General features: G+C 71.3%; 74 protein-coding genes (2 of these 74 cut by a window edge). 34 read left to right on the top strand and 40 right to left on the bottom strand.

The window, feature by feature from the left end; translation table 11 throughout:
• On the top strand, nt 1-1470 hold the 3' portion of the coding sequence (gene pgm / locus WMF20_RS32605; RefSeq protein ID WP_437605760.1) for a phosphoglucomutase (alpha-D-glucose-1,6-bisphosphate-dependent). The gene continues 177 nt to the left of window position 1, outside the view; the window shows 1470 of its 1647 coding nt (coding positions 178-1647); the start codon falls outside the window, past its left edge; it ends in the stop codon at nt 1468-1470.
• Between the two features lie 168 nt (nt 1471-1638).
• Here the strand turns inward: pgm and WMF20_RS32600 are convergent, their stop codons facing one another.
• A complete protein-coding gene (locus WMF20_RS32600; RefSeq protein WP_129578016.1) occupies nt 1639-1884 on the bottom strand; it encodes an RING finger protein in 246 nt (81 codons plus the stop codon).
• Between the two features lie 213 nt (nt 1885-2097).
• Nucleotides 2098-4434 (bottom strand): DNA polymerase II, encoded by a 2337-nt coding sequence (locus tag WMF20_RS32595; protein WP_437605759.1) that lies wholly within the window; start codon nt 4432-4434, stop codon nt 2098-2100.
• A gap of 457 nt (nt 4435-4891) precedes the next feature.
• Between WMF20_RS32595 and WMF20_RS32590 the strand changes: the two genes are divergently transcribed.
• A complete protein-coding gene (locus tag WMF20_RS32590; RefSeq protein WP_437605758.1) occupies nt 4892-5560 on the top strand; it encodes a DUF4142 domain-containing protein in 669 nt (222 codons plus the stop codon).
• A gap of 173 nt (nt 5561-5733) precedes the next feature.
• Here WMF20_RS32590 and WMF20_RS32585 read toward each other — a convergent pair whose 3' ends face one another.
• Together WMF20_RS32585 and WMF20_RS32580 are read right to left on the bottom strand one after the other, a co-directional pair.
• On the bottom strand, nt 5734-6903 hold the full coding sequence (locus WMF20_RS32585) for a zinc-dependent alcohol dehydrogenase (protein ID WP_437605756.1): 1170 nt from the start codon (nt 6901-6903) through the stop codon (nt 5734-5736).
• 2 nt (nt 6904-6905) lie between these two features.
• The gene (locus WMF20_RS32580; protein ID WP_437605755.1) at nt 6906-7706 is read right to left on the bottom strand and encodes a hypothetical protein; all 801 of its coding nucleotides are present in this window, start codon (nt 7704-7706) and stop codon (nt 6906-6908) included.
• Between the two features lie 342 nt (nt 7707-8048).
• Here WMF20_RS32580 and WMF20_RS32575 point away from each other — a divergent pair, with 342 nt between their 5' ends.
• From WMF20_RS32575 to WMF20_RS32560, 4 genes are all read left to right on the top strand, one after another.
• A complete protein-coding gene (locus tag WMF20_RS32575) occupies nt 8049-8909 on the top strand; it encodes a hypothetical protein (RefSeq protein WP_437605754.1) in 861 nt (286 codons plus the stop codon).
• A gap of 196 nt (nt 8910-9105) precedes the next feature.
• Nucleotides 9106-10629, top strand: a complete 1524-nt coding sequence (locus tag WMF20_RS32570; protein ID WP_129578010.1) for a sugar ABC transporter ATP-binding protein — start codon at nt 9106-9108, stop codon at nt 10627-10629.
• Nucleotides 10626-11726: a sugar ABC transporter permease gene (locus WMF20_RS32565; RefSeq protein WP_129578009.1), complete on the top strand. Its 1101-nt coding sequence runs from the start codon at nt 10626-10628 to the stop codon at nt 11724-11726. The genes WMF20_RS32570 and WMF20_RS32565 overlap by 4 nt, the downstream gene beginning before the upstream one ends.
• Before the next feature lie 191 nt (nt 11727-11917).
• Nucleotides 11918-14092, top strand: coding sequence for a catalase (locus WMF20_RS32560; RefSeq protein ID WP_437605753.1), 2175 nt, complete (start codon nt 11918-11920; stop codon nt 14090-14092).
• A gap of 193 nt (nt 14093-14285) precedes the next feature.
• Here WMF20_RS32560 and WMF20_RS32555 read toward each other — a convergent pair whose 3' ends face one another.
• The 3 genes from WMF20_RS32555 to WMF20_RS32545 form a co-directional block, all read right to left on the bottom strand.
• Nucleotides 14286-16211, bottom strand: coding sequence for an ABC-F family ATP-binding cassette domain-containing protein (locus WMF20_RS32555; RefSeq protein ID WP_437605752.1), 1926 nt, complete (start codon nt 16209-16211; stop codon nt 14286-14288).
• Between the two features lie 268 nt (nt 16212-16479).
• Entirely contained in the window at nt 16480-19752 is a 3273-nt protein-coding gene (locus WMF20_RS32550; protein ID WP_437605751.1) for an FG-GAP-like repeat-containing protein, read from the bottom strand.
• Between the two features lie 339 nt (nt 19753-20091).
• Entirely contained in the window at nt 20092-20337 is a 246-nt protein-coding gene (locus WMF20_RS32545; protein ID WP_129578006.1) for a type II toxin-antitoxin system prevent-host-death family antitoxin, read from the bottom strand.
• 191 nt (nt 20338-20528) lie between these two features.
• Between WMF20_RS32545 and WMF20_RS32540 the strand changes: the two genes are divergently transcribed.
• Nucleotides 20529-20861, top strand: a complete 333-nt coding sequence (locus WMF20_RS32540; RefSeq protein WP_437605750.1) for a DUF433 domain-containing protein — start codon at nt 20529-20531, stop codon at nt 20859-20861.
• Between the two features lie 58 nt (nt 20862-20919).
• On the opposite strand, the gene WMF20_RS32535 is transcribed toward WMF20_RS32540, so the two are convergent.
• On the bottom strand, nt 20920-21765 hold the full coding sequence (locus WMF20_RS32535) for an ABC transporter ATP-binding protein (RefSeq protein WP_437605749.1): 846 nt from the start codon (nt 21763-21765) through the stop codon (nt 20920-20922).
• Nucleotides 21766-21913: 148 nt separating this feature from the next.
• Nucleotides 21914-23692 carry an SUMF1/EgtB/PvdO family nonheme iron enzyme gene (locus WMF20_RS32530; protein ID WP_437605748.1) on the bottom strand — a complete coding sequence of 593 codons (1779 nt, stop codon included), beginning with the start codon at nt 23690-23692 and terminating at the stop codon, nt 21914-21916.
• Nucleotides 23693-23944: 252 nt separating this feature from the next.
• Between WMF20_RS32530 and WMF20_RS32525 the strand changes: the two genes are divergently transcribed.
• From WMF20_RS32525 to WMF20_RS32495, 7 genes are all read left to right on the top strand, one after another.
• A complete protein-coding gene (locus tag WMF20_RS32525; RefSeq protein ID WP_437605747.1) occupies nt 23945-24904 on the top strand; it encodes a GNAT family N-acetyltransferase in 960 nt (319 codons plus the stop codon).
• Between the two features lie 21 nt (nt 24905-24925).
• The gene (locus WMF20_RS32520) at nt 24926-25711 is read left to right on the top strand and encodes an aldo/keto reductase (RefSeq protein WP_437605746.1); all 786 of its coding nucleotides are present in this window, start codon (nt 24926-24928) and stop codon (nt 25709-25711) included.
• Nucleotides 25712-25722: 11 nt separating this feature from the next.
• Nucleotides 25723-26697 (top strand): D-2-hydroxyacid dehydrogenase, encoded by a 975-nt coding sequence (locus WMF20_RS32515; protein ID WP_437605745.1) that lies wholly within the window; start codon nt 25723-25725, stop codon nt 26695-26697.
• A gap of 121 nt (nt 26698-26818) precedes the next feature.
• Nucleotides 26819-28921 (top strand): sensor histidine kinase, encoded by a 2103-nt coding sequence (locus WMF20_RS32510; protein WP_437605744.1) that lies wholly within the window; start codon nt 26819-26821, stop codon nt 28919-28921.
• Complete coding sequence (locus WMF20_RS32505; RefSeq protein ID WP_437605743.1) at nt 28918-29889, top strand: Shedu anti-phage system protein SduA domain-containing protein; 972 nt, start codon at nt 28918-28920, stop codon at nt 29887-29889. The genes WMF20_RS32510 and WMF20_RS32505 overlap by 4 nt, the downstream gene beginning before the upstream one ends.
• Before the next feature lie 742 nt (nt 29890-30631).
• The gene (locus WMF20_RS32500) at nt 30632-32656 is read left to right on the top strand and encodes an FG-GAP-like repeat-containing protein (protein ID WP_437605742.1); all 2025 of its coding nucleotides are present in this window, start codon (nt 30632-30634) and stop codon (nt 32654-32656) included.
• A gap of 227 nt (nt 32657-32883) precedes the next feature.
• Complete coding sequence (locus WMF20_RS32495) at nt 32884-34860, top strand: FG-GAP-like repeat-containing protein (RefSeq protein ID WP_437605741.1); 1977 nt, start codon at nt 32884-32886, stop codon at nt 34858-34860.
• A gap of 284 nt (nt 34861-35144) precedes the next feature.
• Here the strand turns inward: WMF20_RS32495 and WMF20_RS32490 are convergent, their stop codons facing one another.
• The 6 genes from WMF20_RS32490 to WMF20_RS32465 form a co-directional block, all read right to left on the bottom strand.
• Nucleotides 35145-35690, bottom strand: a complete 546-nt coding sequence (locus WMF20_RS32490) for a hypothetical protein (protein WP_437605740.1) — start codon at nt 35688-35690, stop codon at nt 35145-35147.
• Nucleotides 35691-35740: 50 nt separating this feature from the next.
• Nucleotides 35741-37924, bottom strand: coding sequence for an FG-GAP-like repeat-containing protein (locus WMF20_RS32485; protein ID WP_437605739.1), 2184 nt, complete (start codon nt 37922-37924; stop codon nt 35741-35743).
• Between the two features lie 267 nt (nt 37925-38191).
• On the bottom strand, nt 38192-40195 hold the full coding sequence (locus tag WMF20_RS32480) for an EGF domain-containing protein (RefSeq protein WP_437605738.1): 2004 nt from the start codon (nt 40193-40195) through the stop codon (nt 38192-38194).
• Between the two features lie 752 nt (nt 40196-40947).
• Nucleotides 40948-41433, bottom strand: coding sequence for a hypothetical protein (locus tag WMF20_RS32475; protein ID WP_437605737.1), 486 nt, complete (start codon nt 41431-41433; stop codon nt 40948-40950).
• Nucleotides 41434-41586: 153 nt separating this feature from the next.
• Nucleotides 41587-42093: a hypothetical protein gene (locus WMF20_RS32470; RefSeq protein WP_129577994.1), complete on the bottom strand. Its 507-nt coding sequence runs from the start codon at nt 42091-42093 to the stop codon at nt 41587-41589.
• 101 nt (nt 42094-42194) lie between these two features.
• Nucleotides 42195-42338 carry a hypothetical protein gene (locus tag WMF20_RS32465; RefSeq protein WP_437605736.1) on the bottom strand — a complete coding sequence of 48 codons (144 nt, stop codon included), beginning with the start codon at nt 42336-42338 and terminating at the stop codon, nt 42195-42197.
• A 463-nt stretch (nt 42339-42801) separates the two neighbouring features.
• On the opposite strand from WMF20_RS32465, the gene WMF20_RS32460 reads away from it, so the two are divergent.
• On the top strand, nt 42802-44463 hold the full coding sequence (locus tag WMF20_RS32460) for a hypothetical protein (RefSeq protein ID WP_437605735.1): 1662 nt from the start codon (nt 42802-42804) through the stop codon (nt 44461-44463).
• Between the two features lie 321 nt (nt 44464-44784).
• Here the strand turns inward: WMF20_RS32460 and WMF20_RS32455 are convergent, their stop codons facing one another.
• Nucleotides 44785-46569, bottom strand: a complete 1785-nt coding sequence (locus tag WMF20_RS32455; protein WP_437605734.1) for an FG-GAP-like repeat-containing protein — start codon at nt 46567-46569, stop codon at nt 44785-44787.
• 741 nt (nt 46570-47310) lie between these two features.
• On the opposite strand from WMF20_RS32455, the gene WMF20_RS32450 reads away from it, so the two are divergent.
• The gene (locus WMF20_RS32450; protein ID WP_437605733.1) at nt 47311-47538 is read left to right on the top strand and encodes a hypothetical protein; all 228 of its coding nucleotides are present in this window, start codon (nt 47311-47313) and stop codon (nt 47536-47538) included.
• A 72-nt stretch (nt 47539-47610) separates the two neighbouring features.
• Here the strand turns inward: WMF20_RS32450 and WMF20_RS32445 are convergent, their stop codons facing one another.
• The 3 genes from WMF20_RS32445 to WMF20_RS32435 form a co-directional block, all read right to left on the bottom strand.
• A complete protein-coding gene (locus WMF20_RS32445; RefSeq protein ID WP_437617196.1) occupies nt 47611-48927 on the bottom strand; it encodes an MFS transporter in 1317 nt (438 codons plus the stop codon).
• A 355-nt stretch (nt 48928-49282) separates the two neighbouring features.
• Complete coding sequence (locus WMF20_RS32440) at nt 49283-50026, bottom strand: hypothetical protein (protein ID WP_437605732.1); 744 nt, start codon at nt 50024-50026, stop codon at nt 49283-49285.
• A 191-nt stretch (nt 50027-50217) separates the two neighbouring features.
• The gene (locus WMF20_RS32435; protein WP_437605731.1) at nt 50218-51537 is read right to left on the bottom strand and encodes an RNA polymerase sigma factor; all 1320 of its coding nucleotides are present in this window, start codon (nt 51535-51537) and stop codon (nt 50218-50220) included.
• Between the two features lie 300 nt (nt 51538-51837).
• On the opposite strand from WMF20_RS32435, the gene WMF20_RS32430 reads away from it, so the two are divergent.
• Both WMF20_RS32430 and WMF20_RS32425 read left to right on the top strand, forming a co-directional pair.
• Nucleotides 51838-52824: a hypothetical protein gene (locus WMF20_RS32430; RefSeq protein ID WP_437605730.1), complete on the top strand. Its 987-nt coding sequence runs from the start codon at nt 51838-51840 to the stop codon at nt 52822-52824.
• 32 nt (nt 52825-52856) lie between these two features.
• Complete coding sequence (locus tag WMF20_RS32425; protein ID WP_437605729.1) at nt 52857-53972, top strand: hypothetical protein; 1116 nt, start codon at nt 52857-52859, stop codon at nt 53970-53972.
• A 735-nt stretch (nt 53973-54707) separates the two neighbouring features.
• Here WMF20_RS32425 and WMF20_RS32420 read toward each other — a convergent pair.
• Together WMF20_RS32420 and WMF20_RS32415 are read right to left on the bottom strand one after the other, a co-directional pair.
• Entirely contained in the window at nt 54708-55382 is a 675-nt protein-coding gene (locus WMF20_RS32420) for a hypothetical protein (RefSeq protein WP_437605728.1), read from the bottom strand.
• 5 nt (nt 55383-55387) lie between these two features.
• Nucleotides 55388-56398 carry a hypothetical protein gene (locus tag WMF20_RS32415; protein WP_437605727.1) on the bottom strand — a complete coding sequence of 337 codons (1011 nt, stop codon included), beginning with the start codon at nt 56396-56398 and terminating at the stop codon, nt 55388-55390.
• A gap of 485 nt (nt 56399-56883) precedes the next feature.
• Between WMF20_RS32415 and WMF20_RS32410 the strand changes: the two genes are divergently transcribed.
• Nucleotides 56884-58224, top strand: a complete 1341-nt coding sequence (locus WMF20_RS32410; RefSeq protein ID WP_437605726.1) for a PAS domain-containing protein — start codon at nt 56884-56886, stop codon at nt 58222-58224.
• A gap of 133 nt (nt 58225-58357) precedes the next feature.
• On the opposite strand, the gene WMF20_RS32405 is transcribed toward WMF20_RS32410, so the two are convergent.
• The 4 genes from WMF20_RS32405 to WMF20_RS32390 form a co-directional block, all read right to left on the bottom strand.
• Nucleotides 58358-60322, bottom strand: a complete 1965-nt coding sequence (locus WMF20_RS32405; RefSeq protein ID WP_437605725.1) for a hypothetical protein — start codon at nt 60320-60322, stop codon at nt 58358-58360.
• A 195-nt stretch (nt 60323-60517) separates the two neighbouring features.
• Complete coding sequence (locus WMF20_RS32400) at nt 60518-63337, bottom strand: cation-translocating P-type ATPase (protein WP_437605724.1); 2820 nt, start codon at nt 63335-63337, stop codon at nt 60518-60520.
• A gap of 13 nt (nt 63338-63350) precedes the next feature.
• Nucleotides 63351-64184, bottom strand: coding sequence for a PspA/IM30 family protein (locus WMF20_RS32395; RefSeq protein ID WP_129577985.1), 834 nt, complete (start codon nt 64182-64184; stop codon nt 63351-63353).
• A 48-nt stretch (nt 64185-64232) separates the two neighbouring features.
• Entirely contained in the window at nt 64233-64622 is a 390-nt protein-coding gene (locus tag WMF20_RS32390; RefSeq protein WP_129577984.1) for a hypothetical protein, read from the bottom strand.
• Between the two features lie 503 nt (nt 64623-65125).
• Between WMF20_RS32390 and WMF20_RS32385 the strand changes: the two genes are divergently transcribed.
• Together WMF20_RS32385 and WMF20_RS32380 are read left to right on the top strand one after the other, a co-directional pair.
• Nucleotides 65126-66625: a protein kinase domain-containing protein gene (locus WMF20_RS32385; RefSeq protein WP_437605723.1), complete on the top strand. Its 1500-nt coding sequence runs from the start codon at nt 65126-65128 to the stop codon at nt 66623-66625.
• 1 nt (nt 66626) lies between these two features.
• Nucleotides 66627-68018, top strand: a complete 1392-nt coding sequence (locus WMF20_RS32380; RefSeq protein WP_437605722.1) for a sigma 54-interacting transcriptional regulator — start codon at nt 66627-66629, stop codon at nt 68016-68018.
• Nucleotides 68019-68395: 377 nt separating this feature from the next.
• On the opposite strand, the gene WMF20_RS32375 is transcribed toward WMF20_RS32380, so the two are convergent.
• Nucleotides 68396-70198 (bottom strand): monovalent cation:proton antiporter-2 (CPA2) family protein, encoded by a 1803-nt coding sequence (locus WMF20_RS32375; protein ID WP_437605721.1) that lies wholly within the window; start codon nt 70196-70198, stop codon nt 68396-68398.
• A gap of 123 nt (nt 70199-70321) precedes the next feature.
• Here WMF20_RS32375 and WMF20_RS32370 point away from each other — a divergent pair, with 123 nt between their 5' ends.
• The 3 genes from WMF20_RS32370 to WMF20_RS32360 all read left to right on the top strand — a co-directional run bounded on the left by WMF20_RS32370 (nt 70322) and on the right by WMF20_RS32360 (nt 75729).
• Nucleotides 70322-71722, top strand: coding sequence for a B12-binding domain-containing radical SAM protein (locus WMF20_RS32370; RefSeq protein WP_437605720.1), 1401 nt, complete (start codon nt 70322-70324; stop codon nt 71720-71722).
• 386 nt (nt 71723-72108) lie between these two features.
• On the top strand, nt 72109-73647 hold the full coding sequence (locus WMF20_RS32365) for a hypothetical protein (protein ID WP_437605719.1): 1539 nt from the start codon (nt 72109-72111) through the stop codon (nt 73645-73647).
• A 507-nt stretch (nt 73648-74154) separates the two neighbouring features.
• A complete protein-coding gene (locus WMF20_RS32360; protein ID WP_437605718.1) occupies nt 74155-75729 on the top strand; it encodes a hypothetical protein in 1575 nt (524 codons plus the stop codon).
• A gap of 30 nt (nt 75730-75759) precedes the next feature.
• On the opposite strand, the gene WMF20_RS32355 is transcribed toward WMF20_RS32360, so the two are convergent.
• Nucleotides 75760-76281, bottom strand: a complete 522-nt coding sequence (locus tag WMF20_RS32355) for a hypothetical protein (RefSeq protein WP_437605717.1) — start codon at nt 76279-76281, stop codon at nt 75760-75762.
• A gap of 469 nt (nt 76282-76750) precedes the next feature.
• Here WMF20_RS32355 and WMF20_RS32350 point away from each other — a divergent pair, with 469 nt between their 5' ends.
• A complete protein-coding gene (locus WMF20_RS32350) occupies nt 76751-81604 on the top strand; it encodes a hypothetical protein (RefSeq protein WP_437605716.1) in 4854 nt (1617 codons plus the stop codon).
• A 531-nt stretch (nt 81605-82135) separates the two neighbouring features.
• The gene (locus tag WMF20_RS32345; RefSeq protein WP_437605715.1) at nt 82136-83281 is read left to right on the top strand and encodes a protein kinase domain-containing protein; all 1146 of its coding nucleotides are present in this window, start codon (nt 82136-82138) and stop codon (nt 83279-83281) included.
• 161 nt (nt 83282-83442) lie between these two features.
• Here WMF20_RS32345 and WMF20_RS32340 read toward each other — a convergent pair whose 3' ends face one another.
• The 3 genes from WMF20_RS32340 to WMF20_RS32330 form a co-directional block, all read right to left on the bottom strand.
• A complete protein-coding gene (locus WMF20_RS32340; protein ID WP_437605714.1) occupies nt 83443-84657 on the bottom strand; it encodes a glycosyltransferase in 1215 nt (404 codons plus the stop codon).
• Nucleotides 84658-85469: 812 nt separating this feature from the next.
• On the bottom strand, nt 85470-88178 hold the full coding sequence (locus WMF20_RS32335) for a collagen-like triple helix repeat-containing protein (protein ID WP_437605713.1): 2709 nt from the start codon (nt 88176-88178) through the stop codon (nt 85470-85472).
• Between the two features lie 856 nt (nt 88179-89034).
• Entirely contained in the window at nt 89035-90363 is a 1329-nt protein-coding gene (locus WMF20_RS32330) for a ferritin-like domain-containing protein (RefSeq protein WP_437605712.1), read from the bottom strand.
• 296 nt (nt 90364-90659) lie between these two features.
• On the opposite strand from WMF20_RS32330, the gene WMF20_RS32325 reads away from it, so the two are divergent.
• Nucleotides 90660-91202, top strand: a complete 543-nt coding sequence (locus WMF20_RS32325; RefSeq protein WP_437605711.1) for a GNAT family N-acetyltransferase — start codon at nt 90660-90662, stop codon at nt 91200-91202.
• Between the two features lie 39 nt (nt 91203-91241).
• On the opposite strand, the gene WMF20_RS32320 is transcribed toward WMF20_RS32325, so the two are convergent.
• Nucleotides 91242-92918, bottom strand: coding sequence for a trypsin-like serine peptidase (locus WMF20_RS32320; RefSeq protein ID WP_437605710.1), 1677 nt, complete (start codon nt 92916-92918; stop codon nt 91242-91244).
• Nucleotides 92919-93093: 175 nt separating this feature from the next.
• Between WMF20_RS32320 and WMF20_RS32315 the strand changes: the two genes are divergently transcribed.
• The gene (locus WMF20_RS32315; RefSeq protein WP_129577972.1) at nt 93094-93726 is read left to right on the top strand and encodes a TetR/AcrR family transcriptional regulator; all 633 of its coding nucleotides are present in this window, start codon (nt 93094-93096) and stop codon (nt 93724-93726) included.
• Nucleotides 93726-95030 (top strand): MFS transporter, encoded by a 1305-nt coding sequence (locus WMF20_RS32310; protein ID WP_437605708.1) that lies wholly within the window; start codon nt 93726-93728, stop codon nt 95028-95030. The genes WMF20_RS32315 and WMF20_RS32310 overlap by 1 nt, the downstream gene beginning before the upstream one ends.
• Here WMF20_RS32310 and WMF20_RS32305 read toward each other — a convergent pair.
• Nucleotides 94999-96399, bottom strand: coding sequence for a PQQ-dependent sugar dehydrogenase (locus WMF20_RS32305; protein WP_437605707.1), 1401 nt, complete (start codon nt 96397-96399; stop codon nt 94999-95001). The genes WMF20_RS32310 and WMF20_RS32305 overlap by 32 nt on opposite strands.
• Before the next feature lie 330 nt (nt 96400-96729).
• Between WMF20_RS32305 and WMF20_RS32300 the strand changes: the two genes are divergently transcribed.
• The 3 genes from WMF20_RS32300 to WMF20_RS32290 all read left to right on the top strand — a co-directional run bounded on the left by WMF20_RS32300 (nt 96730) and on the right by WMF20_RS32290 (nt 98096).
• Nucleotides 96730-96993, top strand: coding sequence for an AbrB/MazE/SpoVT family DNA-binding domain-containing protein (locus WMF20_RS32300; RefSeq protein ID WP_437605706.1), 264 nt, complete (start codon nt 96730-96732; stop codon nt 96991-96993).
• Nucleotides 96980-97375: a PIN domain-containing protein gene (locus WMF20_RS32295; protein WP_437605705.1), complete on the top strand. Its 396-nt coding sequence runs from the start codon at nt 96980-96982 to the stop codon at nt 97373-97375. Before WMF20_RS32300 ends, WMF20_RS32295 begins: the two co-directional genes overlap by 14 nt.
• A gap of 61 nt (nt 97376-97436) precedes the next feature.
• Complete coding sequence (locus tag WMF20_RS32290) at nt 97437-98096, top strand: histidine phosphatase family protein (RefSeq protein WP_437605704.1); 660 nt, start codon at nt 97437-97439, stop codon at nt 98094-98096.
• A gap of 72 nt (nt 98097-98168) precedes the next feature.
• Here the strand turns inward: WMF20_RS32290 and WMF20_RS32285 are convergent, their stop codons facing one another.
• The gene (locus WMF20_RS32285) at nt 98169-104156 is read right to left on the bottom strand and encodes an AAA family ATPase (RefSeq protein ID WP_437605703.1); all 5988 of its coding nucleotides are present in this window, start codon (nt 104154-104156) and stop codon (nt 98169-98171) included.
• A 130-nt stretch (nt 104157-104286) separates the two neighbouring features.
• Nucleotides 104287-105393, bottom strand: coding sequence for a P1 family peptidase (locus WMF20_RS32280; protein ID WP_437617195.1), 1107 nt, complete (start codon nt 105391-105393; stop codon nt 104287-104289).
• A 156-nt stretch (nt 105394-105549) separates the two neighbouring features.
• Here WMF20_RS32280 and WMF20_RS32275 point away from each other — a divergent pair, with 156 nt between their 5' ends.
• The gene (locus WMF20_RS32275; RefSeq protein ID WP_437605702.1) at nt 105550-105744 is read left to right on the top strand and encodes a hypothetical protein; all 195 of its coding nucleotides are present in this window, start codon (nt 105550-105552) and stop codon (nt 105742-105744) included.
• Here the strand turns inward: WMF20_RS32275 and WMF20_RS32270 are convergent.
• Nucleotides 105734-106849: a GIY-YIG nuclease family protein gene (locus WMF20_RS32270; RefSeq protein WP_437605701.1), complete on the bottom strand. Its 1116-nt coding sequence runs from the start codon at nt 106847-106849 to the stop codon at nt 105734-105736. The two genes, WMF20_RS32275 and WMF20_RS32270, sit on opposite strands and share 11 nt — an antisense overlap.
• Before the next feature lie 104 nt (nt 106850-106953).
• Between WMF20_RS32270 and WMF20_RS32265 the strand changes: the two genes are divergently transcribed.
• Nucleotides 106954-108201, top strand: coding sequence for a glycoside hydrolase family 16 protein (locus tag WMF20_RS32265; protein WP_437605700.1), 1248 nt, complete (start codon nt 106954-106956; stop codon nt 108199-108201).
• Nucleotides 108202-108249: 48 nt separating this feature from the next.
• Here WMF20_RS32265 and WMF20_RS32260 read toward each other — a convergent pair whose 3' ends face one another.
• The 5 genes from WMF20_RS32260 to WMF20_RS32240 form a co-directional block, all read right to left on the bottom strand.
• Nucleotides 108250-109170, bottom strand: coding sequence for a type 1 glutamine amidotransferase domain-containing protein (locus WMF20_RS32260; protein ID WP_437605699.1), 921 nt, complete (start codon nt 109168-109170; stop codon nt 108250-108252).
• 87 nt (nt 109171-109257) lie between these two features.
• On the bottom strand, nt 109258-109869 hold the full coding sequence (locus tag WMF20_RS32255) for a Crp/Fnr family transcriptional regulator (protein WP_437605698.1): 612 nt from the start codon (nt 109867-109869) through the stop codon (nt 109258-109260).
• A 320-nt stretch (nt 109870-110189) separates the two neighbouring features.
• Nucleotides 110190-110645, bottom strand: coding sequence for a hypothetical protein (locus tag WMF20_RS32250; protein ID WP_437605697.1), 456 nt, complete (start codon nt 110643-110645; stop codon nt 110190-110192).
• A gap of 257 nt (nt 110646-110902) precedes the next feature.
• Nucleotides 110903-111400: a response regulator gene (locus WMF20_RS32245; RefSeq protein ID WP_129577960.1), complete on the bottom strand. Its 498-nt coding sequence runs from the start codon at nt 111398-111400 to the stop codon at nt 110903-110905.
• 14 nt (nt 111401-111414) lie between these two features.
• Nucleotides 111415-115343, bottom strand: the 3' portion of a protein-coding gene (locus WMF20_RS32240; RefSeq protein WP_437605696.1) for a trifunctional serine/threonine-protein kinase/ATP-binding protein/sensor histidine kinase. Its footprint extends 1480 nt past the window's final position; the window shows 3929 of its 5409 coding nt (coding positions 1481-5409); its start codon lies beyond the right edge, outside the window; it ends in the stop codon at nt 111415-111417.

The following is a 115343-nucleotide window of genomic DNA, read 5'->3' as shown; positions in this document are numbered from 1 at the left end:
CACGTCCTCGCGGTCGCGCAGGCCATCTGCGATTACCGCGCGAAGCAGGGCACCACGGGCTCGCTCTACCTCGGCATGGACACCCACGCGCTCTCCGAGCCGGCGCAGCGCTCCGTCATCGAGGTCCTCGCCGCCAACGGCGTCGACGTCCTCATCGCCGAGCGCAACGGCGTCACGCCGACGCCGGTCATCTCGCACGCGATCCTCATCCAGAACCGCGGGCGCACCTCGGGCCTCGCGGACGGCGTGGTGATCACGCCCTCGCACAACCCGCCCGACGACGGCGGCATCAAGTACAACCCGCCGAACGGCGGTCCGGCCGACACCGCCGTCACCGGCTGGATCGAGGACCGCGCCAACGAGCTGCTCCGCACCGGCAACGCGGGCGTGAAGCGCATGACCTACGAGGCCGCGCTGCGCGCGTCGACGACGCACCCGTACGATTACGTCGGCTCGTACGTCGCCGACCTCGGCAACGTCGTGGATCTCGAGGCCGTGCGCGGCGCGAAGCTGCGCCTCGGCGTCGATCCGCTCGGCGGCTCGAACATCGCGTACTGGGGGCCGATCGCCGAGAAATTCGGGCTGGACCTCACCGTGGTGAACCAGGCCGTCGACCCCACCTTCAGCTTCATGCCGCTCGATCACGACGGCAAGATCCGCATGGACTGCTCGTCGCCGTACGCGATGGCGAACCTCATCGCGCTCAAGGACGACTACGATCTCGCGTTCGGCAACGACGCCGACTCGGATCGCCACGGCATCGTCACGCGCAGCGCCGGGCTGATGAACCCGAACCACTACCTCGCCGTGGCGGTGTTCTACCTCTACCAGAACCGCCCCGAGTGGCGGCCCGACGCGGCCGTGGGCAAGACGCTCGTCTCGAGCAGCATGATCGACCGGGTGGCGAAGCACCTCGGCCGGCCGCTGCGCGAGGTGCCGGTCGGCTTCAAGTGGTTCGTCGACGGGCTGCTCGACGGCTCGCTCGGCTTCGGCGGCGAGGAGAGCGCGGGGGCCTCGTTCCTGCGGCGGAACGGGCGGGTGTGGTCGACGGACAAGGACGGCATCATCCTCGACCTGCTCGCCGCCGAGATCCTCGCGCGCACCGGCCGTGACCCGGCCGAGCACTACCGCGACCTGACCCAGCGCTTCGGCGCGCCGCTCTACACCCGCATCGACGCCCCGGCGACGCCCGCCGAGAAGAGCGTGCTGAAGAAGCTCTCCCCCGACGCGGTGCGCGCCCAGAGCCTCGCGGGCGAGCCGATCACCGCGAAGCTCACCCGCGCGCCGGGCAACGGCGGCGAGATCGGCGGGCTCAAGGTCGTCGCCGAGAACGGCTGGTTCGCCGCGCGGCCCTCGGGCACCGAGGACGTCTACAAGATCTACGCGGAGAGCTTCAAGGACCAGGCGCACCTCGATCGCATCCTCGACGAGGCGCGCGCGATGGTCGCCGACGCGCTGTCGGCGAGGTGAGCGCCCCGGGGGGACATCGGCCCGGGGCGAGCTCCATCAAGGCGGGAGCGCTGGAAGATCGTTGATCGTCTCTCCCGCCTTCCCCTGGCTGGCGTCCCGGGCGTCAACCGCGGGCAATCCGGAGACCGAGCGGCGAGAGGTGGGGCTTCGCGCCGAGCAGGACGCGAATCACCAGGTCCAGGTCGCGGTCGGACGCGCGTCCTGGGGCTGATTGCAGTTCGGACACTTGCTGTTCTTCTTGTTTTTGTCGAACCAGTCGGCCAGGCATCTCCAGTGAAATGGGTGCGGCGTGGGGTAGCACGAGGTGAACCAGGCCTCTCCGTCGTCGGATTGCCGTTTGGTGATCTTCTCCAGGCAAATCGTGCACCTGGTGTCCGAGTCGAACGTGAAATGATCCGGTGCTTTTGAGCTCATGGGGCCCTCCCGCGCGCGCCAACGCGCGCGCCGCCGCAAGTCTACGTCCACACCCCGCGCCGGATCAATCCAGCCGGGGTCCAGCGCCGCCGGGCCTCTCGGCGCTGCTTCGCCACTGCGCCGGGCAGCGCCTCGTCCCCGCGGTGGGCGAGGGCCTCGCGCGCGGCGCAGGGCGGTCCGCCGTGTCGAGGACGCGATTTCCAGCGCCCGGGGCTAAAACAACGACAGCTGCCGCCGCGCCCCGATCATCGCGTCGAAGTCCTCGCCCCCGCGCCACCGCAGCACCGAGTCCGCGATCGGCTTGAGCTGCTGCGACACGTAATGGTCGTAGTCCGGCGGCGCCGTCGTCTGGCCGACCGGCTCGGGGCCCGCGCGCGTGATCACGTACGCCACGATCCGCCCCGCGTCCCCGCCCAGCTTGCGCGCCGCCTTCACGTGCGGCGGCGTCGTCTTCGTGTACGCGCCGAGCGGCTTGCGCAGCGCCTTCTTGTAGACGAGCTCCGCGTCGAACCGCCCCGCGCGCAGCTCCGCCACGAAGGTCCGCACGAAGCCCTCGACCGGGCGGTCGTGGAAGACGAGATCGAGCAGCTCCCGCTGGAAGCGCCGCGCGACCGCGCTCGCGTCGCGCCGGACCGCCTCGAGCCCGACGATCTCGAGCTTGCCGCCGCCCTCGCCGGCGACCAGGCCCGCGTAGCGCTTCTTGCTGCCCTGCGCGGCGCCGCGCAGCTCGGGCAGGAGGAAGCGCGCATAGACCTTCTCGAACTCGAGCTCCAGCCGGCTCTCGCACCCGAAGGTCCTCGCGATCTCGGCGGCGACCGAGGCCGAGACGGCGTCGCGGAGCTCCTCGGCGCGGGCGGCGGCGCGCGCGGCGTCCGGCTCGCCGATGTCGACGAAGAGCGAGTCGGTGTCGCCGTAGAGGACCCGGTGCCCGGCCCTCCGCACCGCCTCCGCCGTCAGCCGGATGACGTGCTGGCCGGCGCTCGTGATCGCGTTCGCGACGGCCGGGGAGAACAGGCGCGACGCCGGCGAGCCGAGCACGCCGAAGAGCGAGTTCATGAGGATCTTGATGGCCATGGCGCCGCGCTCGTCGCCCGCCCGCCGCGCCTCGGCCCGCTCGTCCCAGAGGCGCGCGACGAGCTCGGGGAGGATGCCCGGCTCGCCGCGCCGGAACGCCGCGCCGCCCGGCGTCACGATGAGCGCCTCCGGCGGCGCCCCGTCCCCCGCCACGAAGGTGAGCGGATCGATGTTGAACGTGCGGATGAGGCTCGGATAAAGGCTCTTGTAATCGTAGACGACGATGTTGCGGTAGAGGCCCGGGAGCGGCTCGAGCACGAGGCCGCCGGCGATCTCGACATCCTCGTCCGGCGCCTCCCGCGACACCGACGGCGCGACCTTGCCGCGGGCGCGGAGCGCGGGCAGGTACAGCGAGTCGATCGCGGCGATCTGCGCGCCCACGCGGTCGAGCTGCATGCCCGTGAGCAGGCTCCGCCGGACCGAGAGCTCGATGAGGCCGGTCTTCTCCAGGAGGTCCCGGACGAGGCGGGCGTCCTCGAGGTTGTACGCCGCGAGCAGCGCCGGGTCGTCGCGGTACGACGCCTCGATGTGCGCGCCCCGGTCGTCGGACGCGAACAGCTTGCCGCGCCCGAGGATCGTCTGCGCGGCGGTCTCGAGGCGGTAATCCTCGAGGCGCATGAAGGCGCTGCGGAGCAGCGCGAGGCCGTCGAGCACCACGCGCCCCGGGAGCACGGCGCGCGCCTCGCGCGAGAAGCCCGGGTCGCGCAGGATCGAGACCTCCTCGGGGCCCCGCCCGAGCGCGCACGAGAGCCCGGCGCGGCGGCAATAGCGCTGGAGCGCCGGCAGATCGAAGTCCGGGATGTTCCAGCCGGTGAGGACGTCGGGATCCGCGTCCGCGACGTGCGCGAGGAACCGCTCGAGCAGCGTCCGCTCGTCGGGGAAGCGCTCCACGTAGGCGGGCAGGCCGGACGGGACGGGCTCGTCCCGGACGAGCAGGCAGCGCTCGCCGCCCGCGCCGGCGACGGCGATCGAATAGAGCTGCTCGCCGTCGAGGCTCGTCTCGATGTCGAGCGACAGCACGCGCAGCGCCGGGACGAAGGTCGCGGGGAAGAGCTCGGGGTTCTTGTACACGCGCCCGACGCCCGGGCGGAGCTCGAACGGCCCGGAGACCGCGAACGCCCCGCGGATGCCGCGATCGATAAGGAAGCGGTAGGCGAAGCGCACGTCCGCCTCGAGGGCGTCGGCGCCGGCCTCGGCCAGCCTGTCGCGCAGCGCCGCGACGTCCCGCGGGAGCGGGGCGAAGACGCGCATCACCGGCTCGCCGTCGAGCGTTTCGAGCGCCTCCGGGGAGACGCGATTGCCCGCGAGCCGCCGCGCGATGTCCGCGTCGCGCTCGCGCACGAAGAAGTACGGCCTGAACCTGTCCTCGACGACGAGCGCCGGCGTGCCGTCCTCCATCACCGCATACAGATGGATCTCCGGGCATCCGGCGACGACCCGGTACGTGGGCGTGAGGATGAAGCCGCGGTCGGGCATGTGCGGGTGCGCTGAGGCCTCCGGGCGAGCTCGTCGCCGGTGCGCGGGGCGGCCCGGGACCGCTCCGCGCCACGCCGCACTTGACCACCGGGACCGGCCCCCCGCAAGCCCCGTCTCACCCCCGGCGCCACGGATCCTCCGGAGGAGCGCGGCGGCCCTCGGAGCCGGGGCTCGCCGGAGAAAGCGCCTTTTGCGGAGGCGACGTCGCGTGGAGGGATGATGGCAGCCTATCCATCGCTTCCCGCGAAGGCCTGAGACATGGCACCGGAGTCCTGCCCGGGTGCGCGGCGCCTGCCCTCGCTGCGCGCCCGCGCGCGCCGCGGTGAGCAGCGCCGTCCCGCCGATTCCGTCGAGAGCGGGTCCGCTACTTGCTTGATGTTGGAGACGTAGTGACCCGCGGGCGTTCCATGGATCGGTCCGTGAGGCGCGCCGCGGAAAACAAGGAAGGGAATCCACCATGATGCGCCATCATTTCAAGCATCGGGTCGCGGTGATCGCCGCGCTCGCCGCGAGCGTCGTCGGCAGCTCCGCGCACGCGCACGGGCGGGGAGGTTACGCTCAGCAGCAAGGCGCGCATATCTCCCAGCAACAGCGGCCGCAGCAGCAGAGGCCGCAGCACGCGACCTCGCAGCGCGCGCAGACGCAGGTGTCCGACGGCGCCATCGCCGGGGTCGTCTCGGCGAACAACCATCTCGAGATCTCCCTGGCGAAGATCGCCCGCAAGCAGGCGCGGTCGCGCGAGGTCAAGGATTTCGCCCGGGATATGCTCGAATCCCACACCCACTCGGAGCGCCGTCTGAGCACGCTCGTCCGGCGCTTCAGGATCCAGGTGCAGCCGACGCGGGTGAGCGCGATGCTCGTCGGGCACGCGCCGCTCTTCGCGGCCTACCTCCGCCGGCAGCCGGCCCAGAAATTCGACCACGCGTTCATCAAGTCCCAGGTGATGACGCACCGCTATACGCTGCGGATGCTGGACGAGCAGCTCATCCCGAAGGTGAAGGAGCCGGCGCTGAGAGAGGAGCTCCAGAGAGTGCGGGAGCAGGTGGTGAACCACCTGGAGCGGGCGCAGACGCTCCACGCGAAGCTCGCGAAGCAACAGGGGACGTCCTCCGGACAGGGCCGCTAGAACGCCGATCGCGTTGAAATCCCGCGAAGATCCATTCATGGGAAGAGGGCCGCGAGGGCGCAAGGGACGCAAGGGGAAGAGAAGAATATAATTCAACTCTGTGCCTCTGCGCCTCTTGCGCCTCTTGCGCCTCTTGCGCCTCTTGCGATCTCTCCTTTTGCTGCATGCGGGCGTCAGGGCGCGAACACCGCGCGCATGCACCCCTCCGCGCGCTCCTCGAACAGCCGGTATCCGCGCGGCCCGTCCTCCAGGCACATCCGGTGCGTCAGGAGGTACGAAGGATCGAGGTCGCCGCTCTGGAGGAGGTGGAGGAGCCTCGGGATGTACCGCTGCCCGTGCTGCTGTCCGGTCCTGACGATCAGGGCCTTGTTCATGAGCGCCCCGAGCGGGATCTTGTCGGCGAACCCGGCATAGACGCCCGCGATCGACACCGTGCCGCCCTTGCGGCAGGCCAGCATCGCCTCGCGCACAACGAGCGGGCGATCGGTCTGCAGCCGGAACGCCTGCTTCACCCGGTCGTACGCGTACTGCAGGCCCACGCCGTCGGCCTCCATGCCCACCGCGTCGATGCAGGCGTCGGGGCCGCGCCCGCCCGTCATCTCGCGGAGCGCCTCCTGCACGTCGACCTCGGCGTAGCTCAGCACCTCGGCGCCCCCGTGCGCCTTCGCCATGGCCAGTCGGTCCGGGACCCGGTCGATCGCGATGACGCGCTCGGCGCCGAGCAGATACGCGCTCTCGATCGCCATCTGACCGACCCCGCCGCACCCCCACACGGCCACGACATGGCCCGGCCGGATGTCGCAGAGATCGGCCGCCATGTAGCCCGTCGAGAGCGCGTCGGACGCGAACAGGGCGCTCTCGTCCCGCACCCCGTCGGGCACCTTGAACGCGCCGTGATCCGCGAACGGCACCCGCACGTACTCCGCGTGGCTCCCCGCGAACCCCCCGAAGGCGTGCGAGTAGCCGAAGATCGCCGCCGTCGTGTCCCCGAGGATCCTGTCCGCCACCACGTGGTGAGGGTTCGAGTTCTCGCAGAGCGACCACAGCTCGCTCTGGCAATACGCGCACCGCCCGCAGCCGATGATGGACGATACCACGACCCGATCGCCCCGCTGCACCCGCTTCACCTCCGCGCCGGTCTCCACGACCTCGCCGAGGAACTCGTGCCCGAGGATGTCGCCCTCCCTCATCGTCGGGACGTACCCGTGGAGCAGGTGCAGATCCGAGCCGCAGACCGACGACAGCGAGACGCGGACGATGGCGTCGTGCGGGCTCAGGATCCTCGGCTCCGGCACCGACGCGACCGCGACGTCATTCACCCCGTTCCAGCAGATCGCTCGCATGATCACATCCTTTCACGGCCCGTCCGGCCGGACGGCTGCCCCACCGTCGTCGGGATCTCGCCGACCTCGATCCATTGCCTCAGCCGCCGCAGATCGCCTCTCAGCCGCCGCCTCGGCTCCTCCGCGAGCAGCCTGCCGGCCGCCCGCGCGAGCCACCCCTTCGGCCGCGCGCCGGGCAGGACCGCCCGGATCTCCGTGCCCCGCTCTCCCGGCGCGTCGGCGAACGACACGATCCCCGTCCTCACGTGCTCCCGGCCTCCCATGCCGGACGCCACGATCGTCGAGGCCGCCTCGGCCGCGCCCATCTCCACGCGCGCGATCCGCTGCAGGTACCGCCGCACGCCCTCCGCGTCGCGCAGCGCGCCCAGCACCGCCGCGCGCGCCCTGCTCACCGTGACGCTGCTCGCGATCCGCGGCGCGGGGACCCTAAGCGCCCGCAGCACCGGCGCCGCCGCCTGGACCCCGAGGGCCGGCCGCTCCTCGGACAGGCCGGAGATCCGCTCGTAGGCGCGGTAGGCCGCCGTCTCCACGCGGCTCCAGAGCCGCCTCGCGACTCGGCTCCTCCCCGGCAGCGGCGCGCACGGCTCGCGCTGCCCTGCGGCGAACCCCTGCTCGACGGGCGCGGCCCTCTCCTGCTCTGCGGCCCTCTCCTGCTCTGCGGCCCTCTCCTGCTCTGCGGCCCTCTCCTGCTCTGCGGCCCTCTCCTGCTCTGCGGCCCTCTCCTGCTCTGCCGGCGGCGCGCTCGCGCTCCGCTGCCGGCCCGCGCTCTCTTCCGTCCGCTGCGCCGCGGCGCGCGCTCGCATGACAGCCTTCTTTTTTGCCATCTTTCCCCCTCGAGCCTCGTCCGAGAGCCCGCGAAGGCGCGTTGCAAGCAGGCGGCCACTTGCGATGACCCTGCCGCTCACGTCTCAACGGTGCTCCGAACACGCCACCGCCGTTGCGAGCGGCCCGAGTCGGGAACTCCGGGCGAGCGGCCCCATCGCCGCGCGCGGGATGAAGACGGATTGCAGCGTGGAAAGAAGAAGGTTGCGGTGCCTGAAATTCCGGGTGATACTCCGCGCGCCCGGACGGCGTTCATGACACATGTTGTCCGGACTTAAGGTACGTCCTGATTAGCCTAAGGTAGATTACGGAGACGCGAGCCTATGAAGAATCGAATTTTCCTACGTGGCTTGAACTTGGCGGTCTGTGGTCTGGCGGTCGCGGCGTTCGCGGCGTGCGGCGACGATAGCGACGGCTCCGGCGGCGCCGGCGGCGGCACCAGCGGCACCACCTCTTCGGGCAGCGAGAGCCCGTCGGCCACGAGCACGGGGAGCACGGATCCCACCACCTCGACCACCACGGCCGCCTCGACCACCTCCGCGACCACGGGCGCGGGCGGCGCCCCGCAGAGCATCGAGATGATCGATGACATGGAGGACAAGGACAACGCCATCCTCGCCGCGGGGGGCCGGGTCGGTTACTGGTACACCTTCAATGACGAGACGGCCGGGGCCACGCAGAACCCTCCGCCCGATCCGGAGGGGACCGGCGACAAGCCTTTCACGATGACGGCGCTCGATCCGGCGCGCGGGCAGAGCACGTACGCGGCGCGCTCGTGGGGCTCGGGCTTCACGGGCTGGGGCATCGGGTTCGGCTTCGATCTGAAGAGCGAGGACGGGACGAAGACGCCCTATGACGCCTCGACGTACACCGGAATCACGTTCTGGGCCAAGGTCGGCCCGGGCGCCAGCACGACCGCGAGCGTCCTGATCTCGGACCCGGGCACGGATGCAGTCGGCGGCGTCTGCACGGACGAGTGCGACGCCTGGCAAAAGGCGCTCAGCGGCATCTCCGAGGAGTGGCAGCAGTTCACCATTCCCTTCGCGGACCTGAAGCAGGGCGGCTGGGGCACGCCGGCGGGCACCACCCAGATCGACGCGACGAAGCTCTACTCGATCCAGTTCCAGGTCGGCATGGCGGAGTCGTTCGACATCTACATCGACGACCTCGCCTTCTATAACTGAGCGCCCTCGCGCCGGCCTCCCCCCCGGGCGCCCTCGCGCCCGGGGTCCTTCATTCAGTCTGCGCCTTTCGCGCTCTCAGGCCGCCCGAGCGACCGCCCGGGCGGCGCTGCTCCCGTGCGCGCTGGCAAAATAAGTGCTTGCATCGCGGGCGCGTCCCGGGCAAACGTGGCCGCGCTTCTGCACCTGCGCCAGGACAATGCCCCTCCTCGAGCTCGCATCGATAACGAAGCAGTTCCCCGGCGTGAAAGCCCTCGACGGCGTGTCGTTCGACCTCGAGGAAGGCGAGATTCACGCCCTCTGCGGCGAGAACGGCGCGGGCAAGAGCACCCTCATCAAGATCCTGTGCGGCTACTACCCGGCGGGCACCTACGGCGGGGAGATCCGCTTGAACGGCCGCGTCGTCGAGTTCAGCGGCATGCGCAGCGCCGAGGAGCACCGGATCGCGCTCATCGCGCAGGAGCTCGCGCTCGTCCCCGAGCTCACCGTGGCCGAGAATCTGGTGCTCGGGCGCGAGCCGGTCCGCGGGGGGCTCATCGACTGGGACGCGGTGCGCGCCGACGCGCGGCAGGCGCTCGCGCGCGTGGGGCTCGAGGTCGACCCCGAGCGCCCGATCAAGGACCTTGGCATCGGCCAGCAGCAGATGGTCGAGATCGCGAAGTCGCTGCTCAAGGACGCGAAGATCCTCGTCCTCGACGAGCCCACGGCGGCGCTCACCGACTCCGGCGTGAGGACGCTGCTCGGCCTGCTCCGCGACCTGCGCGCCCGCGGCGTCTCCTGCATCTACATCAGCCATCGTCTCGAGGAGGTCTTCGAGATCGCCGATCGCATCACCGTCCTCCGGGACGGGAAGTCGATCACGACGCAGCCGCGGACCGCGCTCACGCCCGACAAGGTCATCTCGTACATGGTCGGGCGCGAGGTGACGAACCTCTACCCCTGCCCGCCGCCGCCGGAGGGCCCGGTCGCGCTCTCGGTCGATCGCTGGTCGGTCGAGGACGCGGGGCACCCCGGGCGGTTCGTGCTGCGCGACGTCAGCTTCGAGGTGCGCGCCGGCGAGGTGCTGGGCATCGGCGGCCTCATGGGCGCCGGGCGCACCGCGCTCGTCTCGACGATCTTCGGCGCGGCCCAGAGCCGCGTCACCGGCACGATCTCGGTCCGCGGGGGCCCCGTGTCGCCGCCGTTCAAGTCGCCCGCCGAGGCCATCGAGGCGGGCATCGCGCTCGTCAGCGAGGATCGCAAGCGCTACGGCCTCGTGCTCGAGTCGACCCTCCTCGACAACATCACGCTCGCGACGCTGCGGCGGTTCGTGAAGGGGCTCTTCCTCGATCACGCCGAGCGGGAGGCCACGGCGGTCGAGCAGATGAGGGCGCTCAAGACCAAGGCGCCGGGGCCGCTCGCGCTCGCGAACCAGCTCTCGGGCGGCAACCAGCAGAAGATCGTGATCGGCAAATGGCTCATGGCGGGGCCGCGCGTGCTCCTGCTCGACGAGCCGACGCGGGGCATCGACGTCGGGGCGAAGGCCGAGATCTATCAGCTCATCCACAAGCTCGCGTCGGACGGCCTCGCCGTGGTGCTCATCTCCTCCGATCTGCCGGAGCTGCTCGGCATGAGCCACCGCGTGCTGGTCCTCTCTCAGGGCAGGGCCACCGCCTGCCTCGACCGGAACGACGCCACCGCCGAGCGCGTGATGCTTGCAGCAACGAGGAAGGTGACGGAATGAGCGAGGCGAAGCTTCGCGTACGCATCCCCTGGCGTGCCCTCTCGATGGTGGGCTCGCTCATCGCGATCTGGATCGCCTTTTCGATTACCACCGACGGGACGTTCGTGACGCCCCGCAACCTGACGCTGCTCGCGCGGCAGATGTCGGTGACCTCGATCCTGGCCGTCGGCATGGTGATGGTCATCGTCGCGGGGCAGATCGATCTCTCGGTGGGCGCGATGGCCGGCCTGCTCGGCGCGGCGTCGGCGATGATCTACGTGAACCTCGGCTGGCCGCTGCCGGCCGCCTTCCTCCTGCCGCTCGGGCTCGGGGCGCTGCTCGGCTTCATGCAGGGCACGCTCGTGGCGCGGCTGCGCATTCCCCCCTTCATCGTCACGCTCGGCGGGATGCTCATCTTCCAGGGCTCGATCCTCGGCACCACCGGCGGCGTCTCGGTGTCGCCGGCGCGCCCGTACCTGTTCGTCGGCCAGGCGTACGTGCCGCACACGCTCGGCTGGGCGGGCGCGGGCCTCCTCTGCCTCGTGCTGCTGTACAAGGCGGTGCGGGCGACCGGCCCGGCGCGCTTCACGTGGATCGGGCTCGCCGCGTTCGCCATCGCGTTCACCGCGCTGATGAACTCGTACGAGGGCATCCCGTTCCCCGTGCTGCTCGTGCTCCTGCTCGCGACCGTGTTCACGGTGCTGGCGAAGCACACCACGTTCGGGCGGCACCTCTACGCGATCGGCGGCAACCGCGAGGCGGCCTTCTACTCCGGCATCAACATCGATCGTCACCTCATCGCCGTGTTCACGCTGATGGGCGTGATGTGCGGCATCGCGGGCATCGTGCTCACCGCCCGCGTCGGCTCGGCGACCTCGGACGCCGGCCGCATGATGGAGCTCGACGCCATCGCGGCCGCCGTCATCGGGGGCACGTCGCTCCTCGGCGGGCAGGGCACCATCTGGGGCGCGCTGCTCGGCGCGCTGGTCATGGCCTCGCTCGACAACGGCATGAGCCTGATGAACACCGAGAGCTTCTGGCAGCCGATCATCAAGGGCGTCATCCTCATCCTCGCCGTCGGCATCGACATGGCGAGCCGCAAGGGCCGCGGCCACTGAGCCGCGCCGCCCCTGCGGTGCGCAGGGGCGGAGCCCACCGACGCTTCCGCCGGCGTCACCCCCCTTCCGCCCGCGACTCCACCTCTCCGTCGCTCCCCGGCGCGCTCCCCCCCGGTGCGACGCCCGCCCGGCTCTCGCATCCAATCGCCACCTGCGCAGGCGGGCGCCGGCAGGAAGGATGGGGGGGACGCATGGCCGAGCAAGGCGAGAAGGGCGCGAGCCCGGAGAGCAGCGCATACAGCAAGATCGATAGCCTGGAGCCTCACCGGGAGGACCTGACGGGCACGGTGCTCTCGACCGACCAGGGCATCCGGATCGACAGCACCGACGATTCGCTCAAGGCCGGGGCCAGGGGGCCGACGCTCCTTGAGGACTTCCATCTACGCGAGAAGATTACTCATTTCGATCATGAGCGCATCCCCGAGCGCGTCGTGCATGCGCGCGGCTCCGGGGCGCACGGCTACTTCCAAGTCTACGCCTCGATGGCCGAGTACACGAGGGCGGCGTTCCTGCAGGACCCGAGCGTCAGGACGCCGGTCTTCGTGCGGTTCTCCACGGTGGTCGGCTCGCGCGGGTCGGCGGACACGGTCCGCGACGTGCGCGGCTTCGCGACGAAGTTTTACACCAGGGAGGGGAATTTCGACCTCGTCGCCAACAATATCCCGGTCTTCTTCATTCAGGACGGCATCAAGTTTCCGGATGTGATCCACGCGATCAAGCCGGAGCCGGACCGGGAGATCCCGCAGGCCTCGTCCGCGCACGACACGTTCTGGGACTTCATCTCGCTCATGCCGGAGTCGACCCACATGGCCATGTGGGTGCTCTCGGATCGCGCCATCCCGCGGAGCTTCCGCATGATGGAGGGCTTCGGCGTCCACACCTTCCGCCTCGTCGACGCGCAGGGCAAGTCGCGCTTCGTCAAGTTCCACTGGAAGCCGCTCCTCGGCGTGCACTCCCATGTCTGGGACGAGGCGCAGGAGCTCGCCGGCAGGGATCCGGACTACCACCGCCGCGATCTCTGGGACGCCATCGAGCGGGGGGATTACCCCGAGTATGAGCTCGGCGTGCAGATCATCGAGGAAGAGGACGAGTTCGCCTTCGACTTCGATCTGCTCGACGCGACGAAGATCGTCCCCGAGGAGCTCGTGCCGGTGCGCCGCATCGGCAAGCTGACGCTGAACCGCAACCCGGACAACTTCTTCGCCGAGACCGAGCAGGTCGCGTTCCATACGGCCAACGTCGTGCCCGGGATCGACTTCACCGACGATCCTCTGCTCCAGGTCCGGAACTTCTCGTACCTCGACACGCAGCTCCTGCGGCTCGGCGGCCCGAATTTCCCGCAGATCCCCATCAACCGTCCGCTGGCCCCGGTGCACAACCAGAACCGCGACGGCTTCATGCAGCAGCGGATCAAGCAGGGGCGGGCGCACTACATCCCGAACTCGCTCGCCGGCGGCTGTCCGGTGACGGCGTCGTGGGAGACGGGCGCGTTCGTGCACTACGCCGAGCGGGTGCTCGGGCTCAAGCAGCGGGTGCGGAGCGAGAGCTTCAAGGATCACATCACCCAGCCGAGGCTCTTCTGGAACAGCCTCTCGGTGCCCGAGAAGAAGCACCTCATCCGCGCGGCGCGCTTCGAGCTCGGCAACGTGGCGACCCGGGAGGTGCGCGAGCGCATGGTCGCGCGGCTCGGCGAGGTCGACACCGAGCTCGGCCGGCTGGTGGCCGAGGCGATCGGCGTCGCGCCGCCCGCGGGCCAGCCCCACGTGCCTTCGAAGGGCGGCAAGGCCGCGGGCAAGCGCTCGGTGGACGCCTCGCCGGCGCTCAGCATGGAGAACACGGTGAAGGACACGGTGAAGAGCCGGCTCGTCGCCCTGCTCGTGGCCGACGGGTTCGCCGTCGCCGAGCTCGCGGCGGTGAGAGCGGCGCTCGAGGCGGCCGGCGCGCACGCGCAGGTGGTGTCGACGCGGCTCGGGCTGATCGCCGGCGACGACGGCAGCGCCGTGGAGGCGGACCGGTCGCTGCTCACGGCGAAATCCGTCATGTTCGATGCGGTCTATATCCCCGGCGGGCGCGCCAGCGTCACGGCGCTCGCGGCCCTCGGGGAGGCGGTGCATTTCGTCAACGAGGCGTTCAAGCACTGCAAGGCGATCGGGGCGACGGGCGATGCGGTCGATCTCCTCGTGGCGACGGACATCCAGGGCGTCGCGCTGGCCGACGTCCAGGCCGGGGCGCCGCTCCTGTCCGACAAGGGCGTGGTCACCCTGCGCGACCCCGCCGGCCTCGCCCCGTTCACCCACGAGCTCCTCCGCGCGATCGCGCAGCACCGCCACTGGGACCGCGAGGACGTCGCGCAGATCCCCGCATGACGAGCGGCTAAACAAACATCGGTAGGCCCCGGTGGAGGGAGGGCGCGGCGCCGCGCGGCGTGGGGGATGGGCCGATGTCTGAGCCTGAGATGATGTTCCTCCGGCTCCGCCGGAGGAGCATCATCTCAGGCGAGTTCGGCGGGGCCCCCACGCCGCGCGGCGCCGCGCCCTCCCTCCACCGGGGCCGGTGCCATCACTGGACCGCCCCCATCTCCGCGATCTCCTGCTCCAGCTGCTCCCATTCGGCCATGAGCGCGTCGATGCGCGGCCCGAGCGCCTCTTCCTCGGCCTGGAGCGCCGCGATCTCCGCCTTCCCCGTGCGCTCGAAGAACCCGTCGCTGCAATAGAGGTCGTGGATCGCCTTCTTCCGCGCCTCCGCCGCCTCGATGGCCGCGAGCACCTTGTCGCGCCGCGCGGGCAGCTCCTTCTGCCGGTTGCGCCGCCGCTTCTGCTCCTCCCACGAGCCGCCCGCCTCCGGCGCGGCCGCCGCCTTCTGGTGCTCGCGCTTCGCCTTGAGCACCACCGTGTCGGCGTCGAGGTGATCGTCGCCGCAGCCGGCCAGGTACTCCTCGTAGGTGCCGGGGAAATCGCGCGGCCCGCTCGGCGTGACCTCGAGGATGCGCGTCGCCAGCTCGGACACGAAGAACCGATCGTGCGACACGAAGAGCACCGTCCCCTCGAACGCCTTGAGCCCCTCGACGAGCCCGTGGATCGCCTCGAGATCGAGGTGGTTGGTCGGCTCGTCCAGGACGAGCACGTTGGGCCGCTCGACGATGATCCGGCAGAAGATGAGCCGCGCCGCCTCGCCGCCCGAGAGCGAGCCGACGCTCTTCTCCACGTCGTCGCCCGAGAACAGCGCCTTGCCGAGCTGGCCGCGGACGTAGCTCGGCGACTCGTCGGGGCACGCCTCCCACAGGAAGGAGAGGGGCGTCATCGACCCGTCGACGAGCAGCTCGCGGTGATCCTGCGCGAAGTACCCGACGCGCACCTCGTGCCCCCACGACGCGCCCCCGGCGTCGGCCGCGAGGCGCCCCACGAGGATCTTGAGCAGCGTCGACTTGCCGAGCCCGTTCGGCCCGATCACCGCGACCCGCTCGCCCCGCCGCACCGACAGCGACACGTCGCGCAGCACCTGCTTGTCGCCGTACGACTTCGAGATGCCTCGCGCCTCGAGCACGTCGCGCCCGCTCGGCCTCTGGATCGCGAACCGGAACACCGGCGTGCGCCGCGACGTGTCGGCGAGCTCCTCGACCTCGATCTTCTCGATCTGCTTGAGCCGGCTCTGCGCCTGGCGCGCCTTGGTCGCCTTGGCGCCGAACCGCTCCACGAACGCGCGCTTGTCCGCGATGATCTTCTCGGCGCGCGCGATCTCGGCCTGCTTGCGCTCGCGGATCGCCTGCTTCTCGACGACGAACGCGGCGTAGTTGCCCGTGTAGAGCGTGATGGTCTCGTAGTCGACGTCGAGGATGTGCGTCGCGACGTTGTCGAGGAAGCGCTGGTCGTGCGAGATGACGACGGCGCACCCCTTGTAGCCGGCGAGGAACTTCTCGAGCCACCGGATCGACAGGATGTCGAGGTGGTTCGTGGGCTCGTCGAGCAGGAGCACGTCCGAGCCGCCGAGGAGCACCTGCGCGAGCAGCACGCGCAGCTTGAAGCCGCCCGACAGCGTCGAGAGCGGCCTCCTGTGGGCCTCCACGGGGATGCCGAGCCCCTCCAGGACGGCGCTCGCGCGCGCCTCCAGCGTGTAGCCGTCGTGGGCGCGGATGCGGTCCTCGAGGTCGGCGACCCGGCCGGCGTCGCCGCCCTCCTCCGCGAGGCGGCGCGACTCGACGAGCGCGTCCCAGACGACGCGATCGCCCATCATCGCGAGATCCAGGATGATCTGGTCGTCGCTGAGGAACCGGTCCTGCCGGAGCACGCCCACGCGGGCGTCCTTCGGGAAGCTGACGTTCCCCTCGGTCGCGGGCTCGTCGCCGGCCACGATCTTGAGGAAGGTGGTCTTCCCCGAGCCGTTGGCGCCCACGAGGCCGTAGCGGGACCCCGCGTTCAGCTTGAGCGAGACGCCCTCGAAGAGGGTCCGATCACCGAAGGATTTCGCGAGGTTGGACGTTCCGAGCATGGCGGTTGGGGCTTGGGTCGATCGGCGTGGCGCGTGGCGCGCGGCGCCTGGCGCGCCGCGCGCGGCGAGGAGAGCGGCGCGCCGCGCCGCGCGCGGCCGGGTGCGGCGCGGCGGGGGCCACAGGCATAGCACTGCGCCCCGGGGGAGCGGGCGGTTCGTGCGCCGCCGCGGGCGCCTCAGGGGCGCGGCGGGCGCCCGGCCGCCGCGGGGGCGGCGCGGCGCGCGCCCTGCCGCTGGCGGCGGGCCCCAGCGGCAGGGCGCCGGCGGGTCAATCGACGTGCTCGCACACCACCTTGTCCGAGGCGGCGTCCTTGTTGTTCCCGTCGTTGCACTCGTCGATCGCGCCGTCCGGGTCGACCACGCCGTAGATCAGGATCGACAGGTTCCACGGGAACTTGTCGATGGTGGCGACGAGGTTCACGCTCTGCCCCGGCGCGATCGGCCCCGGGACGACCTCCTCGTGGAGCACCGACCCGCCCTGGCCGGGGTCGCCGGCGTAGTACCGGACCCGCACGTCGCTGGCCGGCGCCGAGCCGGCGTTCCTGACGACCGTCGGGACGTCGACCTGCTGCGCGTTGCACTTCGCGTCGGTCACCCGGCCGATCTCGATCTGGAGGTCCGGCAGCGCGTCGCCCTCGTCCACGACCGCGATCTCCTCGTTGTTGTCCTCGTTGCACTCGCGCTCGGTGGCGCCCTCGTCGACGACCGCGCGCAGCCGGGCGGGCAGCGTCCCCTGCGGGTTGTTCGCGGCGCTGTAGCTCACCGTGAGGAGCAGCGAGCTGTGCGGCTCGATGCTGCTCTGGAGGACCGCCTGCAGCGGCGCGCCGGCCTCGTCGAGGAGCGCCTCGTCGACGTCCGGGGTGTCCCACTCGCCGTAGAAGCTGATGACGACGCCGGGGCCGACGCGGAGGTCGCCGAGGTTGTCGACGCGCACCGTGATCTCGACGTTGTCGGTGAGCTCGCCGCAGGCCGCGTCGGGCGACGAGATCTGGATGCCGCTGAGCGCGAGGTCCGGCGCGATGCCGTACGACCGCGGGTTCGAGCGGTAGGTGTTGTAGACGCGGCCGCTGTACGCCTTCCAGCTCTCGGGCTCCCGCACGGGGATGCGGCCGCTCTCGAGCACGTTCGTCACGTGGTAGCTGTGCTGGTTCCAGATGCGGCGGGCCGAGACCCAGAGGTCGTTGGGATCGCCCCAGACCTCGAGGCCGTTGTTGTAATCGACGCCCTCGCGGCAGTTGTTGGACTCGTTCGAGGTGGCGAACACGATCTCGGCGTTGCCGTCGTTGTCGACGTCGGCCACGACCGGGTACTCGGTCCGGGTGCGGCTCGGGGAGTGCTCCTTGGACAGGACGTTCCCGGTCACGCCGTCGTAGATGCGGAAATAGCACTCGTCGTTGTAGATGACCTCGGCGGCGCCGTCGCCGTTGAAGTCGAACACGCTCGACCCGGTGGCGCGGCTGGAGTTGTCCTCGATGACGCGCTGCCAGCTGTTGTGGTAGCAGACGCAGGTGCCCCGCTGGGTGTTGCAGGTCGCCGCGCCGGTGGCGCTGCAGTCCTCGTCGGTGGTGCACGCCTTCCCGTTCGGGGAGCGCGCGGGGTTGGCTGTGCCCGAGCCGTTGTCGTTGAGCGGGTTGGTCCACGCCGGGCACTCCGCGGTCGGCTCCTGGAGGTCGAGCATCACGTAGCGCCCGCCGAACGCCGTGCCGACCTCGGGGAAGCCGTCGCCGTCGAAGTCGTCCACGTTCGGCGCCCCGCCGTCGTACTGGGCGCCCTCGCCCATCACCGTTCGGCGCTTGATGGTGCCGTCCTGCCCGTTGAGCACGAAGAAGTACCCGTTGTTGAACAGGATCACCTCCGGCTTCTGGTCGAGCGGGTTGTTCGGTCCGGGGGCGGCGCTCTGATCGGCCCCGAGGATGTCGGCCACGGCGCAGAACCCGTCGCGGTGGGCGTCCGGAATCTGGTTATCGTCGTCGCCCCTGCCGTTGACCGTCTGCCCGTCCCAGACCACGAGGAGCTCCCCCTTGCAGAAGGCCGTCGCCTCTGGGTCGTCGTAGGACGGCGCGCACTCGGCCCTGCTCTTCACGCCGGTCGGCGGGCGGGGCAGCGCGTAGGCGGTGCTGCCCGCGACGATCTCCAGCCGGTGGTCGTCCTTGAGGTTCGCGATGCACGTGATGGGCCCGAGCCGGTTGGGGTTGTTCGTGGTCGTCGGATCCCCCTGAATTCCTTTCATCAGGCCAACGCCGCCCTTGAAGCGGTCGAGGATCGCGAGCTCGCGCGTCATCGCGTCGTAGCGCAGCGTGAACACGTACTGGCCGACCACGATCTCCGGGAGCCCCGCTCCGTCGATGTTGGCGATCGCCGGCGCCGGCTCGTTGTAACCGTCCGCTTCGGCCCAGAGGCCGTTCTCGAGGTACCGGGTCTCGCCCGTGTTGCTGAAGATCTGGAGCCCTCGCGACTCGGTGATCGCGACGATCTCCGGGACGCCGTCGCCGTCGAGATCGCCGACGGCGAGCTGGGCGGTCGGCAGCAGCGTCGCGTTGCTGCAGGTGTAGGCGGCATTGATGGCGTCGCCTTCGTGCCACACCTGCGCGCCGAGCACCGCGAAGTAGTCGCGCCCCTTGTTGGGGCCGCCGCCGTGGATCGCGCGGAGGACCCCGCTATTTTGGTACGTCGAGCCGCAGAACGTGGTGAAGATGATCTCGGGGAAATCGAGCTCGTTGATGAGCCCGTCGCCGTTGTCGTCGTCGAGGTTGGCGACGAGCGGCGTCATGACGTTCTGCGCCGAGTTGGGGAACGGGCTGCCGACGGCGCTCGCGTTGGCGCGGTTCACCCCTCCCCACTGGATCTCGATCTGCGGCAGGACGCGCTCGAACGGCACCGGGTCGAGGAGGCACGTGGGCGCGGCGCCGGTGCCGGTGCAGGAGCCGACCTCGCAGGAGGCGAAGGTGGGGCAGTCCCAGTCGTCCTCGCACGGGCAGCTCGCGTTCCCTGCGCCGCTGTCGGTGCACGTGCTCTCGAAGTAGGCCTCTCCGCCGCACGTGAAGAGCTCGCGCGTGGTGCTGCCGTTCGAGACGCAGACGAGGAGGCTCTCGCCGTCGCACGTCCGTTCGCCGGCGGTGCAGGCGTCGTCGACGCAGATCGTGCCGTTACAGTACTGGTTGAAGGGGCACTGGAGGTCGCTCTGGCAGCTGATATCGACGCAGGTGGCGCCCCCTTCCGGGGTCATCTGGCATCGCTCGGTCGGGTCGCAGCTGAGGTCTTCGCAGGTGTTGTTGACGCAGGTGCCTTGTCCGTCCTCGACCTCGCAGTGCTGATCGGGCCGGCACCTCACGTCTTCACAGCCGCTCTCGACGCCGCCCGCGCCGCCGCTGCCGGTGGTGGTCCCGACGAACCCGGTGCCTTCGCTCGTGCTGGCGCCCCCGCCGCCGCCCCCGCCGCCCTCGCCGGGGTGGTTCACGATCTCGGGGTTGCTGCAGGCCGCTGCTGCGAACAGGAACCAAGGAAGCGCGAGGGGAATTATCCGCCGGGGGCACGTGGGCATGAGGCGATTGTACGGGCGCGCTGTCGCCATGGAAGCGCGTTCGCGCGCGGCTTCGTGCGCCGAGTGGGAGCTCTGCCCACGGTGGGCGTCGCCCGCGGCGGAGGTCCGGTGCGCAGGGGAGGGCGCCGCGGGGGCCGTGCGGGACGGCCGCGGGGAGAGGACGGGCTCAGCGGGGGCGCAGCCCCGGCGGGTCGATCGGGCAGCAACAGCGGTGCTGCTCCATCACGACCCGGCCCACAGCAACGTGGCGCTGTACCGGGTGAGCAGCTCGTCCACCGTGACGAGCGCTGCGCCCTCGCAGAGCGCCTGTGCCACGAGGATGCGATCGAACGGGTCTCTTCAACGCTCGCCATCTCCCTCGAAGGCGCGCAGCATGTCCTCCGGCAAGGGCGCGTCGAAGTCTTCCGGGACGTCGAACAGGCCTCGGAGCGCTCCGAGCTTGCGCGCCGGCGGCGTGCCCCTGCGCGGGGCCGGCTCCTCCTCAAGGATGATCACCTCGACGTTCTTGCCCACGAGGGCCGAGAGCTCCGGGATGTGGAGCGTATCCGAGGTGACCTGGGTGTGAATGCGGATCGCGTTGGCCATGGTCAACCGGCGGGAGTGTAGCGCGGGGCCAGGCGTCCCGCACCGCGGGGGCCGTGCGGGACGGCCGCGGGGAGAGGACCGGCTCTGCCGGGAACTCCGTCCGTCGCCGCTCGAGGCCGGGCGGTAAGGTGCGCGAGGCGCGGCTTCGCGCCGGGCTTCCTTCGCGAAGGGGTTCCTCCTACGCTCCGCGCATGACGGTGACCCGCGAGGATCTCGAGCACGAGCTCGCGCGGCTCAGCGACGCCGAGAAGGCGCAGCTCGCACGCGCGCTCTTCCCCGCCATCACGCGCGCGTTCGCGGGCGTCGAGAAGAGGCCGGGCGTCTGCGGTGGAGACGCCTGCATCGTGCGCACCCGCATCCCCGTGTGGACGCTCGAACGCTACCGCCGCCTCGGCTGGAGCGAGGCCCGCATCCTCGACAACTTCCCGACCCTCCGCGCCGCGGATCTGGTGAATGCCTGGTCTTACGCCGACGCGCATCCCGAGGAAATCGAGAGATCGATTCAAGAGAACGAGGACGCCTGACGGATGGCGTTTTACGCAAACGAGAATGAAGGGCTGCGCTCGCCCCCCGCTCCGCCCCTCACGCCCCGCCGCTCTCGAGCGCCTCCTGCAGCGCGCGCACCTCGCGCGCGAACGCCGGCTCGGTGCGCAGCGCGGCGGTCCGCTCCGCCGGCAGCGCCAGCGTGCGGTCGGCGACGATGCGCGCCGGGCGCGGGGACAGCACGACGGCGCGCTCGGCGAGGTAAGCGGCCTCGGTGATCGAGTGGGTCACGAAGAGCACCGTCATGCCGAGCTCGGCCCACAGCGCGCGGAGCTGATCGTCGAGCCGGCTCCGGGTGAGCTCGTCGAGCGCGGCGAACGGCTCGTCGAGCAGCAGCAGCCGGGGCCGCGTGACCATCGCGCGGGCCAGCGACACGCGCATGCGCATGCCGCCGGAGAGCTCGGCCGGGTACCGCGCGCCCGCGTCGGCGAGGCCGACCTGGAGCAGCGCGGCCCGCGCGGCGGCGCGGCGCTCCTCGGGCGGCGCGCCGGCGAGCTCGAGCGGCAGGGCGGCGTTCTCGAGGACGCTCCGCCAGGGCAAAAGGTGCGCGTCCTGAAAGACGTACGCGATGGGCGCGCGCGCGCCGCCCGCGCCGCCCGCGCCGCCCGCGCCGCCCGGCCCCTCCTCGGCCTCCACGACGGCCGTGCCGGCGTCGGCGCGGTCCAGCCCGGCGACGAGGCGCAGCAAGGTGGATTTGCCGCACCCCGAGGGCCCGAGCAGCGCGACGAAGGCGCCCGGCGCGATGTCGAGGTCGAGGCCGTCGAGCGCGACCACGTTGGAGCCGCTGCCCCGGAGCGCGCGGCCGGCGTCGTCGAGCACTGGGAAGACGCGCCGGATGCCGGTCAGCCGCACGCGGACCCCGCCGCTCGCCATCGCGTTCTTCATCTGCGCCCGCCGTTCTATCCGCGCCGCCGCCGGTTGGCCAGGCGCTCGTGAGCGCCTCGCGGCCGCGGAGAGCCGCCGCGCCGGCGCTCGTGAGCCTCCGCGCCGCGCGGAGAGCCGCCGCCCAGCGCGGAGGCGCCGCGCCCGCCGGTCAGCTCGACGAGGCCGTGCGCACGCAGCGGAAGCCGCCGCCGGCGAAGCGGTAATGCGCCTCGAAGCTCGTGCGCGCCCAGGTGCGGAGCGACTGCGCGCCGTACATCCACGAGCCGCCGCGCATCACGAGCAGCGGCTTGTCCGGAGGCCGCGTGTTGCGCGGGTTGTGCGAGGGGCCGTCCGCGTAGAAGTGCGCGTCGTCGTAATCCTCGCACCACTCCCACACGTTACCGGCGAGGTCGAGGATGCCGTAGGGCGAGGCGCCCGCCGGCAGCGCGCCGACGGGCACCGTCCCGCCCTCGCGGTTGTCGTAGTTCGCGCGCGACGGCCCCGGCTCGGCGCGCCCCCACGGGTACTTGCGGCCGTCGGTGCCGCGCGCGGCCTTCTCCCACTCCGCCTCGGTCGGCAGGCGCTTGCCGGCCCAGTTGGCGTAAGCCCGCGCGTCGTCCCACGACACGTACACCACGGGGTGCTCCTCGAGCCCCGGCGGGATCTCGCCGCGCCGGAAATGGGAGAGGAACCGGCTCGCGTCGGCGTCGTCGGGGCGATACCCGGTCACGTCGACGAACGCCTTGAACTGCCGGTTCGTGACCGGCGTGCGATCCATGTAGAACGCGTCGACATGGACCTTCCTGCGCTGCTGCCCGCTCAGGAACGGCCCGCCGGGGACGAGGATCATCTGCTCGCCGGTCTTCTCGCGGACCGTCGGCGCGAGCTCGCGCCCGTCGGACGACGGCCGCGACGGGGCGGGCGAGAACTCCGCGAGCGCCTCGTCGAGCCGCGCCCGGAACTCCGCGCACGACGCCGGCCGCCCGGCCGGATCCTTCGCGAGCGCGTCGAGGATGAGCCGGTCGAGCGCCGGCGGGATGTCGGGCCGGAGCGACGACGGGGGCGCCGGCGGATCGGCCACGTGGGCCATCATCACGGCGAAGTGGTTGGGGCTGTCGAACGGCACCTGCCCCGTCGACAGCTTGTAGAGCGTCACGCCGAGAGAGTAGATGTCCGAGCGCGGGTCCGCGGCGTGGGGGCTCTTCACCTGCTCGGGCGACATGTAACAGCAGGTCCCGAGGAACGCGCCGCTCAGCGTGTACGTCGTCCCCTCGAGGATCTTGGCGATGCCGAAGTCGACGATCTTGGGCATCAGGCCGTCTTTGCCGGCCGTGACCAGGATGTTGTCGGGCTTGAGGTCGCGGTGGATGATGCCCATCCGGTGCCCCTCGTCCATCGCGTCGAGGACCCCGCCGAACAGCGCGCGGATCTCCTGGAACGGGATGCGCCCGCGCCACCGCTCGAGGTGCCGCACCAGGGTCGACCCCTCGACGTACTCCATCACGATCGCGAGCAGGTGCTCGCGCTCCACGAAGTCGTAGACGGCCACGACGTTGTCGTGGTTCCAGGCGCGGAGCACCCGCGCTTCCCGGGCGAAGCGCCGCCGGATCTCCGGGTTGCCGGAGAGGTTCGAGTGCAGGCATTTGACCGCCACGACGCGCTCGCGCGCCCGGTCGTGGGCCCGGTAGACGACGCCCATGCCGCCCTCGCCGAGCGTCGACTCGATGCGGTAGACGCTGATCTCCGTCCCGGGCAGGAGCCGCACCGGCGGCAGTGGCAGCGAGGGGGGCGAGAGCCCTCCGGCGCCGAGCTGCGTGGCGGGGAACGCCGTCGCGGCGAAGCCGGGGTCGAGGGCGGCGACGGGGTGGCCGCACGAGGGGCAGAAGCGGGCGTTCTCCGGGAGCGGAGAGCTGCAGCCGGCGCACCGGGAAGAGGTGTCCTGGCCCATCGGTCGCGGGGAGTCTCGCACAGGTCGAGGCCGTCGTGGGCGGCGAATGTGTGGCGCGTCGGCCCGCGTCGGCAGCGGCTCAGTCCGCGCGGCGGCGCGGGATTCCTGCGCTTCGCGGACGGCGCGGACGGCGCGGCGGCGCGGCGGCGCGGCGGCGCGGCGGCGCGGCGGCGCGCCGGGGCGGTGGTGTGCCGCGCTGTCGGTCTCGGAGCGCCGCTCCGGGAGGGCCGCGCGGCGTGGTAGCGTCGCGCGGTGGGCGCTCCTCAGGACGGCGACGTCGACGGGCGGATGCGCGCGATCCACGCGGCGCTCGTCGCGGGCGGAGCGATCGCGCCGCTCGCCCTGGAGGACGCCGAGACGCGCGCGTGGATGGATTGCGAGCTCGCGTCGCTCGTCGAGAACCGCTTCTTCGCGCGCGTCGATCCGGCGGCGCGCGGCGCCGAGCTGCGCGCCGTGTGGGAGCCGAGGGCGGCGCGCGACGGCGCGCAGCTCGGCACGCCGCACGCGGGCGCGCGCTACGCGGTCCCGTACTGGCTCGCGCGGGGCGGCCGCCGGGTCGGCACCGTCGCGCTGTCGACGGGCGCCCGCGGCGAGCCGCTGCTCGAGGTCTCGAGCCTCTACGTGCTGCCCGCCCACCGCGGCCGCGGCGTCGCGGGCGCCCTGCTGCGCGGCGCGGACGGCGTCGCGCGGGCCCACGGCGTGCCCGGCCTGCGGCTGCAGACCCCGTGGTCGTGGCAGCCCGCCGTGCGCTTCTATCTCGGCCTGCGCATGTGGGTCGCCGGCTGGTCGGACGCGCTCACGTTCGTCGTTCGCGCCGGGCTGCCCGCGCACGACATCGCGATCGGCGAGCGCGAGGCCGCGTTCGGGGTCGTGGTCGACGGCCGGACGGAGCACCTCATCCGCGCCACGCGCGAGGGCGATCGGCTCGGATGGGTGGAGTCGCCCCGGATGGAGGCCTATCGCGCCGACGGCTCCGACGTGGGGTGTCTCGGCCCGGGGACGTTCGCCGTCGCCCTGGCGACGCGCGGCTACCCGCTCGTCCGCTCCGAGGCCCGCTGGCGGGAGCGCCACCGCGCCTCCGGCTGCGGGGAGCCCGAGGGGCTCGCGCACAAGATCGAGCTCTTCGAGGCGGTCGATCGCAGCTTTGGCTTCGACGTCCGCACGCCGCGCATTCCGGGCCTCCGATACCGGGAGTACGACGACATCGACTGAGGTGGTGTAAGCTGCCGGCGCATGGACGACTGGCTCCACCGCGCGCCGACCGCGTTCCGCGGCAAGCGCCTCTTCCGGCTCGGCCTCGCGGCGAACTACGGCATCGACGAGGATGGCGTGCGCGCGGCGATGGATCGCGGCGTCAACCTCTTCCTCTGGACGATGCGCGCGCGCGGGCTCGGCAACCCGCTGCGCGAGGCGCTGAAGCGGCGGCGCGACAAGGTGGCGGTGGTCGGCTACGCGCAGGTCGGCTGGTTCGGCTGGGGCGTGCGCCGCGGGGCCGAGAAGCTCCTGCGCGAGCTCGGGACCGATCACCTCGACGTGTACCTGCTCAGCTGGCTCGGCGTCGGCTCCGCGTGGACGGGCGCGACCGAGCGCGAGCTCGTGCACCTGCGCGAGAGCGGCAAGGTGGGCGCGCTCGGGGTGAGCATCCACGACCGCCCGCGGGCGGGGAGCTTAGCGGCGTCGTCGCCGCTCGATCTCTTGATGATCCGCTACAACGCCGCGCATCCCGGGGCGGAGCGGGACATCTTCCCGCACGTGCGCGACGCGCGGCCGAGCGTCCTCGCCTACACGGCGACGGCGTGGCGGCGCCTCTTGAAGAGGCCGAAGGGCTGGTCGGGTCCGGCGATGACGGCGGGCGACTGCTATCGATTCCAGCTCTCCAGCCCGCACGTGGACGTCGCGCTGACCGGCCCGAGGAGCCGCGCCGAGGTGGAGGAGAACCTCGACGCGCTCGCGAAGGGCCCGCTCACCGCGGACGAGGACGCGTGGATGCGCGAGTTCGGCCGGGCGGTGCACGGGTGAGCGGGGCGGCCATGGATCGGAGGGTCATCGCTTGCACCATGGTCTTCCCCGAGGAGGCGGCGCGGCGGCTCGTCGAGGGCGTCGCGCCGCACGAGCTCGTGCTGGCCGGCGCGCGCTCGGCGGAGAACCTCGCCGTGGTCGGGCGCGATCCGGTGGTGCAGGGCGCCGACGTGGTCTTTGGCCAGCCGCACCCGGACGACGTGTGCGCGGCCCCGCGCCTCCGGTGGGTGCACCTCAGCACGGCCGGCTATGCGCGTTACGACGTGGCGGCGGTGCGCGCCGCGCTCGCGGCCCGCGGCGCGGTCCTCACGACGAGCAGCGGCGTCTACGCCGACCCGTGCGCGGAGCACGCGCTCGCCTCCATGCTGGCCGCCTCGCGGCGGCTGCCCGAGTGCCTCGAGAACCAGCGCGGCCCGCGCGGCTGGCCCGACGCGGCCGTGCGGTCGAGGAGCGCGCTGCTCCGGGGCCGGCGGGTGCTGCTCCTCGGCTTCGGCGCGATCGGCCGCCGCCTCGCCGCGTTGCTCGCCCCGTTCGAGGTGGAGCTCCGCGTCCTGCGCGCCCATCCCCACGGCGACGAGCCTGGCCGCGCCGTCGCGAGGGAGGAGCTCGGCGACGCCTTCGCGTGGGCGGACCACGTGGTCTCGAGCCTGCCGGAGGCGGAGGGCACGCGGCGGCTGGTCTCGGCCGCGCTGCTCGCGCGGATGCGCCCGGACGCGTGGTTCTTCAACGTCGGCCGGGGCGCCACGGTCGACCAGGCGGCGCTGCTCGAGGCGCTCGAGGCGCGCCGCCTCGCGGGCGCGTACCTCGACGTGACGGATCCCGAGCCGCTGCCGCCGGATCACCCGCTCTGGCGCGCCCCGGGCTGCTTCATCACGCCGCACACCGCCGGCGGGCGGCGCGAGGAGCCGGTGGCGCAGGTCGAGCATTTCCTGGCGAACCTGCGGCGGTTCGAGCGGGGGGAGCCGCTTCTGGACCGGGTGATCTGAGGCGGCGGGGGGCGCGCTCGCGGAGGGGCGAGGAGCACTCCTGCGCTTCGCTTGGCCGGGCTCGGCACGCAGGGGACGTTGCGCGCCCGAGCGCGTGCGTGCCATGGAGGATGCGCAGCCCATGAACGACGACGAGCACACGCCGATGGTGGCGGGCGAGAACGCGGTCGCCCGTCTGTTCGAGGCGGCGGATTACGAGGTGTCGCAGGCGGTCGGCCTCGAGCCGGGGAGCGTGGATTGGTTCGCGACGCCTCGGCAGGGGCTGGTGCGGCCGAGGACGTACTTCCGCGTGTGGACGCGCTGCCCCGACGGCTTCGATGCCGCACTGGCGGCGCTTGACCAGAAGCGTCGAGTGACGGCGGCAGATCGTGCGCTCGGGGTCGTGATGGAGGGGAGCCCGCCGCCGGGGTACGCAGCGGACCTGAGGACAGATGTCTGCGCCGCGATCTCATACCGTAGACTGGTCCTGGAGGTATCAGGGATCGCGGACGGCATACGCGAGCGCATGAAGGCATCTGAGGCGAAGGGCGAGCCAGGGAAGTACTTGCCGCGGCGCATCGATGACCGTGAGATGGAGTATCCCGACGCCGTGGCCTGGATCAAGGAGTGGGCGAGCGGCGGGCCGACATCCGCCGCCATCATCATCTCAGACGACCTGGCCGACTGCTTTGCGGTCGTCGGACAGGCCATTCATGAAATCGGTGCCCGGTTCTTGCGCGAGCCGGACGACACGGTGCTGCTCGCCTGGGCCTCGCCGATCGGAGCAGCGCGGCTGGCTTACGAGCACGGATTCGCCATTCGCGTGCACAGGAATATCGAGAAATTGCGAGGTGAGCGCCGACCGTCGTTGGTCTGTCTAGAACGCTCGGAGATTGTGGATTACGAGAAGCGCGCCCGGGGCTATCTGCCGGGGAAATGTGTGAAGTTATGCGCGCGATCGAGCGATGTCGAGCGCTGGTTCTGCGATCGGCTGGCTTCGCCGGCATTGGTCGCTCGTTTTCTCTCTGCTCGCGAGCATGAGCCGGAGTTCAAAGGTCTGACCGATGCGCCTGCGAACGTGCCGCGAATGCTGGACGCCATGCTCGCTTGCCGGGATGTCCCTTCGAGCGGCCCTGCGCAGTGGATCGCGTATGTGGTCAACGACTACATCGTCAAGATCTTGCGTGATGCCTTCTCGGATGAAACGGCTTCCCTGGCACAGCTCATGCCGCTGGAAGACGCGGCGCTGACCCAGTTCTCCCTCGGGTGGATCTCCGGTGAACCCGGGCGCCAGCTCTCCTCGGAGCGAACATGGGGCGCTCTGCAAGATCAAGTCCTCACGTGGTACAAGAGGGACAGCGAGGGCCGCGTACGGATGAATGTGCTGATCCGCGACTACCTCATCGCACGCAGGATCGCGCGCGAGGTCGTCGCCGGCAGCTTCGGCTCTCTGAGCCGTCACCAGTTTCCCAGGGAGTACGTGTTTCTGTTCCTGTCGATCCTCTCCCCGGAGGCGTCGGCCCGGTTCGCGGAGGGGCGAGGCGCCGAGGTGCGCGCCCAGATCGAAGCCGAAGTGGAGCGCCGGCTCCAGCTGACGCTCGCTCATCAGCTCAAGCGCTCCGTGGGCGCGATCTTGATGAACATGCAAAACGTCCGGGAGCACCTCGGCGCTGCAGACGCGGCGCGGTTCGAGTACGAGTTCTCTCGCATCGACGAAGAGCTCGCGTTTCAATCGGCGCTCGCCGAACAGACCGGGCGATGGCAGCAAGTTCCGAACGACCCCCCGGAGGCCCTCGCGCTCCACGAGCTCGTGCTCGCCGCCGCGGCGCCGCTCCGGCAGAAGCACCCTGGCGTCGTCTGCGAGATCGACGTCTCCGTCTCGCTGCTCGTGCGGGCCAACCGCGTGGGGCTGCGCGAGATCCTCCACTGTCTGATGGAGAACGCGTTTCACGCGGTCGCTTCCACCCCCACGCCCCGCGTATGGATCCGCGCGATCGTCGAAGGCGATACCGTCCGGCTCGACATCGTCGACAACGGCCCCGGGATTCGCGCGGAGGATCGGGAGCGCATCTTCGAGCCCTACGTGACGACCAAGAAGGGTGGCGACCAGCCGCTCGGTACGGGGCTAGGGCTCGCCATCGCGAGGCGCTATGCGGCGCGGCTCGGCGCCCAGGTGGGGCTCGACCCCGATCGCGAGGGGACCTGCTTCTTCGCGCGGTTTGTCACGTGGAGGGATGCATCATGAACGAAAAGAACGCCCCGAAGGTGCTCCTGGTCGAGGACAACAAGGCCACGGCCGGCGATTTCCTGCGCGTGCTCCAGCCCAACGGATTCGCGGTCGAGCACGCCCTCGATGCCGCAGAGGCCCTGCACAAGGCCGCCACCTTCGGCCCCGACGTGGTCCTGCTCGACCTGCAGATCCCCTCTGCCCCGGGCCTCTCCGACGAGGACGTCGAGCACGGCTTCCGCGTGCTCGACGCGCTCCTCGCCGCTGACCCGTTTCGCCCCGTGTGCATCGTGACGGCCCACAATCAGCCCGAGCTCATCCGCCGCGCGATGCGGCGGACGCACGGCGCTCCGTTTGTCTTCAAGGACGACGATCTCCGCCGCGCCCTGCCGAAGGCCGTGAACGTCGCCCTCGCCAGCCCGGCCTTCAAGATGAGCCGCACCGTCCGCGAGTTCCGCGCCCTCGTCGACCGGAACGAGCCCGAAGACGTCTATCGCAAGTTCATCCACCAGCACTGGGGTGCGATCCTCGGGCCCGAGTACCAGGACGTGCGCTCGCCGTACCCGATCACGCGCGGCGGGGAGATCGATCTCCTCGCGATCCGCTGGGACGGCTTCCCCGACCTCTGGGAGCTCAAGCGCCCGAGCGACCCCGTGTTCAAGGACTACAACGGATGGCTCCACCACAGCCTGGAGTGCGCCCGCGCCTTGGGCCAGCTCATGTCCTACTACGATGCGGCCGAGAAGGAGCCCCGCGGGCCTCTCGGCTACGATGGGCGCCGGGGCATCACGGTACACCTCCAGCGCCCCCGCGGCTTCGTCGTGATCGGGCGCTACCAGAGCGACGCCGAGCGCGAGCGCCTGCGCCTCGAGAACGGCTTCCTGGCCGGCCTCGCCGTCCTGACGTACGACGATCTCATCGAGCGCGCCGAGCAGTTCCTCACGTTCCTCCAGCAGCACCGGAACGGAGACGATTCCCCCGCGTGAACCTCGGATCCGAGCTCGAATCACGACACGCCGCCGTTCGCCGTCGCCACGATCCGCCAGTGGTGGACGCTGATGGGGCGTCCGCCCGCTTCCGCGGCGTGGTGACGAAAGCGACGCTGAAGGACGGGCTCGCCTGTGCGCTGAAGGGGGCACGGGAGCTCCGGGGGTAGCGCGCTCGCGGGCCGACGCGCACGCGCCGGAACGTCTGCGGAGGAGCGCCCGCGCTCCGCTCCGCGCGCGACAGAAGTGAGCGCGCTGGAGCGACATCGCCAGCGATCCGGACCAGGCGCCGACCGGGCGAGGCGCGGCTCGCCTGGTTGGAGCGCCCTGCGTGAGCTGAAAACCCACCATCGGTGGCGGAGTGTGCGCGGTCGTTCGGCACGATGAGGCGCGCACTCTGCAGCTGAGGCGTTCAGGCAGCAGCAGCCGTAGCCGCGGAGCGCGACTGGCCCGGGGGGCAGCTCGTGCCCGGTGCCGTGGTGTGCGCGGTGCCGGGCCAGCGGGCCCGATGCGGCGGTGTGCCCGGATTTCGGCGCGAGCTCGGCGCGGGCGCCGGTGGCCCGCGCGGCGGCGCGCCGAGAGACAGCGCAGGGGCCTGCCTCGACATCACCCCCGCAAGGGACGTCTTCGCGCTGGCCTCGAACTTGAATTGGCAGATGTGCACGACCTGACATTTCCTCAGCCAGCGCAGGCCCGAGATCGCGCGGCACCCCCCCGCTCCGACGAAAACAGAGGACCAACGATGCGCTATCGCAAGGGCTCTCTTCTCGGCTATCTGGCGATCCCGGCTTTCTCCACCCTGCTGTTCGCGAGCTGCACCAGCGCCGACCCCTCCGCGGCCGACGGCGACGACGACGAGGCCGTGGGCGAAGCCCATGGCGCGCTCACCCCCGACCATTGCAACGACTTCGACGTCCACGGCACGATCCTGATGTGCCACAGGAACGGCTCCACGACGTACCCCTACACGATCCTCAAGATCAACCTGTTGTGCCTCCCCGCGCACTTGCTGCATCTCGGCGACTACATCTCCCTGGGCAACCCCACCTGCCACGGCGACGGCTGCCTCCCCAAGGGCGCGCCCTGCGACGCCACGGTGCCGTGCTGCGACGGCCTCACCTGTCATCACGGCACATGCACCGAGAACAACGAGTGCGCCCTGGGCACCGACAACTGCGACGCGAACGCTACATGCACCGATACGCCGACCTCCTTCACCTGCGCTTGCAATGCGGGGTACGAGGGCGACGGCGTGACCTGCACCGACATCGACGAGTGCGCCGGAAGCCCGTGCCAGAACGGCGGGACCTGCGTCGATGGCATCGACAGCTATACCTGCGCGTGCTCGCCCGGCTTCACCGGCGCCAACTGCGAGACCGACATCGACGAGTGCGCCGAAAGCCCGTGCCAGAACGGCGGGACCTGCGTCGACGGCATCGACAGCTACACCTGCGAGTGCTTGCCCACCTACGAGGGGACCCGCTGCGAGGCGTGCGGAGGCAGCCTCGCGGACTGCAACGGGCTCACGTCCGACGGCTGCGAGGTGAACCTCCAGAGCGACGCCTCCCACTGCAGCGCCTGCGACAGCGCGTGTGCGGCGGGTGAAATCTGCTCGAACGGCGGCTGCCAGGCCGCGCCCCCCGGCCAGGTCCCCGGCACGCCGATCAGCGTGCCCGAGACCCACAGCCCGCTGGCTCCAGCGATCGCCGATGTGAACGGCGACGGTGCGCTCGACATCCTGGTGGCCAACGCCGAATCCGGATCGCCGCAGACCCCCTCCGGGTCGCTCTCCGTGTTCCACGGCAACGGCGACGCGACCGTCCAGCCCGAGCTCTACTACACGGGCGCCCCGCTCTCCAGCAATGCAGTCGTGGCGGTGGACGTGGACGGCGACGGGTGGCTCGACGCCGTCACCGTGGACGGCCAGACCAACCTCCCCACCACCAACGGGAGCATCAGCGTCTACCGAAACCTGGGCCCGAGCGCGCCCGGAACGTTCGGCATGCCGACGACCTTCACCACCGGAACCCCGGGCTCCGTCCACCTCTGCACCGGGGACTTCGATCACGACGGGGTGGCCGACATCGCCACCACCAGCGTGACCCAGAGTCAGGTGAGCGTGATCATGGGCACCGGCGGGGGCGGCTTCGGCGCGCCCGCGCTCATCTCCATCTCGGGCACCGGCGGCGTGCAGTCGAGCATCGCCTGCCGTGATCTGAACGGCGACGGCTTCTCCGATCTCGTGGTGACGAGCCCCGGCACCGCACGCCTCTCGATCCTCATCAGCCAGGGCAACGGCTCGTTCGCCGCGCCGGTCGCCTACGCCAACGCCGCCAGCGGCCAGACGGCGGGCATCGCCTTCGGCGACGCCGACGGCGACGGCAAGCTCGACATCCTCTCGAACGGCGCGGCCGGCCGGTTCCTCTTCTTCTTCAAGGGGAACGGCAACGGCACGGTCGCGAGCGGCGTTTCATCCACCGCCTCGCCCACCGCGATCGCCAACTCGGCGCTGGGGGTCGTGGCCAGCGATTTCAACGGCGACGGTAAGCTCGACGCCTACATCCTGGTCACCACCTCCTCGGGCGGCGTCCGCCCGATGACCGGCAACGGCGGCGGAGGCTTCACGTCGGGCCCCGTCGTCCCGACCGGCGCCTCGCCTGGCCCCAACGCCATCGCCGCCGCGGACCTGGATGGCGACGGGTACGACGATCTCGTCCTGACCAACCGCGGCTCCGGCACCCTCACCGTGATCCCGAACGGACTCTGACCCGCCTTTTCGCCCTTTTCGCGGGATCCGGTGGCTCGTGCGGCGGCGCGCGCGAAAGGCGAAAGACGCGCAGGGGCCTGCCTCGACATCACCTCCGCAAAGGACGTCTTCACACGGGTATCGGTCTTGGTTGGTTGCGTCCGCCGACCTGAGATTTCTTCAGCCAGCGCAGGCTAACATCGCGCGGCACCCCCCCCGCCGCTTCAACAAAAAACAGAGGACAACCCATGAGCTATCGCAAGAGCTCTCTTTTTCGCTGTCTGGCGATCCCGGCATTCTCCACCCTGCTGTTCGCGAGCTGCACCAGCGCCGGCCCCTCCGTGGCCGACGACGATGACAACGACCCGAGCTGCGAACCGACCTGCGGCGGCCAGGGCTGTATGGCCGTGAACGCGCCGTGCGACCCCACGGTGCCGTGCTGCGACGGCCTCACCTGCCAGAGCGGCACATGCACCGATGTGAACGAGTGCGCCCTGGGCACCGACAACTGCGACGCGAACGCGGCGTGCACCAACACGACGGGCTCCTTCACCTGCGCTTGCAACGCCGGGTACGAGGGCGACGGCGTGACGTGCACCAATGTCGACGAGTGCGCCCTGGGCACCGACAACTGCGACGCGAACGCGGCGTGCATCAATACGTCGGGCTCCTTCACCTGCGCTTGCAACGCAGGGTACTCCGGCGACGGCGTGACCTGCACCAACATCGACGAGTGCGCCGAAAGCCCGTGCCAGAACGGCGGGACCTGCACCGATGGCATCAACAGCTATACCTGCGCGTGCCTGCCCGGCTTCTCCGGCGCGAGCTGCGAGACCGACATCGACGAGTGCGCCGAAAGCCCGTGCCAGAACGGCGGGACCTGCGTCGACGGCATCGACAGGTACACCTGCGAGTGCTTGCCCACCTACGAGGGGACCCGCTGCGAGGCGTGCGAAGGCAGCCTCGCGGACTGCAACGGGCTCACGTCCGACGGCTGCGAGGTGAACCTCCAGAGCGACGCCTCCCACTGCAATGCCTGCAACCTCGCGTGCGCGGCGGGAGAAATCTGCTCGAACGGCGGCTGCCAGACCCCGCCCTCCGGCCAGGTCCCCGGCACGCCGATCAGCACCTCCGCTCCCCACAACCCGCTGGCTCCCGCGGTCGCCGATGTGAACGGCGACGGTGCGCTCGACATCCTGGTGGCCAACGGCGAATCCGGATCGTCGATGACCCCCTCCGGGTCGCTCTCCGTGTTCCACGGCAACGGCGACGCGACCTTCCAGCCGGAGCTCTACACCGCGGGCGCCCTGCTCTCCAGCAACGCGGTCGTGGCGGTGGACGTGGACGGCGACGGGTGGCTCGACGCCGTCACCGTCGACGGCCAGACCAACCTGCCCACCAGCAACGGGAGCATCAGCGTCTACCGGAACCTGGGCCCGAGCGCGCCCGGAACCTTCGACACGCCGACGAGCTTCACCACCGGAACGCCGGGCTCCGTCCACCTCTGCGCCGGGGACTTCGATCATGACGGGGTGGCCGACATCGCCACCACCAGCGTGACCCAGAGTCAGGTGAGCGTGATCCTGGGCACCGGCGGGGGCAGCTTCGGCGCGCCCACGCTCATCGCCATCGCGGCCACCGGCGGCGTGCAGTCGAGCATCGCCTGCCGTGATCTGAACGGCGACGGCTTCTCCGATCTCGTGGTGACGAGCCCCAGCGCCGCGCGTCTCTCGATCCTCATCAACCAGGGCAACGGCTCGTTCGCTGCGCCGGTCGCCTACACCAATTCTGCCAACGGCCAGACGGCGGGCATCGCCTTCGGCGACGCCGACGGCGACGGCACGCTCGACATCCTCTCGAACGGCGCGGCCGGCGCGTACCTCTACTTCTTCAAAGGGAACGGCGACGGCACGGTCGCGAGCGGCGTTCGGTCCGCCACCGGGGCCAGCGCGATCGCCAATTCGGCGCTGGGGGTCGTGGCCGGCGATTTCAACGGCGACGGCAAGCTCGACGCGTACATCCTGGTCACCACCTCCTCGGGCGGCGTCCGTCCGATGACCGGCGACGGCGGCGGAGGCTTCACCTCGGGCCCCGTCGTCCCGACCGGCACCTCGCCCGGCCCCAACGCCATCGCCGCCGCGGACCTGGATGGCGATGGGTACGACGATCTCGTCCTGACCAACAGGGGATCCGGCACCCTCACCGTGATCCCCAACGGGCTCTGACCCGCCGTTTCGCCCTCACGCTGCGTACCGTCCGGGGAGTCTACTGACGAGACCGGCCGGACTGGCACGCAGCGCTCCCCGAAGCTCGACGGAGCGACTCACGGTCTCCCCCCTCCCGCAGGCACGTCGTAGGATGTCTGCGAGGTGGGGGGAGAAAGGGAGGGGATCACTTCCTGGAGACCCGCCGCGCGGAGGCCGTCATAGGCTTGCCTTCGCGCGCCGGCCGGTGTCCGCAGCTGGTGCGTGACGTCTCCGAAGTGGTTGGATCTCGTGCCCCCGTGCCGTCACTGGGTGAGCACGATGCTGTCGACCAGGCCTGTGGTGTTGCTGACGGGAGTGCCGAGCAGGCATCCCACGACGCTGCCGAGATAGCTGACCCCGGATGTGACCTTGGTGGCAGCGTCTCCGGCGTAGCGCCCGGCGGTGACGGTCCCGGTAAAGATGGCGGTTTGGCCGACGACGGTCGGGGCTGACCAGGTGATGGTGCTGGTGCCGCCGGTGGCATCGCTCCAGGTGACCGTCTCGGTCTCCGGCGGTCCCGCGGTGACGGGCACGCAGCCGAGGGATACCTCGATGGAGGCGGCGCCGGTGGCGCTGGGGCCGATCGCGCAGGTGTCGTAGTCGAAGGCTTCGGTCACCGTGACGTTCTGCGGGGTGACGGTGACGGCCGGGCTGAAGGACCGGTCGAAGGATCCCGCGCATTGAACGTCGACGACCGCTGCGCGCGCGGGCGCAGCGAGGGTGAAGCACACCGGGGCTGCGGCGGCCATGATGGCGGCGACGGTGAGCTGGGCGATTCGCAGCGTGTTGAGCTTCGCGTTGCGGAGCATCGGTCATCCCTCCTGTGAGAATCTAGGCAGCGTAAGGGCGAAGAGGCGGGTCAGAGTCCGTTGGGGATCACGGTGAGCGTGCCGGATCCCCGGTTGGTCAGGACGAGATCGTCGTACCCATCGCCGTCCAGGTCCGCGGCGGCGATGGCGTTGGGGCCGGGCGAGGTGCCGGTCGGAACGACGGGGCCCGCGACGAAGGTCCCGTTGCCGTTGCCGGTCATCGGGCGGACGCCGCCCGAGGAGGTGGTGACCAGGATGTAGGCGTCGAGCTTGCCATCGCCGTTGAAATCGCTGGCCACGACCCCCAGCGCCGAGTTGGCGATCGCGGTGGGCGAGGCGGTGGATGAGACGCCGCTCGCGACCGTGCCGTTGCCGTTCCCCTTGAAGAAGAAGAGGAACCGGCCGGCCGCGCCGTTCGAGAGGATGTCGAGCTTGCCGTCGCCGTCGGCGTCGCCAAAGGCGATGCCCGCCGTCTGGCCGCTGGCAGAGTTGGTGTAGGCGACCGGCGCGGCGAACGAGCCGTTGCCCTGGTTGATGAGGATCGAGAGACGCGCGGCGCTGGGGCTCGTCACCACGAGATCGGAGAACCCGTCGCCGTTCAGATCGCGGCAGGCGATGCTCGACTGCACGCCCCCGGTGCCCGAGATGGAGATGAGCGTGGGCGCGCCGAAGCTGCCCCCGCCGGTGCCCAGGATCACGCTCACACGACTCAGGGTCACGCTGGTGGTGGCGATGTCGGCCACCCCGTCGTTATCGAAGTCCCCGGTGCAGAGGTGGACGGAGCCCGGGGTGCCGGTGGTGAAGCTCGTCGGCGTGTCGAAGGTCCCGGGCGCGCTCGGGCCCAGGTTTCGGTAGACGCTGATGCTCCCGTTGATGAGGGGCAGGTTGGTCTGGCCGTCGACGGTGACGGCGTCGAGCCACCCGTCGCCGTCCACGTCCACCGCCACGACCGCGTTGCTGGAGAGCGGGGCGCCCGTGGTGTAGAGCTCCGGCTGGACGGTCGCGTCGCCGTTGCCGTGGAAGACGGAGAGCGACCCGGAGGGGAACAGCAACGACCCCGATTCGGCGTTGGCCACCAGGACGTCGAGCTTACCGTCGCCATTCACATCGGCGACCGCCGGAGCCAGCGGGTTGTGGGGAACGGAGGTACTGATCGGCGTGCCGGGCACCTGGCCGGAGGGCGGGGTCTGGCAGCCACCGTTCGAGCAGATTTGACCCGACGCGCACGCGCTGTTGCAGGCGTTGCAGTGGGAGGCGTCGCTCTGGAGGTTCACCTCGCAGCCGTCGGACGTGAGCCCGTTGCAGTCCGCGAGGCTGCCTTCGCACGCCTCGCAGTGGGTCCCCTCGTAGGTCGGCGCGCACGCGCAGGTGTAGCTGTTGAGACCGTCGGTGCAGGTCCCGCCGTTCTGGCACGGGTTGGGCGCGCACTCGTCGATTTCCGTGCACGTGGCGCCGTCGCCGGAGTAACCCGCGTTGCAGGCGCAGGTGAAGGAGCCCGCCGTGTTGGTGCACGTCGCGTTCGCGTCGCAGTTGGCCGTGCCGGCGGCGCACTCGTCGACGTCCGTGCAGGTGACGCCGTCGCCGGAGTAGCCCGCGTTGCAGGCGCAGGTGAAGGAGCCGGCCGTGTTGGTGCACGCGGCGTTCGCGTCGCAGTTGTCGGTGCCGGCGGCGCACTCGTCGACGTCCGTGCAGGTGACGCCGTCGCCGGAGTAGCCCGCGTTGCAGGCGCAGGTGAAGGAGCCGGCCGTGTTGGTGCACGCCGCGTTCGCGTCGCAGTTGTCGGTGCCCAGGGCGCACTCGTTGATATCGGTGCACGTGCCGCTCTGACAGGCGAGGCCGTCGCAGCACGGCACCGTGGGGTCGCACGGCGCGTTCACGGCGAGACAGCCCTGGCCGCCGCAGGTCGGGTCGTAGAGCGACGAGCTCGGATCGAGGCTGGTGACGTAGTCCTGGGCGTGGGAGCTGTGCGCGTTGATGCACGCCTGATCGCTGACGCGAATGATCGTGTACGGCTTCGTCGCGGAGCCGGTCTTGTGACAGATCTGGACCGTTCCGTTGACGTCGAAGTAGTTGCACTGCTCGGGAGTGAGCGCATGATGGCCTTCGTCCACGGCCTCGTCCTCGTGATCATCGTCGACCGCGGATGGGCCGGCGCTGGTGCAGCTCGCGAGCAGCAGGGTGGAGAAAGCCGGGATCGCCAGATAGCCGAGAAGAGAGCCTTTGAGGTGACGCATGGTTTGTCCTCTGTTGATGTTGAAGCGGGGGTGCCGCGCTATGCGCGAGCCTGCGCTGGCTGGAGAAACCTCAGGTTATGTACTTCAAGAGTTCAAGATCGACGCCGGCGCGAATATGCCGTTTGCGGAGGTGATGTCGAGACGGAACACCAGGCGTGTCCCGCGAGCGCGTACAAGGAGCGGGATCTGCTGGAGGAGGTCATTGTGGGGCGGCTCGAGGGGTCTCCGCGCTTCCGGGACCACTACGTACCCGTACGACCGGTCTCGTCAGTAGGTCTCGACCGCGGCGTAGATGTCGCTCCCACTGCGGAACACGACGAGCGCGCCCTGACTGTTGGGCAGCCCCGCGACGCCCGGCGCCGCGCCGCTCGCCGCGATCAGCCGGGCATCCGCGGCCGAGATGACGCCCGACTGGTACACCATGCGGTCGAGCTGGATGCTCCCGTCGGTGAGCTGGGAGACGACGTACGCATTGCCGACCGGGTCGGCGTCGATCGCGCGGAGGGGCCCAGGAGGGTTGGCGGGGAGCCCGTTCACCTGGGTCGACGTCCCGGGCGCGGAGAGCGGGATGATGTCGATGTCGGTGCCGCCGAAGGTGCCGGTCGTGTAGAGGAGCCCGTTCGAGCCGGCCCAGTCCGAGAAGAACGCTTGCCCGGGGGGGTTCGCCTCGGTGCCGAAGGTGACACCGCCGTCCGTGCTCTGGCGGACGCGGAAGGCAGGGTCGTCCGACGACGAGATCACGTTGCCGCTGATCTTGTCGACGATGATCTCGTGGAAGGCGTTCGACTGCGCGATGGTCGTGGAAGCCCACGCGCCGGCGTCGCCGCCCTGGTCGTTGCGCACGATCTGGAGCTGCCCGCCGGCCGGGACGACCGAGATGTAGACGTCCTGGCCGAGCGAGTCGATGCTCACCTCGGCGTCGAGGATGGGCTCCACGAGCTCCTGGACGGTCTCCCAGCTCGCGCCGCCGTCCGTCGAGCGCGTGAAGCTGAGCTTGCCAGGGGCGCGGGTCGCCGCGACGAACGCGGTGTTGCCGGCGCCGCCTTCGATCGCCGCCTCGGCCACGTCGGTGAGGCCGGTCGAGATCGGGGTGCTCCAGGTCTGGCCGAAGTCCTGGCTCGCGGCCGTGAAGGCCTCGCCCCCGCAGATCATCACGACGTAGAACTTGCCGAGCGCATCGCTGGAGACCTTGCGCCCCGTGTTGGGGTTTCCGCCGGCCGGGCACGAGAGGGTGCCGTTGATCTTCTGGGCGGGCACGCTGGTGATGGTGGGCAACTGGCACGCGTGGCAGCCGTCGGCAGGGTCGCTGTCATCCCCGTCGTCGCACTCCTCCGTGAGGTAATCGGTCAGACCGTCCCCACAGACCTCCAGGCCCTTGCAGTCTGCGCGGCAGCCGTCGCCGGCGGTCTGGTTTCCGTCGTCGCAGGCCTCCGCTGGCGCCTCGACGAAGCCGTTGCCGCAGCCGGGCAGGACGCACGTCACGCCGTCGCCGGCGTATCCCTCGTTGCAAGCGCAGGTGAAGGAGCCCGTGGTGTTGATGCACGTCGCGTTCGCGTCGCAGTTGTCCGTGCCCAGGGCGCACTCGTCGACGTCGACCTCGGCGCACGTCACGCCGTCGCCTGCGTACCCTTCATTGCAGGCGCAGGTGAAGGAGCCCGGCGTGTTGGCGCACGTGGCGTTCGCGTCGCAGTTGTCCGTACCGGCGGCGCACTCGTCGATGTCCGTACACGTGACGCCGTCGCCGGAGTAGCCCGCGCTGCAGGCGCAGGTGAAGGAGCCCGTGGTGTTGGTGCACGTGGCGTTCGCGTCGCAGTTGTCGGTGCCCAGGGCGCACTCGTTCACATCGGTGCACGTGCCGCTCTGGCAGGTGAGGCCGTCGCAACACGGCACCGTGGGGTCGCACGGCGCGCTCACAGCCAGACAGCCCTGGCCGCCGCAGGTCGGGTCGTAGAGCGGCGAGCTCGGGTCGAGGCTGGTGACGTAGTCCTGGGCGTGGGCGCTGTGCGCGTTGATGCACGCCTGCTCGTTGACGCGAATGATCGTGTACGGCTTCGTCGCGGAGCCGGTCTTGTGGCAGAGCTGGACCGTACCGTTGACGTCGAAGTAGTTGCACTGCTCGGGGGTGAGCGCGTCATGGGCTTCGCCCACGGCCTCGTCGTCGTGATCGCCGTCGGACGCGGAGGGGCCGGCGCTGGTGCAGCTCGCGACCAGCAGGGTGGAGAACGCCGGGATCGCTAGGTAGCCGAGAAGATATCTCTTGTGATGGCGCATGGTTGTCCTCTGTGTCTGTTCGGGCGGATGGGTGCCGCGCGATGCCGAGCCTGCGCTGGCTGGAGAAGTCTCAGGTCACGCACTTGACAATTCAAGATCGATGCCAGTGTGAATACGCCGTTTGCAGAGGCGATGTCGATGCAGGCTCCTGCACGTCTTTCGGCGCGCCGACGCACGAGCCACCGGCTCTCGTGCTGCGCTCGCGCTGAAATCAGGGCACACCGCCTCATCGGGCCCGTTTGCCCGGTATCGCGCACATCACGGTACCGGGCACGAGCAGCCCCTGGGTCCAGCCGCGCTCCGCCGCTGCTGATGCCTGAATGCCTCAGCTGCGGAGTGCGCCCCTCACCGCCCTAAACGACCGCGGACACTCTGCCCAAATCGATGACGGAGTGTCGCCGCATCATGATGCTCCAGTCAGGCGAGCCGCGTAAATCGAAAAATGGTCCTGGCACACATTCTTGTCGTTAGTGGACAGGCGCTGCCGTTCGTGGACAGGCGCTGCCGTTCGTGGACAGGGGCTGCCGTGTGTATACAGGCGATACCGTTGGTCTACGGGCGGTACCGTTCGTGTACGGGCGAACTTGCTCTTGGCATGTCCTCGAACGGGATCCGCACGATCCCGCTGCGATCGAGCGATCAAGGTCGGGTCGCGATCGCCCACGGTCATGCGGTGGCCCGCCGCGGCCCTGCCGCGATCACCGCGCCTGCGCGCTCCTCCGCCCTCGACACGCCCGCACGCGCGGAGGCCGTCAGGGGCTCGCCGTCGCGCGCCGGCCGGTGAAGGTGTCGGAGGCGATGGGATCGCCGGTGTCGCTCGAAGGATCGAGCGGATCTTCCCCGTCCTCGAAGGTGCGCACGACGAGAGAGCCGGCGATCTCGTCGCAGCCCTGACCGACCGTGTCGAGGACGATATCGATCCGGGCCGTCGTCATCAGGGTGTTGTCCTCGCTGTAGACGAAGGCGAACAGGGCGCCCCGAGCGCCGTCGTGACCGACCTTCTCCCAGCTGCCCTGCTGGTTGGAGAAATTGTAGAGGGGCTGCGTCGAGGTGGTCCCGAAGAAGGTCCCGTCAGCCGCGAACGTCCAGAAATCCCTGGCCCCGCCCGCTTCCGAGATCAGGTAGGTCCCTGCGCAGCTGCGGGGGAAGCCGCCGGCCAGTGTGGGCGCCGGCAGGAGCGCGAGCCCGAGGGCCGCGAGCGGGAGCAGCGAGAGAGCGAACAGAAGCCTTTTGCGCATACCGGTTTCGATCCTTCTCCATGGACCGGCGCCACGTGCTCTCGGCGCGTCCTCGCGCCAGTACGCCGCGACAGGTCCGTTCAAACGAGCACGGAAAACCGATTTCTTGTCCCACGGCGGTGACGCCACCGGAAGCCTTTTCGGTGCGGGGAGCTACGGCGCCGGCGACCGATGGTAGAGATATCCATTCAGGTATGCACAGTCGAACTCCGTGACCGGGGTGACGCCTGGATCGAGCGGGTCGACGCCCGTGGCGAAGATCTTGCCCTGACAGCTCGCCGTGAACGTCTCCTTGTCCGGCGCGAACACCAGGACGTAGTCGACGACGGCGATCCCGGAGAACGCGGGCGCTGCGCCGGTCAGATCGAAGTTGAGGTTGAGCATGCGCACGGAGACCGTATGGCTCCCCGCGCGCCTCCAGGAGCCCAGGCTGTCGCTGAACGTGAACCCGCCGGCGCCGAACGTGACCTGATCCGAGAGGGTCATCCCGGCCGTGCCGTCCCGGTGAAGGTGCATGATCTCCGCGCGCTCCGGGAGGCTCGCCACGTAGGCCCCGGCGAAGTCGTTGCCCTCCGCGAAGGCGCCCCCGGCGCCGGCGAAGAGCCCTCCGAGCGCTGCGGCGAGCGCCGTGGCTGCAAGGTGAATTCGAGAGATGCGCATCGTTGAACGCTCCTTTGTATTGAAACCTTCATCCAGTCACGCCGTGCACCGGCTGGACGGACAGTGAAGAAGCACGGAGTTCGGGATCTCGGGAGCTGCGCCTAGCCGAGCAGCGAGGGCGACAGCGCGGGCTGCGTCTCGCGGAGCGCGGCGTCGAAGAGCGCGACCGGATCGACGCCCCAGCGGGCCAGATCCGCGCCGATGCCCCCGAGCGTCGCGACGGCCGCCTCACGCACCTCGCCCATGGCCTCGCGCGCCTCGCGCGGGAGCGCGCCCCCGGTCCGTCGACTCCGGAGCGGCCGGCGCGGTACATGCGGCGAGGCCCAGCGCCGCGAGGGCGAGCGCGGACGCGCCTCTGAGGAAGCTCGATGTGCTCATGATGGAGAGGTCATCCCTGGCGGCCCCCCGGCAGGGACGCCGCCCCCGGTGCGATCCGTCGCAGGCCCCGCGTTGCCCCCCCGACGGGGCGGAGGCGCGTGTGCCCTGACCGCGCACGGTAAACCTCAGCGCAGCGGCCCCACACGCGTTTTTACCGTGAATTCGCTGTGAATCACATCGCCCGGTCCGCGGCTCGCGCCGATCCTCGCGCATTCCGCGGCGGAACGGCCCGACGTTGGGCAAGGCCACACGCTCTCCTCCGGGAGGGGAGAGCGGTGCGATTCACGCTGTTGCATCCGGAGGGGCACCTGGGTGAGCATGCTGACGTAAATGGAAAGTTCTCCGCAGACCGAACTGCGCGCGGCCATCGTGGCCGAGCTGGATCGGGTGGTGACGAGCCCGGTGTTCGGCGGGTCCGCGCGGCAGATCCGGCTGCTCCACTTCCTGGTCGGCGAGGTGCTCGCGGGGCGCGGCGCCGAGCTGCGCGCGCCTCTCCTCGCCACGCGCATCTTCGATCGGCCCGAGGGCTTCGACTCCACCGAGGACTCGATCGTGCGCGTCGAGATGAGCAAGCTCCGGCGCGCCCTCGAGCGCTACTACGCCGCGAACCGCGCCACGGCGGTGCGCATCGAGCTGCCGCGCGGCCGCTACGCCCCCGTCTTCGCCGCGGGGCCGGCCGCGCCCGACCCCGCCCAACCGACCGTCCCCCGGCGGCCTTCGATCGATTCGCCGCCCTCCGACCGGCCGGGCCCACCGTCCCCCCGAGGGCCGCGGTTCCCGGCCAACGCCGACGGGCCCGTCATCGCGATCCTCCCCTTTGCCTCGATCACCGCCGTCTCCGCCTCCTTGAACGCGGATGGGTCGGAGAGCGAGCCGCCGGTGCCGGGCTCGACCGGCACGCGGAGCCGCGCCATCGCCCACGGCCTGACGGACCGGCTCGGCGACCTCTTCGTTCGCGCCCCCCGCGTGCGCGTGCTCTCGCGCGCCGCCACCCTGGAAGAGGCCGAGGCGCGGGGCGCGCGCTACGTGGTCGAGGGGAGCGTGCGCCTCATCCCCGGCGCGCTCCGCGTGGCGGTCAAGCTCCACGACACGACGCGCGGAATCCAGGTGTGGAGCAAGACGTTCGACCGCTCCGACGTCGACAACCGCCTGTTCGCGGTCGAGGACGAGATCGCGCGCGACATCACCACCTTGCTCGTCGCGCTGCCCCTCGGCGCCGTCCATGCCATCGAGGCCGAGGAGCGCTGCGTCCACCCTCCGCGCTCGGCGTACGAAGTGCTCCTGCGCTTCCCCCGGTGGCTCGCCACCTTCGATGGCCGCCTGCAAGCCGAGCTCGCGGACCACTGCGCGCGCTTCCTCGAGCGCGACCCCGATGACGGGGTGCTGCTGGCCTATTCCTCGTTTCTTCATGTGCTCTCGTCGTGGACGGCCGCCGGCAGGGATCACGACCGTTGCCGGTCCGCCGATCATGCGCGCCGGGCCGTGGCGCTGGAGCCCAAGCTGGCCAACCCCCACCAGGTGCTCGCGTTCGTGCTGCTCGACGCCGGCGACGGCCCGGGGGCGCAGGCCGCGGCCAAGGTCGCCCTGAAGCTCGGCGGGCCGCTCATGTTCACGGGCTTCCTCCTCGCGCTCTCCGGCGACTGGGAGCGCGGCACTGCCATCCTCCGCAAGCATCGGAGCTTGACGAAGCGTTATCCCGGCACCGTCCACCACGCCCTCGCGCTCGACGCCTGTCGCCGCGGCGACTACGCGGCTGCCCTCATCGAGGCCGAGGCCATCACCACCCCCAACCTCGCCTGGAGCGCGCTCGACCGCGCCGTTGTCCTGGCCCGCCTCGGCCGCGTCGCCGACGCCCGCGCCGCCGGCCGCGACCTCGCCGCCATCCTGCCCGAGGTCGCGCGGGATCCCCGGGCCGTCGTCCGCCGCGTGACCGCGGACCAGGCCCTGGTCGACGACCTCGTGGAGGCGCTCGCGCTCGCAGGGCTCGGCTGAAGCGGGGAGACGGTCGAGGCGAGCCGGCGGCGGCGGCTCGTCCATGCGGAGCTTGCAGGCGGCGGTCAACACGACCGCGGTCACGAGCCCCCGCGACCGCAGCTCCAGGGCTTCACTTCCGCCGGGCGCAGGCAACGGGGGTGCCGGCGGCCGAGGAGGCCAAGGCTGCCTGAGCCACTCCGGAGGCGCGTACAGTCATTGGCAGGTACGGATGTCGTGCCGAGTAGAACGGCGACCGTGCCTCGACGCACGGTCGCCTCACGGAGCGCCGCGCAGGCTCGTACAGCGCTGCGCGGCGTCCACTTTGCAAGGCCATCCCAACTAGAACGACTGGTTGATCAGCACGCTCACGTTGTTGTCGAGGAAGTTGGTCGTGGCGATGTCGAGCTTGCCGTCGCCGTTGAGGTCCACCTCCGCCAGGCCATAAGGCCTGTTGTTGCCGGTGGAGACGAAGGTGACGGGCTGGAAGGCGCCGGCCCCGTCGCCCAGCAGCACGCCCACCGCGCGGTTGTTGAAGCTGGTCGTGGCGATATCGGGCCTGAGATCGCCGTTGAGATCCGCGATCGCTACGTCGAGGAGAAAACCGCCGCCGACGGGATGAACGACGGGGGCCTGGAAGGTGCCGTCGCCGTTGCCCAGCAGCAAGGTCACGTCGGCAGAGTTCTGGTGGGCCGCGGCGATGTCGGGCTTGCCGTCGCCGTTGAGGTCCCCCACCGCCACGGCTCCGGTGCCGGTGCCGCCGGAGGCGTAGAGGAGGACGGACTGGAAAGTGCCGTCGCCGTTGCCGAGCCACACGCTCAGGTTGCTGCTGTTGAAGTTGGCCGAGACGAGATCGAGCTTGCCGTCACCGTTGACGTCCGCCACCGCCACGTCGTTGGGGGTGCGGGCGTTGACGGGGTCGGCGTAGTCGACGGCGGGCTGGAGGGTGCCGTCGCCGTTGCCCAGCAGCACGCTCAGGCTGCTGCCGACGAAGTTGGCCGTGACGACGTCGAGCTTGCCGTCGCCGTTGAAGTCCGCCACCTGCGCGGCGGTCGGTTGGTTGCCCACGGCATAAAGGACGGGGGTCTGGAAGGTGCCGTCGCCGTTGCCCAGCAGCACCCGGAGGCCGCCGGTGCCGGGGACGTTGAAGCCCCCGACGAGGAGATCGAGCTTGCCGTCGCCGTCGAGGTCCCCCAGCGCCACGCCGCCGGGGTTCGTGCCGATGCCGCCGACGGGGGCGGCGGCCGTGAGGGTGCCGTCGCCGTTGCCCAGCAGCACGCTCGCGCTGGCACTGCTGACGTTGATCACGATGAGGTCGGGCTTGCCGTCGCCGTTGACGTCCCCCGTCACCACGCCCTGGGGGCGGTTGAAGCCGGCGTAGTCCTGATGCGCCTGGAAGCTCAGGGTGGGCATGTAACATGCCCCGGCCTGGCAGATCCCCGTGCTGCAGTAGATCCCATCCGGGGCGTTGGGGTTGGAGCAGACGCCGCTGGAGGCGTCGCAGGAGCCGGCCACGTGGCACTCGTCGCTCGCGGTGCAGGTGACCGGGTTGTCGCTGGTGCAGGTGCCGGCCTGGCATGTGTCGATCTGCGTGCAGGCGTCGCCGTCGTCGCAGCCGGTGCCGTCAGGGGCGACGGGGTTCGAGCAGAGCCCGGTCTGCGGGTCGCAGGTGCCGGCCGCGTGGCACTGGTCGGACGCCGCGCAGGTCACGCCCGCGCACGGGTCCTGGCAGGTGCCGTTGATGCACTGCGTGCCGTCGCAGCACGGCACCGTGGCGTCGCAGGGCGCGCCCTCCGGGAGGCAGCCGTCGCCGTGGCAGGTGGGGTCGCCCAGGGCGATGTAGTCGCCGAGATGCAGCAAGTGCGCGGGGAGGCACAACAGGTTGATCTTGAGGATCGTGTAGGGGTACGTCGTGGAGCCGTTCCTGTGGCACATCAGGATCGTGCCGTTGACGTCAAAGTCGTCGCAATGATTGGGGGTGAGCGCGCCATGGGCTTCGCCCACGGCCTCGTCGTCATGATCGCCGCCGGTCGCGGAGGGGTCGGCGCTGGTGCAGCTCGCGACCAGCAGGGTGGAGAAAGCAGGGAAAGCCAGATAGCCGAGAAGAGAGCTCTTGAGATGGCGCATGGTTTGTCCTCTGTTGATGTTCAAGCGAGGGTGCCGCGCGATGCCGAGCCTGCGCTGGCTGGACAAGCCTCAGGTCACGCACTTCAACAATTCAAGACCGATGCCAGTGTGATTACGCCGCTTGCGGAGGTGATGTCGAGGCATGCCACTGCGCGTCTTTCGCGTTTCGCGCCCGCCGCCGCACGAGCCACCGGCTCCCGTGCTGAAATCGCTCCGGAATCAGGGCACGCCGACTCATTGTCCCGTTTGCCCGAGCTCGCGCGCGCCGCGGTACCGGACAAGGGCCGCCCACGGGCCCAATCGCGCTCCGCTGCTGCTGCCTGAATGTCTCAGCCGAGGAGCGCGACCCTCACCTTCCCAGGCGACCGTGAACGCCCTGACGAGACCGTCGACAGCGTGTTTGTCCGCATGCTTCTGGCCGGGCGAGGCGCGATTCGTCGCGGGCCCTGCGTTGCCCTCTTGACGGGGCGGAGGCGTATGCCATGGCCGCAGCGTAAAACGTCCGCGCCGTGAGCCGTCAGGTTGTTTCACTGTGAATAACCTGTGATTCGCATCCTCTACCAGCGGGCTCGCCGCAGGACGCCGCGGCGCTCGCCGGGAACTACCCGTACGGCGAACGAAGGCTCCTGTGCGGAAAACGCAGAAGAGTGCAGGGGCCCGCCAGGCGCTCGTTGCCTGAGGGGGGCGACTCGATTGTCTGTTTCCCTTTGCGTTCAGGGGGAACGCGCCAGATGAGCCGCCTTGCGTCGTAGCCGAGGAGATCGCATAAAGAAAACGAATTACATCAAGATCGCCTCCCTTGTTCCCGCCGTCTGCGCCAGCTTCGTCCACCTGGCCGCCGGGTGCTCCGGCGCGGTCACCGACGAGCAAGTCGGCGCGGCCGAGTCCGCGCTCGACCCCAGCCAGTGCGAGTACTTCGACGTCAACGGCACGGTCGGGCGCGGGCCGCAGCGGCTCGACCCTGCCTGAAGCGGGGAGGCCGCGGCCGGGTGCCGCCGGCGCCCACGCCCTCGGCTCTCCGGGGGACGCTCGGGGGCGAGCTCATCGCAGCACCGCCGCGCCCGCGTGGCGCCGGGCTCCAGAATGCTGTCGGCCCAGGGCAAAGGCCAGCGCGGCCGCGAGCGCGACCAGCGGGGCGACCTGCAGGGCGCCGAGGAGGCCGATCCGGTCGGCCAGGACGCCGGTCACGAGCGGCCCCGGGGCCAGGCCGAGCAGGTTGTTGGCCAGCGCCAGCGTCGCGAACGCGGTCGCGTGGACCGACGCCCGGGTCATGCCGGCGACCATGGCGCTGGCCGGGCCGGCCGTGCCCCCGGCGAACAACGTCCCGGTCCCGATGAGCACCAGCTGCATGCGGCCTGCTTCGAGCCGGAAAGCCACGCCGAGCAAGGTGCAACAGGTCAGTCCGTAGGCGAGCGCCATCCGCCACGGGCGAGCCGGCTGGCCGCGGCTCAGCCGATCGGTCAGCACACCGCAGGCGATCATGCCGGCGCCGCCGACCAGGACGAAGACGGCCGCGGCGGCGCCCGCCCGATCGACCGTCATGCCGTAATAACGGTTCAGGTAGCTGGGCATCCAGGCCAGCACGGCCCCCATGACGAACAGGTGCAGACCGCTGCCCACATAGACACAGACGATCGAGAGCGTCGGAAACAGCGCCTTCAGCATCGAGCGGAGCGCCATCGGCTGGCGCACGGGGGGCCGCGCGACGGCGGCGCGCTGGCCCTCCTCCTGCGCTGGTCGCAACCGTTGTTCGGTGATGGCGAAGCGGTAGATCGCGGCGAGGACGAGGCCGAACAGGGCCATGACGCCGAACGACCAGCGCCAGCCCAGCCTCGCCGCCACGTGGCCGCCGAGCGCCATGCCCAGCACGGCGCCGAAGGCGCCGCCGGCCAGGAAGGCGCCGCTCAGGCTGGCCCGCTGGTGGCGCGGGAACACCGACAGCACCACGGCGAGACCGACGCTGCCATAGGCGGCCTCCCCGACGCCGACCATGAAACGAGCGACGAGCATCTCGCCGAAGTCGGCCGACATCGCGCACCCCAGCGTCGCCACGCTCCACAGCGTCGCCATGAGGGTCAGGCTCCGGACGCGGCCCAGGCGATCGGCCAGCAACGACAGCGGAATGGTGAGCAGACCGACCGTCAGCGCCACGACGCCGCTCAGGGCCCCCATCTCGGTATCGGACAGGCCCCACTCCAGCTTCAGCGACGGGAAGACCGCGTTCAGGACCTGCCGCGACATGTAGTCGGACAGCAGCAGGCCGAAGCTCAAGGCAAAGACCAGCCAGGCGTAGGCGCGCGGCACGGCGGGCGTCTCGGGGAGCGCGTCCACCTCGGACTCGCGGGAATGTGGTCCCAAGAGGGTCTCCTTCGTGTGCCGAGGCGCAGCCCCCCCCGGCGCGCGGAGCGTAGCCGAGAGCGACCCGCGCGGCGACGGCGCGAGCGTGGAGGCGGCCTCGCCGGTGCTGCTCACCGCGCTGCGGGACGCTCTGGCGCGCCGTCAGCCGCTTCAAGGCTTGAGACGGCCGACCTGGCCGCCCAGCCGGCGATTTCAAGGCTTGAAACGGCTCTCCCGGCCGCCCAGCCGCCCGTCTCAAGCCTTGATCCGCCCCGCTGGGCCCCCGAGTCGGCCGTCTCAAGCCTTGAAACGGCCGACTCGGCGACCGAGTCGCCCGCTGCAAGGTTTGCATCAAGCCTTGCAGCGGGCCGTGGGCTCACGCGTCCGGCGAGGGCTCCGCCTGGCCCGCCGGCCCGGCCGCCGGCGGGGGCGGCGCGGCCGGCTGGCCGGGCGGGAGCGCGTCGCTCACGCCGCTCGTGCGGTGGATCTCGGCGAGGTCGTCGAAGATGAGCGGCAGGAGCTCGGGCTTGCCGAGGTGGGCGAGCAGCCCGCGCACGAGGTTCTTGTTGGCGGTGTAGACACCCAGCCAGGCGTCGCGCGCGGTCGACACCTCGGGGCCGAGCTCGACCCGCTCGACCCGCGTGGCGCGCTGCTGCCGCTCCACGATCCCGAGCCTCTCGTGCACCTCCCGGAGCTCGGCCAGCCACATGTCCGCGCCGCGGACCTTCTCGCGCTGCCGCTCGAGCTCGTCGGCGATGTGCCCGACCGCGGCGGTGAGCTTCGTGATCCGCCGGCGCGCGAGGACGCTCGGCATCTCGCCGCGGAAGAACACCTTGGGATCGACCGGCCTCCCTTTCAGCGAGTCGAGGTACGCGCCGAACCGCACGATGACGTCCCGCGCCTCGTCGAGCACCTCGGCGCTGTCGAGCTCCGGCGCGGGCTTGGGCTGGCGATCGAGGACGTCGGACATCGCCTGATCGGCGACGAGCTGCTTGCCGATCGCGAACTCCACCATGCCGTCGAGCGGCGGGACCTTGCCCATCAGGACCGCGGCCATCTGCTCGCGCGCGAACTTGCCGTAAATCTTCGTCTCGAAAGGATCGATGTAGGGGTCTGCCACAGGCGCCTCCTTGGGTTGAGCAAAACGGGGCCATGTTGGCAGGGCCGGCGGCCATGGCAATGCCTGGCGGGCTCGCCGGGGCGAGATGGCACGAATCGGGCGCCCTGCAGCCGAGCCGCCCATTCGCTTCTCCATCGCTGCTGATCTCTTTCACCCTCCTTGTCGCGCCATCGCGCTTCGCGCCGCGCCGCTCACCGCGAGCGCGGCGGAATGCTGCTCACCGGTCCGTGGCCGTGTCCATGGCCGTCGACGTCCGCGCGCAGCCATCGCAGGAGCTCCTCGCGGTCTCCTGCGTAGGCGCCTCGCGGGAAGTCGCGCCGGTGCCGCTCGAGCAGGCGCCGCGCATCGACGGTTCGACCGGTGGCGAGCGTCGCGATGGCCAGCCGAATCAGCCGCTGCTCGGGCGTCGATCGGGCGCCGTCGCCCCGAGCACGCGCGGACGGAGGCCGCGCGGTCGCCCGGTTGTGGCTCGCGGCCTCGAGGGCGCGAGTCACGGCGCCGGCGCCCAGGGGATTCGTGGGCACCTCCGGGCTCGGGGGGACGGGGCTGCCGTGCTGGGCTGGCCAGGCGGGAGCTGGCTTTGCGGCGTGCGGAGAGCGCAGCGCAACGGCGTGGGCGATCGGCAACGGGAAGTCGCCGCCCCCGGCCGGGGCGAGCAGGACGAGCGCGCCCGCCACGGCGCCGGGCGCGGCGCGGGCCGCCCATCGTCCGACGGCCACCGGCGTCACGGGCGCCACCGGCGACGTGCGCCGCGGCCTCGTCGCTCGGCGGGCCTCTCCGGGAGACGGCGCGCGCCGGAGAGCGCGGCGAGCCCGGTCGAGCAGCCGCCGCAGCCGACCTCGCCGCAGCGCGCCTCCATGGTGCAGCGGGCTCTCCCGCAGCGAGCCCGAGGCAGCGCGCGCCTCGCGCAGGCCGAACGCGACGGCGAGCGGCGCGAGCAGCGCCCCGCGGCCGCGGTTCCGCGCCAGCCAGCGCCGCGCGGCGGCGCCGAGGCTGAGCCGCGCGAGCCGGAGGTGGTTCCACACGGTGCTGCGCGGGAGCGCGCGCTCCTCGGCGATGTCCTGGACCGCCGCCTCCTCCAGATCGTGCGCGACAAGGATCTCGCGGCGCGCCGGAGGGACCGAGAGGAGCAGCTCCGCGAGGATCTCGCTCCGTTGCGCCTCGATCAGCCGTGTCTCGGAGTCCGGCGCATCGCTGGAGAGCTCGTCCAGCGCCTCCTCCGGCCACAGGGCCTCGTGCCGGCGATGGGCGCGCTCGCGCTCGTGAGAGACGAGGTTGAACGCGATCCGCAGGAGCCACGCGCGCACGGTGCCGAGGCGGGGATCGAACCGGGACAGCGACCGCGCGGCGCCGTGGAAGATCTCCTGGACCAGGTCGTCCCGATCCGCGCCATGGAAACCTTGCCGCTCCACGTAGCGGCGAATGGCCTCCTGGTGCTCGGCCATGATCGCCTCCAGCGTGAGCGGTGATCCCTCGGCAGCGTCGTCGGTCTCGCGAGATGGTTTCCCCATACCAACCCAGTTACGTGGCGCGCGTGTTCGACATTTGAAAAACGTCCTGCCGGACCGAACCGAACCAGGCCCGTCGTGCTCGCGTGCGCGCGCTCACTGCATCTGGCCGTGGACGAGGTGGCGGAGCATTCCGGAAGGTCACCAAAATTGCCTGACGATTGCGGCCATTTCGTCGCTCGCTCGGGGCCAACGCGGCTTGACCGCATGGAGCCTGCCACGTAGGGTGCCGGGGAAATGGGCTTTACGGGCAGGTTGCTCCTCGCGGTGGCCGCCGCATCTGCCGTGTGGAGTTTCGCGGCAGTGTCCGCCGGCGAAGATCGCCATGATGAACCGTCCGGAGCGGCCGCGGCGCGCTCCACCGACGCAGAAGAGGCCTTCGCGCGGGGCGAGAGGGCGCGGCGCGCCGGGCGGTGGGCGGAAGCCGAGGCGGCGTACCGCGCGGCGTGGCAGGCGGATCCGCGGCCGGAGCTCGCGGGGGAGCTGGGCCTCGCCGAGCTCGCGCTCGGGCGGTTCCGGGATGCGGCGGAGCACCTGGGGGCGTCGCTGCTGTATCCGGAGACGCTCGCGCCGGCGGCGCGGCGGCGCTTCTCCGAGGGGCTGCTGCGGGCGGAGCGCGAGGTCTCGTCCGCGACCGTCGCGGTGAGCCGGCCCGAGGCCGAGGTGTTCATCGACGGCCGCCGGATCGGCCGCGGACAGGCCACGTACTTCGTTTACCTGGATCCGGGGCGCCACGAGGCGCGCGGTAGGCTCGATGGATATATCGACGAGGTCTATCCGTTCGAGGCGCAGCGCGGCCGGGAGTCGATGATCGGCCTTCACCTGGAGCCCAAGCCCCCGCCGCCGGCTGCGGCGCCGGTCGCGCTGGTGCGGGCCGCTGCCGCTGCTGCGCCCGCACCGGCGAGCGGGCCGGCGGCGGGCACGGTGTTCCGCATCGGCGGGGTCGCGCTGGCGGTGGCCGGGGTCGCGCTGGGCGCTGGCCTCATGGTCGAGGCGTCGGCGCGCGGCGACGAGGCGGCGGCGCTGGAGGAGGCGATCCGGCGGCGGGGCGGGCCGGCGGCGTGCCTGTACGACGAGCACAAGGCGGCGTGCGGGGAGCTGGACGACGAGCGCCGCGCGCGCGACACGCTCGAGGCCGCAGCCTGGGCAAGCTTCGTGAGCGCCGGCGTCGTCGGCGCGGTCGCGCTCTCGTCGTTCTGGTGGGCCCCGGCGCCGGGCACGAGCGCCGTGCGCGCCGTGCCGCTCGCGACCGCGCAGGGCGGGGGCGTCCTCGTCGTCGGCGCCTGGTAGGCTGCGAGGGCGATGGTGAGGAGGGGAGGATCATGAGAGGCATGCAGGGCTTGCTGTCGGGGCTGTTGCTCCTCGGCGCGGGCGGCCTGGCGGCGGCGGGCGGATGCGGCGGCGGCGCGGAGTACGGCTGTGCGGAGGAGGTCGCCTGCGAGATCGTCAACGACGACGGCACGAGCAACGGCCACTGCTGGGGCCGGTGCGTGCCCGAGGCGCCCGAAAGCATGCCCGCGCCGGAGCTCGTCTGGACGGGGGCCGAGCCGCTGGAGCCGTCCTGCGACGATCTCGTCTGGGCCGTCCCCGGGACGGCCGGCGAGGTGGTGCAGCTCGCCTTCGAGCCCGCGAAGTTCAGGGGGCGGACGCTGCCCAGCGACCGCCACGAATGCCCCACGTGCGCGTGCTCATCGCCGTCCTGCGCGCTGCCGTCCGACGTGAGCGCGAGCTCGCTGTACATGTGCGGGGAGGGGCCCGAGGAGACATGGACGTCTTTCGCGCCCCCGGAAGGCTGGGACGGCGCGTGCGTGTCGCCGGGCTGGGTGGGGCCGGATCAGCTCGGCTCGCTCGCGATCGGTCCGACCCGCGAGGTGCCGTGCGCGCCGGTGGTCGAGGAGGCGCCGGTGCCGCGCGATGCGCTTGCGGTCGAGGTCGCGGTCGCATGCAGAAGCCGGCTGGTCCATGACCTGTGCGCGCTGCCTGGCCAGCTCTGCATGATCTATCAGCAGCAGGACCACCTGCCCGAGGGGTGGCGGCACTGCCGCCGCTTGCCGGGGGAAGACGTCCCGTGCGAGGCGCCTGCGGAGCCGGGGAATCCCTGGCCGACGTACTCGGAGAAGTTGGGGGTGTTCTACACCGAGGTGAACGACACGCGCGACTGCACGCCGTGCACCTGCAAGGCGGTCGAGGAGGGCCGGTGCGAGGCAAGGGTGTCCGCGTACCAGGACCGCGTGTGCGGCGCTCCGCTCGTCAGCGCCATACTTGTGACGGCGGGAGGGATCTGCCACGACCCTGTGCCGGGTTCCGCGCTCGGGAGCCTGAGCGCGGCGTGGCTCGTCAACGAGCCCGGGCGCTGCGTCCCGGAGGGTGGCATGGGCGTCGGCGAGCTGAAGGGCGAGGGGGCGCAGACGATCTGCTGCCTGCCCAGCGAACGATGAACCGGAGATGTCGGGACGACAACTCACCTCATGCGCATCGAGGTTCTGGGTCATGTGCTACACCGATGCCTCGTTCGGTCCTTCCGGCGCAGGCTGGGCTGTATGGGCCCGCTGCGTGGAAGGGCGCGTCGTCCGGCGTGGCGTCTGCCCGGGGTACGTGACGAGCTCGCTGGAGGCCATTTTCGCCGGCGTCTTCGTCGCATGCCGAACCTGGGGGGCGCGGATCGGCGGCGTCGTCGTGCGCACGGACTGCCAGGGGTGTAAGTGATGATCGAGCTAACGTTCAGGGTGACCCCAGACGACGGCGAGCCGCGCGATATCCTGGTTCGAATCCACGAGCCGACCCGAAACCCTCCGGAGAAAGAGTGGCCTTGGGCTGTCACTGTAGAACTCGATGGGCGTCCATTCACCACCTACGGAATGGATCCTCTCAATGCAGTCGAGCACGGAGCCCAGCACGCCGCGATCGTGTTGCGCGGGGGCCATGGCGATGCGCTCGATCCGCCCCTCGAGCCGCGAACGAAGGAGGGCGACTGAGCGACCCACGGATGCGCCAAGCCTACCCATCGCCGGGACCGAGGCGTATTCGGCTTCAGCCCCCCGGGCGCGGCTCGACGGCGGACGGCTCGCTCGGCTGGAAGAGCTCACGTGATCCGAAGGGGGGATCGCCGTCGCCTCCTCACGCTACGCGCCGCTGCCTGGCACGACTGCGGGAAGTCGCCCCGGATCGGCGGATCAACCGCCCGCGGCGAACACCTCGGCATATTTCTTTCGCAGCGGGTCTGTCACGAGCGACCGGATGCGCTCCTCGTCGAGCAGCTCCACGAGCGGGACGCGCCGGGCGTGCCACCGGCCTCCCTTGCCAAACTTCCCGGACTCGGAGAACTCGCCCTCGACCCACCTGCCCGGGAGCACCGAGCACGTATCGAGCTTGTACCAGACTCCATACCGAGCCGCGCTCCAGGAGTCCTTGAATCCGCTCCCGACGCCGGGGTGGGCGACGCCGAACCAGCATTCGGGCGTGGAACAGTCGGGCGCCTCGTCGGCCGGCGCATGGGCGGCGATCCAGACGAACGCGACGTTCAGCTCGCCTTCGTCCGCATCTTTGCCCTGCGTTGCCTTCGCCGCGTCGTCCTCGTCGTCGCCTCCGCTCTCTGCGGCGATATCGCGATAAAAACGACCGATCCATTTCGGCACCCAGTCCTGGGGCGCCTTGAGCTTGTCGGCCGGGTACCGCACGATATAGCCATCCATGTGCGGCTCGAGCTTCACGGGGCCATGCGCGTCCGCGAGCTGCTCGTCGACGATGCCGTAGAACGCGACGATCTCCTTGTGAAACTCCGCCAGGACCTCGTGCGCCTCGGTCACGGAGCGCATCGCTTGCTGGATCTTCTCCGGCTCGACACCCATGCTGATCACCTCCTCCTCGGCACGCTGCCGCGTTGATCTCGCTGCCGCCAGATCGCGCCAGGCCATGATGCCAGCGGTCGCGGGCGGAGCGCCGCGAACCCGCGCGGCCCGACCCGTCCGGCAACGGAGGCCAACCAGCGGAGCTTCGGCCAGGGAGTGGCCGCGCAGGCGAAGCTCCAGAGCGAGCGGGCGCGCGGGCGGGGACGTCGCCACAGGGGATGGCCGAGCCGCTGGAACAGCGTTGCCTCAAGCCTCGTGAACCCGTGAAAGTCCGGGCGGAGCAGCCCCCGCATCTGGAGCAGCGCCAGCACGTCAGCGAGCAGGTTCTCCTCGTGCGGAGCGGCCGCGTTGCGCTGGAAGGCCGCTCGCAACAGCTTGCCCACCGACGACCACGACATCCAGCGCACGTTCGCCCTGACCTCCGAGGCCCGTGGCCAGTCCGCGACCGGCCCGAGCATCGTCGCCGCGGTGAAGTACGAGGCGACGGCCTCGGCCAGCGGCACGACGGGGCCCCTGGCGAGGCGGCCCTCCTCGACGCGGAAGCCCTGAAGGTGAGGCGCGGTCGCGCCGGGCGTGACGCAGAGAAGGCGCCATGGCCGCCCGCTCGCGCGCTGGTGGGCCACGATCGACTCCTTGGGGAGCTGCATCGGATCCGCGCCCAGAGGTGCGCCGAGCTTGACCTCGACGAGCACGAGCGCCGCGCGGCCCTCGAGCACCACGTCCGGCTCACAGCCGACGTCCCGGAGCTCACAATCTCCGAGCGCCACGATCGACGCGACGTTCGACGGCCAGGCGGTCAACCGGGGGGAGTGCGCGGGATCGAGCCTCAAATCGAGGTGCTCGAGCAAGGGGAGCACGCCGAGCTCCGGGCGGAGGTACCGGAGCGCGCCGAAGACGTTGGACGTGAGCACGTCTTCCATGGCGCTCGCGGCCTCCAGGCGGACGCCGTCGCTGCTGCCGCACGCCGCACAGGCAAACGTGCCCTTCAGCTTTCCCTGGATCTCGGCCAGCAACATTGTTCCTCGTGGGGCGCTTCCGTGCCGCGGCCGCTCGCGCGGCGGTCCGCCGCCGCTAGCGTGTACCACGAGTTCGCCTGGATCTTGCCGCAGAGGCGCGCAGGGAGGCGTCCGTGAACCCCGTCGCGCGCCGAGCCCGCGGCGGCACGGGCGCCGCTGAAGCGAATGCCGAACGAGATGAACCGGGCGAGGCGGACCGTCGGTGATGCGCGGGGCGGCGAGAGGCCCCGCCCGCCAGGCGCGGGCGAGCCTCCGCCGCGCCTACATCGGGCGCACGCGGGTTCCCTTGCGCGCGTCAGAGCACAGGTCCACGCAGGTTTGAGCGCCGCCACGCACCAGCCGCAACAGCCGAGCACTGGATCAAATCGGCTTGGCAATGCTGGACGGACCATGTAAGGGTCCGGCATATCATCATGAGTACACTTGACGTGAGCGCGACGGCCATGGTCGAGCTGACAGTGTAGGCACGATGACCCGGGGGGCGCGTGGATATCGAGGGAACGCAGGCTGAGCTGGAGCGGCTCCGCCGTGAGATCAAGGCGCTGGAGCAGCGCGCCCAGGCCGCGGAGGCGCAGGCGGCCCTGTACCAGGGCGTCTTCGAGCATCTGCCCGTCCCGTCGGCTCTCTACCGCGCCGACGGCGTCCTGGCGGACATCAACCGCCGGAACCGCGAGATGCTGGCCGTGCCGTCGAAGGAAGCCATGGTCGGCAAGCACAACATGTACGAGGATCCGGTGGCCGTGGCGGGCGGATACACCGCCCATTTCGATCGGGTGCTCCAGAGCGGCGAATGCGTGATCATGGCGCCGACCCCGTACGACACGGCCGACGCCGGCCTGGAGCGCGCCGAGGACCGCACCGTCTGGACCGAGACCAGGATGTCGCGGGCCGACGTGGGCGGCGCGCGCTACGTGATCGGGATCAACCTCGACGTGACGGACAGGATGCGCGCCGAGAAGGCGTACCAGGACGGCGCGGCATTTGTCACCGCAATCGTCGAGCACGCGCCCAGCGCCGTCTACGTCAAGGGTCTGGACGGCCGCTACGCGCTCGTCAACAGGCACTTCGAGCGGCTCATGGGCCTCTCCCGCGAGGCGGTGCTCGGGCGCGCCGCGCGCGACGTCGTGCCCTCGGAGCTCGCCGAGCGTCTCGAGCAGTCGGAGCGGCAGGTCATCGCGACGGAGGCGCCGCTCGTCGTGGAGGAGCAGCTCCTGATCGAGGGCCGCACCCATTACTTCGTGACCACGAGGTTCCCGCTGCTCGATTCACGAGGGAGGCTGTATGCGGTGTGCGGCATCTCCGTGGAGGTCACCGAGAGCCGAGCGGCCGAGGCCGAGGCTCAGCGGCTCCAGGACGAGATCATCCGCCTGCAGGAGGCCAGGCTGCGCGCCCTCTCCACGCCGCTGCTGCCGATCGCGCGCGGCGTGGTGGTGATGCCGCTCGTCGGCAACATCGACGCGCCCCGGGCGCAGCAGGTGCTCGAGACCCTGCTGGAAGGCATCGTCGCCCATCAGGCCTCCATGGTGATCCTCGACGTTACAGGCGTGCCGACCATCGACACCCAGGTCGCCAGCGCGCTGGTGCGGACGGCGCGGGCGGTGAACCTGCTCGGCGCGCAGGTGCTCGTGACGGGGATCCAGCCCGCGATCGCGCGGGCGCTCGTGGAGCTCGGGGCGGATCTGGGCGGGATCCTGGTGCGGTCCACGCTCGATTCGGGCATCGCGTACGCCCTCGCGCCCGGCTCCGGGCGCGTGAGCGGGCAAGCCCGCGAGCTGTCGAGCGGAGGCGACCCCTTCGATCGACGACTCGAGCGCCGATCGCGCTGATCGAGCGAGAGATGAACCGCCGAGGCGGATGCGCCGGTCGCATCCACCGCGGCAGTTACCCTCCGCAGCCGGCGCGGCGCGCGCATCCCGAAGGGCGATGGGGGCATGCGACCCCGCGAGGCCCGCTGCCCGCCTACTTGGCGAAGGCCGACCCATTCCAGACGTACCGCGCCGGCTGCGCTCCCCCCCACGGCAGGAGCAGCGGCTCGAAGCCGCCGACAGGGCCCTTGTCCTGGTTGAACGGATACGTCTGCTCCGTCCACTCGACGGCCCGCCCGGGGGCGAGCTCGATCCCCACCTTGTCGCCCGCGCGCACGAACTTGAGCTCGCCGACGATCTTCTTGTCGCCGATGCTGCGCCCGACCTCGGCCGCGAACACCCGCTGGATGCTGTCGCCATCGAGCCGGAAGACGAGCACCACGTCGCGGTCCACCGTCGCGCCGCCCGCCTCCTTGGGCGCCGCCGCGCGGACGGTGCCGTGGACGATGATCTCCGCCTTGCCGTCGCCGGTGAGATCGAGCGCGCGCACCGAGCGGATGTCGGCCGGAGAGGCGAACTGCGCCAGCGTCATGAACGCGTACCCCGTGCCGCCCCGGAAGCCCTTGCCGAACACCACGAGGTCGCGGTCGTGCAGGAGCACCCGCTCGGGCTCGCGACCCCCGGCCACGTCGGCGCCGAGATCGAACCGCGGCTTGCTCGACGAGGCGCCGCGGTCGCGCCGGTAAAGCGCGTACACCTTGTCGAGCATCTCGGCCGGCGACAGCCCGGCCGGCTTCGCCGCGCCCCGCGGCTCCTCGGCCCTCGCCGCCGCCGGGCGCGCGCCCGCGGCCGGCGCCTGCCGCTCCTCGCTCGCCTTCGTGAACACCCCCCCATTCAGCTTGTAGAGCTGCGACTTGATCGACCCCCACGGCAAGAGCAGCGGGTCGTACGTCTGCTCCACCGCCTCCGCGTAGTTGCTCGCGTCGTACCGGGTCGCCTTGCCCGGCTCGATGCGGATCGCCATCTTCCCCCCGTCGGGAACGAGCTCGACGTCGTTGACGACCGAGCCCTTCTCCGTCGAGATCGCGATCTCGTGCTGGAAGATCGGCCTCGGCGTGTCGCCGGCGCCGAACTGCAGCACGTGAATCACCTCGCGGTACTTGGCGCCGCTGCCGGTGCGCTTCCTCAGGATGAGCTCGGCCTGGCCGTCGCCCGTCAGGTCGCGCGCCGTGAGCGACGGGACCATCCCCTCGCTGGCGTCGACCCCGAGGTCCTCGAAGTAGTACTGCGCGCCCTTCCGGAACCCGGGGCCGAGGACGACCAGGTACCGCTCGTACACGGTCACCCGCTCCCGCATCGCGTCGCCGGCGACGTCGGCGACGAGGTCGTACTTCGGGGCGCTGCGGATGCCCTTGCTCCTCAGCAGGCCGTCGATGACCGCGAGCTCGGGCTCGGTCGCGAGCGGCGACAGCGACGCGTACGCCTCCGAGGCGGCGCTGCCGACGATCGCGTCGACCCCGCCGGCGCCGTCGGCGTCGTGGACGAAGAGCCCCGCCCGCAGCCCGACCCTGGTCGTCGCCGCCTCGGGGAACGCCGACCAGGGGACGCTCGCCTCGAGCGTGTACCCGCCGGCCCGCGGCGCCTCGATGACCTTCGCCCCCGCCGCCTCCTTGCCGCCCGGCAGCTTCACGATGCCCCGGGTCTTGCCCGGCTGGCCCGGGTAGAGCGAGACCTCCTGGACCTTCCCGCCCGGGAAGCCGAGGACGAGCTTCACGTGGTCCGCGCCGCCGCGCAGCGCGTCATCGGTCACGTCGGCGGCCACGTAGACCCGCGCGTCGTCGTAGGCGATGGCCACCTGCGCGGCGAGGTCGGCCTTGCTCGGCTTGCCCTTCACCTTGACGCCGAGGGTCGTGAGCGCCACCGGCCACTCCTTCGGGACCCCGTCCAGCTTGAGCCACTTCGACTCGACCAGCGGCGCCGCGATCGGCGCGCCGGTGGCGAGGGCGGGGGAGGGCGCCGCGGCCGCGAGGGCGGCGAGGGCGGCCGGCGCGAGCGCGGCGAGGCGGGAACCGAGGGCAGGCGCCCCCGGCACACGGAGGAAAGGTGTTCTACGTCTCATAAGCTCGGGTTTGGACGCCTCTCCGCGCCCGCTTGTTCTTACCACGAGCACTTTGTTTCCGGATCGCTCCGCGCGCGGGCCCGCGGCCGCTGCAGCCAGGCGAGCCAGCTCCGCCGGCGCGCGAAAGCAGCGCCCCGCCGCGGCCGAGGGCGGCGGCGGGGGAGGGGGCCGGCGGCGCCGGCCCAGGTCGGCGGATCAGCGGGGGCCGGCGGAGGCGGCGAGGCGGGCGGGGCCGGCGTCGACGGGCCGGATCCGGCGGTACACGAGCTTCGCGATCTCGACCGCCGGCACGATGAGCGCCGAGAGCAGGAGCAGGAGCATCCACTCGTTCGGCGACATCTCGTAGGTGCGGAAGACCGGGCGCAGCGCGGGCACGAGCAGCGCGATCAGGTGGATCGCCGCGCTGGCCGCCACCGCCACGAGGAGCGGGAGGCTGACGAGCGGCTTCGACGCGAAGATCGAGATCACCGGGCTCCGGCAGCTCCAGGCGTGGAAGAGCGGCGACAGCGCGAGCAGCGAGAAGGCGACGGCGCGCGTGCGGAGCAGCGCCTCCTCGGTCTGCTCCGACGTGGCGTAGAGCGCCACGGCCGCGAGCCCCATGAACGCGCCGACGTACAGGATCCCGAGGTAGTCGCGCTTGACGAGCAGGCCCTCGTCGCGCGGCCGCGGCGCCTCGGACATGAGCTGCGGATCCGGCGGATCGATGCCGAGCGCGAGCGCCGGCAGGCCGTTCGTCACGAGGTTGATCCAGAGGATCATGAGCGGCGTCAGCGGGGGCCACTTGCCGAAGAACGAGACCACGAACACGGCCACGAGCAGGCCCATGTTCGACGAGAGGAGGAAGAAGATGAACTTCTGGATGTTGCGGTAGATGGCGCGCCCCTCGCGCACCGCCTCGACGATGGTCGCGAAGTTGTCGTCCGCGAGCACGAGGTCCGCCGCCTGCCGCGCCACGTCCGTGCCGCCGCGCCCCATCGCCACGCCGATGTGCGCCTCGCGGAGCGCGGGCGCGTCGTTCACGCCGTCGCCCGTCATCGCCACGATGTGGCCGTGCGCCTTGAACGCCCGCACGAGCCGGAGCTTCTGCTCCGCCGTCGTCCGGGCGAAGACGCGCAGGTGCATGATCCGCCGCGCGAGCTCCTCGTCGCTCATCGCCGCGAGCTCCGCGCCGCTGAGCGCCTCGTCGCCCTCGTCCCAGAGCCCGATCTCCTTGGCGATCGCCGTCGCGGTGAGCCGGTGGTCGCCCGTGATCATGACGGCGCGGATGCCGGCGCGGCGGCACTCGGCCACCGCCTCCTTCACCCCCTGCCGCGGCGGGTCCATCATCCCGACCAGGCCGAGGAACGTGAGCTCGCGCTCGATGTCGTCCTCGTCGTGGCTGACCCGCACGCGGCGGCAGATCGCGAGCACGCGCAGCGCGCCCTCGCTCATGCGATCGGCCTCGGCGATGATCGCGCGCCGGTCGTCGTCGGTCAGCGCCCGCACGCTCTTGTCGTCCGCGAACTTCACGCAGAGCGGCAGGAGCACGTCGACGCTCCCCTTCACGTGCGCGATCTCCCGGCCGCGCTCGTCCCGCGTGATCACCGTCATCCGCTTGCGGTCGCTGTCGAAGGGCAGCTCGTGCACGAACGCGTGCGACGGCGCCACCGACTCGCGCGACTGGCCGCCCTTCGCGGCCAGCGTGAGCAGCGCCCCCTCGGTCGGGTCGCCGACGATGTTCCAGCGGCACGTCGCCTGGTCCTCGTTCAGCGAGGCGTTGTTGCAGAGCGCGACCGTCGCGAGCAGGTAGCTGAGGGGCGCCGACAGATCGACGACCTCCGCGCCGGCCTCGTCGCGCAGCGCGCCGGCCGGGTTGTACCCCTCGCCGGTCACGGTGTAGCGGTGGCCGCCCGCGTACACGTTGCGCACGGTCATCTCGTTCTGGGTGAGCGTGCCCGTCTTGTCCGACGCGATGATCGTCGCGGCGCCGAGCGTCTCGACCGCGGGCAGCTTGCGCACGATCGCGCCGCGCTTCGCCATGCGCTGCATCCCGAGCGCGAGCGTGATCGTCGTGATCGCGGGCAGCCCCTCGGGGATGGCGGCCACGGCGAGGCTCACGCCCTCGAGCAGGAGCTCGTGCCACGGGCGCCCGCCCCGGATGAACCCCCAGCCGAGGAGCACCGCGGAGAGCGCCAGGCACACCCGCAGGATCACCGCGCCGAAGCGGTCGAGGCGCTCCTCGAGGGGCGTCTTCTGCTCGCCGACCGAGCGGATCATCTCGCCGATGCGGCCGAGCTCGGTGTTCACGCCGGTCGCGGTCACGACCGCGCGCCCCTTGCCGCGCACGACGCTCGTGCCGGTGAAGACCATCGTCACGCGGTCGCCGAGCGGCGCGTCGCGCGCGACCGGGGCGAGGGCGTCCTTCACCGCGGCCGCGCTCTCGCCCGTCAGCGCCGCCTCCTCGGTCGCGAGGCTGATCGTCTGCACGAGCCGCGCGTCGGCCGGGACGGCGTCGCCCGCCTCGAGCTCGAGGATGTCGCCGGGCGCGACGTCCTCGGCCGCGATGACCACGGTCTTGCCGCCGCGGCGCACGCGCGCGTTCGGCGCGCTGAGCTTCTGGAGCGCCTCGAGGGCCGCCTCCGCGCGCCGCTCCTGGTAGTAGCCGAGGAACGCGTTCAGGATGACGATGAGCAGGATGGCGATCGCGTCGCCGAACCTGTGGAGGAAGCTCTCGTGCTTGTCGGCGGTGAAGCCGACGACCACGGCGATCGTCGCCGCGGCGAGCAGCGTGAGGACGAGCGGGTTCGCGAACTGCTCGAGGATCCGGACGAGGTCGCTCTTCTTCTTCGTCTCGGGCAGGCGGTTCTTCCCGTGCTCCGCGAGGCGCTTCTGCGCTTCGGCCTCGGAGAGGCCGCCGGACGAGCTGACGCCGACGCGCTCGAGGAAGGCGCCGACCTCTTCGGCGTGTACGGGGATGGGGGCGGCGGGGGCGGCGTTCGGTTCGGTCCGGCGGAGCGCCGTAACGGCTTGGCTCATGGGCGGGCGTGCTCTAGCGCTTCATCCGAGCTTGTTCACGTTGCTCTTCGGCCTCGAGCTCCGCGATGGCCGCCGCGAGCTCGTCCTGCTCGGCCTGGGGCATGCCGGCCGGCGCGCCGCCCGCGCCGGCCACGCGCACCTGCGGCGGCGCGGCGGCGGGTGGCGGCTCGGGCGGGAGCACGCCCATCTTCCGCTTGAGCGCGAGCAGCTCGTCGTCCGCGCCCGCCGTCGCCTCGAGCTGCCCGAACCGGTGCGCCAGCGTGTCGCCCGTGTACTGCTCGGCGATCTCCCCGGCGGCCTCCGCCTCGGCCTCGATCTGGTCGATCTTGTTCGACATCCGGTCGAACGTCTCGAAGGCGGAGGCGTTGTTGAGACCGCTCATGGTCTCCTGGATCGCCTTCTGCGCCTCGGCCCGCTTCTTCCGGGCGATGAGCACGTTCTTCTTGCGCTTCGCCTCCTCGATCTTGTTGTTGAGGAGGCGCAGGGCCGTCTTCAGCTGGTCGACCGCCTGCTTCTGCTTCTGCCACTGGTCCTTGTAGGTCGTGGCGAGCTGGTCGTGCTCCTTCTTGCGGTTCAGCGCCTCCTTGGCCAGCGCGTCGTCGCCCGCCTTGATGGCGAGCATCGCCCGGCGCTCCCACTCCGCGGCGTTGGCCGCCTCCTGCTCGGCCTGCTTCGCCAGCCGCTTCTCGTCGGCGATCGAGACGGCGACCTGCTTCTTCGCCTCGATCAGCTGGTTTGCCATGTCGATGACGACCTGGTTCAGCATCTTCTCGGGGTCCTCCGAGCGGCTGATGAGGTCGTTCAGGTTCGACTTGATGAGGGTCGCAAGGCGCGCGAAAATTCCCATAGATCAGCTCCAACTCTCGGGTAGCGCAGGGTCGAAAGGCGCGGCAGGTCAGCTCAGCGCGAGATCGTGCAGCACGGGGACGTGGCGGGCGAGCGCTAGATCGATGTCGCTCAGGATCGCCTCGAGCTCGTTCATGTCGAGGTTCTCGAGCTCCAGCGCCGCCGACAGGACGATGGTGCCGGCCTCGATCCCGTACGAAGCATGCATCAGGTCGGTCGCGTTGTACTCGAGCAGGCGGCGGAAGAGCTTGGTCTGGTGGGCGTCGTCCGCGGGCACGGAGCCGATCGAGACGCGCACCGCCACGATGGGCGGATCGATGCGGATCGCGATCGGCGGCGCGCCAGCGCCCCCCGAGATGAGGTAGGTACCGGCGTCGTTCTCGAACCGGCGATCGAGCTGCAGGAGGTAGGTTTCAACGTCCTCGGCTGTACGCGGCATGGCGCGGCGAGCCTACAGAATCATGGCGCATCGGGCTAGTGCCGCCGCCCCTCGAGTTCTCCCGGGATTCCGCGCTGCGGCGCGGGCTCGGGCCGCGCCCGCCGAAGGCGCGCCGCGCGGCCGTGATCTTCCGAACCGCCGTGCGCGGCGCCGGCTCCCCTGGGCGCGCCGGCTGGCGCGGCGCCTCGTCCGTTTCATGCTTCCTCCGCGCGCCGCCACGCCAGCGCGCCGCGCGCCGCCGCGGCGCCGCGCCATCGCCGCGAGCCGCCGCGCCGCGCGTCGCCACTGCCGCTCCGCTCCTCGCGCCCCCGTGCCGCCGCGGCGCCGCGAGCCGCGCCGCCGCGAGCCGCCGTGGCGCGAGCCGCGCCCCCGCTTCGCGCCGCCGCTTCGCGCGCCGGACGTGATCGGTTCCGCTCGCTCCGGGAATCACCGGGTTTACCTGGACGCTCGCTTTTTTCTCACCTGTTTGGGATTGGCGGTGGTACGGTCCCGATCCAGGTTACGTGGCGATCCACCCGGGCGACGTTGTTGCTGGCTACCGAGTCACCCGCTTGCTTGGGCGGGGGGGCATGGGCGAAGTCTGGGCGGCGACACGGGAATCGGACATGCAGCAGGTGGCCATCAAGGTCCTGCTCGCGCGCGCCGCGATGAAGCCCGACCTCGTGCGGCGCTTCGACCGCGAGGCCAAGATCGCCTCGGCGATCAAGAGCCCGTACGTCTGCCAGCTGCTCGAGGTCGGCGAGACCGACGACGGCGCGCACCTGCTCGTGTTCGAGCAGCTCGACGGCGAGTCGCTCGCCGACCGGCTGAAGCGCGAGCAGTACCTGCCCTTCAGCGAGGTCGGCCCGATCATCGACGACGTGCTCCAGGGGCTCGTGGCGGCGCACGCCGCCGGCGTCATCCACCGCGACCTCAAGCCCGGCAACATCTACCTCGAGCACCTCGGCCTGCCCGATCGGCGCGAGCGCGCGAAGATCCTCGACTTCGGCATCTCCAAGATCACCCGGCGCGAGAAGGAGGAGCCGACGCTGACCGCCTTCGACGCGACGCTGGGCTCGTTCGCGTACATGGCGCCGGAGCAGGTGCGCGGCGCGGCGCGGGCCGACGAGCGGGCTGACATCTACGCGGTCGGCGCGGTGGCCTTCCGGGCCCTGTCCGGGCGGCTGCCCTTCGAGGGCGCGACGGCCGCGGTGCTCGTCGCGATGAAGCTCGACCGCCCGGCGCCGTCGCTCGCCGAGGCGACCGGCGAGAAGTGGCCGGTGGGCATCGAGCGCTTCCTCGAGCGGGCGCTCGATCGCCGGCGCGAGGGTCGCTTCAGCACCGCGGCCGAGGCGCTCGCGAGCTGGCGCGCCATCCAGCCGGCGAACATCACGCGCGCGGTGCGCCGCTCGCAGCGGAGCCGGTACCCCTCGGAGCTGCCCGACGCGTTCCTGGAGGACAACCCCACGGTCGTCGACGGCCCCCCGACGATGACCGAGAACGGCGGCTTCGTCGATGTCGGCCCGAGCTCGATGCCGCCGCCGCCGCCGAGCAGGACCGGGGGCTCGATGCCGCCGCCGCCGAGCAGGACGGGCGGCTCGATGCCGCCGCCGCCGCCGAGCAGGACGGGGGGCTCGGTGACGCCGGCGCCGCCGAGCAGGTCCGGCGCGGTGCCGCCGGCGCCGCCGAGCAGGTCCGGCGCGATGCCGCCGGCGCCGCCGAGCAGGTCCGGCGCGGTGCCGCCGGCGCCGCCGAGCAGGTCCGGCGCGATGCCGCCGGCGCCGCCGAGCAGGTCCGGCGCGGTGCCGCCGGCGCCGCCGAGCAGGTCCGGCGCGGTGCCGCCGGCGCCGCCGAGCAGGTCCGGCGCGATGCCGCCGGCGCCGCCGAGCAGGTCCGGCGCGGTGCCGCCGGCGCCGCCGAGCAGGTCCGGCGCGGTGCCGCCGGCGCCGCCGAGCAGGACGGGAGCCGCAGAGATTCCTCGGCCGGAGGGCCCACCTTCGCGCCGCAAGACAGAGAGGCACTGAGTTGCTCGACGCCACGGTAGGCACGAAGAACAGGGTCGAGGTGCGCGGCGGGCGCATCCGCCCGACGAAGTCGTCGGCCGCTCGCGGCGGCGGCTGGCTGGAGATCGGCACCGATCCCGTCATCGTGGGCCGCAACGCGGCCTGCCAGCTGGTCCTCGACGACGCCAAGGTGAGCGCGGTGCACGCCGAGTTCGTCGCCACCGAGCAGGGCGTCCGCGTGCGCGACCTCGACAGCAGGAACGGGACGTTCGTCGGCGGCGTGCGGGTCGGCGACATCTACCTGCTCACGAGCACGAAGCTCCGGCTCGGCGAGACCGAGATCCAGTTCGAGCCGCTGCGCCCCGAGCGCATCACGGTCTCGGCGATCCCGTCGTTCGGCCCGCTCGTGGCGAGCAGCCCCGGGATGCGCGCCATCTTCGAGCGCCTCTCCAAGATGGCGCCGACCGATCTCACGGTGCTCATCACGGGCGAGACCGGGACGGGCAAGGAGCTCGTCGCCCAGGCGCTGCACCAGGCGAGCGCCCGCTCGAAGAAGCCGTTCGTGGTCGTCGACTGCGGCTCGATCCCGCCGACCCTCGCCGAGGCGACGCTCTTCGGCCACGAGCGCGGCGCGTTCACCGGGGCGGTCGACAAGCGCCTCTCGCCGTTCATCGAGGCGGACGGCGGCACGATCTTCCTCGACGAGCTCGGCGAGCTGCCGCTCGAGGTGCAGCCGAAGCTCCTCCGCGCGCTCGCCGAGCGCCGCATCAAGAGCGTCGGCGGGTCGAGCTACCGCGAGGTCGACGTGCGGGTGCTCGCGGCGACGCGCCGCGACCTCGTGCGCGCGGTCAACGGCGGCAATTTCCGGAGCGACCTCTACTTCCGCGTCGCGCAGATCAAGATCGAGCTGCCGGCGCTACGGCAGCGCGTCGAGGACATCCCGGTGCTCGTCCGCCGGATGCTGAAGGATCTCGGCGACGAGAGCGCCTACGAGCGCGTCTCGAACAGCACGCTCGAGCGGCTGATGCGGCACGATTGGCCGGGCAACGTCCGCGAGCTCAGGAACGCGGTCGCCGTAGCGTTCGCGCTCGCGGGCGAGGGCGAGGAGATCGACATCGCGGCGCACCTCGGCGCGCTCACCGAGACGCCGGTGCACGGCAACTCGTCGCCCTCGATCCACCCGGCCGGCGGCGGCGGCGCGTTCAACGGCTCGTTCGCCTCGCTGAAGGGCCGCCAGTTCCAGGAGGCGAAGCGCGACGTGCTCGCGCGGTTCGAGCGCGACTATTTCGCCGCCCTGTCCGAGGAAGCGAAGGGCAACGTGAGCGAGATGGCGCGGCGCGCGGGCATGGAGCGGGCGCACGTGCGGGCTTACCTTCGCCGCCACGGCATCGGCGCGAAGCAGGAACAGGAGTGAGCGGCGGAGCGCGGCGCGCTGTCGGCTGGCGCACCGGGTGAGCTCGGCGCGGCGTGAAGGTGCGTTGCGCGGCGCGCTACGATGATCGCTGTGTGCGTCGTACGAGGCGCGGGAGGCCCACTTAGTTAGGCTGACGAACTTGTTCGTGGCCATGAGGCTCCGGCCGCGGGGAGCTGCCGCCGATGGCTGGCTGCGTGCACGGGCACGAAGCGCGGGGACGAGTTAGTTAGGCTGACGAACTTGTTCGTGCTCATGAGGCTCCGGCCGCGGGAAGGCCCCGCGGATGCTGGTCGTCGCACGAAGCGCCGGGGAGCCACTTAGTTAGACTGACGAACTTGTTCATGGCCATGAGGCTCCGGCCGCGGCGGCGCCCTGCGTCACACCGCCGCGGCCCTGTCGTCCCTGCCGGACGGCGCGCTCTCGTCGGTCTCGAACAGCCCCTCCAGCTCCTGCGCGGCCTGCCTCGCGGCCTCGATGAGCTTGGCCTCGTCGTTGTGGACCGCGTGCCCGCGGAGCAGCACCCGCTCGTCGTGGGCCCTGAACCGCTCGACGATCGCGCGGGCGTCCGGCGCGCGCGTCCCGAGGCCCTCCAGCACGCGCGCCGCCACCTCGAGCGACGACCGGAGCGTCTCCCGCTCGAGCACCTCCACCCCGATGTCCATGAGCTGGTACGCGTGCTGGCGGTTGCGGGCGCGCGCGTAGATCTTGAGCTCCGGGAAGTGCCGCTTCACGATCTCTGCCGTCTTCACCGAGGACGCGACGTCGTCGATCGCCAGCACGAAGATCTTCGCCTTGTCGGCGCGCGCCGCGCGGAGCAGGTCGAGCCGGGAGGCGTCGCCGTAATAGATCTTGTTGCCGTACTTGCGGACGAAGTCGACCTGCGTGGCGCTCGCGTCGAGCGCGGTGAAGGGGATCTTCCTCGTGCGGAGGACGCGGGAGACGATCTGGCCGAAGCGGCCGTATCCGGCGATGATGACCTTGGGGTCGCTGTCCTCGATCGCGTCGAACTCCCGCGCCGGGCCGGCCCGCCGCCATCGCTGGAGGAGCAGGTCGCCGAGCGCGATGACGAGCGGCGTGAGCGCCATGGACAGGGTGACCACGACGACCAGGAGGTCGGCGAGGAGCCTGTCCATGACGCCCTGCCCCGCGGCCAGCCCGAAGAGGACGAAGGCGAACTCGCCCCCCTGCGGGAGCGCGAGCGCGAGGTCGCGCGCGGAGCCCGCGGCGTGCCCGCTCGCCCTGCCGAGGACGAACAGGACGGCGGCCTTGAGCCCCATCATGCCGAGGACGAGCCCGAGGACGAGCAGCGGCCGCTCGATGAGCAGACCGATGTTCGCCGACATGCCGACGGCGATGAAGAAGAGGCCCATGAGCAGCCCCTTGAACGGCTCGATGTCGGCCTCGAGCTCGTGGCGGTACTCCGAGTCGGCGAGCAGCACGCCCGCCATGAAGGCGCCGAGCGACATGGACAGGCCCACCTGCTCCATGAGGAGCGCCGTGCCGAGCACGACGAGCAGGGCCGCGGCGGTGAAGATCTCGTGGGCGTGGGCGGCGGCGATCGCCCGGAAGACGGGGCGCAGGAGGTAACGGCCGCCGGCGACCACGGCGAGCACCACGGCCACCGCCTTGAGCGACGAGGCGAGGGCGCCCCCTTCGGCCGGGGACCCGCCCCCCGGGCCGAGCAGGGGGAGCAGCGCGAGCAGCGGGATGACGGCGAGGTCCTGGAACAGCAGGATGGCGAACGCGGAGCGGCCGTGCTGCGCCTGCATCTGGCCCTTCTCGGCCAGGATCTGCAGCACGAACGCCGTGGACGAGAGCGAGAGCCCGAGGCCGGCGATGGCCGCCGTGTCGGCGCGATGACCGAGCGCGATGCCGATGAGCGCGATGAGCGCGCCGGTGACGGCGACCTGCGCGCCGCCGAGCCCGAACACGGCGCGCCGCAGCACCCAGAGCCGGGACGGCTGGAGCTCGAGGCCGATGAGGAAGAGGAGCAGCACCACGCCGAGCTCCGAGAAGTGGAGGATGTTCTCGACGTCCGTGACGATCCGCAGGCCCCAGGGGCCGATGAGCGCGCCCGCGACGAGGTAGCCGAGCACGGCGCCGAGGCCGAGCCTCTTGAACATCGGCACGGCGACCACGGCGGCGCCGAGAAAGACGGCGGCGTGAGAGAGCAGGCTCATGCGTCGTTGGGTCTCCTTGGGCTCCGCGTCCGGAGCGCGCGGGAGGGTGCGCCGGACGTGGCGGCGCGCCCAGCGCAAAGCAGGGAGGCCCTCGCCGCGGCCCCGTGATAAGCACGATCTGCCATGCAGATCGAGCTCATCGCCACGGCAAGCGAAGATTCCGCGTACCTGCCCCGGGTGGGGCTCGGCACCCTCGCGGCGCTCACGCCCCCCGAGGACGAGGTCATCTACACCGACGACGTCGTGCAGCCCTTCGACCTCCAGCGCGACGTCAAGGACGTCGATCTCGTCGGCATCAGCGTCGACAGCAAGACCGCGCGCCGGAGCTACGATATCGCCGCCGCTTACCGCAGGCGCGGCGTCAAGGTGGTGCTCGGGGGCATCCACCCCACGGCCTGCCCCGACGAGGCGATGCAGCACGCGGACGCCATCGTGGTCGGCGAGGCGGAGGACGCGTGGCCCGTCCTGCTCGCGGACGCGAAGCGCGGCGAGCTCAAACCGATCTACCGCCCGGAGCTGCCGAACCTGGCCGGCAAGCCCCCGCCGCGGCGCGATCTGTTCACCTCCAAGAAGTACATCCCGTTCCAGGTCGTGCAGACGATGCGCGGCTGCCCTTACCCGTGCGAGTTCTGCAGCGTGTCGACGGCGAACGGCACCACGATGCGGTTCCGTCCGACCGACGAGGTGCTGAGCGAGCTCAGGTCGCTCGGCAAGCTCATCATGTTCGCGGACGACAACGTGATGATCCACCGGGCCTACTCGAAGGAGCTGTTCACCCGGATGGTGCCGCTGAAGAAGCACTGGATAGGCCAGTGCTCGCTCGCCGCGGTCAAGCGCCTCGAGAACGTGAAGCTCATGGCCGAGAGCGGGTGCAAGGCGCTCTTCATCGGCTTCGAGAGCATCGACGAGGAGACGGTCAAGTTCACCGGCAAGCGGCAGAACCGGCCCTCGCAGTACAAGGAGACGATGGCGATGCTCCACGACCACGGCATCTCGGTCTGGGGGAGCTTCGTCTTCGGGTTCGACACGGACGATCCCGAGGTGTTCGATCGCACCGTGGAGTTCGGCATCGACATGAAGCTGACGATGGCGCTGTATGCCATCCTCACCCCGTACCCGGCGACGCAGCTGTACCGCCGCCTGAAGGCGGAGGGGCGCCTCACCGACGAGCGCTGGTGGCTGCGCCGCGACCACGACGCCGGCTCACCGTATTTCGTGCCGAAGCAGATGTCCCGGGAGCGGCTCCGGGAGGGCTGGGTGTCGGCGTGGACGAAATTCTACTCGCCGTCCTCGATATGGCGCAGGTTCACCCTGACGCGACAGTCGAGCTGGATTCAGCTGGCTGGCTTCTTTCCGCTGAATTTCATGCAGCACACGCTGGCGCACCGGAAGATCGCGGGCGGCGAGCAGCGCTTCCGGTCCGGCGTGCACATCGAAGAGGCGGCCGCTCCGCCCGCGGCGCAGCCGCAGCCGCCGCAGCCGGCGAAGGCCAGGGGCGGCCGGCAGCTGCCGATCGTCGGATAGCTTCCTCCGGCGGCCGGCGCGCGTCCGTCCCGCATTCTCCGCCTGCAAGCGGCCATGCAAGGCCACGGAGCTCTCCAGGGTCGCGGTGACGCGGTGTTCCGGCGCGGCGCTCCTCGGCGTGACAGGACGCCGCGCGTCGTCGGGAGCGGCTGCAGTCGTGGCCGAGCGCCGGCGGCTCGCGATCGCCGCAGCTCGCCTGACATGTGAGCCTGTCGACGGCGTCCGGATCAGCGGCGGCGCACCATCCGCGGGCCGTGTTTTCCTGCTGCGCTACAGTAAAGTTGTCGCTTGCTGATTTTGCTACACTCGCGTGAGCTCTGGAATGCCGGGGTGGCGGGCGGGGGTGGATCCGCTTGGTCACCGCAGTGCCCTCGAATGGAGGTCTCATGGGTCGACTTCGTTTCTCGTCCTCGCTCCTCATCCTCGTGGGCGCTGCGGTGTCGAGCGCCGGCATCGCGGCTGGCTGCAGCGCGACGGGCAAGCCCAGCGCGTTCAACCCGAGCGGAGGCGGCGACACCGGGGTGGGCGCGGCCGGCGGCCTGGGCGGGGCCGGCGGCGAGGCGGGAGAGGGGAGCGGGGTCGGCGGCCTCGACGGGCTGGGCGGGCTGCTCAACACCGATGGAGGGCACGAGAGCTCCCCCGACGTGACGGTGAACCCCTGCGGGAGCGCGTGCGGCGACCAGGAGCTGTGCACCGGCGCGAACCTCGGCCTGGACGACGATTGCGACGGCGAGATCGACGAGGAGTGCCCCTGCGTCCCCGGCCAGGCGCACTCCTGCTTCCGCGGGGATCCGTCGTTCCGGAACGCCGAGGGCTGCTACCCCGGCTCCCAGCTCTGCGACGAGACCGGCACGTGGGGCCCGTGCCTCGGCGGCGTGCACGCCGACGAGGGCTGCTATTCGAACAGCTCCATCGCCTGCCACCCGATCCAGTCGCCGCCGTTCGCCGCCGTCGATCTCAAGCCCGGCACGGGCATCTTCAGCGCGGATGCGGTCCCGGGCTCCGAGGTGTGGACGGTGGAGTGCCCCGAGGGCGTCGACCCGTGCCCCGGCGTGGGCGGATCGAACCCGGCGGACGATTTCAAGCCGCTGCAATCGGGCGAGTATACGGTCACGTACACGAAGCGCGTCGCGAGCGGCGAGACCCAGAGCTGCCACTACCCGCTCTTCGTCGGCGCGGGCGGCCTGCGCGTCGAGCTCCAGTGGGAGCACGACTTCGGCAACGTCGATCTCGACCTGCACCTCCACAAGCCGAACAACACGCAGCCCTGGTCGACGTCGGGCTCGCCCGCGGACTGCGGCTGGAACAACTGCACCATCGAGAACTTCGTGGGCTCCTCGGAGATCCGCTGGTTCAGCAACACCGCGACGCCGCCGGCTCCGGTGAACTGGTACCTCGACCCGGTGGAGAGCAACAACACCTGCTACTACGCGCCTCGGGGCGTCGGGGACGAGTGGCGCGACAACGACCGCGGCTGCCACAACCCGCGGCTCGACCTCGACAACCGGGAGTGCGATCCCACGGTGAACGACCCCGACGACCCGGATTTCTGCGCGCCCGAGAACATCAACATCGACTTCCCGCCGAAGGGCCAGTGGACTCGGATCGGCGTGCATTACTACGGTGGCCGGGTGACCAAGGATGTCCACCCGCGGATCAAGATCTTCTGCAACAGCACCCTCGGCGCCGATCTCGGGCCCACGGGGTTCTTCAGCCCCGAGCAGCCCGTCACCTTCACGCCCGCGGACTCGGGCACCAGGTTCTGGCTCGTGGCCGACGTGCTCTTCCCCGAGCCCGACGAGTGCGGCCAGGCGAACTGCATCGTCCAGCCGATCTACCGGAATGAGGACACGAAGACGCCGCTCCTCACCACCGAGGCCTACGTCGAGTCGAACTTCGGTCCAGCCTACCCGTCGCTCCCATGACCGGCGGGCGCGCCGCGCGCCCTCCCGAGCGGCCCGATCCCGGCGAGGGCGAGGGGCTCTGCGCAGGCCTCCGAGCGAGCTCGGCCGGTCGAGTCGCCGCGGCTCGCCGAACAGCGCCTGCCTCCCTGGCCCGCACGCCGGCGCCCCGAGGCGCACTGCCGCGCTCGCCGGGCCGATGAGATCCTGTAGTGATTCACCTGATAGTGTTTTGCCTGACTCGAAGGCTCGGGAAAACGCCTCTCGCTGGCTCTCGTCGGTTCGTTGTCGCCGACGCCGGACCGAGGCCGTGCTAGGGAGCGCTGCGCGTCGCCTGTCGAGCCCGTAACCTGGTTTTATCTCTCACCGATGAAGGCCGAGGCATCGTGGGCCGCCATCCCTGCGCGCGCGATCGCGCGCGCCCTCGGGCTGCAGCGTCTCCGCTTTGCTAAGGTACGGTGCTCTTCGCTGTGGCGCTGAGCGGCCGCGGTCTCCCTGCGGCCGCGTGTCGAGGTCCCGAGTGGAGGTCTCATGTTTCGTCTTCGTGTCCTCACCGTGTTCCCGGTCGTCATCGCAGCCGCGGCGTCGGGCGCCGGCGTCGCGGCGGGCTGCAGCGCCGAAGGCATACGGTTCGGTTTCGACGGGATGCCGGGGGGCAGCGCGAGCGCCGGCGGGGCGGCCGGCGCCGCCGGCGAGCCGGGCGGCGCCGCCGGGGAGCCGGGCGCCCAGACCGGCGGCTCCGACGGCTTCGGCGGCATGCTCAACATCGATGGAGGGGCGACCGAGGAGACGCCCGACGTGGCGGTCAACCCGTGCGGCAGCGCCTGCGGTCCCGTGGAGCTGTGCGGCGTGGATGAGCTCGGCGTGGACCACGACGGGCTCGACGACAACTGCAACGGGATGATCGACGAGACGTGCCCGTGCATCGCGGGCCAGGCGCACTCCTGCTTTCGCGGCGACCCGTCGTTCCGGCACAGCCCGGGGTGCTACCCCGGCACCCAGCTCTGCGACGAGACGGGCACGTGGGGCCCGTGCGTCGGCGGCGTGCACGCGGACGAGAACTGCCACATGAGGGACGTGACGGGGTGCCACCCGATCCAGGCGGCCCCGTTCGCGAACGTCGACCTGAAGGAGGGCACCGGCTCGTTCAGCGGGGATGCGCTCGCGGGCTCCGAGGTCTGGACCGTGGCCTGCCCGCCGGGCGTGGACCCGTGCCCCTCGGTCGGCGGCTCGGACCCGGCGGACGATTTCAAGCCCCTGCAGTCGGGCGAGTACACGGTCACGTACACGAAGCGCGTGGCGGGCGGCGAGACCGCGACCTGCGCTTACCCGCTGTTCGTCGGCGCCCGCGGCCTGCGCGTCGAGCTCGAGTGGGAGCACGATCCGTACAGCGTCGATCTGGACCTCTACCTCCACAAGCCGAACAACACCCAGCCCTGGACGATCGGCGGCTCGAGCGTCGCGTGCGGCTACGGGAACTGCACGCTCGATGGCATCGTGGAGGGCTCGTCCATCCGCTGGTTCGGCGACGACGCGGCGCCGCCCGAGCCGGTGAACTGGTATCTCGATCCGGAGGAGACCAACAACACGTGCTTCTACGCGCCCCGCGGCGTGGGGGACGCGTGGCGCTCCTACGGCCGGGGATGCCACAACCCGCGGCTCGACCTCGACAACATCGCCTGCGTGCACCGCGTCACCGACCCTGACAACCCGAACTTCTGCGCGCCGGAGAACATCAACGTCGACTTCCCGCCGGAGGACGGCTGGATGCGGGTCGCCGTGCACTACTTCGGCGGCACCGCGTCGTTCGACGTGCACCCGCGGATCAAGATCTTCTGCAACGGCGAGCTCGGGGCGGTTCTCGGGCCCACCGGCTTCCACGACCCCGAGGAGCCCGTGGCGTTCCTCCCGGAGGACTCGGGCGACAGGTTCTGGCTCGTGGCCGACGTCGTGTTCCCCAAGCCCGACCCGGGGCAATGCAGCAACCCGACCTGCATCGTCCGGCCGATCTACCGGGACGAGACGATGAAGACGCCGTTCCTCTCGGACGCGCGGACCGTGGTCAGGCAGTTCGGTCCGCCTTACCCGAGCCTGCCCAGGCCCTGACGTCGCGGCCGGGGCCGGCGGCGGGCGCGCTCACGCTTCGACGCCGGCCCGCTTGAGGAACGCGAGCGCGGGGCCGAGCGCGTACGCGGGCGCCCTGCCCAGGCGCAGCTGCTCCCCGGTCGACAGGTGGAGGAGCAGCCAGCGCGGCGCGAGGCCCGGCTCGTCGACGTCGGCGTCCGAGGCCGGCGGGGTCGACACGCGGGCGATCGCGTGGATCGGAAAGGTCCGCCGGAAGCCGCGGCCTTCCTGGACGATCTCGGCCCGCTCGAAGTCGAGGCGGAACATGCCGTGGAGCCGGCGGCGCCGGCGGACGACGAGCAGCGCCGCGGTGGCTCCTGCGGTCCACGTCCCCGCGATGAAGAGGATGGGAAAGGGCGCCGCGCGCGCGGCCACGATGCCCACGATGATCAGCGAGGCGGTCAGCGCGAACGCGGCGACGCGGCGCACGGCGAGGTCGAGGTCGTCGCCCGGGCACTCGCAGACGAGCACGGCGGGGCCGAGCGCCCGGATGGCGCCGTCGGCGTTCGAGAGCAGGACGTCTCCCTCAGGCACTGCGTTCCTCCCGATCGGGTGAGGTCGTCAATACCGCAGCCGGGCGGGGGAGGCCATCCCCCGCGCCGCGCGACGAGCACCCTCGCAGGGGGCCTACGGTGAACGCCCGGAACAACCGGGCTTCGAGGATCGATTCATGTCCTGAGCTCCGTTTCCGCCGGAGGCGATCCGCGCGAGCCGGGGATTCGCACGCGGGCGGGCGGAGGCGTCAGTCCACTAACGCTGGCGGCGCCGCGCGGTCGCGGCGGAGGTCGACAGGACACCACCGCACGACCGGAGATCCGCCGCGAAGAAGGGCGATTGGGGGCGTGTGGCACGCGATGTGCCGCTGATTCGAGGGGGGAGCAGAGACGCCGATCGCGCAATCAGGGCGGCCGTCACGCAGATCGCGTGGGGACGCCGAGGCTCTCATGGGGGCATGCGCGCTCGGGCCGAGCTGCAGGAGGAGGACTCTGCGATGAGTTGGATCGTGAGACTGGCACTGTTCGCGGCGGCCGCGGGCTCGATCGCGGGCTGCGCCGAGGAGCGGAGACCGCTCAGCCAGGTGCAGGCGAACGCGCTGGCGAAGTCGTTCTTCGTGGGCGCCGATCTGCAGAGCAAGGAGGACGATCCGGAGTTCTGGACGCGCACCACGGTGGTCGACGTGGGCTACGGCGCCTCGCAGGACGGGCTCTTCTCGTCCTCGTACGCGCAGGCGGAGGTCGCGCGCATCAAGTGGGTCATCCAGGAAGACCTCCTGATCGGGCGCCTCACCTACGAGCGCGTGAACGACACCGACGGCAAGGGCGCCGGCGCCGCCACGGACGACGGCGTCGTGGCCGTCGCGTACAAGATCCTCTCGCACTTCGACGTCCAGCGCGATTACAACCGGTCGACGGGGGAAGAGACCAACGTCGTCGTCGAAAACACGACCGACCGCCCCTGGTACGCGCGGGAGTACATGCGGGTCGACTGGTCGAAGAACCTGAACGTCGACTCCTACGACTTCGACACGCTGTCGCTCATCGGCGTCTACGGCGGGGTGCAGTACGAGCCGCTCTCCTATTACGTGAGCGACCCGAGCCACCCCGACGCGCCCCACTTCGACCCCGAGGAGGGATATTTCGACGTCACCAACAAGGCCTTCGCGATGCCCCAGCTCATCGATCTGAGCCACCTCGGGGTGGGCATCGGCAGCTTCCCGGCCTGCATGCTCGACGCGGACTTCCCCGGCGGCACCGCGCCGGTCGGCTCGTGCAACCCGGTCGAGGTCACGCTCCGGCAGTCGTTCCGCCGCGTCGTCGATCGGGACTACGAGCCCGCGGAGTGGGACGGATACCGGTTCCAGGCGTTCGGCCCCTTCGTGCGAGAGCGCTTCGGGTACGCGCGCAACTACGGCATGAGCGACGCCAAATGGCACCGGATGATCACGCGGTACAACCTCTGGGAGCGCAGCCACTACTACGCCGATCTGGAGCGCATGACGGGCGAGATCCGGTGCTTCACGCCCGAGACGACCCCGGCTCTCGCGGACCCGCACCGCGACGACGACAAGAACGGGACCGAGGACGAGTGCGAGGCCGTCACCGGGGCGACGATGGACGTCGATGGAGAGCGGGTGACGGTCGGCCCCGGCTCGCGGTGCGACACGTTCAAGCAGCGATGCACCCTGCCGTACCAGCGTCGAAAGGCCGTGCCGCAACCCTGGTACGTGACGTCGAACAGCAACCCCGATTATTTCGACGCCACGGCCTCGGCGGCGCACGAGTGGGACGTCGCCCTGCGCAGCGCCGTCGTCACCGCCAAGCACGTCGAATGCGTCCGGACGACGGGCGACGCGGCGCGCTGCAGCGCGGCGTTCCCGGTCTACGACGGGCAGATGGACGACAGCGCCGACGCCGTCGCGCTCGCGCGCGAGGTCGACGCGTGCCGGCGCGACGCGGCGCGCGCGGGGCAGGGGTGCGACGCCCTCGCCGACGAGCTCGGAGAGCGGCGCGGCTACGCGCCGGGCGTCGTCGCGCTCGCCAAGATGCCCGAGATGATCGTGCTCTGCCACAGCCCGGTCGAGGCCGCCGACCCGGAGGCGTGCGGCGGCCCCCGGCTGCCGGAGGGCGTGACCGCGAGGATGTGCAGCGACGAGCGCCGGAAGGAGGCGGGGCGCGATCCCGCGCTGATGAAGGCGTGCGGGGCGGCGCTGAGCGCGCGGATCGGCGACCTGCGCTATCACCAGATCAACAACTTCGAGGCGCCGCAGTCGCCCTCGGCCTGGGGCATCTACAGCGACTCGGAAGACCCGCTCACCGGCGAGAAGATCGCGTCGAGCATCAACGTCTGGACGCACGTCAACGACATCTGGAGCCAGGGCATCGTCGACACGGCCCGTTACATCAAGGGAGAGCTGAAGACCGAGGAGGTCACCGACGGCGACTACGTCCGGGACTGGGCGCAGGCGAGCGACGGCGCGTCGAAGGGCGGCGCGCTGCCGCGGCTCACGCGGGAGGAGATCGCCCGGCGGATCGCCGGCGCCGCCGGCGTCACCGCGGAGCACGCCGCCGAGGTCTCCGGCCAGCTGGCGCGCGATCCAGCGCTGCGCGACGACCTCCGGCGGCTCTCGAAGGAGGTGCGCGCCATCGCGGCCGACGCGACGGCGCCGGACAGCATGCGCGCGGTGTACGAGGCGCGCCGCCAGTCGGCGGTGGGCACCGAGCTCGAGGCCGAGCTCACGACGAAGACGATCCAGCAGCTCACCGGCGTGGAGGCGCTGCCGCTCACGGACGAGGTGATGCGCTTCGCCTCGCCGCTCCGCGGGGCGAACCCGAGCGTGCAGCGCGAGCTCAGGAACCTGAGGGAGGTGGCGCTTGCCGAGCGCGGCGCGTGCGTGATGCACGAGGCGCCGGCGCCGCTGGCGACCGCCAACCTGGCGGACATCCTGGAGGAGAAATTCGCGAGCAAGCACGGCCGCTTCGGCGAGGGGGACGCCGCGCAGGAGCTGCGGCGCGCCGAGGCCATGCGGCGCTACCTCGCGCAGCGGGCGCACTACGCGGTGATCCTCCACGAGATGGGCCACTCCGTCGGCCTGCGCCACAACTTCGTGAGCTCGTCCGACGCCTGGGGCTACCGGCCGCAGTACTGGCAGCTGCGCACGGACAACGGGCGGGTGAAGACGCCGTGCGAGACGCTCTCGGAGGACGGCGAGTCGTGCGTCGGGCCGCGCTACTACGACCCCGTCACCGAGAACGAGCGGAAGAACCTGATCTGGATGTTCATGCACTCGTCGACCATGGATTACGCTGGCGAGCCCACGCAGGACCTCATCGGGCTCGGCGCCTACGACTTCGCCGCGGCCCGCATGTTCTACGGCGACGTCGTCTCCGTGCACGCCGACCCGAGCTACAGAGCGGGCACCCCGCGCGGCAAGGGCATGCTCGCCAAGATCGACGACTTCGGCGGCATCCTCGGCTTCCAGCCCGAGTACGACGACGAGGACATCCACTACTCCGACCTGCAGAACAAATACGAGCTGATCCGGCCGGGCAGCTGCGTCGAGGTCGACCCGAGCGCCTACAGGCCCTCGGGCTGGGACGAGGAGCAGGGCGGCGCCTGGCACCCCGTGCTCGACGGGCACATCGTGCCGGTCGACGGCAAGTACACGCGGTGCCGGCAGCAGAAGGTCGACTACGTGTCGTGGCGCGCGCTGGAGACGCCGAAGGGCGTGAAGGGGCCCTCGGTGGACCCGGCGGGGCGCACCCGCGTCCCCTACGGCTTCGCGAGCGACCGGTGGGCCGATCTCGGCAACCTGAGCGTGTACCGGCACGACAGCGGCGCGGACGCCTATGAGCTCTTCAACTTCTTCATCACGCAGCAGGAGGTGAATCACATCTTCGACAACTACCGCCGCGACCGGCAGGCCTTCAGCGTGCGCGCGGCGTCGGAGCGGACCTTGAACCGCTACAACGCCAAGATGCGCGACGGCGCGAAGGGCCTCGGGCTGGTCGCGAACATCTACCGCGAGTTCGCGCTGGACCGCGGCTACGACTTCGACACGTTCTGGGTGCACGCCGCGGGCGGCCTCTTCCAGCAGAACATCCTCGCGGCCGGGATCGCGTTCGATCACTTCGCGCTCCAGATGGCGCGCCCGCAGCCGGGCGAGCACTTCCTCCCCAAGGGCGATACCGTCCTCCGGTCGTCGAGCGACGTCTTCGGCGATCCCGGGGATACGGTGGTGGTCGTCCCGAACGGCGCCACGGGCTATTTCGGCGACGTGGCCGTGGGCGGCAAGCCGCTCGAGAACGCGCTCGCGGAGGACAAGGGCGAGTACGACTCGTCGTACACGATGAACGCCGGCTCTTATTACGACAAGGCGTGGGTGGCGATGCTGATGACCGAGTCGGTCGACAACTTCGTCAGCGACTCGCGGCACGACTTCCTCGACGCGCGCTACCGCGCGGTCTCGCTCGCCGACGTGTTCCCGGAAGGGTATCGCCGCTGGCTGGGCAACAACCTCACGGGCGACGACGCCATCAAGGGCGTGCGCATCGAGGCCGACGATCGCGGTCGCCCCGTCAGGGACGCGAGCGGGTATCCGGCCAGCGCGCTCGGCTGGACGTCGTGGTGGAGCGAGGCCGGGCCGGAGAGCTGCTTCCCCGGCGCCGGGAGCATCGTCTGCAGCGCGTACGGCGCGGTCGACAGCGCGCCGTGGAACCCGCGGGCCCCGGCCAAGGTCGCCATCCTCGACCCCCAGATCGGCTGGGAGCAGCAGAAGTTCCTCATCGCCTGGACGCTCCTCTACCTGCCCGAGAACCAGAAGCAGAGGTGGCTGGACATGATGCACATCTGGGAGACCGGGGCGGACACCGATCCTGGCTTCCCGAACCGGATCGAGCTCCACCATCCGTCCGGGAAGGTGTTCGTGGCGAAGGCGTACGGGACCGAGACCGTCTTCGGCAAGGTCGTGCAGAAGGGCATCGGCGCGCGCGTCCTGGAATACGCCAACGAGCTCCTGGCCAAGGCGTATGTCACGGAGCCCGGCCCCGACCTCGACGGCGACGGCAAGGCGGACTGGCACAAGGTGAAGCTGAGCCCGGAGAGCGGACAGCCGATCGTGCGGTGGGATCCGACGGTCGCCGCCATCGCGCCGGACGGCGAGGTCTTGCGGGACGGCGTGCCCGGATGCGAGGAGGACTCCGACGCAGACGACGACGATTTCAGCGACTTCTATCGCTGCACGTGCTCCTCGAACCGCGCCTGCGTCGCGCTCGAGGCCTATGTCTCCGTGCCGGTCTTCATCCGCCAGGCGCTGGCGGCGTTCAAGCTGGGCGACCCGACGATGAGGGGCCTCCACTGACCTCGCGCGCGAGCGGGCCTCCGCGGACGACATGCGCCGCGTGAGCACACGCGCGGCGCTCCTCCCCACACCCTGCGATGCCGAGCGGCGCTCGGCCCGGAGATCACGAGAGCAGCGGGCTCATCGAAGGAGGCGCCGACGCCGTATCGACACCCGCGCCCACGTGGACCCGAGCGACCCGTGGCGGCGCAATGGTCGTGGCATCTTGCCGCAGGGAGGCGATTCGCCCCAGGCGCGCTGCCCGTTCGCCGCGGTCCTCGGCGCGGGCTGCCGTGGCGCGGCTCTTGCTGAACTTTTCCATGAAATGACGTGCTGTTGGACACCGCCCTCCCCAGGCGTCGCCTGGTTCGGTGACGCAGGACGGCCGGACAGGTCGTGGTTCCGACGAGTTGCACCCCCAGCCCGCCATCGTGGAGCTCCGATTCCGCCGTAGCGCCGGTGCATGACACCGGGAACGTAAAGAAGACAGCCGTTCTTGCGTCGCGAGCGTTGAAGCGTCGGTTGCCCGAGGGCACACAGAGAGAAGCAGCCATGGACTTCGAGAATGTCACGCACGTCCAGAGGGCGCAGGCACGCGTAGGGGCGGTGTTGAGCGGCGCGTGGCGGCTGGATGCGCTGATCGGCCTCGGGGGGATGGCGGCTGTCTATGCCGCGACGCATCGGAGCGGCCAGCGGGTCGCGATCAAGCTGCTGCACCCCGAGCGGGCGAGGGACAAGGTGGATCGGGCCCGGTTCCTTCGCGAGAAGGCCATCGTGAACACCGTGAATCACCCCGGGGTCGCGGCGGTGCTCGCGGACGACGTGACCGAGGACGGGTCGCCCTTCCTGGTGATGGATCTCCTGGAGGGCGAGACCCTCCTCCAGCGCTGGAAGGCGCAGAAGGGCCCGCTCCCTCCGGCCGAGGTCCTCGCCCTGAGCGAGCAGATCCTCGAGGTGCTCGCGGCCGCGCACGAGAACGGGGTCATTCACCGGGATCTGAAGCCCGACAACATCTTCCTCACCCGCGAGCACGGGGTGAAGATCCTCGACTTCGGCATCGCGCGCCTGCGGGTCCCCTCGTCGCAGACGTCGCTCGCGGGGCTGCGGGCGATGGGGACGCCGGCGTACATGCCGCCCGAGCAGGCGCGGGCGCGCTGGGATCTCGTCGATGCGCGGACCGACATCTGGGCGCTCGGGGCGACGATGTTCTCGCTGCTCACGAACCGGTACGTGCAGGACGCGCCGACCGTCAACGAGCTCTTCTTCCTGCGGATGACGTGTCCGATCCCGTCGCTCGCGCGGATCCAGCCGTCGATGCACCCCGCCGTGGTGCGGGTGGTGGATCGGGCGCTCGAGTTCGCGCAGGCGGATCGCTGGCCGGACGCGCGGTCGATGCTGGCAGCGGTGCGCGAGGCGCAGGCCGCGGTCGGGGCCGCGCCGCCGTCGCGGGCCACGGTGGCGCCGCCGTCGCGGAGCGCGATCGCGCCGCTGCCCCGGAGCACGGTCACGCCGCCGCCGCCGCGGGGAGTGCTCGCGCCTCCGCCGAGGGATGTGCGCGACCTCGGCGCGCTGGAGGCGCGGCCGCCGTCCGGTCGCGCTCCGACGCAGACGCGGTCCTCCCGGACGTCGGGGCTCTCGTCGCCGGCGTCGCTCGCCACGGTCCCGCGCGCGATCTCGACGATTCCCCGCGCGCCTTGACGCGAGCGTCAGGCGGCCACGGCCCGCGCCTCGAGCCTGGCTCGCAAAAGCACGGAGGGCGCAGAGAATGGGTGCACTCTCTGCGTCTTCCGCGCCTTCGCGGTCGCGCTCGGCGCGGCCCGCCCGCGCACGGGTGGGCCGCGCCCTCGCGGGGTGTGCGGCTACGCGTTCAAGCCGGCGAGCAGCTCGCTCGGCCGCAGCACGGCGCGGCGCTCCGACTCCCGCCGGGCGAGGAGCGTCTCGTAGATATCCATGTAGCTCGCCATCATGCGCTCCGCCGAGTAGCGCCCCAGCGCGAGCTTCCGCCCCCGCCTGCCCATCGCCGCGGAGCGCCCGGGATCTGCCTTGAGGTCGGCGAGCTTCGCGGCGAGCGCGCCGACGTCGTCCGAGGGCACGAGGAAGCCTGTGTCGCCGTCGGTGATCAGGGCGGGGATGCCGCCCACGGCGGTCGAGACCACGGGCAGGCCGGTGGCCATGGCCTCGACCATGGAGAGCGGCAGCCCCTCCGACGTCGACGAGAGGACGAAGACGTCGCTCGCGGAGAGGAGCTCCGGGACGTCGTGCCGCTCGCCGGCGAAGACGACGCGGTCGCTGATGCCGAGCTCGTCGGCGAGGGCGCGCAGCGAGGCGGCCTCCGGCCCGTCCCCGACGAGGAGGAGGCGCCCGTTCTCCGATAGTACGCCCGCGGCCGCGGCCGCGCGGAGCAGGAGGGCGTGGTTCTTGACCTGGGACAGGCGCCCGACCGCCCCGGCGACCCACGCGTCCTGGGGGATGCCGAGCTCGGTCCGGACGCGGCGCCGGGCCGCGGCGTCTGGCCTGAACCGGGAGAGATCGATGCCGTTCAAGACGACGTGCAGCTTCGAGCTCGGGACCTCGTTGTGCTTCAGCATGAAGTCGGCCGTCGGCTGCGACACGGCCACGTGCGCGTCGGCGAGCTTGGCGGCCATGTGCCGCAGCCACGCCCGGCGGCCCTGATCGAACATGGCGCCGTGCAGGGTGTGGCACACGGGCACGCGGTGGAGCCGGCCCGCGGCCGTCGCGTAGATGAGCGGCAGCTGGTTGTGCGAGTGCACGATGGAGACGCCGTGCTTGGCGAAGAACGCCGCGAGCTTCCCGGGCAGCTTGAAGTCGAAGCCGGGGCGCTTCGGGAGCATGTGGACCGCGACGCCGCGCTCCCGGAGCTGCGCGGCGCGCGGCCCGTCGGGGTTCGTCTCGATGCCGACGACCATCACCTCATGCCCCGCCTCGCGCTGCAGCGCGGCCAGATCCACCACGACCTGCTCCGCGCCTCCCACCTGGAAGGAGTTCAGCACGTGCGCGATCACAAGAGGGTTGTTGCGCGCGCGGGTCATCGGTGCATGCTGGGTCGTCTTCATAGGGTAATCTACGCTCATGGTTCCCCTCTGGGATGCGCTCGGAGGCATGTGGTCTGACCTGAGAGAAACCCCTCCTTCGTGTCCTCGTCCACTGGGGGAAGTTACCACAGAGTCTAATGAGGCAAGGAGGATTCTCCGTGAATCTCCTAAGCATGCCTCGTACCTCTGGGTTGAAGTGAGGGGATGCCTTCATCAGCCGGTGAGCTGACTACGTGAAAGCACTGCTGTGGCACATGACGACAGCTGGGACAAATGGCAACACCGCGGCGCGGCGCGCCGCGGCCTCTCCCCTACGCACAGCAGTACGCACAGCAGCCATGGCGCGCCGGAATTCCGTCAGAAGTCGCCGCGGCCGCGCATTTTTTTTCGGTGCCGAGGAAGAGCCCAGTGTTCACGACGTCACCGCCCTGGCCCCTTGCGAAAAGCGTGCGAGCTGCGCCACGGTCCGGCCCGGCATCTGGACCGCGGTACGTTGATGGCGGAATTGTCTTGCGTTGTGTGATGCTTGGCGACGTGTGGCGCCTCGCCATCGTGGCGCTTCGCAGCGCGTCGGGGTCCGCGGCGCGGGGGTGCGGGGGCTGCGACCTCGTGGCCGGCGGGCTCGCGACGGGTGGGGGGGCTCGCGGGTTCCGCCGTGCTGGGCGGCGCAGCGGGGCGCGGCTTCTCGCCGTGCGTGCGGTGTGTGGGGAGCAAGGCTGAGGGGCTGAGCCAGCTGTCCCCTGTCCTCAGGCTGTTGTGAAGGGGGACAGGGGGCAGCTGGTCGAGAGGTGGGGCTCACGAGCCCGTGAGCATGGCCCTGCGGTCGTTCGTCGTCAGCGCTCGGGCACCTCGGCGCAGACTGCGAACGTGGTCAGCGTCACCGTCTGCCCCTTCTTGCCGTAGCCGCCCTCGAACACGGCGGTCGAGGTCCAGCCCGCGCGGCCTTCGGTGGCGTCGAGCGGCGAGTTCTCCACCACCCTGCTGGTCGCCTGGGCCCCGCCGGAGACCGAGAATCCGCCGCTGAGCACGACCTCGCCCGCGTTGCAGAGCGCCTTGACGTTGACGAACGCGCTCGTCGGCCCTGCCTCGCGCGTCACCGAGACCACGTGGATCTTGGCGATGCCGGGCGACCCCATGGGCCCTTGCGGGCCGCGCTCGCCCCTCGGACCTTGCGGACCCTGCAGACCCTGGACGCCCTTGACGCCGTCGGCGCCCTTGAGGCCCTGGGGACCGACGGTACCCGGAGCACCCGCGGGGCCCTGGGGACCGCGCTCGCCGCGCTCGCCCTTGGGGCCCTGGGGACCCTGGGGACCGCGCTCGCCCTTGGGGCCCTGGGGACCGAGCTCGCCCTTGACCCCCTGCAGACCCTGGATGCCCTTGACGCCGTCGGTGCCCTTGAGGCCCTGGGGACCGATGGCACCCGGAGCACCCGCGGGGCCCTGGGGGCCGCGCTCGCCCTTGGGGCCCTGGGGACCCTGGGGACCGCGCTCGCCCTTGGGGCCCTGGGGACCGAGCTCGCCCTTGACCCCCTGCAGACCCTGGATGCCCTTGACGCCGTCGGTGCCCTTGAGGCCCTGGGGACCGATGGCACCCGGAGCACCCGCGGGGCCCTGGGGGCCGCGCTCGCCGCGCTCGCCCTTGGGGCCCTGGGGACCCTGGGGACCGCGCTCGCCCTTGAGGCCCTGGGGACCGAGCTCGCCCTTGACCCCCTGCAGACCCTGGATGCCCTTGACGCCGTCGGCGCCCTTGAGGCCCTGGGGACCGATGGCACCCGGAGCTCCCGCGGGGCCCTGGGGACCGCGCTCGCCGCGCTCGCCCTTGGGGCCCTGCGGACCCTGGAGACCCTGGGGACCGCGCTCGCCCTTAGGGCCCTGAGGACCGAGCTCGCCCTTGACCCCCTGCAGACCCTGGATGCCCTTGACGCCGTCGGCGCCCTTGAGGCCCTGAGGACCGATGGCACCCGGAACTCCCGCGGGGCCCTGCGGACCGCGCTCGCCGCGCTCGCCCTTGGGGCCCTGGGGACCCATCTCGCCCTTGGGTCCGGCCGGCCCCTGAGGACCGCGCGCGCCGTCAGCGCCCTTGAGGCCCTGCGGACCCATCTCGCCCTTGATCCCCTGGGTACCCTGGAGGCCCTTGGCGCCGTCGGCGCCCTTGAGGCCCTGGGGGCCGACGGTGCCTGCAGGACCCGCGGGGCCCTGGGGACCGCGCTCGCCGTGCTCGCCCTTGGGGCCCTGAGGACCCTGGTGCCCTTGAGGACCGCGCTCGCCCTTGGGTCCCTGCGGCCCCTGAGGACCCATCTCGCCCTTGGGTCCCTGCGGCCCCTGAGGACCCATCTCGCCCTTGGGTCCCTGCGGCCCCTGAGGACCACGCGCGCCGTCAGCGCCCTTGAGGCCCTGCGGACCCATCTCGCCCTTGAGCCCTTGAGGGCCGCGCACGCCGTCGATGCCCTTGAGGCCCTGCGGACCCATCTCGCCCTTGAGCCCTTGAGGGCCGCGCACGCCGTCGATGCCCTTGAGGCCCTGCGGGCCGACGAGCCCCGCCGTCCCCTGCGGGCCCGGCTCGCCGCGCTCGCCCTTGGGCCCCTGCGGGCCGGTCGGCCCCTGGGGACCGCGCTCGCCCTTGGGGCCCATGGGCCCCTGCGGCCCACGCGCGCCATCAGCGCCCTTGAAGCCCTGAGGACCGATCTCGCCCTTGAGCCCTTGAGGGCCGCGCACGCCGTCGATGCCCTTGAGGCCCTGCGGGCCGACGAGGCCCGCCGTCCCCTGCGGGCCCGGCTCGCCGCGCTCGCCCTTGGGCCCCTGCGGGCCGGCCGGCCCCTGGGGACCGCGCTCGCCCTTGGGGCCCATGGGCCCCTGCGGCCCACGCGCGCCGTCAGCGCCCTTGAAGCCCTGAGGACCGATCTCGCCCTTGGGTCCTTGAGGACCGTGCACGCCGTCGATGCCCTTGAGGCCCTGCGGGCCGACGAGGCCCGCCATCCCCTGCGGGCCCGGCTCGCCGCGCTCGCCCTTGGGTCCCTGCGGGCCCCGCTCGCCGCGCTCACCCTTGGGGCCCTGGGGACCCTGAGGACCGCGCGCGCCGTCAGCGCCCTTGAAGCCCTGAGGACCGATCTCGCCCTTGGGCCCTTGAGGACCGTGCACGCCGTCGATGCCCTTGAGGCCCTGCGGGCCGACGAGGCCCGCCGTCCCCTGCGGGCCCGGCTGGCCGCGCTCGCCCTTGGGCCCCTGCGGGCCCGCCGGCCCCTGAGGACCGATCTCGCCCTTGGGTCCCTGCAGCCCCATCGGCCCCTGCGGCCCCTGAGGACCGCGCTCGCCCTTGGGCCCCTGCGGCCCCTGGGGGCCGCGCTCGCCCTTGAAGACCTGCTGACCCATGAAGCCTTTGCTCGTGCGGGGCTGGGACACCAGCTCCTCCGAGGCCTGGCACTGGTCCGGGCTCTCCACGCTCCGGAGCTGTCCAGAGTGCTGGTGCTTGCACGCGTAGCTCAGCTGCGCGTCAGCCGTGCCCTGATCCGAATCGCCGGCCCAGACCACGCCTGCGCTGGCCATCACGCCCGCAAAACCGGCGACGATTCCGGCAGAAACCGCACTCGCTCGATACTTTCGCATGTGAGTCCGCCTTTCTATCGATTTCGAGCTTCGATGCGCTCGATTCCCGCAGACAGCCGTGTTCAAATGAGGTGGAGCCCACAGGCGAGCGAATCGGATGAAGGGCGACTCCAGGGCGGATCTCCGCGCTGGCCCCTGCCCCGACCTCTCGACGAAAGTCCCACCAATTGCCGGCACGAAAAGCCAGGTCGATGCGTCGATACGACACCTGCGGGCCACGCCACGACGCGTGGCGCGGCCAGGTGCGCCAGCGCTCGAAGGCTCCAGTCGCCAACCCTCTGTGTCTGGAGCGATCCTAAGATGATGGGGGCGGCTCACCAAGCCCCCTGCCGAGGGCTTGACGACCACGGATCCTGTCGATCCGCGGCCGCGCATTCGTGGAGCGCTGGGCGGCGGCCGCGCCCGCGGAGCCCGGGCGCGTCGCGGAATCAGAACGAAGGCAGAGCGCGGCGAATCCCTGGAGAAGCAGCGCCCCGCGGGTCGCGGTGCTCAGACGAGAGGAGGTTGAGCCCAGGGCGCCAAGACGAGAGGACGTCGACGCTCTCGGCGTCCTTGGCGTGTATCTTGTCTGGATTCACCCTCGGCGTGCGGGCCAGGTGTTCGAAGAGAAAAATGAACCACAGAGGGCACGGAGGGCGCAGAGGAGAGAGAAAGAAAGAGCTCCTTCTCCTCTTCTCCTCTGTGCCCTCCGTGCTTCTGTGGTTCGTCTTCTTTTGTTCTCGGGCTTTCTAGGCTGACGATGGACGCCTCTGGTCAATGCGAGAGGCGCCGCGGGTGCGTTGGGGGCCAGCCCCCGCTAGGCGCCCACGCCCGCAGCGCCCGCAGCGATCGCCTCCGCGAAATTCCGCGAGAGCCTCCTCGCCGCCTCCGCGCCCGGCATCCCGGCGTGGACCACGAGCGCCGGATCCACCTCGCCTCGCGCCTCCTCCTCGAGCGCCGCCAGCGCCGCGCGCCGCGCCTCCTCGACGCGCCGCCGCTCGGCGGCCGAGAGCCGCGGCCGCACCCAGACGTCGATCGCCCACGAGAGCTTCGCGTGCCGCGCCTCGTCGCGCGCGACGCGCGTCATCACGCGCCGGACCAGCGGATCCCGCGCGAAGCGCCCCTGCCACATGCCGACCAGCGCCCCGTACGTCTCCCGCACGCACCCCTCGGTCGCGTTGTCGATCGCGAGCTCCTCCAGCGATCGGACCGGCCTCGGCTCTACCCGCGGCGGCTGCCAGCGGCCGCCGTAACGCGCCGAGAGGCGCCGCATCACCCGCGCGTGCCGCACCTCGTCGCGGCCGGCGGCGCGCGCCCGCTCCACGAGCGGCCGCGGCGCCCCGTGATGGGCGAGCTCGCGCCCGAGCACATCGAAGGCCCAGACGCTCGCCGCCTCGAGCCGCGCCACGTTCGCGAAATACGCCCCCGCCGGCGTCGCGCCCCGGCCCGCGGCCCGCAGCAGCCCCGCCGGCCTCCGGCCGACGCAGGCGCCGGACTCGGACTCGATGACCTCGGACTCCAGCTCCTGCACGTCGCCGCCCGCGTCCACCCCGAGCACATAGAGCGTGCGCTCGATCGGATCGCAGATCTCCGTGTACCGCGTCGCGAGGACCTCGTACGCGTCGCCGGCAGGCCGGACGCCGCCCTCGCCGGGCTTGCTGCAGCGGACGGTGTAGTCGGCCAGCGACGCGGCGAGCACCGCGTCCGCGGGCGTGTCCACGGGGCCGAGCCACGCCCTCACCGCGTCCCGCGTATCGAGGACCGTCACCTCGTCGCCCGTGTTGACGATCAGGACGTGATCCGGGCAGAAATCCACGCAGTCCCCGAGGCGGAACCCCTTCGTCGACGTGGCCGCCGCGATCTTCTCCTCGCATGCGGGCCTGTCCGCCGCCCCGGAGCACTTCTCGCCCACCGACTCGAGCGCGCTCGGCGCCGCCGCGCCCGACGGGCTCGCTATCATTCTCAGCTCTACGTAATCGGCAGGAGCGCCGGGCTCGACGCCCGCCAGGTACGGGGTGCGCCCGCCGCTCGCGCAAGGGATGGGCTCGAAGCCGCTGGTGTCGATGCCGCATCCGCCGACGAGGGGCGCGAGCGAGAGCGACAGGACATGACGCAGGATTTTGTCGATGGGGTTCGAAGAGGCCATATGCGTCCTCACCCAACAAGTTCTGTGCCGCCGAGAACAGCGCGGACGGCTCGCAGGCTCGCGCGGACGGCGAGCGCTCCCTGGCCTGACATCGTCGTCGCACCGCGCGCTCCGGGAGCGCCCGCGGCACAGCCCGACGAGGGCGGCCGCCGCCGAGCGTTCGCCGCGCGCCGGCCGCGCCGGGGTCGAGGAGCGACCGTGGCCGCGCTGTGCCACGCACGGGCCGGAGCCGACGCGATGCTGCGCCTGGCCTCGCCCGCGGTGCATCGCCGTGGCGGACCCGGTACGATGGCGGGATGGTTACCCTCGACAGGAACGAGCCTGACGCAACCCCCGCTGTCCTCGTGACGGAACGCCTGAGCCTCCGCCCTCACCAGCCCTCCGACGTCCCGTTCATGATGCAGCTGAACGTCGATCCCGAGGTGATCCGCTACACGGGGGACTCTGCGTTCGCCAGCGAGGACGAGGCGCGCGCGGTGATCGCGCGGCTCGCGCGCCAGTTCGAGGCCTTCCGCATGGGCCGGTTCATCGTCTCGAACCGGGAGACGGGGGAGAAGCTCGGCTGGTGCGGGCTGAGGTGGCACGAGGACCTCGGGCTCGCGGATCTCGGATATCGCTTCTTCCGGAAGCACTGGGGCAAAGGCTACGCGACCGAGGCGGCCGCGGCGTGCCTCCGGTATGCGTTCGAGGATCTCGGGCTCCCGCGCCTCGTCGCCCACGCGATGCTCGAGAACGCCGCGTCGGTCAGGGTGCTGGAGAAGCTCGGGTTCCGCCGGACGGGGCCGACCGTGTTCAAGGGGCTCGCGGCGGAAGAGTTCGTGCTGCCGAGGCCTGCATGACGGCGAGGATGTCCGGCGTCCGGCGGCGGGCGACGCGGCTCACTCGGGCAGCAGGTAATCGAACGGCTCACCCACGTTGCCCACCCAGTCCGTCGGGCGCACGCAGAACCGGGCCGGCAGGTCGCGGGGGTCGAGGAAGATGGGGATCCGCCGGTACCTGAGCCACGCGGCCGCCGGATCGTCGCAGTCGGTCGTGTCCGGGGGGCCGAAGCGGTACTCGAAATCCGCGTGCTCCGGCAGGGAGAAGATCGGCTCGACGCGCATGCCCTCGGCGGCGTCGCCCCCGCGCGAGAGCGCGGGCCGGCGCGACGGCGGGGTCGTGTCGATCGTGGTGAGGACGACCGTGGGGAACGAGAGCGATTGCCATGCGGCGTCGGGCGCCGCCGTCGGGCCGGCGAGCACGCAGAGCAGGTGGACCCCCTCGGCCTCGGGCAGCGCGAGGGCCGACAGGTCCTGGGCAACGAGCTTGATCGGCGCCGAGTAGCCCTCTTGCCGGCGGCAGTCGACCTCGCCGGCGCGCCCCAGCTTGTAGCGGAAGAACCCGAGCGCGTCCCGCGCGCCCAGCGTCACATCCCAGGTGTTCGTCGCGCCCGTCGCCGGATCGCTCGGCCGCTCGCGGGGAGCGGGGTAGGTCAGCACGTCGAGCCCCCGGCCGGCGTCGAGGGCGCAGCCCTCGCGACCCAGCGCGAAGCGGCCGTCGTCCCCGAAGCAGGCGCTCACGCCGGTCACGTCGACGGCGTAGCTCGCGCCCTCGGCCGACACGCCGGGGGGCGCGCCGACCTCGCAAGGCCTGCCGAGGAAGCAGTCGCCGTCGGGCGGGCTCCCCAGGGTCGTGGTGTTGACGACGGCATAGACCCGCTGCGCGTCGTCCAGCACCGGCGAGCCCGAGCTGCCGTTGGCGATGTCGGCGCAGCGGTTCCGGTGCGCGCCGAACCAGTGCCAGCGATACTCGACGATGTCGAAGGTGCCCTCCTCGCTGCAGCGGGCGCGCCGCAGGAACTCCACGTCGAGCTGCGGTGCGCCCACCACCGACACGCGCCCCCCGGGCGGCGGCGGCGAGGGCGCGAGCCCGAGCGCGACGACGCCGCGCTCCGCGAGGGCGCCGATCGTGGTGTCGAGCTCGACCACCGCGAGGTCGGTGCCCTTCATCGTCGCATAGCGGATCGCCTTCGCCGGCACCTCGACCTGCGCGCCCTCGGTGTCGCGGAAGTAATTGAAGATCATCCGCAGCTCCGGGGTCGCCTCGGTGTCCACGAACACCGCGTTGGCCGAAGTCTCCGCGGCCCACTCGTGGGTGCAGTGAGCGTTCGTCAGCACGTGGGCCGGCGCCTCGGGGCGCCCCGCGGGGTCGATGAGGAACGCCGTGCAGGCCCCGGAGCCGAGCCCGCCGCTCAGCCGGCCCACCGCCCTGAAAGGAGCGCTGGCCTCGTCCCGCCCCGAGAGGAGCTCGGACGCCCCGTCCCCCGGCCCGCTCCCGCCGGCGCCGCCAGCGCCGGCCTCGCCCCCGGCGCCGGCCTCGCCCCCGGCGCCGGCCTCGCCCCCGGCGCCGGCCTCGCCGCCCTGGCCGCCCGCCCCGCCGCCGCCCTGGCCGCCCGCGCCGGCGCTCCCCTGGCCGCCCGCGTCGCCGGGGGGCGACGACGGCGCGCAGGACGCGGAGACGAGGCCGGCGCAGGAGAGCAGCCCTGCGATCATCAGCGAGAGAGGACGCGGCGTCATCGGTCGAGCTCCTGGATGGCGAGACGCCGTAGCTTACCCGCCGCTCCTGCAGCTCGCCCGGCGTGATCCTGCTCGAGCGGCCCGAGCCCCTCCTTGACACGCGGCTGAGGTCGCTTCATAAGTTGGTTGTACGACCAACCAATAAACCGGCGCCAGCCAGCGCAGGAGCGTCAGGATGCCTCGCCCCTCGAACACCGCGGAACGTCGAGCCCAGATCGCGCGCGCTCTCCTGGAGGTCATGGCGGAGCGCGGCTACGAGGGAGCGTCCATCGGGGCCGTCGCCGCGGCGGCCCACATCGCGCCGGGGCTGGTCCACTACCACTTCGAGAGCAAGCGGGAGATCCTGCTCGCCGCCGTCGAGCTGCTCGCGCGGGACCATGAAGGCCGGATCGAGCGGCGGCTCGCCGCCGCGGCGGGCGATCCGGAGGCCGAGCTCCGCGCGTTCATCGACGCTCACCTGCGGGTGGGCGAGGGGGCCGACCCGCGGGCGCTCGCCTGCTGGATCTGCGTGAGCGGCGAGGCGCTCCGCGACGCCGATGTGCGGAAGGCGTTCGCGGGCGCGCTCGAGAGCGCGGTGAAGAAGCTCGCCGCGATCGTGCGGCGCGGCGCGCAGGAGCGGGTGTTCTCCTGCGCGCGGGGCGACGTGGACGCCGCGGCCGCGGCGATCGTGGCCGCCATCCAGGGGTACTTCGTGCTCGCGGCCACGGCGCGCGATCTCATCCCCCCGGGCTCGGCCGCCGGCGCGACGTGGGCGATGGCGTCGGGGCTCCTCGGCCTCTCTTCCGCCTCCAGGAAAGCGAGCCGCTGATGCGCTCTCCCCACCTGTCCTGGCGGCGCCTCGGGCTCTTGGCGTCGCTTTATATGTGCCAGGGGCTCCCGTTCGGCTTCTTCACCCAGGCGCTCCCGGTCCTCCTGCGCAAGCAGGGGATCTCGCTCGAGGGCATCGGGCTCGCCTCCCTGCTCGCGCTCCCGTGGGCGCTCAAGTTCCTCTGGGCGCCGCTCGTCGATCGCTTCTTCTTCCCCCGGCTCGGGCGCCGTCGCTCGTGGATCCTCCCCTTGCAAGGGCTCACGATCGCGGCGCTCGGGCTCCTCGCGCTGCGGGACCCGGGCGAGGGGCTCTCGCCGGTGCTCGCGGCGGTGCTGATCGTCAATCTGCTCTCCGCGACCCAGGACATCGCCACGGACGGCCTGGCGGTGGACCTGTTGGCGCCGGGCGAGCGAGGCCTGGCCAACGGCATCCAGGTGGCCGGTTATCGTGCCGGGATGATCGTGGGCGGCGGGGCGCTGCTCGTCCTCTTCGACCGGCTGGGCTGGGGGCTCACCTTCGCGCTCATGGCGCTGTCCATCGCCCTCCTGAGCATTCCCACGCTGCTCGCCCGCGAGGCGGGGTGTGGGCGCGAGGGCGCTCGCTCCTCCTCGGTCGCCGCCATCGCCACCTCGTTCTGGAAGCGCCCTCACGCCCGGCAGGTGCTCGCGCTCATCGTCGTGTACAAGCTCGGCGACGCCTTCGCGGTGGGCATGCTGCGGCCGTTCCTCACCGATCTCGGCCTCTCCCTCGCGGACATCGGGTGGCTCCTTGGGACGGTGGGGTTCGTCGCGGGGCTGCTCGGCGCGCTGGCCGGCGGGGCGCTGGTGCTGCGGCTCGGGCGGCGCTCGTCGCTCGTCGGCTTCGCCGTCCTCCAGGCGGCGAGCGTGCTCGGGTACGCGTACGCCGCCCGGGCCGAGGCAGGGGGGCCGCTGCTGGCGGCGCTCTGCGCGTTCGAGCACTTCGCCGGGGGGATGGCCACCGCGGCGCTCTTCACGTGCATGATGGACTGGACCGCTCGGGAGAGCGCCGCCACGGATTACACGCTCCAGGCGAGCGCGATGGTGATCGCCACGGGGGTCGCCTCGGCGGCGAGCGGCTTCTCCGCGGGGCGCCTCGGCTATCCGGCGCACTTCAGCCTGGCGGCCGTCCTGGCGGCGCTCTCGCCGGTCCTCGCTTTCCTGCTGTTTCCGAGCGCGCGCCTCCCCGCGAAGCTCGCGTTCGAGGAGGCTTCCCAGGGCCAGAGCGACAGGCTCCCTGCGCAGGCGCCTTGCGTCACTGGCCGGTGTACGAGACGCGGTAGATGATGCCGCTCGTGTCGTCGCTCACGAGGAGAGACCCGTCCGGCATCTGGAGGAGCCCGGCGGGGCGGCCGAAGGTGGCGCGGCCGTCCTCGATCAGCCATCCGGTGATGAAATCCTCGAAGCCCGTCGGCGTGTGGGTCGCGTCGTCGAAGAGGACGCGCACCACCTTGTAGCCCACCGGCGGGTAACGGTTCCACGAGCCGCGCATCGCGACGAAGGCGTCGTTCTTGTACTCGGCCGGGAACTGGTCGCCCGTGTAGAAGCGGAAATCGATGGGCGCGCTGTGCGCGTCGTAGATGAGCACCGCGGGATCGGTGGCGGCGGCGTATTCCTCTTTCGTCGTGCCGGGCGGGTCGTCCATGATCGGATCGATCCCCCGCTCGCCGGGGCCGCTCGAGTACGCGTAAGGCCAGCCATAGTTGTTGCCCTCGACGAGCCGGTTGAGCTCCTCGGGAGGCACGACGTTGCCGCGCTGGTCGCTGCCGTGATCCATGCCCCAGAGCTCGTCGGTCCCCGGGTACCAGTCGAAGCCGATGGTGTTGCGAAGGCCCTTGGCGAAGACGGTGCGGTCCTGCTGCGTCTGGGGGCCCAGCGATGGGTCGATGAGCAGCAGGGCGGCGTGCTCGGGGTTCGTCTCGGCGCACGCATTGCAGCTGCTGCCCACCGAGAACAGAAGGGATGTCCCGTCGGGGGTGAGGCGCATCGTGCGCTTGCCGTGCTGGCCGCCGTCGGGCAGATCGGTGATCAAGGTCAACGCGTCGCCGAGGCGGCCGTCGCCGTCGATGCGTGCGGAGTAAAGGCTCGTCGCCGTCGCCAGGTACATGGTGTCGCCCTCGGCGTCGAGCGCGATGCCGTGCAGGGTCTCGAAGCCCGGACCCCCCGTGAACACCTTCGTCGACTCGTCCGCTGCCCCGTTGCCGTCGGTGTCGCGCAGGAGCAGCACGTCCCCGGTCGTCGGCCGCGTGACGTACACTCCGCCGCCGGGGGCGAGCTCCATCATGCGCGCATTGTCGGCCCCTCTGGCGAACACGCTGATGGTGAACCCCGGCTTCGTCTTGAGCTGCTCGAGCAGCTCGTCGGAGAACGGCCGCTCCTCGGGCCGGAAGGTGTTGTCGTTCTCCGGGCTGTACCCCCCGCTGCCGTCCTCGCTGCCGCCTTCGCCGCCGCTGCCGCCTTCGCCGCCGCTGCCGCCTTCGCCGCCGCTGCCGCCGTCTGCGCCCTGGCCGCCCCCTCCTGCCTGCGCGCCCTGATCCGGCGGCGCGCCGCCGCTCCCCCCGGAGCCGGCCTGGACGTCGGCGGGCTGAACGCCGCCTTCCTCGCCGCACGCCGCGACGAGCAACAGGATGAGCCAAGGCGCAAATTGCCGTTTCATGCGAGCGACCCTTTCCGCAAGAGAGGCTCCGGATGCGTCGGGAGCGCCCTCCGCCTGGAACCCTCGCTGGATGACCTCATTCCGGACGAGGGCCGAAGCACGCCGCGTACCTGTTGGGCGGCTGGCGGGTAAGTGAGGACGTCTTACAAACCGGCCTCCGCGCGCTGTGGCGCGACGGCCCGGCGCGGGCCTGGGCGTGGCAGAAAGGCACGCCGGTGCGCCGCGCCGCCGTGCGTCGCGTGGCGGTGCAGCCAGGATCGCAGCCAAGGCTGTGCCGAGCTTGACCATGGGGCTGCGCCGATATCCTTACCCACCGTAAGGAGGCGAGCCGTGTCGAAGATCGCGGTTTCGAGGATCACCAGCAAGGGGCAGACCACAATCCCGGAGACGATCCGCCGGAGCATCGGCCTCCAGGCGGGCGAGCAGATCGAGTGGACGGTCACCGACACGGGCGCCATCACGATCCGGAAGACCGGGCAAAGCTTGGATGACCTCGCGAAGATTCTCCCGCGGCCGGAGCGGGCGCTGACGGTGGAGGAGATGGACCGGGCGGTGGCAGAACGCTTCAAGGAGAAGCGCCGTGTTCGCCGCTGACACGAACGTCATCGTCCGGGTGCTGGTCGGGGACGACCCGCGCCAGCAGAAGGCGGCGCTCGCGCGGCTCCGCAAGATCCGAGCAGACGGCGGCAGCGTCGTCGTGAGCGCGGTCGTCCTGGCGGAGACGGCGTCGGTCCTGAGCAGCGCCTACGCCTATAACCGGTCGCAGATCGCCGACGCCCTTCGCGGCGTGTTGAACACCCCTCCTTTCTTCGTGCCCCAGCGAGGAGAGGCGCTCGTTGCGCTCGAGAGCTATGCGAAGGGCTCCGCCGATTTCGTCGATTATCTGATCTGGTCGCTCGCGCAGGCGGAAGGCAGCGCGACGTTGCTGACGTTCGACCGGAGGCTGCTCCAGCACCCGGGGTGCGAGGCGCCATAGGCCGCGAGGTGGCGCGGCGTGGTCCCGTCGCGTCGCGCGCCCTGCTACAGTGCGGCCCATCGTGAACGCCACCACGAAGCTGATGCTCATCCGGCACGGGGAGACCGACGACAACCGCGCGCAGGTGTTCCAGGGACAGGCGGGGCGCGGGCTCAACGCGCGGGGGCGCGAGCAGGCCGCGCGGCTCGCGGAGCGGTTCGCCGGCGCGCGGCTCCGGCTCGCGGCGGTCTACTGCTCCGACCTCGAGCGCGCCGAGGAGACGGCGGCGCGCCTCGCCTCGGCGCTGGGCCTCCAGGTCGTCGCGGACCCTGCGCTGCGGGAGGTGAGCCTCGGCGCCTGGCAAGGGCTCAGCCGCGGCGAGGTGCAGGCGCGCTTCCCGGAGGAGTGGGCCGCATGGCGGAGCGGCGTCGATGTCCGGCGCGGGGGCGGCGAGACGTACGCCGAGCTCGGCGATCGCATGATGCGCGCGCTCGACCGGATCGCGGAGCGGCACGCCGGCGAGGCGGTCGGGGTCGTCTCCCACGGCGCGGCCATCAAGACCGCGGTCGGGCGGATGCTCCAGATGGACGGAAGCGGGTTGAAGGCGCTCCAGGTGCCGGCGAACACGGGCGTCTCCCTGATCGAGCACGATCCGAAGAGCGGCTATCGCGTCGTCGTCTGGAACGACGCCGCTCACCTCGGCGACGCGCTGGTCGAGGCGCTCTCCGCGCCCCCGGCGTGAGGCGCGGCGACGGAGCCGGAGCGCCAGACGACGGACACGGGCCGTCAGAAGACGTCTGACCTACCCAACGCATCACGACGGCGGGCGCGCGGCGCCCTGGCCGTCCGTGTCGGTCTCCGCCTCGGCCGCGTGCAAGGGGAGCTCCACGATGAACGTGGCGCCGGCGCCCGGCTCGCTCTCCACGCGGATGGTGCCGCCATGCGCGGTCACGATCCATCGGACGATGTAGAGCCCGAGGCCGAGGCCGCCGAAGTTCCGGACCGACACCGCGCGCTCGAAGCGCTCGAAGATCCTCGCCTGATCCGCCTCCGCGATGCCCATGCCGTGATCGCGGACCACGAGCAGCGCCCGATCGGGCTGGCCGCACACGGCGACGTGAATGGGGCCGCCGGCGCCATATTTCATCGCGTTCGACAGGAGGTTGATGAGGACCTGCTCCATGCGAGACGGATCCCAGCGCCCGATCACGGGCGCGTCCAGATCGAGCTGGACGCCGCAGCGGGCGTCGGCGAGCTGCTGGCTCATCCGCTCGACGATCTCGCACACCAGGGCCGCCAGATCGACCGGCGCGCGCGCGAGCGCCAGCCGCCCGGCGCTCAGCCGCGTCACGTCGAGCAGCTCGTTGACGAGGTGCGCGAGCCGCGCAATCTGCCGATTCAAGACCTGCAGCGCCGCGTCGAGCCGCTCCGGGGCGAGCTCGGAGCGCTGGTAGCGGCGCAGCAGCCGCTCGATGAGGTGCGCCTGCATCTTCAGCGATGTCAGCGGGGTCTTGAGCTCGTGCGAAGCGACGAGGAGGAACTCGTCCCGCCGCTCGATCGCCTGCTGGGCCTCGGCGAACAGACGGGCGTTGTCGAGCGCCAGCGCCGCGCGGGCCCCGAGCTCCCCGGCCAGCCACAGGTCGGCTGGGTCGTAACGGCGCTGAGGCCCCGTCAGCAGCAGGAGCATGACGCCGAAGCAGCGGTCGCGCGCGAGGAGCGGAACCCGGATGAAGGCGTGAACGCCGAGCTGCCCGAGGAGCGGCGCGGCGCCCGTGTCGCCCACCTCGGGCCGGGCCGGCGACGCCGTCGTGAGGGGCCGCACCGCGTCCTTCACGGCGTCGACCAGCTCGGCGGGCACGCCTGCGATGGCCGTGTGCCCCGGGGCGCCGGGATCGAGGCGCATGTCGACGACGCACCAGTCGGCCAGCTCGGGCACCGCGAGCTGCGCCACGCTCTCGAGGGTCGCGCTGTAGCCGAGGGCCATCAGCCTGCGGCTCGCCTCGGCCAGGAAGCGCTCGGCCCGCTCGGCCCGCTTGCGCTCGGTGATGTCGGTGGAGATGCCGCACAGCACGCCCGACATGACCCCCTCGCCGAGCGGGAACTTGACCGACAGGAAGGTGTGCGGCCCGTCCTCCAGCAGCACCTCCTCCTCGATCTCCAGCGGCTCGCCCGCGTCGAGCACGCGCCGGTCGTTGTTCTGGAGGGTCCCGATGGTCGGCCCGGGAAAGAGCTCGGCGTCGGTCTTTCCGAGGATCTCACGGCTCGTCAGGCTCACGACTTTGCCCGCCTGCCGGTTGGCGAGCAGGTACCGGCCCTCGCGGTCCTTCAGGTAGACGGCCGCGGCCGAGTTGTCGACGATCGCCTGGAGGGTGGCCTGGTTCGCCTGGAGCGCCTGCTCCGCCCGCCGGCGCTCGGCGTTCTCCTGCTCGACCTGGGAATAGAGCATGGCGTTCTCCAGCGAGATGGCCGACTGCGAGGAGAGCAGCTCGAGCACGCTGAGCCGCGCTGGGGTGAACGCCCCGGCGACGAGCTTGTTCTCCAGGTACAGCAGGCCGAGCAAGCGGGCCTGCCGCACGATGGGGAGGCACAGCACCGATCTCGGCTGCTTCCGGGTGAAATAGGCGTCCTCCGAGAACGGGTGCCTGGCGGCGGCGTCGTCGAGGAGCACGCGCTCGTGGCTGCGACGAACGTAGTTGAGGATGGACCGCGGCAGCGCCGCCGCCTCGCCGGCGTCGAGCAGCCGCGCCGCGCCGCCGGACGCCGCGAGCGCCGCCGCGGTCGACAGACGATCTTCCCGGACCAGGAGCACATAGCCCTCCTCGGCGCCCGCGTGCTCGACCACGATGCGCAGCAGCATCTCGAGCAAGCGCGGGAGCTTGAGCTCCCCGGAGATGCTCTGCGCGGCCTTGACCACCGACAGGACGTCGAACTGCTCGGCCCGCACGGCGAAGGTGACCGTGGGCGCGATCGGCTTGCGCTCGACGAGGAAGGGATAGCGCTGGTCGAGCTGCTCCACCTTGGCGTGGGCGCCCCAGCGGAAGTAGGCGGCGCGGGCCTTTTGCAGGTAAGCGTCGGCGGGCGTGGACAGGCCGCGCGCGCGGTAGAACCCGGCGGCGAGCTCGCAGGCGATGGCCTCGTGCTGGACGAAGCCGTGCTCCCGCGCCGACGAGGCGGCCTGCTCGTAGCGCCGGATGGCCTCCCCCTCCTGCCCGCGGAGCCGGGCGATCTCGGCGCAGACCAGCGCGTGCTTGTGGAGGAAGTTCGGGGGACAGCTCTCTGCCCACACGGCGAGCTGCCGCTCGCAATCGAGGAGCGCTCGGGGGAGCTCCTCGGGCGGCGGCGCCTCGTCCGAGACCGCGGCGAGCGCGAGCGCGTGGTAATAGAAGCTCTCGACGACGAGCGCGTGCGCGTCGTTCCTCCAGTCGTAATCGACGACCAGGCGGGACGACGCCGCGAGCGCCTCGCCCGGAGCGCCGAGGACGAACAGCGTCTGCGCCTTCAGGCTGAAGTAGATGCTGTGCGCGCTGCCCGCGGCCCCTGAGAGGAGCCAGTCCTCGAAGCCCGCCGGGTCGAGCTTGGACCCGTCCAGCATCGGAAAATCGACCGGCCGCCCGCGCAGCGTCTGGATGACGTGCCGGAGGCCGAGCAGGACGCCGTGAACGAACGAGTAGCCGGCCTTGCGCACGAAGGCGAGGCGATCCTCGGTCTGATGGAGGACGTCCTCCAGCGGCTCGCCGCAGAGGAGCGGGAACGCCGATGCCCAGATGCAGTTGTAACAGGCGTTGTTCCAGTCGCCGCACTCCACCGCGGCGTTGAAGCCGAGGCGGGTATACGAGGAGGTCTCCCGGTAGTGGCGGGTCCAGAAGACCACCTGCTGCCCGAGCAGCGTGAACACCGGGGCCTTCGTGGCGAGGACGGGGCTCCTGTCCGCCAGGTCGTAGGCGACCTGGCCGAACAGATACGCCTCTCTGTATCTCCCGAACCTCGGGGCGAGCACCCTCGCGAAGGCGGCATACGCGTGGGCGGAGGTCTCCGCGTTGCCGTGGCGGAGGCTGAGCTTGACCATGCGGACGACGAGCAGATAGTGCAGGTTCTGGTCGACGAAGAAGGCAGGGATGATGACGCCCCGGAGGACGCCCATCGCGACCTTGATCTCCGGGTGCGTCATGGGGGGCAGATCGAGCAGGCCCTCGATGGGCCGGTCGCCCAGGAGCTTCCAGACAGCCTCGGTCTCCTCTTCGGCCTGCGCGTCCGTGACGGGGAGCGACACCTCGATGTCCCAGGCGCGGAGGCACGAGAGCCCGAGCTCCACGGCGCGCGCGGGTCGCCCGCGGGTGGCGTTCAGCGCGACGGCGAGCTCGACGACCGCGGCCCGTTCGGCCCTGCTCCTCGCGCGCTCGGTGAGCTCCGCGAGCAGCCGCTCGGCCTCGTCGAAGCTGCCGGTGACGTACGCGGCGTGCGCGCGCTCCAGGCCGAGGTCGTAGGCGAGCTCGTACTGCGTCTCCCAGCGCTCGTCGGGGAGGAGCGCCGCGCCCGCGGCGAAGAGGGAGGCGGCGGTCTCGTGGGCCGCCGCCGCCTTGGCCCTCCTGCCGGCGCGCAGGTTCAGCGCGGCGAGCTCGGCCCGCTCTGCCGGGGACCGGATGAGCGCGGCGCCGCGGTTGAGGTGGCCCACGATGTCGAAGAGCATCTCCTCGCGCTCCGCCGCGCTCCGCCCCTCCAGCAGCAGCCGGCCGATGCAGAGGTGCACCTCGGCGAGCTGCGCCGCCGGGATGAGCGCCTGGGCGGCCTGCTGCACCCGGTCATGGACGAACCGGTACGCGCCGTTCCGGCGGAGCAGCAGCCCCTCTCGCGCGGCCTCCGAGAGCGCCTCGGAGAGCTCCGCCGCGGGGCGCTTCGCGACCACCGCGAGGGTGTCGAGCGTCAGGCTGCTGCCGAGGCACGCGGCGAGCTTGAGCGCGTCCTGTGCCGGGGCCGAGAGCCGCTTCAGCTTGCCCACCATCAGATCGACGACGTTGTCGCTGAAGCCCTTGTCGCGGATCGCGGCGATGTCCCAGCGAAAGGCGCCCGCCTCGGCGTCGAAGGCGATGAGCCTCCCCTGGTGCAGCTCCATCAGGAACTGGATCGCGAAGAAGGGGTTGCCGCCGGTCTTCTCGTGGACGAGCCGGGCGAGCGGCTCGACCTGCTCGGCCGGGGCGTGGAGCGCGCCGGCGGCGAGCGCGCCGACGTCGGACGCGGAGAGCGGCGCGAGGACGATGTCGGTGACCAGGGTGCCGCGCCGCTGCGCGTCGGCCAGCATGAGCGCGAGCGGGTGCGCCGGGCCGATCTCGTTGTCCCGGAAGGCGCCGATCAACAGCAGGTGCTCGGCCTCGGCGTAGGTGACGAGCTGCTCGAGCAGCTGGAGGCTCCCGGCGTCGGCCCACTGGAGATCGTCGAGGAAGAGCACCATCGGGTGCTCCTTCTGGACGCACGCCGCGACGAAGCGCTGGAGCGCCGCGTGGAACCGGTGCCGGGCCTCGACCGCGGGGAGCTCCGGCGCGGGCGGCTGCGGGCCGAGGAGCAGCTCGAGCTCGGGCAGCACGCCGGCGAGCAGCCCGCCGCTCGCGCCGAGGGCCTCCCGCAGGCGCTCCCGCCAGCGCTCGAGCTCCTCCTCGCTCACGCACAGGATCTCCTGCACGAGCCCGCGGAACGCCTGGAGAAAGGCGTGGTAGGGTACGTCCTTCTTGAGCTGCTCGAACTTGCCGGAGAGGAAGAAGCCCCGTTCGCGCGCGACGGGCCGGTGCAGCTCGGCCACGAGCGACGACTTGCCGACGCCGGAGTAGCCCGACACGAGCATGAGCTCCGGCCGCCCCTGCGCCACCACGCGCTCGAAGACGGCGAGCAGCGCCTCGACCTCGCGCTCGCGGCCGTAGAGCCGCTCCGGGATCTGGAACCGGTCCGAGGCGTCGCGCTGCCCGAGCGGGAAGGCCTCGACGGCGCCGCGCGACCGGAGCTCGGCGAAGCACCGATCGAGGTCGTGCCGCAGGCCGAGCGCGCTCTGGTAGCGCTCCTCGGCGGCCTTCGCGAGGAGCTTGAGCACGATCGCCGACAGCTGCGGGGGGATCGAGGGGACGATCGCGTGCGGCGGGGGCGGCGTCAGGGCGATGTGGCAATACACCCACTCGACGGGATCGCTCGCCTGGAAGGGCAGGGTGCCAGTCAGCATCTCGTAGAAGGTGACGCCGAGGGAGTACAGGTCGGTTCGCTCGTCGATGGAGCGGTTCATCCGGCCGGTCTGCTCGGGCGCCATGTACGCGAGCGTGCCCGCGATCAGCGCGTCGTGGGCGAGGTCCTCCGGCCCGCGGGGCGAGGGGCAGGCGATCCCGAGATCGGTGATCTTCACCTCCCCGGTGTCGGGGTTGCAAAGCAGGTTCTGGGGCTTGATATCCCTGTGGACGACGTGGTGCCGGTGCAGCTCGGCGAGCGCGGCGGAGAGGCGCAGGGCGAGGGGGAAGAAGCGGTCGAGCTGCATCGGCCCGCCCTGGAGCTGGTCGAGCGAGCGGCCGCCGAAGTCCTCCAGGACCAGCGCCGCCTGGTCGCCGAACGCCTCGATCGCGTGCGCCTTGACGATGACGGGCACATCGAGCCCCCTCGCCACCTCGTGCTCGTGGTGGAGCCGCCCGAGGGCGTGGGGGCTCGCGTGGTCGCGCCGCAGGACCTTGAGCACGACCGGTCGGCCGTCCGCCGCGCGCCGGGCTCGGTAGAGGATCGTATCTGCCCCGGTGTGCAGGACCTCCAGCACGAGGTAGCGTGAGCTCTGGGGCATAGGGAGATTTTCGAAAGCCGGGGCGGCCCCCGAGGCGCCGACGTGGATCCTGATGTTGCCAAAAGTGTGGCGCTTCGCCACGGACAAAAGGCGGCGCGCCGCCGCGTCGGCTCGCCTGCGGCGCCCCCCGTCAGGCGCGCGGAGGGCGGCCGTCTCGCCGCAGGACGCCGTGCCTGGATAGCACTTCACGGACGCGATCCAGCGGAATGGCCTGCACGGTACGGCCGTTTCCCGCGGTGGTTTCGGCCGTGAAGAGCGAGTCGTAGATGGCCTCTTCGGTCGCCTCGATCACGGCCTGGAACAGCGCGGAGGTCTCCTCGTTGGCGAGTTCCGTCGTCACGAGCCGCCTCGCGCCGGAGGGGCGCCGGACCGAGGCGCTCGTCGAGAAGGCGACCACGTAGTCTCCGGATCCGTTGGCGGCGGAGGAGCCCGAGCGCGCCAGGCCGAAGATCGCGCGGGCCGCGAGGCGACCGAGGTTGCGATCCGACAGCGGCGCGTCGGTCGCGACAACGATGAGGATGGACCCGCCGCCCTGGTCCGGATCGAGCGCCGCGCGGAAGGCGTGCTGGCCGAGCTCCTCGCCGACGGGCGCTCCCATCACCTGCAGCACGCCGCCGAAGTTCGACTGGACGAGCACGCCGACGGACGCGCCGCCGAGCGACGCCGGCAGCGCCCGCGAGGCGGTGCCGATGCCGCCCTTCCATCCGAACGCGACCGTCCCCGTGCCCGCGCCCACGCACCCCTCCGGCACGGGCCCCTCGCGCGCCGAGGCGAGCGCCGCGCGCACGTGCGCGGCGGTGATCGGCCGGCGCCGGATCGCGTTGAGCACGCCGTCGTTGGTCTCGCCGACGACCGCGTTGAGCGAGCGCACGTCCTCCATGCCCGGCTGCTCCAGCATCCATTCGACGAGGGCGTCTGCCGCCCGGAACACGGAGAGCGTGCTCGTGAGGAGGAGGGGAGTCTCGAGCTCGCCCAGCTCGCGGACCTGCGTCGCGCCGACGAGCTTGCCGAACCCGTTGCCCACGTGGATCGCCGCGGGGACGCGATCGAGATAGAGATTCTCTCCGTGCGGGAGGACGGCGGTGACGCCGGTGCGGATCGCGTCGCCTTCGACCACGGTGGCGTGGCCGACGCGCACGCCGCCCACGTCGGTGATCGCGTTCAGCGGGCCCGGGTCGAAGATCCCGGGCGCGACGCCGAGATCACGCGCGCGCACGGCGCCTCCTGCCGGCTCCATCGAGCCGAGCGCGAAGGGCACGCGGCCTGCCTCGTCCGGACAGCGGGCGCTCGCGCCCGGGCGGGGAGGTGTGATCCGCCGCGGCGTGCGCCCCGGTGACGGGAGACGGCGAGCAGCGGTGTCGGGAGCTCATGGCGAGAGGCGGTATCAACCTCCGTGCCAGACAGCGCAGCGGCGCGGGAGGTCGAGCGTCAAGGCGCCGGCACGAGGACGCGCGCGCCGCGGGCGAGCGCCACGCGGTCCACGTGGCCCATCGGCGATCGCTCCGGCAAGGCGACGTGGAAGTGCGTGCTCGACCCCATGTGCGTGAAGACGCCGCGGTGGCGCTTCGAGGCCGCGGCTACCCCGTGAGCCCCGGGACCGGCTGCGTCCGCGCGAGCTCGTCCGGGTAGCGCTGGAACCACGACGACAGCAGCAGCACCTCGTCGATCTCGCTGAGCGGCACCGGCGCGGCGGCGGGCTCCGGGGGGCCGTAGACGTCGGCCGTGAGCCGCGCGAGCGCGCGGCGGTCGTCGTCCGAGCGCGGCGCCGGGGCCTCGGCGCGCACGCTGCCGCGCCGGACGAGGTAGACCCGATCGTCGCCCTCGTGGCCGGGGACGGTGTAGAGGAACGAGAGCGACTCGATGGCGAAGCGGAGCCGCCCCAGCTCGCCGCGCAGGGCCGTGAGGCGCTGGACCCGGTCGCGCAGCGCCGCGGCGCGCTCGAACTCGGCGCGCTCGCGGCAGGCCTCCATCTCGTCGCGGAAGCGGCCGATCGGGCCGTCGCTCCGGCCCTCGAGGAAGGCGCGGGCGAGCGCCGCGCGATCGCCGTACTCCCGCGACGAGCAGCCCGCGACGCAGGGGCCGAGGCAGCGCTTGATCTCGTAGCGGATGCAGCCCGGCGTGCGGCGCCCGAGCGAGAAGAGCGTCTGCTGATCGTTGAAGAGCACCGGCACGTCCTCGGCGCAGTCGCGCAGCCCGAGCGCGTCGGAGAGCGCGCGCACGGCCTCGCGGACGCGGCCCGCGCCCGTGAACGGCCCGTAGTAGAGCGCGCCCGGATCGCGCGCCGGGCCGCGCACGACATGGAGCTTCGGCGCCGGCCCGCGCGTGACCTTGATGAAGGCGTAGCGCTTGAGGTCGCGCTTCATGGCCACGTTGAAGCGCGGCCACAGCCGCCGGATGAGCCGGAGCTCGGCGAGGAGCGCGGCGAACTCGCTCGGGCAGTACTCCCACGCGACGTGGCTCGTCTCGCGGAGGATGCGGGCGCCCTTCTCCTCGGGCTCGCAGCGGAAATAACCGAGCAGCCTCGTGCGCACCCGCTTCGATTTGCCGACGTAGAGGACGGCGCCGTCCTCGGCGGCCATCTGGTAGACGCCGGGCCGGTTCTCGGCGCCCGCCCGCACGAGGCCGCGGAGCCGCGCGAGCCGCTCTTCATCGCCTGGGCCCTTCCGGGCAGGGAGCAGCGCCGCGCGCGACATCGTCGATGTTCTTGCGACGCCGCGGCGGGCGCGCAAGCCGCGCCGCGCGGAACCTTTGCTGCCGTAGATCCCGCCGGTCCGCGTGGGCTCGACCAGCGGGCGGCATGGCGCTCGGCGCCAGCGAGGCGATCGGGGCCGAGGGCTACGTCACCGGCGAAGGGTATCATCATCGTGGCGGCCGCCGCGGTCCACTCCGCAAGCACCTGCGGGAACGCTGCGGCGCGGCGCTCGGTCCCGGCGATGGGACGCTCGACCCGGAAGGAACAGCCTTGATGAACGTGGATTGCGAAGGCCAGAGGATCGATCCTTGGAAGGAGGGGGTGCCCCGCGGCGCGCGCCTCGTCCACGCCGCGGGGGCAGCGCTCCTCGCGGTGCACGCGCTGGTGGGTTGCTCGAGCGAGACCGCGGTCCCTGGCGAGGACAGCGCCAGCGGCGCTGGCGCAGGGAGCGGCGGCGCGGGCGGCAGCGGCGCTGGCGCAGGGAGCGGCGGCGAGGGCGGCAGCGGCGCTGGCGGTCAGGGCGGCTCCGGCGGCGGCGTCACGGTGTCGGCCGAGCTCTTCGACGACTTCAGCTACACCGGCATCGCCGACGACAACCTCACGAGCCGGTGGTGGGTACGGACGACCGACGGAGCCCCCGGGGTCGCCGGCGCACGATGGCTCTCGTCCAACGTGTCGTTCATCGAGGATCCCGATCTCGCCTCGAACAGGCTGCTGCGGCTCAAGGCGACCACGAGCGGCTCCGGCGCGAGCACCTCGCACGCGGAGATCCAGTCCAACGACGACAGGTTCCGCCTCGGGACGTACTCCGCCAGGGTGAAATTCAGCAACACGCCGCTGACCGGGACCCGGCACCTCGCCGACAAGCTGGTCGAGACGTTCTTCACGATCAGCCCGTGGATCAACGACCCCGAGACCGATCCCAACTACTCGGAGCAGGATTTCGAGTACATGCCCAACGGCGGGTGGGGTCAGGGCAACACCAGCACGTTGTGGTTGACCTCGTGGGAGACGGCAACGCTCGAGAATACGCAGTCGAACCAGGTCGCGGGGGACCAGTCGGGCTGGAAGCGGCTCCTCATCCAGATCGACGAGTCCGGTATCCGTTACTACATCGAAGGCGCGCTGCTCTGCACGCACGACGCCAGCTACGTCCCCGAGACGAACCAGCACCTCGACTTCAACCTGTGGTTCGACGAGCTCGCCGCCGGAGAGACCGGACCGCGGACGTACGCCGAGGACGTCGACTGGGTTTACTTCGCGAAGGACGTCCTCCTGTCGCAGGCCGAGGTGGACGCGCGGGTGGCCGGCTTCCGGGCGTCCTCGGCTGCCCTCGTGGACACCCTTCCTTAGCCCCACCCGGACGCCGCGGCGCGAGACGGCGGCCATGACGGGGCGAGCTCACGGCCGCTCGCGGCGCGCGCAGCGGGCGCCGCGCCGATAGTCGGCCAGGGCCTCGAGGTACAATGCGCTGAACCGGCCCGTGGAGAAGGGATTCTGGCTGGTCACGAGGTTGCAATCGCGCAGCGCATGGGCGCTCCCCGGGAAGGCGGCCTCGTGCTCGTAGCCGTGGTCCTCGAGCTGCTCGCCGATGGCCCGGACCTGGGCCTCGGCCCCCATCACGAAGGTCTCGATATAGAGCTCTTCGAACGACGAGACCGACGTCACCGTTCGACGGCTGAGCGGATTCGGCTGCCTCATGCGGGTGAGCACCGCCGGCGCGTGGCAGATCAGCCCCACGGGCTGGTGCTTGGCGGCAAAATGAGCGAGCAGCGCGTGCAGGTCCGCGTTGTCGAGCAAGTCGACCATCACGCCCTGTCCGCCGGGAACGACGATGCCGTCGAACGCGTCGGCCGTGGCGCGCGCCTGCTTCAGGCTGAGCGGCGCGCGGACCTGCGGGGCGCGCTCGACGAACCGCTGCGCTCGCGCGCGCTGCGCTCCGTCTTCCCAGTACTTCTCGTCGAGGCTCTCCGGGTCGATCGCCGGGGCGGCTCCTCCGTCGGTCGCGAAGACGACCTCGTGCCCCGCGCCGGTGAGCGCCAGGTACGGCTCGTAGAACTCTCCGAGGAAGGTGCCGGTCGCGCGCTTCGAGCTGTCGCCGAGCGTCTGCTCTCGCGCAGCGCTGAGGACGAACAGGATCTTCCCTTTGGGCTTCTCGGCCACCGGGCGCTCGGGAAACACGGGGTGGAGCCTCGGCGGCGCCGCGGCGCACGCGACCAGCGCCGAGCCGCCGAGCAGGACCGCTAGCCCCGCCAGCAGCGCCGCCTTTCGGGCCGCGCCCCGCGGCTCGCCGCGGCGCTCCGGCCCGCGCGTGGGTTCCATCGCTCGCCGCTCGCCGTCTCGCGTCGTTCGTTCCATCGTCATGCCCGGACTGATGGCCAACCGGGAGCGGCCGCGCCTTGACCTAGGTCAAGAAGAGACGGACCTCTTCGCGGCGCGCTTCAGGCGACTCAAGGCTTCGGGCGTGATGCCGAGGTACGCGGCGATGTGGTAGTCGGGCACGCGGCTCGCCACCGCCCCGTGCTCCGCGACGAAGGCACGGTAGCGATCGGCGGCCGTGTCCATCAGCAGCGACGCCTCGCGGCGTACCTTCTTCACGTACACGCGCTCGACGATCCGCCGGCTCACCCGCTCCCAGTAGATGTCACGCTCGCAGAACTCGCTCAGCCGCGAGTAGGGCGCGACGAAGAGCTGCATCGGGGTCAGCGCCTGGATCGTCAGCCGGGCGGGCTCCCTCGTGATCAGCGCCTCGAGCACCGACATGAAGTCGGGCGCGGAGACGAACGCCTTGTTGAACTCCTTCCCGTCGCCCCGCGTGTAGAACATCCTGGCGATGCCCGAGTTGACGAGCGCGACGGAATCGCTCGCGTCGCCCGCCCGCACGAACACCTCGCCCTTTCGCAGGCTCTTCCCGTGGAACAGGGCTGCGAAGGCGTCGAAGCGCGGCGCCGGCCGGGCGTCGAGCGCCGCGATCAGGCGCGCGAGCGCCGTTACCTGGTCCGCGCGCGAGAGCTGCGCCATGAACGAGGAGCCTAGCACGGCGGCCCCAGAGCTCGTCCCTGGGCCGCGCAGGCTCGTCTCGGCGGCGATCCGGGCCAGGCGGGCCCGGGCCGGGTAGTGCTCACATTTGCCCGGAGAGAGTTCCACATGAAGGCGGGAAGGCGGGAAGATCATTGATCTTTCCTTCCCGCCTTCCCGCCTTCATGTTCAATTTTGAGCACTACCCCGGGCCGATGGAGCTCCTCGGCCTGCTCACCGAGCCAAGCCACATCGCCCGCTCCCGCACCCGCGGATGAACGCCAGGACGCTCGGGCAGCCGGCGCGGGAGGGGCGACCGACGCCTACTCGCAGGCGGCGAGGTCGACGGTGTCGGTAGCGAAGCACGTCACGCGCTGGCCGGATCCTTCCTCGCCGCAGGACACATAATATTCACGGATGAACCCGAATTGCGCGTCGAACGAGAGCTGCGAGAGCTCGCAGTCGTCCGGGGTGCCCTCGGCCCGATCGAACATCCACGCGATGGGCTCGTCCACGATCGTCAGATCGTCGATGTCGCTCCAAGGCGAGTCGTTGTTGGGGAATTTCCGCCGCGCGGCGACGACCTGGCCATCCTCGACGGCCACGCGCCGGCAACCGGCGGAGAAGCCCGTCTCGCACGTCTCGACGACGTAGCTCGCGACATGCTTTTCGTTCCACGTCTCGCGTTGCCGCGCGATGCGCTCCGCGTCGCCATCGCCGCACCCCGAGAGAAGGGCCATGAGAGCAAGGGGAATGAGGGAGTTGTAAATTGCCGTCATGTCGAGCCGCGAATGCAACGCTCGTGCCTGAGTGACTGTGCCACTGGCGCCCCCGAGGATTGCCGCGGGAGACCCGCGCACTGGCACACCCGCCAGCTCCTCCGCGACGGTCCTGTCGCCCTCGGCGCGGTGCGCTCGTCCGCGCCGAGATCGTGCGCGCCGCGCCGGCGCTCGCCGCCGATCGCGCCGGCGACCTCTCCAGCAGGCGCGGCCGCGCCGCCGTCGATCACCCGGCCTGTCGGGACACGCCGCCCGGGTCAGTGATCGTCCGGGGGCATGAGCCCGCGCACCAGCTTCTGCGCGCTCGCCATGCTGGAGACCACGCTGTGGTGCTGGACGGCCTTCTCGACCGCCGCCTTGAGCCCCGACACGTCGCCGTTCTTGTCGAAATAGCCGAACGCCTTGTGCGTCGAGAGCAGGTCTTGCTTCTCGAGGATGTCCTGGAACGCGGTGTAGAAGATGATGGGCACCTTCGGGTACAGCGCCTTGATCTTCAGGTAGGCGGTGAGCCCGTCGATCCCCGGCATGCGGATGTCCAGGATGACCAGGCTAGTCATCTCCGTCACGCCGGCGATGCCCTCCTGAGCGTTCGCGTACAGGCGTACGTCGTAGTCGTGCCGCAGCGTGAACGCGAGCGCGGAGCGCATCCTCGGGTCGTCGTCGATCACGACCACGATCGGCCGCTCCTTCTGCGGCTCCTCCGGCGTGGCGTCCGAGGCTCCGCGAAAGCGCCTGGTGAATTTCGCCGTTGTCATCTTGGCGCCCCCTTTCAGTTCCCGGCGAGGTTGAGCTCGATTCGGCCGGCGGCGGCGCCGACCGGCTGCGGCTGCCCGCGCGGCACCGCGCGCGGGAGCCGGACGACGAACGTCGTGCCGCGCCCCGCGTCGCTGTCGACGTCGATGGTCCCGCCATACATCGCGACGATGCGAGAGACGAAGCTGAGCCCCAGGCCCACGCCGGTCGTCGGCTTCGTCGAGAAGAACGGCTGGAAGATCTTCGAGACGTTGTCGGGAGAGATGCCGTCGGCGTTGTCGCTGACGGTGAGGACCTGGAAATCCCCCTCCTCGGCCGTCTCGATCCGCACCCGCCGCCCGCGGCCGTCGTCGACCAGGAGCAGCGCGTCGCGCGCATTCAAGACGATGTTGTTCACGATGGAGTCGAAGTGCGACTCGTGCCCCACGACCGCCGAGCCGCCCCGCAGATCGAGCTCGACCGACACGCCCTGGCGCGCGAACTCGTCGCGGTGCCGCGCCGCGACCGACTCGACGATGCGGCGGAGGCTCACGACCTCGTTGCCGGCGAGCGCGACGCCGAGCTTCGAGTACTCCAGGATGCTGTTCGTCACGCTCAGCGCGCGGGCCGTGCAGTCGCCCACCATGCAGAGCACGCTGTCCAGCGTCTCCTCGGCCTCCTCGATGTCGCCCAGCCGGGCCAGGACCGAGCCGAGCTTCCCGTCGGGGATGTCGTCCTTGAGCAGGTCGAAGAGCTCGCCGAGCCGGGCCGCGTTCTTCGCGCACACCGTCTCGCCGCCCTGGGTCACGGTCCCGAGCACCATCGCGGCCCCCGACAGGGCGTTGCGCATCTCGTGCGCGAAGCCGCCCGCCATCTGGTTCTCGACCGCCTCCCGCTCCAGCCGGACGATCGTCGCGTGGGCCTCCTCGAGCTCCGCCGTGCGCTCGCGGACCTTCTGCTCCACGCCCGTGTAGAGCTTCGCGTTCTCGATGGATATCGCCATCTGCGAGGACAGCATCGTGAGGAGCTCCAGCCTGTCCTGGGTGAACGTGCCGGTCGCCGTATTGTTCTCCAGGTAAATGGCCCCGTACAGGTCGTTGTGGTGGATGATCGGCGTGCAGAGCACCGATCTCGGGCGGCGCTGCGCGACGTAATCGTCGCGCTGGAACTGCCGGTCCGCGGAGGCGTCGGCGAGGACGAGGCTCTGGCCGGTCCGCGCGACGTACTGCACGATCCCGGCCGAGACGAGCGGGCGATCGTCCGCCGCGGCGTGGGTGAGGGGCAGCCCCGGGAAGCGCGCGTCCTCGCGGCCGTCGGTCCAGTCGACCTCGGCCTCGACCCGCAGGCCGTCGCTCTCCCGGAGCACGAGACAGCCGCGCTGGGCGCCGGCGTTCTCCATGGCGACCGCCATCAGCTGTGTGAGCAGCCGGTCGAGCACGATCTCCCCGGAGATCGCCTGCGCGGCCTTCAGCACCGTCCGCAGATCGAGGCGGGATGCGCCGAGCGAGGTCGTCGTGACGAACGTCCGCGAGGGCGCGACCTCCGTCGCTCGCTGCGAGAGCGGCTCGCGCGGGGCGAGCTGCGGATACCGCTGCTCTAGATCCTGCGTCTTGCGGACGGCGCCCCAGAGGTTGTAGTGATAGCAAGCGTCCGCGAGGTACACGCGCGCGAGCTTCTCCTTGCCCTGCGCGAGCCAGAACCGGCCCGCGAGCTCGCAGGCCACCGCGGCCTCGTTCACGTAATCGTGCTCCGACGCGGACGCGATGGCGCGGTCGTACAGGTCCAGCGCCTCGGCCACGCGGCCGTCGATCCGCGCGAGCTCGGCCTCCACGAGCAGGACCCTGTGCAGGAAGTTGCTGGTGCACGTCTCGGACAGGGCCTTGAGCTTCGCCTGGTTCTCCGACACCTTGGCGCGGTAGCGCTCCTTGTCTTCCGGCGAGGCCGCCGGGTAGAGCGCGGTCATCGCGAGCGAGTAATAGAAGTTGTGCAGCGGCGTGAACACCTTGCCCGTGCTCGCGCCGAGGGTCGGCTCCGTCTCGGCGGCGTGCTTGTACGCGAGCTCGTAGTCGCCGAAGACGAAATAGAGCATCGCCTGCGCCGTGTGGATGTAATTGACGGTGTTGAAGTTCTTCGTCGCGTACAGGCCGGGGAGCACCTGCTCGGCGTCGAAGAACTCTCCCTTGATCTTGGCCGCGTGCTCGGACCTGCCGGTGAGGTTGCGGATCACCTGGCGCCACACGCTGAGCTGGTTGATGACCTGCGCTTGCTTGAACTTGAAGACCTCCTCGATGTACCGCTCGAACATCGACTCGAGCTCGAGGAGGTTCTGCCCGGAGACGGCGCCGCAGACGAAGGCGTTGATGAGGCAGTACGCGGCGCTCTCCGCGTCGCCGTTCTCGGCGTAGCTCAGGTATCCCTCGATGAGCGGCGCCTGGCTCTCGCGCGCGGGACGGTAGAAGTGCCGCGAGAGCCCGTAATAGAAGTTGTAGACGCTCGCCTTGTAGAGCGGCTCGTCCCGGCGCCGGTGCGCCTCGATCGCCAGCTCGCCGAACCGGGATCCCGTCGCGATGTCGCCCACGCCGGCGTTGACGAGGACGCTGAACGCCGCGAACGCATAGGGCGCGAGCGGCGACTCGCCGTGATCCATGGTCAGGTCGAGCGCGCGGCAGATGAAGAGCCCGAGCATCTCCGGCGCGGCGAAGTACGACGCGTGGATCGCGCGCCGGAGGATCACGAGCGCCGCCTGCTTCGGGGCCGCCGTCATCGGCGGGAGCCGGCCGAGGCGCTCGAAGCCCACCTCGGCGACCTGCTTCGTCGTCTTCGTGTAGGCGTCGAGGAAGTCCTGCATGCCCGGGCTCGCGGGGAACGTCTCGCCGAGCTGCGCGAGCGCCTCCACGGCGGTGTCCACGGCCCTCCGGAACTCGGCCTGGGTGTGGTGATACAGGATCAGCAGCTCGTAGAGCTTGCTCCTGTCGATGACGTCGTGGATCTCGCTGAGCGCCGCGTCGATGAGCTCCTTCATGGCGCCGAAGTCGGCGTTCATGCACGCGGCCTCGGCGGCGCCGACGTGGAGCGCGCTCGTCAGCGCGTGGTCGCTCTGCCAGGCGCCCGCGGGCAGCAGCGCGAGGCCCTCGGCGAAGTAGCCGCGCGCGGCGTCGAAGGCGGCGGAGAGCAGCGCGCGCCGGCCCGCGAGGAGGTTCAGCTCCGCGAGGCGCCGGCGCTCGGCGGCGTCGCTCAGGCGGTCGGCGCCGCGGTTCAGGTGGTGGACGATGTCGAACACCTCCTCCTCGGCGGCGCGCCCGCCGGGGCTCCGCAGGAGGAGCCGGCCGATGTCGGCGTGCAGGCCGCTGCGCCCGCCCTCGTCGATCATGGCGTAGGCCGCCTGCTGGACGCGATCGTGCAGGAACCTGTAGTCCGGGAAGACGAGCGGCGCGGCGAGATCGTCGGGGACCGCGGGCTCCATCGGGGACAGCGGGACGATGAGGCCCTCGTGCAGCGCGGGCAGGAGGCGCCGGTGGGCGTCGCCGCGCGTCGCCTCGAGGATGACCGCGAGCCTGCCCAGGTCGAAGCGGTTGCCGAGGCACGACGCGGACATGAGCGCCCGCTGCGTGTCCGCGGGGAGCCCGCGGAGCTTGTCGATCATCAGCTCGACGACGTTGTCGGTGATGTTCCTCGACTCGATGTGCTCGACGTCCCACGTCCACGCCGCGCGGCCGGCGTCGTACCGCAGACACCCGGTCTGGTGCAGCGTGCGGAGGAACTCGTTGACGAAGAACGGGTTGCCGCCGGTCTTCCGGGCGACCAGCGCGGCGAGCGGCATGACCGCCGCGGGGTCGGCGCGCAGCGCGTCCGCGAGCATCCGGCAGACCATCTCGGTGCTGAGCGGCCCCGGGGCGATCTCGCGCACGATCGCCCCCTCGCGCCGCAGGGACGCGAGCGCGGTCGAGAGCGGGTGAGCGGCGCCGA

This window comes from Sorangium sp. So ce834, from assembly GCF_051521425.1.
In the GTDB taxonomy this organism is placed as follows: Bacteria; Myxococcota_A; Polyangia; order Polyangiales; family Polyangiaceae; genus Sorangium; species Sorangium cellulosum_D.
Note: the sequence above shows the minus strand (reverse complement) of the source record. Positions and strands in the feature narration are given on the sequence as shown.

Coding starts and splice junctions, on each gene's coding strand:
- WMF20_RS32600 (WP_129578016.1), bottom strand. CDS start 1,884: ATGAGCTCAAAAGCACCGGATCATTTCACGTTCGACTCGGACACCAGG.
- WMF20_RS32595 (WP_437605759.1), bottom strand. CDS start 4,434: ATGCCCGACCGCGGCTTCATCCTCACGCCCACGTACCGGGTCGTCGCC.
- WMF20_RS32590 (WP_437605758.1), top strand. CDS start 4,892: ATGATGCGCCATCATTTCAAGCATCGGGTCGCGGTGATCGCCGCGCTC.
- WMF20_RS32585 (WP_437605756.1), bottom strand. CDS start 6,903: ATGCGAGCGATCTGCTGGAACGGGGTGAATGACGTCGCGGTCGCGTCG.
- WMF20_RS32580 (WP_437605755.1), bottom strand. CDS start 7,706: ATGCGAGCGCGCGCCGCGGCGCAGCGGACGGAAGAGAGCGCGGGCCGG.
- WMF20_RS32575 (WP_437605754.1), top strand. CDS start 8,049: ATGAAGAATCGAATTTTCCTACGTGGCTTGAACTTGGCGGTCTGTGGT.
- WMF20_RS32570 (WP_129578010.1), top strand. CDS start 9,106: ATGCCCCTCCTCGAGCTCGCATCGATAACGAAGCAGTTCCCCGGCGTG.
- WMF20_RS32565 (WP_129578009.1), top strand. CDS start 10,626: ATGAGCGAGGCGAAGCTTCGCGTACGCATCCCCTGGCGTGCCCTCTCG.
- WMF20_RS32560 (WP_437605753.1), top strand. CDS start 11,918: ATGGCCGAGCAAGGCGAGAAGGGCGCGAGCCCGGAGAGCAGCGCATAC.
- WMF20_RS32555 (WP_437605752.1), bottom strand. CDS start 16,211: ATGCTCGGAACGTCCAACCTCGCGAAATCCTTCGGTGATCGGACCCTC.
- WMF20_RS32550 (WP_437605751.1), bottom strand. CDS start 19,752: ATGCCCACGTGCCCCCGGCGGATAATTCCCCTCGCGCTTCCTTGGTTC.
- WMF20_RS32545 (WP_129578006.1), bottom strand. CDS start 20,337: ATGGCCAACGCGATCCGCATTCACACCCAGGTCACCTCGGATACGCTC.
- WMF20_RS32540 (WP_437605750.1), top strand. CDS start 20,529: ATGACGGTGACCCGCGAGGATCTCGAGCACGAGCTCGCGCGGCTCAGC.
- WMF20_RS32535 (WP_437605749.1), bottom strand. CDS start 21,765: ATGAAGAACGCGATGGCGAGCGGCGGGGTCCGCGTGCGGCTGACCGGC.
- WMF20_RS32530 (WP_437605748.1), bottom strand. CDS start 23,692: ATGGGCCAGGACACCTCTTCCCGGTGCGCCGGCTGCAGCTCTCCGCTC.
- WMF20_RS32520 (WP_437605746.1), top strand. CDS start 24,926: ATGGACGACTGGCTCCACCGCGCGCCGACCGCGTTCCGCGGCAAGCGC.
- WMF20_RS32515 (WP_437605745.1), top strand. CDS start 25,723: ATGGATCGGAGGGTCATCGCTTGCACCATGGTCTTCCCCGAGGAGGCG.
- WMF20_RS32510 (WP_437605744.1), top strand. CDS start 26,819: ATGAACGACGACGAGCACACGCCGATGGTGGCGGGCGAGAACGCGGTC.
- WMF20_RS32505 (WP_437605743.1), top strand. CDS start 28,918: ATGAACGAAAAGAACGCCCCGAAGGTGCTCCTGGTCGAGGACAACAAG.
- WMF20_RS32500 (WP_437605742.1), top strand. CDS start 30,632: ATGCGCTATCGCAAGGGCTCTCTTCTCGGCTATCTGGCGATCCCGGCT.
- WMF20_RS32495 (WP_437605741.1), top strand. CDS start 32,884: ATGAGCTATCGCAAGAGCTCTCTTTTTCGCTGTCTGGCGATCCCGGCA.
- WMF20_RS32490 (WP_437605740.1), bottom strand. CDS start 35,690: ATGCTCCGCAACGCGAAGCTCAACACGCTGCGAATCGCCCAGCTCACC.
- WMF20_RS32485 (WP_437605739.1), bottom strand. CDS start 37,924: ATGCGTCACCTCAAAGGCTCTCTTCTCGGCTATCTGGCGATCCCGGCT.
- WMF20_RS32480 (WP_437605738.1), bottom strand. CDS start 40,195: ATGCGCCATCACAAGAGATATCTTCTCGGCTACCTAGCGATCCCGGCG.
- WMF20_RS32475 (WP_437605737.1), bottom strand. CDS start 41,433: ATGCGCAAAAGGCTTCTGTTCGCTCTCTCGCTGCTCCCGCTCGCGGCC.
- WMF20_RS32470 (WP_129577994.1), bottom strand. CDS start 42,093: ATGCGCATCTCTCGAATTCACCTTGCAGCCACGGCGCTCGCCGCAGCG.
- WMF20_RS32465 (WP_437605736.1), bottom strand. CDS start 42,338: ATGGGCGAGGTGCGTGAGGCGGCCGTCGCGACGCTCGGGGGCATCGGC.
- WMF20_RS32460 (WP_437605735.1), top strand. CDS start 42,802: ATGGAAAGTTCTCCGCAGACCGAACTGCGCGCGGCCATCGTGGCCGAG.
- WMF20_RS32455 (WP_437605734.1), bottom strand. CDS start 46,569: ATGCGCCATCTCAAGAGCTCTCTTCTCGGCTATCTGGCTTTCCCTGCT.
- WMF20_RS32435 (WP_437605731.1), bottom strand. CDS start 51,537: ATGGGGAAACCATCTCGCGAGACCGACGACGCTGCCGAGGGATCACCG.
- WMF20_RS32425 (WP_437605729.1), top strand. CDS start 52,857: ATGAGAGGCATGCAGGGCTTGCTGTCGGGGCTGTTGCTCCTCGGCGCG.
- WMF20_RS32420 (WP_437605728.1), bottom strand. CDS start 55,382: ATGGGTGTCGAGCCGGAGAAGATCCAGCAAGCGATGCGCTCCGTGACC.
- WMF20_RS32415 (WP_437605727.1), bottom strand. CDS start 56,398: ATGTTGCTGGCCGAGATCCAGGGAAAGCTGAAGGGCACGTTTGCCTGT.
- WMF20_RS32405 (WP_437605725.1), bottom strand. CDS start 60,322: ATGAGACGTAGAACACCTTTCCTCCGTGTGCCGGGGGCGCCTGCCCTC.
- WMF20_RS32400 (WP_437605724.1), bottom strand. CDS start 63,337: ATGAGCCAAGCCGTTACGGCGCTCCGCCGGACCGAACCGAACGCCGCC.
- WMF20_RS32395 (WP_129577985.1), bottom strand. CDS start 64,184: ATGGGAATTTTCGCGCGCCTTGCGACCCTCATCAAGTCGAACCTGAAC.
- WMF20_RS32390 (WP_129577984.1), bottom strand. CDS start 64,622: ATGCCGCGTACAGCCGAGGACGTTGAAACCTACCTCCTGCAGCTCGAT.
- WMF20_RS32375 (WP_437605721.1), bottom strand. CDS start 70,198: ATGAGCCTGCTCTCTCACGCCGCCGTCTTTCTCGGCGCCGCCGTGGTC.
- WMF20_RS32370 (WP_437605720.1), top strand. CDS start 70,322: ATGCAGATCGAGCTCATCGCCACGGCAAGCGAAGATTCCGCGTACCTG.
- WMF20_RS32365 (WP_437605719.1), top strand. CDS start 72,109: ATGGGTCGACTTCGTTTCTCGTCCTCGCTCCTCATCCTCGTGGGCGCT.
- WMF20_RS32360 (WP_437605718.1), top strand. CDS start 74,155: ATGTTTCGTCTTCGTGTCCTCACCGTGTTCCCGGTCGTCATCGCAGCC.
- WMF20_RS32345 (WP_437605715.1), top strand. CDS start 82,136: ATGGACTTCGAGAATGTCACGCACGTCCAGAGGGCGCAGGCACGCGTA.
- WMF20_RS32340 (WP_437605714.1), bottom strand. CDS start 84,657: ATGAAGACGACCCAGCATGCACCGATGACCCGCGCGCGCAACAACCCT.
- WMF20_RS32335 (WP_437605713.1), bottom strand. CDS start 88,178: ATGGCCAGCGCAGGCGTGGTCTGGGCCGGCGATTCGGATCAGGGCACG.
- WMF20_RS32330 (WP_437605712.1), bottom strand. CDS start 90,363: ATGGCCTCTTCGAACCCCATCGACAAAATCCTGCGTCATGTCCTGTCG.
- WMF20_RS32325 (WP_437605711.1), top strand. CDS start 90,660: ATGGTTACCCTCGACAGGAACGAGCCTGACGCAACCCCCGCTGTCCTC.
- WMF20_RS32320 (WP_437605710.1), bottom strand. CDS start 92,918: ATGACGCCGCGTCCTCTCTCGCTGATGATCGCAGGGCTGCTCTCCTGC.
- WMF20_RS32315 (WP_129577972.1), top strand. CDS start 93,094: ATGCCTCGCCCCTCGAACACCGCGGAACGTCGAGCCCAGATCGCGCGC.
- WMF20_RS32310 (WP_437605708.1), top strand. CDS start 93,726: ATGCGCTCTCCCCACCTGTCCTGGCGGCGCCTCGGGCTCTTGGCGTCG.
- WMF20_RS32305 (WP_437605707.1), bottom strand. CDS start 96,399: ATGAAACGGCAATTTGCGCCTTGGCTCATCCTGTTGCTCGTCGCGGCG.
- WMF20_RS32285 (WP_437605703.1), bottom strand. CDS start 104,156: ATGCCCCAGAGCTCACGCTACCTCGTGCTGGAGGTCCTGCACACCGGG.
- WMF20_RS32280 (WP_437617195.1), bottom strand. CDS start 105,393: ATGGAGCCGGCAGGAGGCGCCGTGCGCGCGCGTGATCTCGGCGTCGCG.
- WMF20_RS32270 (WP_437605701.1), bottom strand. CDS start 106,849: ATGTCGCGCGCGGCGCTGCTCCCTGCCCGGAAGGGCCCAGGCGATGAA.
- WMF20_RS32265 (WP_437605700.1), top strand. CDS start 106,954: ATGGCGCTCGGCGCCAGCGAGGCGATCGGGGCCGAGGGCTACGTCACC.
- WMF20_RS32260 (WP_437605699.1), bottom strand. CDS start 109,170: ATGGAACCCACGCGCGGGCCGGAGCGCCGCGGCGAGCCGCGGGGCGCG.
- WMF20_RS32255 (WP_437605698.1), bottom strand. CDS start 109,869: ATGGCGCAGCTCTCGCGCGCGGACCAGGTAACGGCGCTCGCGCGCCTG.
- WMF20_RS32250 (WP_437605697.1), bottom strand. CDS start 110,645: ATGACGGCAATTTACAACTCCCTCATTCCCCTTGCTCTCATGGCCCTT.
- WMF20_RS32245 (WP_129577960.1), bottom strand. CDS start 111,400: ATGACAACGGCGAAATTCACCAGGCGCTTTCGCGGAGCCTCGGACGCC.